The organism is Mesorhizobium sp. L-8-10 (assembly GCF_016756635.1).
Taxonomy (GTDB): Bacteria; Pseudomonadota; Alphaproteobacteria; order Rhizobiales; family Rhizobiaceae.
The window spans coordinates 3,235,265-3,350,607 of record NZ_AP023263.1 but is presented as its reverse complement, the minus strand read 5'-3'; the positions used below and the strand labels follow the sequence as shown (position 1 = coordinate 3,350,607).

Here is a 115,343-nt window from a genome sequence, read left to right as displayed (position 1 = left end):
GAACGCGTCGCTCAACAAGTCCACGGCCTTCACCGAAGCCGAGCGGCAGGCGCTGGGCCTTGTCGGGCTGGTACCTGACGTCACCGAAACCGAAGACATCCAGCTCAAGCGCGTGTTGATGCAACTCGGCCACAAGAACACCGACCTGGAGCGCTACATCCACCTCGTCAATCTGCTCGACCACGACGAAACGCTATTCTACCGGACCATCATGTCTGACCCGGCCCGGTTCCTGCCGATCATCTACGACCCGACCATCGGCGAGGCCTGCCTGAAATTCGGCCACATATATCGCCAAGCGCGTGGCATGTATCTCTCGATCGAGCGGCGCGGCAAGGTCAAAGACGTTCTGCGGAACTGGCCGCAGAAGGACGTTCGGTTCATCTGCGTCACGGACGGAGGCCGCATCCTCGGTTTGGGCGACCTCGGCGCCAATGGCATGGGTATTCCGATCGGCAAGCTGCAACTCTACACAGCCGCGGCTGGCGTGCCGCCCCAGTACCTCCTGCCGATGTATCTCGACGCCGGTACGAACAACCAGCAATACCTTTCCGATCCACTCTATCTCGGCCTGCGCAAAGCGCGCCCCGCGACCGAAGACCTCTATTCCTTCGTGGACGAATTCGTCCAGGCCGTGCAGGATGTGTTCCCCAAATGCTGTATCCATTTCGAGGACTGGACCGGCGTCGATGCGGTGCATCTGCTGCAGCGCTATCGCGACAAATTTTGTGTCTACAATGACGATGTGCAGGGAACGGCCGGCATAACGCTGGCGGGTATGATCAACGCTGCGAAGCTCAAGGGCAGCAAGCTTGGCGACGAGAAGTACCTGTTCCTTGGCGCAGGGTCCGCCGGAATTGGCCTTGCCAACTTGCTCTGCTCAGCATTGGCGCAGGAAGGGATGTCGCTTCAGGACGCGCAGTCGCGCGTGCACATGTTCGACGTCAAGGGATTGCTCGAATCGACCCGCACCGACCTCGTGGACTTCCAGCGGCCATATGCGCATCCGCATGCCCCGACGGCCGATTTCCTTGAGGCTATCCGGAGTATCAAGCCGACAACGATCATCGGCGTCAGCACCGTCGGCGGTGCCTTTACCCAGGCGGTGGTAGAGACGCTATCGACGATCAACGAGCGGCCGGTGATACTGGCTCTTTCAAACCCCACCGAACATGCCGAATGTACCGCCGAGCAGGCCTATGCCTGGTCAGGAGGCAAAGCGATCTACGCCGCGGGCGTGCAGTTTCCGCCGGTCCACCTCGCCGGAACCACCTTCCTGCCGGGACAGGCCAACAACTTCTACATTTTCCCCGCGGTCGGGATGGCGATCTTCGCCACCCAGGCCAGCCGAGTCTCAGACGAGATGTTCATCGAGGCCGCGCGCGCGGTCGCCGACCAGGTGCCTGCGGAACTTCTGAACCAGGGGCTGCTTTACCCGCTGCAGTCGAACATCCTGGAGACCGAGATACAGACCGCGGCGCGGGTGGCAAAGCTCGTATTCGATTCAGGCCTTGCCCGTGTCGGCCGTCCGGACGACATGGTCGCGTTCATCCGCGCCCATGTCTACAAGCCGGAATATCCGTCGCTCATCTGAATTTCGGCGCCGAGAGGTGGAACTCGGTTTTTCGGGAGGAGGCTCGCTGGCTGGGTCATAGCATGAGCTGACGCCTGCATCATTCGAAGGGTCTGCAAGGCCACCAAGTGTCAGACGGGCGCCCATCCTTGCCATGGCGGCTTTTCTGCGACCGCATCGCGTCAGCAACCGCACAAGGACTGCCAATGCCCAAGCACTCGTTGGAAACGCGCAAATCGACTGAGCGCATGGTAGACTACGACAGGCATTCCTCCGCTCAGCAGAGCATCATCTCGAGCCACGATGCCCGAATTCGCGAGTTGGCACGGCAGGTTGGTCGTGGCGGCCGCGAAATGCGGGTGATGGACTATGGGTGCGGGCCCGGAACGAGCGCGATCATCGCGGTGCGGCCTGCATTGGAGGTGTTTCGTGCCCGCTTTCACGACGCTCCGCTGGTGGTCTGCCACGCGGATCAGCCTGGAAATGACTGGAACGCATTGTTTGGGCTTGTCTATGGTCCGACGGGCTACCATGCCGGCATCGACAACGTGCGAACCGAGGCGTCGATCGGATCGTTTTACGAGCGAATGGCCGACGACAGTTCTGTCGATCTGGCAACCTGCTTTGCAGCAAGCCACTGGCTCAGCCGTGCCGTCAGGCTGCAGTCTCCGGGCACGGTCTGGTTTGCCGACCTTCAGGGTGACGCAAGACAGGAAATGGCTGAGCTTGCCCGGCGCGACTGGATGAATTTCCTTCGCCTGAGGGCAAGGGAACTGAAGCCGGGCGGATTCCTGTTCGTCTCCACTCTCGGCTCGATCCCCGACGGCGCCGAACGCAACGGCGCGGCGGCATCCGGTCGGGGCATTTATCGGGCGCTTCAGGTTGTCGCCGAGAGCATGGCACGTGATGGTCTGATCGATGCGGACGTCCTCGACGGCTTTGTCTTTTCGCTCTGGTTTCCGACGGCAGAGGAAGCGCGCTCGCCGATCGAGGGCGACGACGATTTGCTCCTTTCCTTTGAAATCGTGACGATCGAGGTCACCCCGGCACCGCACAATCCGACAGACTTCTTCGCCGGACTGAGCTCTGATCCCGAGAAATATGCGAACGCCTACACGGGATACATTCGTGCCTTCGCCGACTCGACGTTGCGTACCCAATTGCTTGCTCCCTCCGCCACGGGTCCCCAAAGCGAAGATGGACTGGCCGACGAGTTCTACAGGCGACTGCACGATTTGTACCAGACCCGCCTCTCGGAGTTCGCGTTCGAGCTGTGGCATTTGACGGTTATCCTGCGAAAAATGTAGGATCATCCGGCACTGTCGGTGCGCACGAAGGGCGCATCCTCCGATTCCAATTCCATTCGAGGTTTTTGTTGGGAATGCGGTTCTGCCGCGGGGCGGTCGTACTATGACACCCCGGTGCCAACTCGATACTCCTTCCGGTAACTCCGCAAGCAGACCCGTTCCACCGTCCGCGTCGTCGCCAGGCGGAGGGATTCATCCCCTTCAATTCACGCGTCAAATGGCGTGACGGGCAGTATGGGAGTGTCTTGACCGGTGATGCTGTGCCCTGCCGCAAGCAGTATGTCTTCGCGAAAGCGGCTGGCGACGACCTGAACGCCGCTGGGTATCTTTTCGGGATCGCGCACCGCAACGGCAAGGGCCGGCAAGCCCAGAACCGGCAGGGAGACCTGCGTCAACTGCGCTTCGGAAGTGAGGTTGCCGTTGTGCAGGCCTTGCAGGTCGAAGTCCTGGGGAAGCGGCGGGCGGGACGACACCGGCATCAGCACCGCGGGCCAGGTTTCGAGGTACTGCAGCCATTTCCGCAAGGCCGCCGCGCGCAGGCGGAACGCCGATGAAACGTCGGCGAGCGAGGGACCATCCTTCAGCTTCGAGACCACGCGCTCGATCGTATTGATGGCGCCCGGATCGCCCTCACGATAGACCGCGGACCGCACCGCGCGGATGTCGTCGCCGCCAAACATGAGGATGAGCTGGAGGGAGACCATTTCGCGCAGCGGCGGCAAAGCGTCGACTTCGTCCACCTGCCAGCCGTCGTCGACCAATCGTGCCGAAGCCGCTCGCAGCGCCGCTTCGACCTCGGGCTCAGTCTCGAGGCCGTCCGGCCGGACACAGAGTGCCGCCCTTCGGGGAAAGTCCGGGCCGCCGAGCGGCGCCGGCACCCACCAGGGATCGCGCGCGTCGGGCGCACTCATGGCGGCGAGCGCAAGGCGCAGGTCGCTCATGCACCGGGCTATCGGACCTTGAACCGACATCAACTGCGCGCCGATGGAAGGTTCCGTCGGTGCCGTGCCGTTGAAGGCCGCGATGCGGCCCGGCGTCGGCCGCAGGCCGTGCACGCCGCAGGCATAGGCGGGATAGCGCAGCGAGCCGCCGATATCGTTGCCATGCGCGATCGGCCCGATCCCCGCCGCCACGGCCGCTGCGGCGCCGCCGGAGGACCCGCCAGGCGTGACCGACGCGTCGCGAGGGTTGAGCGTCCTGCCGTGCAACTGGTTGTCGGTAAACCAGCGCATCGAGAAGGCGGGCGTGTTCGTGCGCCCCAGGATGGTCGCGCCCGCGACGCGGAGATTGTCCACCACCGGGCTGTTGCCATCGGCGACCAGATCCCTGTTGGCGCGAAGTCCGTTCGTGGTCGCGTGGCCCTTCTGATCGATGTTGACCTTGATCGTCACCGGCACCCCTGCCAGGGGCCCGGGATCGCCGCCCGCCGCGATGCGGGCATCCGTCGCGTCGGCGGCAGCCAGAACTTCGCCGGGGCGGCAGGCGACGACCGCATTGATGGCGGGGTTCACGGCGTCCAGCCTGGCCAGCGCCGCCGAAGCCACCTCCCGCGCGGACACCTGTCTTCCACGCACCAGCGCAGCGATTTCTGTGGCTGTCAGGGTCCAGAGGGGGTTCACTCGTTCAGTCTTTCCCGTCACCGTTTGCTGCTCCCGTCGCACGATGCCTCATGACGCGGAAGCGACGAAATGGCAGGCCGTCCGGTGCGCCCGGCGGTCCTCTGCCGCGACTGGTCGGAGTTCCGGCACGCGTTCGGAGCAGACCTGCTGCGCCATCGGACAGCGGGTGCGGAACCGGCAACCGGAGGGCGGATCGATCGGACTCGGGACGTCGCCCTGCAAGACGATGCGCGCCTTCTTCGCTGCTCTGACATCCGGGTCGGGAATCGCCGACAGCAGCGCCTGCGTATAGGGATGGCGGGGCGCATGCAGGACGCTGGCGGTCTCGCCGATCTCAACGATCCGACCCAGATACATGACGGCGATGCGGTCGCTGACATAGCCGACGGCGGCCAGGTTGTGGGCAACGAAGACATAAGTCAGACCGAGTTCGCGCTGCAGATCGCCCATGAGGTTGAGTATCTGGGACTGCACTGAGACGTCCAGCGCCGAGATCGGCTCGTCCGCGACCACGAGCCGCGGCCGCAGCACCAGCGCACGCGCAATGCCGATGCGTTGCCGCTGCCCGCCGGAGAATTCATGTGGAAACCGCTCCATCGCATCGGGCCGCAGCCCCACCTTCTCGAGCGTTTCGCGGATCAGCGCGTCGCGCTCCGCCCGCCCCATGCCGCCCCGCGCCACAAGACCCTCTCCGATGATGTTGCGCACGCGCATACGCGGATCGAGGGAGTCGTTGGGGTCCTGGAAAATATACTGCATCTGCCTGCGCACGGATTTGCGCTCGCGGCCGCTCAATCCGGCGACGTCCTCGCCGGCAAAGATCACCCTGCCCCGGTCGGCCCGGTGCAACCCGACGATCAACTGCGCCGCGGTCGACTTGCCGCAACCGGATTCGCCGACGAGGCCGAGCGTCTCTCCCTCGTGGACGTCGAGGTCCAAGCCATCCACAGCCTGGACGACCTTGCCGCGGCCGATCAGAAAATGCTTGGTCACGCCGCGCAGCGTCAACAACGGCTCAAGCATCCGCGCCTCCAATCCGCGCTGGGGCGGCAGCCTGCCGTGCTTCGGCCAGCCAACAGGCTGCCCGCTGCGCACCGACGACGAAATGCGGCGGCGCCTCGGTCACGCAGCGATCGAGGGCGTGCTGGCAGCGGTTTGCGAAGCGGCAGCCCCTCGGCCAGGCCTTCGGACTCGGCACGATGCCAGGGATCGAGTTCAACCGCTCGTCTCGGCGCATTCCCAGCCGCGGAATGCAGTCCATCAGGCCTCGCGTATAGGGATGCCGCGGTTCGGTCATGACGGCGGCGACCGGTCCTTCCTCGACCACCTGACCGCCATACATGACCACGACGTCGTCGCAGATCTCCGCGACGACGCCGAAGTCGTGGGTAATGAACATGACCGCCATCCCCAGTTCCTCACGCAGCCTCAGGATCAGATCGAGAATCTGCGCCTGGATCGTCACGTCGAGCGCGGTGGTCGGCTCGTCCGCGATCAGCAGTGCGGGATCGCAGGCCAGCGCCATGGCGATCATGATCCGTTGACGCATGCCGCCGGAAAGCTGGTGCGGATAGTCGTCGACGCGCCGTTCCGGCGAGGGAATGCCGACGAGCCGCATCAGTTCGATCGCGCGGTCGCGGACCTCGCGCCGACCAACCCTCCGGTGCAGGCGGATGTTCTCGGCGATCTGGGCACCGGCGGTCAACACCGGGTTCAGCGAGGTCATCGGTTCCTGAAAGATCATCGCGATCTCGTTGCCCCGCAGTTCGCGCAAGCTGCGCTCGTCCTCGGTGGCCAGGTCGCGCCCGCGGAACAGGATGCGGCTTCCGGGTTCGATCCGCCCGGGATGCTGGATCAGTCCCATGATCGAAGCTCCGGTCACGCTCTTGCCGGATCCGGATTCGCCAACCACGCCCAATATCCGGCCGGCGCCGATGGACAGGCTGACGCCGTCCACGGCACGCGTCGCCGAGCCGGACGAGTGGAAATAGGTGCGCAGATTCTCGACCCGCAGGAGTTCCGGCGCCGCGACCATCACGCGGCTTCCAGATGTTCGGGCGGATGCATGTCCCGCCAGGGAAAGGTGAGCTCGAACTGGCGCGCCGCCCTCAGGACGAGCGCCTCCTCGTTGGGACGCCCGATGATCTGCAGGCCGACCGGAAGCCCGCCGACGAAACCGCAGGGCACGCTGGCGGCGCAGTAGCCCGCGAAATTGATAGGCAATGTGTAGGACACCAGTGCCGGGATGCGCTGGGTCATGTTGTCCGTCTCGATCACCGGGGCGGTGATGCCGATAGTCGGGGCCAGAAGCAGGTCATAGTCGCCGAACGCCGCTTCCAGGCTGCGGATGAACCTGGCGCGGCGCAGGATCGCGCGCGAGTATTCGGTCCCGGATACGCCCGCGGCCCATTCGAAACGGGTCTGCGCATAGGGCGTAAGCTGCGCGAACCTCAACGGGTCGCGCTCCAGTTCCTCGCCAAGATTGGCGCGCCGGTCGACGAAGTCCAGTATGCGCCAGGCCTCGTCCACTCCGTCGGTGTCGAGCCGCAGCGGTTCGGGGGCCAGTCGCGCGCCGAAGGTTCCGATCATTTCCGCCGACGCGCGCACCACGCTCAGGACCTCCGGAGCCGAGAACCCTTCGGCAACTGTATTGTCCCACCAGGCGACCCGGACGCCTTTTATGCCCGCATCGAGCGCGGCCAGATAGTCGGGCGGCGCATCGGTGCGGCAGAAAGGATCCTGGGGCATCGGGCCGGCCAGAACCTGAAGCAGCGTCGCCGCGTCTCTTACGTCGCGCGCCATCGGGCCGATCGAAGAGAAGAACATCGTCGACCCGAACCCGCCATGCCGGGGCACGCGGCCGAAGCTCGGCAGCATGCCGAAGATGCCGCACTGCGCCGAGGGAAGCCGTATCGAGCCACCGGCGTCGCTGCCGAGCGCGAGCGGGCCGAAACCCATCGCCAGCGCCGCCGCTGCGCCGCCGCTTGACCCGCCTGCGGTGCGCCGATGTTCCCAGGGATTACGGCATTCGCCGGAAATCAGCCCGACGGTGCGCCAGTACATGCCGAATTCCGGCGTGTTGGTCTTTCCGAGGATCACTCCGCCGGCTGCCCGGATGCGCGCGACATAGACGCTGTCTTCTTCGGGAATGTGGTCTTCGAACACCTTGGAGCCGCCGGTCGTGCGAAGCCCCTTGGTAAAGAACTGATCCTTGATCGTTACCGGCACGCCTGCAAGGGGGCCGGGTGTCCTCCCCTCGGCGATCGCCCGATCCACCGCCCGCGCCTCGGCGATCGCGACGTCGCCGGCCAGTGTCAGGAAGGCGTTGATACGCCTGTCGAGACGGCTGATCCGCTCGAGCAATCGCGCGGTGATCTCTTCGGCGCTCGTCTTCCGGCTGACCACCAGCTCGCGCAGGCGCCAGGCGGGCAGCCAATGGATATCTTCGGCATCTGTCATTTTCAGCTACCCGTCTTCGGATCGAATTTGTCGCGGAGCCCATCGCCCAGCAGAAGGAATGCCAGCACGACCAGAACGATCGCGGACCCTGGCGCCAGGACCAGCCATGGCGCCCGGGTCATGACGGAAGTCGATTCAGCGATCATCCCGCCCCAGGTCGGTGTTGGCGGCTGGATGCCCATGCCCAGAAACGACAGCGCCGATTCGGTCAGCAGCGCCGCGGTGATGACCGAAGTCGACTCGATGATCAGCGGCGTCGAGATGTTGGGCAGTACATGGGTCAGCAGGTTGCGCGTAGAAGACACGCCAAGAACTTCCGCCGCCAGCACGAACTGCCGCCGGCGCAACAGCAGCGTGGCCGAACGGGCGACGCGCGCGAATTGCGGCACGAACAGGATCGACATCGTCAATATCAGATTTGACGTGCTGGTTCCCAGCATGGCGACCAGCGCCACGGCCAGCAGGAGCGGCGGAAACGCCTGAAGAACGTCGAGAACCCGCATCAACGCCGTATCGACCGAGCCAACGTTGTACCCGGCCACCATGCCCCACGCCGCCCCTGCGACCAGCGACAGGGCCATTGCACAGAAGGCTACGGTCAGCGAGGTCCGGGTGGCGTCCAGCGTCCGGGCCAGCACATCCCGCCCGAGCAGGTCGGTCCCGAGAAGGTTCGCGGCGCTCGGCGGCTGCAACGACATCGCGACCATGTCAGTCGGCCCGAAGGGCAAGACGAGCGGCCCGGCAAGCGCTGACACCAGCACGGCGACGAGCATGAGGCTGCCGATCCTGACGAGCGCGTTCTGTCGGCGAAAGGCACCGATCATGGCACCAGCGGACAATTCCGACCGTCGCGCCATCCGGGATTGCTCAGACATCGATCAGATCCTCGGATCCAGAAAATGGTAGGTCAGATCCACGACCAGGTTGATCAGGACCACCATTGCGCCGACGGCGAGGACAGTTCCTTGCACCAGCGTGTAATCCCGGGTGCTGATCGCGCTCAGCATGAGCTGCCCCATTCCGGGCAGGCCAAAGACCTGCTCGACGACGACAACTCCGGAGATCAACTGCGCTGCGATCAGACCCGAAGCCGTGACTACCGGCAGAAGCGCCGTTCGCAGACCGTGGCGCAGCAGGATGCGCATCGGCCCTGCTCCCTTGGCGCGCGCGGTCTGGATGTACTGCTCCCGCATGACCTCCAGCATGGCGCCGCGCGTGTAGCGCATGATCGTCGAGGCCGAGGACAGCGCCAGCACGCAGGCTGGCAGGAACAGCGTCGCAACCGCACCGACCGCGTCCCTGCCGAAGTCGATGGTGTTGAAAAGCCGCACGGCCGGCGCGAAGAGCGAAAAGAACAGCACGGCCGTCACGCTCGCGAAGAAGGTCGGCACCGCCATCCCGGCCAACGAAGCTATGCGCAGGAGAAAGTCGGAGATCCGGCCGCGCCTGCTGGCGGCGAGAACCCCCGCCGGTATGCCGATCAGGACCGAAATGCCCAGCGCCATCACCGTGAGCACCAGGGTGACCGGCAGATGCGACAGGATTTCCTTCGAGACCGGAACCTTGCTGATCAGCGAAAGTCCGAGATCGCCCTGCGCGACGCCGAGGATCCACAACAGGTATTGCGTCACAAGCGGCCTGTCGAGGTTCAGACTGCGCCGGATGTTTTGGGCTTCCTCCGAATCCGGTGCGATCTCAGCGCCGGCGATGACCGTCACGACATCGCCGGGAACGAGGTGGATCAGCAGAAAACTCACCACCGACATGCCGAACAGAACCGGCACAACCAGCATCAGCCGTCGTAGCAGGACCGACGATCCCATGTCCGCGATCGCCCGATCAGCTTGCCAGCCAGGATTGCCGCAGCATCACGAGCGCCGCGGTCGGCATCGTCGAGTAGCCCTTCAGCTCCGAACGCCACAGCTCGAAATTGATCGGGCAGGCAGCCGGGAAAATCGCATAGGCCTGATCGGCGATACGCGTCTGGATGTCGCGGTAGATGCCGACGCGCGCAGCCGGGTCGACGGTCTGGCTGCCCTTGAGGAAAAGCGCGTCAAGTTCGGGATCCGGTGTCTTGCCGGGATTGATCGAGGAAGTGGAAGCGAGGCGGATATTCATGTTGGTTTCCGGATCGGCTGCCGGAATCAATCCCACCACGACCAGCGGCGCCAGGGTGCCCTGTAAGGTCTTGACCAGGCTGCCCCATTCCATCTGCTCGATATCGAAACGGATTCCAACCCGGGCAACCTGTTGCTGCACGACCTGCGCGACTGCCACATCGCTGAATGTCGCGGGCGACACTGCAAGTTTTGTCTCGAAACCGTCAGGATAGCCAGCCTCGGCCAGGAGGGCCTTGGCCTGCTCCAGATCCTCGGTCTGGTAGGGCAGACCAGGAACCTCCTCACTCGGAAAGCCGTATGGCGCCTGTGCGGGCGGGATGGCGGCCGTCGGCGCGGCCCGGCCCCGCCACACCACATCCGCGATCTGCTGCCGGTTCATGGCCAGGCTGAACGCACGCCGCACCCGGACATCGTCGAAAGGTGGGGTGCGCTGGTCGATCTGCAACAGTACGACGCGCATGTTCGCCGGGCTCTCCGGGGTCTCGAAGCCGGGCTGGCCGGCAATCTGTTGCACCACCTCGGGGGTGGTGACCGACGTCAATTGGCAGGTATTGCTGCGCAGCGCGGCAACACGGCTTCCCTCATCGGGGATGATCCGGAGCTCCAGCCCGTCGAGATAGGGCAGGCCCTCTTCGTAGTAGTCGTCGTTGCGGGTCAGAACGAGATTGGAATTGGCCTGGAAGCTCACGAACTTGAACGGTCCGGTCCCGGCGCTGCCGGCGACCACCTCATTGGTGGGCTTGATGTCAACTTCCGACACGATCGCCGAGTATTTGACCGTCGCCAGAAGGTTCAGGAACGGCGCGAAGGGTTTGGACATTCGAAAAATGACGGTCCGGTCATCCGGCGTCTCGATCGCACTGATCGGTGAATAGAGCGAACGCCATGGCGAGGCGGTATCCGGATTGGCAATGCGGTCGAAAGTAAATTTCACGTCCGAGCTGCGCAGCGTCTCGCCATTGTGGAACTTGACGCCTTCGCGCAGGACGAACTTGTAGGTCAGATCGTCGACGATCTCATAGCTTTGCGCCAGATCGGGCTCGACCTTGGTCCCCGTCCGATCCCAGCGAAGCAGGCAGCCGAAGATATGCTCCGTCACGGCGGTTGTGGCGAAGGCGGCCGATTTGTGCGGATCGAAGCTGGGCGGATTCGTCGTCAGGCCAACCACGAGGACACCACCCCGACGAGGCGCATCCTGCGCCAGCGCCGAACCTGTCAGTCCAACCGCAGCCAGTCCGAGCGCCGAGGTTCCGGTCCAAAGGAAGGATCTTCTGCTGATCGCCATTTTTTTCCCCTGTTGATGGCAAGTCTTCTTGCTCTTCCGGCGGTTCCAAACGCCCGCCGGGTGACGGCACCTCCCGCCGCCGGTCGCGCCTCGGCTTTCCAAGCCATAACGATTCTGCGCTATTTTGTTTTGACGCTCAGCTAGAGGCGTTGCAAAAATCGGGCTGGATCTACGATACGCAGGGGCATTATGAAGAGATGCTCCAAATCGGAACAATGCCAGTCTTGGGCAAGATTCATAACTCGGGTGTAATGGTGTGAACCTCAGCCAACTTCGGGTCTTTCTGGTCGTTGCGGAGCATCTGAACCTGTCACACGCAGCCGAGACCCTCGGCCTCACGCAGCCCGCACTGTCTAGGCTGATGGCGCGGCTGCAGAACGATCTCGATGTCCAGCTCTACGTGCGAAAAGGGCGCGGCATAGCGCTGACGGAGGCCGGGAATGTGCTGCGCCGGCGCTCCGAGGACGTCGTCGAGCGGCTGGACGAAACCATCGCCCTGGTGTCCGACATGCGGGCGGGCGTCACCGGGCACGTGGCGCTGGGTGTCGGTCCGGCCTTTTTGAGCATCACTGCCGATGCGATCGGCGCGTTGGAGGTTTCGCAGCCGCGCATCCGTTACACGATCCGCGAAGGCACGACCCAGGAATTGTTTGAGTGGGTCAAGATCCGAGAGATCGACTTTGCCCTGCTCGGCTGGATTCAGCCGGAGGCCGATGAGGCCGGCTTCGACGCGGCCCTGAACTGGAAGCGCTTGCTGGTCGACGACCTCGTGATCGTCACGCGGGAAGATCATCCGCTGCAAAAAGCCACGCCAAAGGCGCTTAGCGATCTTGCCGCCTATCGCTGGGTCTTTCCCCGCACCAGCACCAAGTTGAGTCGGGAACTGCACCGCCGGTTCCGGAATGCCGGCCTGCCACCGCCCTCAGCCAGCGTCCTTACCAGTTCGCTGTTTGCTACCCTGGCAATTCTGCGCCGCACCGATCACATGGCGCTGATGACGAGAAGTTCGCTGTCCGACCAGGACATGCCGGGCATATGCGCGCTCGATCAACCGTGGATGGAACTCAGGCGCGAAGCATTTCTGGTCACGCTGAGAGGAATGCAGCTCCCGGCCCCGGTCGCTGCGCTGATCGAGAAGATCCGGCGCTTGCTTTGACTTCGCCGACCGCCCCGCCCGAGGTCGGCTTCGCCTACATCTGTATGGTCATGCCGCCGTCGACGGTCAGGACATGACCATTGACGAACGATGAAGCTTGGCTGGCAAGAAAAACCGCAGCGCCGGCTATTTCGTGCGGCTGGCCCCAGCGGCCCAGCGGCACGCGGCGCTTGAGATACTCGTTCACGTCCGGGTCTTCGCTCATCGCCCTGTTGGTCTCCGTCGCGAAGAACCCCGGTGCGATCGCATTGCTGGTGATGCCGAAGGGTCCGTACTCGACGGCGAGGGCGCGCATCAAACCGGTGAGCCCTTGCTTTGCCGCGGAGTAGACCGTGTTTCCCGGGCGGGCGACCGCGCCGGCGATCGATGTAACTGTGATGATGCGGCCAAAGCCTCGCGATTTCATGCTCTCTGCAAGATCCCTCGTCAGCAGCGCCGAAGCCGTCAAGTCGACCTCGATCAGACGTCGGACATCATCGTCGCTCATCTCCGACAGCGATCTGCGATCGCGCAGGCCCACATTGTTCACGAGGATGTCCGGCGTGTCCGACCCGAAGGCCTTGACGGCGCTGCGGCGCTCGGCGTCGTCGGCGATGTCGAACGCGCTTGTCGAAACGTCCAGGCCTTCGGAGCCGAGCTGGTCGATCAGGTGCGCCAGACGCGACGGCGATCGTCCGTTCAGCCAGACGCGCGCTCCGGCCTGGGCAAGGGCACGTGCGATTTCCAGTCCCAGCCCCGCGCCGGAGCCGGTCACCAGCGCGGTTCTGTTCTTCAGCGAAAACGAGTCCATAATGGTCATTGGCTGGCGCTCCTTCCGGGATGGCCCAGGGCCGGAGCGGCTCCTGGCAACACGCGGCGCGTCCGCGGCTGCGGGCGGATGCAGGCGAAGGCTGCCACGTGCCCCCTCAGATACAGCGGCCGCCGTCGACCTCCAAGCAGACCCCGGTGACCATGCTGGCCTCGTCCGAGCACAGGTAACAGGCCGCATTGCCCATGTCCGCGGGTGTCGAGAACCGGCCCAGCGGAATGGTCGACAGGAACTTCGCACGCACTTCCGGAGTATCCTCGCCCATGAACATCTTCAGAAGCGGTGTCTCTCCGGCCACCGGATTGATCGCATTGACCCGCACCCCTTCCGGGGCAAGCTCGATCGCCATACCGCGGGTCGCGTTGGTCATCCATCCCTTGGAGGCGTTGTACCAGCTCAGCCTGGGCCGCGGGCTGACCGCCGCGGTGGAGGCAACGTTCAGGATTGCGCCCGCCCGACGCCGCTTCATGTGCGGGACGATCTCTTGCGCGGTCAGGAAGACGGACTTGCAGTTGACCGCGAGAACCCTGTCGAAATCTTCCTCGCTGATCTCGTCCATTGGCGCGGGGAGATGCGTCGTACCGGCATTGTTGACCAGGATGTCGATCTGTCCGAATGCGGCAAGTGCGGCGTCCGCCATCGCCTTGACGTCGCCGCGGGCCGTCACGTTGGTCCTCGTCGCCTGCACGCTCTCGCCGAGTTCGACGGCCAGGGCATTCGCCAGTTCGATGTTCAGATCGGCGATCAGTACCTTGGCGCCTTCGCTCGCAAACTTGCGAACTATCCCGGCCCCGAATCCGGATGCTCCGCCGGTCACGATGGCTGATTTTCCGTCGAGTCTCATGTGATGTCCTATCCGTGATATGCTGCTACGGTTTTCAAGGTCGAGAAGCCGAAAAGTGCCTCGAAGCCCTTTTCGCGTCCGTGGCCGGAGAGCCGAACGCCGCCGAACGGAAGTTCGACGCCGCCGCCGGCCCCGTAATTGTTGAGGAAGACCTGACCCGCTCGCAGCTTCCGCGCCAGCCGCATCTGGCGAGCGCCGTCACGCGACCAAACGGAGGCGACCAGGCCGAACTCCGTCCCGTTCGCGATTGCGACGGCCTCCTCCTCGTCCGAGAACGGTATGACCACTTGAACCGGCCCGAAGATTTCCCTCTGTGCCAGGACGTGATCAGGCCGCACGCCCGCGAACAACGTCGGCGCGACATAGGAGCCGCCGGCAGGCGCACCGGCCACAACGGTGCCGCGCGCGGCCACGTCGAGGTCCGACCCCATGGCCAGAAAGTCCTCGACGATGGTCTTTTGCCGCGACGAGACAAGTGGGCCCAGGTCCAGATCGGCCATCGCCGGCCCTGCTTTCATCGCGTCGTAGCGAATGCTCATGGCGGCGACCAGTTCGTCGTACCGGCTTCGATGCACCAGGATGCGCGAGGCTGCGGAGCAGGTCTGCCCCGCATTCTGAATGCCCGAGTTCACAAGGAACGGAAGAGCGGCATCCAGGTCCGCGTCGTCAAAGACCAACTGGGGCGACTTGCCTCCAAGTTCCAGCGTGACCGGCACGACGTTGGTCGCGGCCGCCTGCTGGATCAGTTTTCCAACGCCGACCGAACCGGTGAACGAAATATGGTGTATCCTGGGATGCCGCGAGAGAGCGGCGCCCGCCTCGGCGCCCAGTCCGGGAACCACGTTGAGCGCTCCATCTGGCAGCCCGGCCCGGCGGGCGATCTCCGCAAAGGCGAGCGCGGTGAGGCAGGCCTCCTCCGCCGGTTTCAGGACGGCGGCATTCCCCATGGCAAGCGCTGCGCCCACGGAACGTCCGATGATCTGCATCGGATAGTTCCAGGGGATAATGTGGCCGGTGACACCGTGCGGTTCGCGCAAGGCATAGACAGTATATCCGTCAAGATAGGGGATCGTCGTGCCGTGCACTTTGTCGGCCGAGCCTGCATAGAATTCCATGTAGCGTGCGAGAGCCACCGCATCCGCGCGTGCCTGCTTGAGAGGTTTGCCCACGTCGAGCGCTTCAAGCTTCGCCAGTTCGTCAGCCTGTTCGAGCACCAGCTCTCCGATTTTTGCGAGAATGCGGCCACGCTCGAAACTGGCGAGCTTTCCCCAAGTGCCGGCACGTGCCGCTTCGGCGGCGTCGACGGCCCGTTCGATGTCCTCCGCGCCGCCGGCGGCGATTGCGCAGATCTCAGTTCCATCGGAAGGGTTGTAGAGGCCGATCTGGTTCCCGGACGCGGGGGGCACCCATCGGTTCGATATGAAGCAATGTCCGGGTTCCGGCAGCAAGGGGTGAAACGTCATACGCAGGTTCCTTGGGTTGGGGTTTCAGGCGGCCGGACGCTGAGCAGGCCGCATCAGCCGTTCCGTTCTGCCGGGCGGCGATGGCGACCGCGCGATCACAAAAACGCCAGTTGGTCTTCCGCCGCCGCGAGGATGGCGTCGCCCATTCCTTCGGTGGTAACGGGGATCCCGAAATTGGCCGGTAGCAGATCGGCGGTCCGGACACCTTGCGCGAGCGTGGACTTGATCGCGGCTTCGATCAGCTCCGCTCCCTTCGCCATATCAAGGGAATAGCGAAGCGCCATTGCAACGCTGAGGATGCACGCAATCGGATTTGCGAGGTTCTTGCCCGCGATATCCGGCGCCGATCCATGCACCGGTTCATACAATCCGAACCAGCGACCCGAAGAAGACTTGTCGCCGATCGAGGCGGAGGGCAGCATTCCAAGCGAACCCGTGAGCATCGCTGCCTCGTCGCTAAGGATGTCGCCGAACAGGTTGTCGGTAACGATGACATCGAATTGCCGAGGGTTGCGGACCAATTGCATGGCACCGTTGTCGGCGTACATATGAGTCAGGTCGACGTCGGCGAACTCAGCGTCATGAAGGTCCTGGAGTTCTTCCCGCCAGAGCATTCCGGCTTCCATCACGTTCGCTTTGTCCATCGAGCAAAGGCGCTTGTCTCGACTGCGCGCGAGTTCGAAGGCGAAGCGGGCGACCCGTTCTATCTCTTCGCTCGTATAGCGTTGGGTGTTGATGCCGATCTTGCGCCCCGTCTCGCTCGGGAACACGCCGCGCGGTTCGCCGAAATAGAGGCCGCTCGTAAGCTCGCGCACGATGACCAGATCAAGCCCTTCCACCACTTCAGGCTTGAGGGTGGACCGTGTCGCAAGCGCGTCGAAGCAGGTGATCGGCCGCAGATTCGCGTAGAGATCGAATTCCTTGCGGAGCCGCAGCAGGCCCTGCTCGGGCCGAAGCCGGAACGGCGCGCTTTCGTATTTCGGGCCACCGACTGCCCCGACCAGAAGCGCGTCGCAGGAGCGCGCCAGGTCGACCGTCTCTTCGGTCACCGGCACCGCGTGTCTGTCATAGGCGCATCCTCCGAGCAGGGCCGGCACGGTCTCGATACCGGCGTCGAGGCGCGCATTGAGCCAATCGATAATCCGTACGGCCTGTCCCATGACTTCCGGGCCGATGCCGTCCCCCGCCAGAACCAGCACTCTGCGTCGGCGTTCTCCCATGCTCACGGTTTTCGTACTCCCGTCATCTTTCAAAATTTCCAACGGTCGATCGCCGCCGTCCGTGCGTCAGGTCCGGCTCACGGTTCGCGGCGCATCTCTCGCCGGCGTGCGACGGTCCTCATCAGGGGCCAGGACACGACGAGGAAGGTGACGGCGAAGATCAGCGAAGCGATGGGACGTTCAAAGAACCGGACTGGATTCATCTGGGTCAGGATCAGTCCCTGCCGAAGGCTCGTCTCCAACGAGGGTCCAAGGATGAAGCCGATGACGATCGGAGCCAGCGGAACGTTGGCCAGGCGCAACAGGAACCCGACCATGCCTGCGACAACGGCAATCCAGACGTCCAGGATGCTGGCGCGGACAACAAATGATCCCGCCAAAGCGAGCGCGACGACGAAACCCATGATCAATGCGTGCGGGATACGGAGAATTCGCGTGAACAATCGTGTGGTCAGAGCGCCTGCGAGGAACATCATGACATTGGCAGCGAGCAGGGCAACGAAGATGAAGGCTATGAGATCGGGATTGTGTGCGAAAAGCTGTACGCCGGGGGTCACACCATGGATGATCAAAGCCCCCATCATCACAGCGGTCGCCGCATCGCCCGGGATTCCCAGCGCCAGGGTCGGGACCAGCGCGCCGCCCGTCACCGCATTGTTTGCAACCTCCGACGATACCAGCCCTTCCGGTTCGCCTGTGCCGAACCTGTCTCGGACGGGCGATGCGGCGCGCGCCCTGGAATAGGACAAAAGACTGGCGGCAGTGGCTCCGATTCCGGGAAGAACTCCCAGAAATGTGCCGATCAGCGAACTGCGCAGGAGCGTCCTTTTCAGCCGCCACCACGCAGTGAAGGGAGCAATCTTGAAGCCGGCGTGGTCAATGGCATCCGCAACGACCATTTTCTTGCCTGCGGACATGAAGACCTCGGAAAGCGCGAACAATCCGATCAGGATCGGTACGGCGTGGAGGCCGGCAGAGAGGGCGAAGTTTCCAAAAGTGAATCGCTCCACTCCGCTCATGCTGTCGATGCCGACGGTGGACAGAACCAGTCCGACTACTCCCGCCAGAAGCCCCTTGAGCGTGCTTCCGCTCGAGACCCATGCGATGGTCGTCAGAGAGAAAATGATCAGCGCCAGCGTCTCGATCGAGCCGAAGCGGATGGCAAGGGATGCAAGCTGGGGCGCCGCGAAGATCAGAACCAGCCCGGAGAACAGGCCTCCGATGGTCGAGGCCATGGTCACCCAGCCGAGCGCCTCATCCGCATGCCCTTTCTGTGCCATGGGATAGCCGTCGAAGGTGGTGGCGGCTGACTGCGGCGTGCCCGGGACATTGATCAACACCGCCGGAATTGCGCCTCCGAAGATCGACGACACATAGATCGCGAGCAACATTCCGATGGCCTGCGGGGCGCTGAGCGCAAAGGTGAAGGGGAGAACCATCGCAAGCGCGGTCACCGTGCCCAGGCCCGGAAGCGCGCCGACAACGATCCCAACGAATGTCGCGATCACCATGACGATCAGGGTCAGAGGGTCGCCGAGATGCGACAGCGCTCCAAGGAACGTTTCAAGGTCCATCGGGCTGTCTCACCAAAAGTCGGGAACCCGCGGGAGCGGCAGCGCGGCGACGCGTGTCAGAACGAGATGGAGCGCTCCGCTTCCCAGCACCGCCCCCAAGGCGTTCAGCAGATGGCGCCGGAACCCGAGCAACCAGCAGGTCAGGAAAACCGCGACCGGGGCGACGAGCATGAAGCCCAACGGTTGCAGCAGCAAGGTCGCGGCAGTCAGAAGAACCGCGATGGCCACGATAGTCGCCCAGTCCCGGCCCGCCGTCGGCACAAATGGACCGCGAAGACCCGCGACGAGGATCGCCAGTGACAGCACGATCCAAATCGTCAGGAAGACCTGGGGCACCAGAAAAGGCGGAATGTCCCCCGCAAGCGCGAAGGAGCCCTCGGCCTGCTGAAAGCAGGAAACCAGAAGTACGCAGCCGATGAGGCCGAAGGCCAAGCCAAGTATCACGTCGCTGTTGATCCACCTGTTCATCGGTACGATCTCCGAGCCGGGCAATGCGATCACTTGACCAGGCCGATCTCGGCCAGCAGCGACGCGTTGCGCTTGTATTGGTCGCTGAAGAACTTCGCGAAGTCTTCGCGGCCGAGATAGCTGATCTGGTAGTTGAGCGTCTCCATGCCTTTGACGAAATCCGCATCCCTCAGCGCCGCCGCGCAGGCCGTCGACAGCTTCTCGACGATGGCATCGGGTGTCCCCGCCGGAACGAAAGCACCGAACCAGACGCTCAGCTGAATGTCGTGGCCGAGTTCCCGTAGCGTGGGAACGTCGGGCAGAGCCGCCAGCCTCTCCGCACTGGCGACTGCGAGAGCCTTGGTCCCATAGATGTTCGCGGCGGTGTAGATATCGCCCTGTACGACCGCTTCGCCGCCGAGAATCGCTTTGGCGGAAGCAGCGCCGCCATCGGTGGGGAGATAGACGAACCCGACGCCATAGGCCTTCGCCGCGGCCGCCTGGACGATATGGGGAAGTGAACCGACCGCCTGCCCGGTGGCGACCATGCCGCCGGCCTTTGCATCCTTCATCAGATCATCCAGCGAGTTATACTTGCTGTCGGGTGCGACGAGAATGGCCGTAGCCGTGTCTGAAATCTTGCAGATGGGTATGAAGCTGTCCTTGCCGTAGGGCAATGGCCGCAGATGTGGCTGGATCGTCACCGTCGCCACCGGGCTGTAGGCCACAGTGTAGCCGTCGGGTGCTGCCGCCGCAGCCTGCGCGGTGCCGATGGTGCCGCCTGCTCCCGGGACGTTGAGCGGCACGATGGTTGCCCCGTCGAGCGCCTTGCTCATCGCCGTCTGGAACAGCCGCCCGGAAACATCGGCGTGACTCCCGGGCGGGAATGCGATGACGAGTTCGATCGGTCTTTCCGGCCAGTCGGCAAACGCCGCCGTTGCGGCCATGGCTGCGAAGACAGCGGAAATGGCATACATACTCAGTCTGTAGATAGACATCTGTTCCTCCCTTGGAATCCGGCCCTCCCAAGCCGGCGCGTCAAACCTTGACAGTCCCCGGTCAGGGCGTTCCGCTGCCTTTCTCTGGACCCCGTTCAGAAGTGGTCCGGGAGCCGCGGTTTGCAGTATTTGGCTTCCACCCCCTCGGTTCTCATGCTTTGGGCATAGAGCTCCAACATCCGCTGGACGACCTGTGGATTGTCGGCGGCTACGTTGTTCTGTTGTTTCGGGTCGGTGCGCAGATCATAGAGTTCGACCGGTTCCCGCGGCGTTGCAAACAGAAGCGACCACTCCGGCGTGGTGATTGTGACCGGCTGCCAGTCCACGACGGTCCTCATCAGGTCGTCGACTGCAAGGACGCCCTCCCCCGGATTCGCGAAGGGCAGCGCGGTCAGGATGTGATCGCGGCCCACGAAAGGCTCTCCCATCGCCGCCGGCAACAGCGACCGACCGTTGACGCCCTCGCCCGGCTTCAGGCCGACCATGTCGAGCAGGGTCGGCGCGATATCCAGCGCGCAGGCAAGTTCGCTCGTGCGGCCCGGCTTTGCGCCCGGCACATGGATGATGAGCGGCACCTTGGCGATCTCTTCGTAGAGTGGAGAGCGCATCCATGTCGCCTCGCCCGGAGCGCGCCGAACCAGCTTGCCCATCTGTTCGTGCTCGCCCAGCAGGAAGCCGTGGTCGGACACAAAGATGACGGCGGTCGAATCCTCAATCCCGAGATAGACTAATTGTTCGAGGAGATGGCCGATCCAGCGGTCGACGAGTTCCAGCTCCCCCGCGTAGCAGGCACGTGCGACTTGCACGTCGCGATCGGTCAGTCCGTGCTTGCTGATGTTGCCGTAGGGCGGATGGACACGCTCGCCGCTGTAGTCTGGCAGGTAACGCTTGATATAATACGCGGGCGGATCCCATGGCTCGTGCGGATCCCAAGTGTCGACCAGCGCGAAGAACTTGTCCTGGTAGATTTCTTCGAGCGACTTTGCTGCCTGGATCATCGTCAGCGGTGCCGGGCAGTCCCTTTCGCCTGACCTGTGGTCGGGCCTCACCTTTCCGGTGATAGGCCATTGCGGCATCTTTCCTTTTGACTGTCCCTTGTCCTCGCCCGGTGCCGAATAGGCGTTGTACTGCGGTGTCCCCAGCAGTTGCGACTTCATGTCGTAGAAATAGTTGAACCCGCGATCATAGTTGTAGCCATTGACCTGATAGAAAGGCGTGTCGACCACTCCAAGGGTCGTGTAGCCCGCGGAAGTCATTTGCGACACGATCGAGATGTCGGACTTCGGCAGAGGACCCCAGCCATTTCCCGCATAGGCAGCCTTGCCGGTGAGGTAGTCGTATCTCGCCGGCACAGTCGGAAAACTCGAGGCATAGTAGCGATCGAACACCATCGATCGTGCGGCAAGACGGTCAAGATTCGGGGTGTGGACGTGACCGCCGTTGTAACCCAGCATGTCCCCCCTCACCGTATCCGAAACGATCATCAAAATCTTGTCGATTGCCAAGTTCGTATCCTCCCATGAATGCACTGGTTGAGTAATATATTACACATCACATATGACGCGTCAACAGTTGCGCTGACAATCGATTGCCGGCAAGATAGAGGCGACTTCGGAGCACGAGGACCACTCGCGGACCATTGAGGGCGCTTTGAGATTGACCGATACCCAAGACGAATTGCCTCAACTGATGTCGCACCAGAGCTTCCGCGAGCAGGCGCGCGAAGTTATCAGGGGCATGATCGTTAGCGGAAAGATGGCGCCTGACGCCCTCTATTCAGCTCCGAAGATCGCGAGCGACCTCAACGTCTCGGCTACGCCCGTTCGCGAGGCGCTGCTGGACCTGGTTCAGGAAGGGCTGCTGCGGCCGGTGCGCAACCGCGGCTTCCAGGTCGTGATCATGACTGCCAAGGAACACGACGACGTGTTCAAGATTCGGCTCCTTCTGGAAGTGCCGAGCATCCGCGAAATCTCGAAAAGCTCACCGACCGCCAATCAGATGAAAGGACTCTACGACCTCGCGAACGCTGCCCGGCAGTTCGCACGGGAGGGGGATCTCATCGCCTACCTCAACGCGGATCGGCGGTTCCACATTTCCCTGATCGAACTGCTGGGCAACAAGCCCCTTACCGAGTTGGTGGCGTCGCTGCGAGACCGGGTCCGCCTTCTCGGCCTCGCGAATTCGGGCGCCAGATCGCATATTGTCCAGTCGGCGACCGAACATTTCGAACTGCTGGACCGGATCGCGGCGAGCGACACGGAGAGTGCCGCTGCCATCATAGAGCGGCATCTCAGGCGTTCCCGCGACGTGTGGGGAGCCGGAAGCGGTCCCGCCTAGCGAAACTGTCTCGGGCTATCACTGCTTCGGCCGATTCTGATCGGAACCCCGTCTGGGATTCCCGCGACGCTTCAAACCCGGGAAACGCAGAATGGCGGAATAGCGGCGGGCAAACTGGTTCTTGCTGGAACAGGCGCCATAATCAAGTACAGTCCCTGGGCTATCGCAGACGGAGGAGGAAGAGCAAATGTCCGTCGATGCGGCACCGAGCAAAGTGAACGCCGAATATGCAATCGAGTACCTCCAGGAGCATCCGCAAGCCGGGCTTTGCTGCGAGGATCGACGCTGGTGGATTACACCGAATGCGAACGAGACCGATCAGCAGATCCTGCTCCTTGATGTGGCTGAAGCTGAGCGGCTCAAGGACGATCCTCGCCTTCGACTTGTGTCCGGAATCGCTCATACGGGCCGGTCGCTCTGGGTCGTTCGGAGAATGACATAACCATCTGCCATTCCGCTCGGGTGGCGGAAGGCCTTTACGTAGGCCCATTGGCGACGGACGCGAGGTCGTCGCGGCAGCGATTCGGCCGAAAACCCGCTCTCGCTGGAAGAAGGCCCTGGCCGGGAGCACGCCGCCCATCCTCACTCCACGCCTTCCGCGAGCCCGGTTCTTTCTCGGCAGGCGACAATTCGCAGGGCGCGGCCATAGCCTGCGCTACGGTCCCGTGATCCTGTCCAGCGCAAATGCGACCCTCTCGCGCAGCAACTCGGCCATGTCACCATTTAGATGCAGCCGTACCCGGCCGCCGCGGGCATCCGTGAGCATGAGCATTACGCCTCCGTCGGTTTCGTTGTCGGCCAACTGGACATCCGTGACCACGAATTCGTGTGTGTGCCTGTTCAGATCTGAACCCATTTTCGCTCTCCTCTGCTGAAGAACGATGTAGCGCGCTAAGTTTGATGGGCCATGAGCGTTCTCAGGCTCAGCCAGGGCGGACAAACGAAGAGTGAACCGCGCCGGGATTGCCGGAGGTTTGGCGGGTGAAGTTGGTCACGCCGGCATTGCTGGACGGGCCTGGCGTGTGCAGCCACAGCGCCGAGTTCGCCGAGCCGTTCTGCACCGGGCAGGGAATCATTTCTTTCATCGGATGGTTTTCACAGCCGCCGATCTCCGGACGTGAACGGCGATCCCAGTTGGGAAGCTCCGGTCGCGCATGCCGCGATACCGGCGTCAAGGAGACCTTTCAGTTCCGGCAGTATGGTGAAGAGGTCGCCGACAAGACCGTAGTCGGCAACCTGGAAGTTCGGCGCTTCCTCGTCCTTGTTGATGGCGACGACGACCTTGGAATCCTTCATGCCGGCGGAATGCTGGATCGCGCCCGAAATGCCGACCGCGATGTAGAGCTCCGGCGCCACCACCTTGCCGGTCTGGCCGACCTGCCAGTCGTTCGGCGCATAGCCGGCACCTACCGTCGCGCGCGAAGCGCGGACGGCGGCGCCCTGGCTTGTCGGCGACCGGCAGGATCACCTCCTGGAACTTCTCCGACGAGCCCAGCGCGCGGCCGCCGAGGGCGAATGGTTGTGGCTCCCCGCAGTTGCGGGAGGAGCTAGATGACGGCCTCCTCCAGGAAGGGCTCGTTGCGAAGTATCCGCTCGTAGCTGAAGGGCGACAGATCGAGCGTCCGGAAGGCGCCGTGGATGATCAGCTCCGACACGGCGCGTCCGACCGCCGGCGACTGCTGCAGCCCGTGCCCCGAAAAGCCGTTGGCGAACATGAAGTTCGTCACGGTCGGGTGGAAGCCCACGATGCCGTTGTGGTCCAGCATGTTGTACTCGTAGTGGCCGGTCCAGCTCGTCTGGACCTTGAGGGCATCGAATGCGGGGATGCGATGCCAGAGCGCCGGCCAGATGCGTTCGTCGAATTCCTCGTGATGCATCTCGAAATCGTCGTAGTCGGCCGGGCCGTCGTCGAGGGGCGTGTTTCCTGTGAGAAACAGCTCTCCTTCCGGCCGCACGAAAGTGCCCGACAGATCGATCACGTTCGGCATCCTGCCCGGGATCGGCGTGGCGCTCGAAAAGACGAAGCTGTAGCGCTTGTACGGCGCGACCGGTATCGAAAGCCCCGCCATTGCGGCAACCTGTTGGGCGCGGGGACCGGCCGCGTCGATCAGCGTCCCGCAGGCGACGGTCTCGCCGGTCGCAAGCCTTGCGGCGACGACCCGTCCGCCGGATACCTGAAGCTCGGTGACTGCGTTGTCGACATATTCGACCCCGCAAGCGCGGGCGGCGCGGCGGAAGCCGTTGAGCATGCCCATCGAATCGAACCAGCCCTCTTCGCGCGCACCCCAGGAGCCGCCGCCGAGGTCCTCGACGTTGAGCCATGGGAAACGATCCTTCAATGGACCGGGTTCGAGGAACACCGTGTGGGCGCCCAGGCTGCGCTGCAGCTCGACGCGGGCCCTGGCCGCTTCCACGCCTTCGGGCGAGCAGCAGTAGAGGTAGCCATGTTCCCTGAAACCGAGATCGGGCGCGGGTTCGTTCTCGAAGAACGGCGCCATCCGCTCCGGAAAGCTCCGGATCATCTCGATGCCGAACTGGCTGATCTTCACGTTGATCGGATTGGAATATTGCTGCCGGATGGCGCTGGTGGACAGCGCCGTCGACGAGAATTCATAGCTGCTGTCGCGCTCGACCACGAGGATCGACATGCGCGTGCCCAGCTCCTGGCTGAGCCAGTAGGCGGTCGAGGATCCGATCACCGCGCCGCCAACGATGACGACGTCATAGGATGCATGGGCAGGCGCCTTGTAGGGAGGAATGGCCATGGCAGCTGCTCCCCGGTCAGTGGTTGAAGGAGGCGATCAAGGCGTCGGAGCCGCGCGCGAGCAGCCCCAGATCCGAGCCAACGGCGACCATGGTGAATCCGCCGGCCAGGTAGCGGTCGGCATCGGCCTTGACAGGCGCCAGGATGCCGCTGGCCTTGCCGGCGGCTGCGGCAGCCTCGCGCACCTTCGCGATCGCCTGCTGGACATGCGGAGCGCCCGGATTGCCCATCGCTCCCATGTTGGTCGACAGATCGCCGGGACCGACGAACAGGACGTCGACGCCGTCGACCGCGGCGATCTCCGCCGCGTTGGCCACGCCCGTCTCGCACTCGATCTGCACGGCCAGCAGCCGTTCGTTGCGGGCATTGGCGTGATAGCCGGCAATGCGGCCGAAGGCGTTGGCGCGATGCCCGACGGAAAAACCGCGGAAGCCGCCCGGCGCATAGGTCATCGCCGCCACGATCGCGCGGGCCTGCTCGGCGGTGCGCACATTGGGGATCATCAGGCTGCGGGCGCCGATATCCATCGCCTGCTTGATCAGGTTCGGATCGTCCGAGGGCAGGCGCACGACGCCTTCGCAGGAAAAGCCGCCGAGAACCTGGAGCTGGACCATGATGCTGCGCAGGTCGTTGGGGCTGTGCTCGCCGTCGATCAGCAGCCAGCCCGCGCCCGAACCGGCGACGATCTCGGTGGTCAGGGTGGACGCCAGCGAACACCACAGGCCGATATGCGGCCGGCCGGCCGCCACCGCCGCCTTGAGGGAGTTGGGGCGCTCTTGCATTCGTCGTCTCCAGCAGAAACAAGGATTGAAATTTGTATGATGTCCTATATCATACGACCAATCGTGACTGCAACAGGCGTCACAGGGTTGCGCCGCAAAGGGAGTTGAAATGAAGATCGGCTTCATCGGGCTGGGCGTGATGGGCGCGCCTATGGCGCGGCATCTGGCCGCTGCCGGGCATGAGATGGCGACCGTACTCAATCGCTCGCCGCTCCCAGAGGGCCTCGAGGCGAAAGTGGTCCAGTCGCCCGCCGACGTGGCGCGTCTTTCCGAAGTGATCATCACCATGTTGCCGGATACGCCTGATGTCGAGCGCGTCTTGTTCGGCAACCGTGGCGTGGCGGAGGGTATCTCGGCAGGATCGCTGGTCATCGATATGAGCTCGATCAGCCCGATTGCGACGGCAGCTTTTGCCGCGAGGCTGCGCGAGGCGGGCGCGGGCTACCTCGATGCCCCGGTTTCGGGCGGCGAGGTAGGGGCCAAGGCAGCAAGCCTGACCATCATGGTCGGCGGACCGAACGAGGAATTCGAACGGGCGCTGCCGATCTTCGAGAGGCTCGGGAAGAACATCACGCTCATAGGCGAAAAGAACGGCGCCGGGCAGACCTGCAAGATCGCCAACCAGATCATCGTCGCGCTCAACATCGAGGCGGTCGCCGAAGCCCTCGTCTTCGCGAGCAAAGCCGGCTGCGATCCCGCGAAGGTTCGCACGGCGCTCATGGGCGGCTTCGCCTCCTCGCGCGTGCTGGAAGTCCATGGCGAGCGCATGGTCGCGCGCACCTTTGCGCCGGGTTTCCGTGTCCGCCTGCACCAGAAGGACCTGGGTCTCGCCCTCGAAAGCGCTCGCGCGCTCGGCGTCTCACTGCCCAACACGGCAACGACGCAAGAATTGATGAACGCCTGCTCGGCGCAGGAGGGCGGAGCGGATGCCGACCATTCCTCGCTGGTACGGGCGCTGGAAATCCTGAGTAGCCACGAACTGTCGAACAGAAGGACATGATAAACATGCGCGGAACCGGCAAAGCCGATGTCTTCGTAATGCTCGCCCATCCGGTCGGCCACGCAAAAAGCCCCGGCATCTTCAACGAAATCTTCGAGCAGAAGGGACTGGACAGCCTGATGGTTCCCTTGAGCTGTCGCCCGGAGGATTTCGAGGCCTTCTGGGCCGGCATCACCGCGGCCGAGAACATCCGCGGCGTTATCATATCGGTGCCGTACAAGACCGCGGTCTACCACAAATGCGCCGCCGCTCATGACAGGGCCGCGCGCGTACAGAGCGCCAACTCGGTGCGCCGCCAGGCAGACGGGACCTGGTACGCCGACAATTTCGACGGTGTCGGCTTCATCGACGGCCTGAAGGCAGGCGGGCACCAGGTCTCCGGTCGGCGCATACTGCAGGTTGGCGGCGGCGGCGCAGGCGCTTCGCTCGCCTACTGCCTTGCGGAGGAAGGCGCCGTGGAGATTCGCCTTGCGGACGTCGACCGCGGCAGAGCCGAGAACCTGGCCGCCCTGGTCGCCCCCCGGACTGTCGGATTCAGGTCGGCGACGCCGACCCTTCGGGGATGGACATGGCGGTGAACGCGACACCATCGGGACTGAAGGCGAACGATCCGTTGCCGATGGACGTCAGCAAGCTGACACCGGACATGACCGTCGTGGACATCATCATGGAGCCGGCCGAGACGGCTCTGCTTCGCAAAGCAAAGGAGATCGGGTGCCGGATCCAGCCGGGGCGGCCGATGATGGATTTTCAGGTCGAAGCCATGTCCGAATTCTTCGACATAGAGCGCAGGAACCGTAACAATGGCTGAAACGCGCACGGCAGTCGTCGTCGGCGGGACTTCGGGAATCGGACAGGCGATCGCGATGCGCTTTGCCGAGGACGGTTATCGCGTAGCCGTCGCGGGGCGCGATGCGGCACGCGGCAAAGCCGTGGCCGCCGCCTGCGAGACCGCCGGTGCACCGGCGGCCCGGTTCTTCCGGACGGACGTCGGCGACCCAGCCTCTGTCGAGGCGCTCGGAAAGGCGGTCGAGGATGAATTCGGCGTGCCGCACGTCATCATCAACTGCGCAGGCCTCCTGCAGAGCGGCAAGCGCGTCCTCGATCAGGACCTGGAGGAGGACGAGAAGATGTGGCGCGTGAACTATCGCGGAACGCTCGTCGGCTGCCAGGTGTTCGGCAGGATGATGTCGGCCGCAGGGCGTGGCGCCATCCTCAATGTCGGCTCGCTGGCCTCCTTCGCGCCCCTGTCGCTTCCGGCATATACGCCCGGCAAGCATGCGGTCATGGCATTGACCCAAATCCTTGCCGCCGAGCTCGGACCGCATGGCGTGCGGGTCAACGCGGTCGCGCCCGGCTACACGCTTTCCGACGGCTTGAAGGACAAGATCGCCAGGGGCGAGCGCAATCCGGAGGCCATCAAGGCTACCACGGCGCTGCGTTGCTTCGTCGAACCGCGAGACGTCGCGGAAGCCGCGCTGTTCCTGTGCTCGGAACGCGCCGGTTCGATCACCGGCGTCACGCTGCCGGTCGATGCAGGCTGGCTCGTGCAGGCGCCCTATGCGCATTACCTGCAGGGCAACCCGATCCGCCCTGCTCCCGTCGCCTGATCCGAAAGAAGCACGATGCCCGATATCAGACGTTTCGATTTCGACACCCGCATCCACCATGGCGTCATCCACAACGGCACGGTCTATCTGACGGGTCAGGTCGCGAAGCCCGGTCAATCCGCAGCCGACCAGATGCGCGAGGTGCTGGACAAGATCGACACCCTTCTCGCCAGGGCAGGCACGGACAAGACCCGCATCCTGCACGCGCAGATGTGGCTGGACGACGTCCGCGATTTCGACGAAGTCAACAAGGTCTGGGATGCCTGGATGCCGATGGAACACGCGCCCGCGCGCTCCTCCGGAGAAGGACGCATGGCCAGGCCCGGGATGCTGGTGGAACTGATCGTGACGGCTGCGATCTGAAGGACCCGCAGCAAGGTGTCCCGGCTCCGGCAGGTTCGGAAGGAGAACGATGACGAAGCGATTGCCCCTGTCCACCGTCGTGGCCGAGAGCTTGTCGGCCAAGATACGTTCCCGCCAACTCGCGCCTGGCGCGCAACTGCCGACGGAAGCCGAGCTCTGCGCCGAATACGACGTAAGTCGCACCGTCATTCGTGAGGCGGTGGCTCGCCTGCGATCCGATGGGATGGTGGTGCCGCACCAGGGGCGGGGCATGTTCGTCAGCGAGATGCCGACCCCGCGCAACTTCTCGATACCGGACGAGGCATTGAAGACCCTGCCTGAAACCATCGCTCTTCTCGAACTGAGGTTGAGCGTCGAGGTCGAGGCCGCCGGGCTTTGCGCCGAGCGAAGGACCGAAGCCGAAGCCGAAGCCATCCGCGCGCTGATGGAACAGGTCGATGCGCAACACGCGGATCCGTTCGCCGTGCAGATCCACTACGACTACGATTTCCATCTGGCCATCGCCAAGGCGGCTCGCAACGAGTTCATTCACGGCTTCCTGAGCTATCTCAAGCCGATGATCGTCCCGCGCTATCAACTCGGCTACGTGGTCGCCCCCGGGCGCAAGGACACCTACTACGCGCGCATCCACAACGAACACAAGGCGATCGTCGACGCCATCGAAAAGCGGGACAGCAGCGGCGCACGCCGCGCCATGCGCAAGCACCTCCACAACAGTCTGGAGCGCGTGCGCGGTCTAGCGCAAGCATCCGGCGTCGAAACGACAGACGCAGAACAGAAGGCGGCCGCAGAGGCGCTTTTTGCGGAGCTGAAACCGAGGGTCACGGCGAAGCGGTAGCACCAGAACGATTCCGGCAGGCGCCGGCGAGCATCCTGGCGGGGCATGCGAAAGCAGCGTTTTGTCGCGAAGCGCGCGCGTTCGCGCCTGCGCTTGGATGTCAAGTGGTAGGTTCCTTGCGCTTTCCGGGTTCTTTTTGCTGCCGACAGCCACTCGAAGCCTGCACTGCCGCCTTCGAGTCGGGCACCAAAAGGAAAGCTGATCTTTCCTTTTTCCGGCTTTTTCTTGGTTTCCATAAGGCAACCGAAGCCACACACTCTATCCAAAGCAAATTGGAAGATCCGACGTGACGACAGCCTTCATCACAGGCGCAACCAGCGGCATCGGGCGGGCCATAGCGGCGGCACTGAGCGACGCCGGCTATGACGTCTTTGCGGCAGGTCGAACCGAGGCGGCTCTGAAGGAACTGCAGGCCGAGCGCCCGGGCATAGTGCCGATTGCAATCGACATCACCGACCGCGAAGGTCTGGAGTCCATCCTCGCGGATCTGCATATCGATGTGCTGGTCAACAATGCCGGCATGATGCCTCCGCTCGGCAATTTCGCCGACATGAAGATTGCCGACATCGATACGGCGCTCGAGGTCAATCTCAGCGCGGCGATCCTGCTGACGCGCCTCGTTGTCCCGCAGATGCGGGAGCGTCAGTCCGGGCACATCATCTTCACCGGCTCTTCGGCGGCTCATGCCGCCTTCCCGAATGTGGCTGTCTATTCCGCCACCAAGGCGGGCATCGCCGGCTTTGCCGCGGCGCTGCGCGCCGACCTCTCCCAATACGGCATCCGCGTGACCGAGATTGTCCCCGGCCGCGTGGAAACGCAGCTTTACAAGGACATCCTCGACGCCAACGCGCGGGCGGCAATGTACGCCGGCAACGTCGCCGTGCAGCCGGAAGATGTCGCCAGGATGGTCGTGACGCTGCTTGGCCTTCCCGCCTGGGCCAACGTCACCCGTTTCGACATCATGCCGACCCGCCCGGTTCCGCCGAGCGGAAGCAAATAGGGAGCAAGATATGAAAGATCTTTCCGTCCTCATCGTTGGCGGTGGTTCCGGACTTGGCGCGCTGCTCGCGCGAATGGCCGTCGACGCCGGCGCGGCCAAGATCGGCATCATCGACATCAATTCCGACGCGGCGGAGACGGCGCTGGAACCGGCGCGAACGAAGGGTCTTCCGACGGCATCGGCCAGATGCGATATACGGGTCGGTCCGGAATGCCATGCCGCCTTCGACGCGATTGTTTCGAAGCTCGGCCGCGTCGACACGCTGATCAATTGCGCCGCGATCTATCCGCGCCGTCCCATCCTCGAGATCACCGACGCCGAGTGGGACGCCTCCAACGGCATCAACATAAAGGGCACCTATCACATGATGGTTGCCGCAGTCCGGCACATGCAGCAGCAGGACCCAAAGGACCACGTGCGCGGGCGCATCGTGAACCTCACCTCTGTCGACGCCTTCAAGGCGCATCCGCAGAACCCTCACTACGCGGCGACGAAAGCTGCGGTCGTCAGCCTCACAAGGTCCTTTGCGCAGCACGTCGCCAAGGACGGCATCCTGGTCAACTCCGTCGCTCCCGCCGGCATGGCGACAGAGCGCGCGAAGGCTCTCGGCTTTCTCGATGAACTGGCGAAGGCAAGCCCGCTCGGCCGCGGCGCGCAGCCGACCGAGATCGCCGAGTGGGTGCTTATGACCGGCGGCCCGAAGAACACGTACATGACAGGCGAACAGGTCATCGTTTCGGGCGGGTACATCTACGCCTGATGCGAATGGTCGGCGGCCCGGTCAGCGGGCCGTCGGCAGCAGTCCAGGAATTCACGGAGTTCGAAACAGGAAGGAGCGGAACTGACGATGACCGGCAAGCTGCGCCTTCCGCCGTTGAATGCCCTGCGGGTCTTTCACGCCGTCGCACAGCACAAGAGTTTCCGCCAGGCCGCCGACGAGCTGCTTGTTACCCCTCAAGCGGTCGGACAACAGATCAAGCTTCTCGAAGACACGCTTCAGGTGACGCTGTTCGAGCGCAAGGGCAGGTCGATCGAACCGACGGAGTCGGCGATCCTGCTGTCGCACTATGTCAAGGCTGGCTTCGACGAGTTTGCCGAGGGCGTCCGCAGGGTTACCAAATCCGTCTACCGGGACCGCCTAAATCTGAATGCGAGTCCGTATTTCGCAACGCACTATCTGTTGCCGCGCCTCTCTTTGTTCCGGGAAATCCTCCCGGGGGCCGACCTTCGCCTGACCACCATGGTCGATCTCCCCGACTTCGGCCGCGACGACATCGATATGAGCGTGCAGTGGGGGTATGGCAAATGGGGCGACTATGAGGCGACCCTGCTCGTGCCGGATCCCAAGATCATCTGCTGCACGCCTTCGATCGGCGAGAAGATCAAGTCGGCCCAGGATCTGACGCGGTTCACGCTGCTGGACACGGTCAAGTCGCAGCGGCTGTGGCCCGACATACTCCGGCACCTCTGCGTGGAGAAGACGGACAGCGACCGCAGCATCGGCTTTGACGATGCCGCCACGATGCGGCGCGCGACGCTGCAAGGGATCGGTGTCGGCCTCGTCTCCGTGATCGACGCCGAGGAGGATCTGCGCTCGGGCGCGCTGGTGGCGCCGATCGGCCGCGACGCCCTCATCGGCATGAAGCCGGACGAGATCCCGGGATTCTATCTCGTGGTGCCCAAGGGCTATCTGCGCGTCAAGGCGGTCGCGGCTCTGCATCGATGGCTGACCCAACAGGATTGGGCGAGCGACCTCGAGGCCGCTCCCCTGCCGAAGCCGACACCTCTTTCCGACTGAGGACGGCTTTGCGAACCGGGCCCGGAAGGCCCCAACAACAAGAAGAACCAAACAACCTCAACAGTGGAGAAACAACATGAAAGCGATGAAATGGGGGGTTGCTGTTCTGGCCCTTGGCCTCGCCAATATTACGGCGTCCGCCCAGGCTGCGGGTGGCAAGACGTTGGAGGCCGTCAAGGCGCGCGGCGTGCTCAACTGCACGGGCCACGACGGCTCGTATCTCGGTTTCGCCGAGGTGGACGACAAGGGGAACTGGAAGGGCATCGACATCGATCTGTGCCGCGCAGTTGCGACCGCCGTCCTTGGCGATCCGTCGAAACTGAAGATCATCCCCATCAGCTGGGCGCAGCGCTGGCCTGAACTGCAGTCCGGCAACGTCGACATCGTCATCAAGGCCTCGGGCGGAACGCTCAGCCGCGACACCGAACTCGGCCTTCAGTTTTCCATGTCGTACTACCTCGGTACGACCAAGGTGATGGCACACAAGGAACTGAACGTCGCCTCGCTCAAGGACGCGGACGGCGGCTCCGTCTGCATCCCGGCCGGCACGACGATCGAGCAGCAGGTCGCCGGCTATGCAGCCAGGATCGGCGTCAAGCTGGAGCCCGTCGTCATCGAAAAGACGGAAGAGCTCGAGCAGGCCTACTTTTCGAAACGCTGCGACCTTTATGCTCAGTGGGGCCCGGTCGTCGCGATCGCGCGTGCGGCCAAGGGACAGGTCAACGATCACGTGATCCTGCCCGACGTGCTCGACGTCGAGCCGGAAGTGTTCATCATGCGCCAAGGTGACGACAACTGGGTCGACATCGCGAACTGGACGCTGTCGGCGCTGCTCTTTGCTGAGCAGTCGGGCATCAACTCCAACAACATCGACGAGATGAAGGCCAAGCCAGCGTCGTCTCAGATCAGCAAGTTTCTCGGCGTGACGCCGGGCGTCGGCAAGGGCCTCGGCCTGTCTGATGACTGGGCCTACAACGTGATCAAGAACGTCGGCAACTACGGGGAGGTCTTCGACCGCAACCTGGGCGCGGGTTCCCCCTACAAGATGGACCGCGAACTGACCGATCTGTGGAGCAACGGCGGCGTTCTTTACCCGCTCGTGTTCGACTGATCCGGCAAACGCCTCGCCCGGCATCGGCCAGGCGAGGCCCCCAATCCACGAAAGGTCGAAGGTCGGTCGATGGAACGCCTGCTTCGCAACCAGAAAGTGCACAATGCGCTGCTTCAGATCGTCTTTGTCGGCGTTCTCGCCTTCATCGTGATCGGTGGCGGCCTCGTCGCACGGCAGAACCTCATCGATCAGGGCATCGTTTCAGGCTTCGATTTCCTCTTCAAATCGACAGGATGGGACGTCAACTTCTCTCTGCTGCCGGTCACGGCAGCGGACCCGTATTGGTGGTTCTTCGTCAACGGGGTCATCAATACGCTGTTTCTCGGGAGCTTCGGTCTCGTTCTGGCAACGCTGATCGGAGCCGTCGTCGGACTGGCGAGAACATCATCGAACGAGCTGGCGCAACTTCTCGGCCGCAGCTACGTCGATTTCTTCCGCAACATTCCGCTCATTCTCCAGGTGATTTTCTGGTACTCGGTCTTCACCCGGCTGCCGCCGCCGCGCGGCGCCCTCGAAGCCTGGGGATTCCTCATTTCGAACCGGGGGCTGTACGCGCCCTTTCCAAATGTCGGCGCGCCTGCCCTGCTTGCAATGGCGCTTGCCGTCATCGCCGCCATTGCGCTTCCAATCTGGCTCGGCAGAACGGAACGTCTCGATGGCTCGCGCGAGAAGCGGTTGCCAATCCAGCTCGGCGGCATCGCGATCGTTCTTGTTTGCGCTTTCGCGGCTCTGTGGGTCGGCCGGCTTCCCGACACGCCGTTGCTGGACATGCCCCGTCTGCAGGGGCTCAACCTGCGGGGCGGGCTCCGCGTTCCGCCGGAGTTCATGGCTCTCGTGGTGGGAATGGCCATCTATGGCGGCGCCTATATCGGAGAGATCGTGCGCGGCGGCTTCAAGGCGGTCGGACGCGGCCAGATCGAAGCAGCCCAGTCGCTCGGCCTGTCTCCCTGGAGGATTTTCTCGCTGGTGCGGCTGCCGCTCGCGCTGCGCGCCATGCTGCCCATCCTGGCCAACCAGTACGTCTGGCTGATCAAGGCGACCACGATGGGCATCGTCGTCGGCTTCACCGACTTCTTCATGATCACGGCCCTGACGATCAACCATTCAGGCCAGACGCTGGAAGCGATCTTCATCCTGATGGCCGGCTTCCTGACGATCAACCTCAGCCTCGCCGCCATCTTCAACCGGATCAACAAGGCAATCGCCCTGAAGGGCAATCAACTGAGGGGATGAAGGGATGACCGTTCTCGCTCCGATCGTTCTCGCCCCGACGGCGCCTGGCATGTTTGAGGGCCTGCAAAGACGTTTCTTTGCGACACCCGTTCAGGGTCTGATCTCGCTCGTTTGTCTTGCGGTACTTGCCCTCGTCGGGTGGAAACTCCTCGATTGGGCAGTCTTCTCGGCGGTCTTCAGCGCAGGCGGCGCCGAAGCCTGCCAGGCGGCGTCCGGAGCCTGCTGGTCGGTGATCGCCGCGAGATGGCGCATCATCTTTTTCGGTCTTTATCCCTATGAGGAACAGTGGCGCTCCGGGCTTGCCTGCGTGGCGGTCGTGGCGATGACAGTACTGAGCTGCATTCCAGCCTTCTGGACAGGCCGTCGGATCGCCATGATCTGGGGAGCGGGGACGGCCCTCTTCTACGTGCTGATGAAAGGCGGCGTCCTCGGCCTGTCCTATGTCGGAGAGGAGATGTGGGGCGGGCTTGCGCTCACGCTTTTCATCTTCGTGATGACGTGCCTCATCGGCTTCCCGCTGGCGATATGCCTCGCTCTGCTGAGACGCTCACAACTCCCCTGGATCTCGAGAACCACGGGCCTGATCATCGACTCCGTCCGCTCCCTCCCCCTGATCTCCATCCTGTTCACTTTCGCGATCGTCGTGCCCTTCATGCTGCCGCAGTGGCTCCAGGGCGACAAGCTGTATCGCGTGATCGTCGGCTCGGCACTGTTCTTCGCCGCCTATCAGGCGGAGATCGTGCGAGGCGGCATGCAGGGCGTGCCGAAAGGACAGGAGGAGGCTGCGATGGCGCTCGGCCTCAACTACTGGCAGCGCATCGGCCGCATCCTGCTGCCGCAGGCGATGCGCAATGCACTGCCTGCGACGATCAACCAGTTCGTGATCGCATTCAAGGAAACGTCGCTGGTGATCATCGTCGGGTTCTTCGAAATCCTGGCATCGGGCAATGCCGCCTTCGGCACCGGGGAATGGCGCTTCGCCTATGTCGAAGTCTATGTCTTCATAGCCCTGATCTACTTCACATTCGTATTCAGCCTCTCGCGCTACGGCGCGTTCCTCGAGCGCCGCATGTCGGTGGGCGAACGATAGGAGCAAGTCATGATCCACTCGGGTTCCGCAGCCGCAGCCGTCCAGATCGAGAGCATGAACAAGTACTACGGCACCTTCCATGCGTTGCGCGATGTCGATCTCACGGTGGCACGCGGAGAGAAAATCGTCGTTTGCGGACCATCGGGCTCCGGCAAGTCCACGATGATCCGGTGCATCAATCGACTTGAGCAGCACAATGACGGCAGGATCGTCGTGCTCGGTACGGAACTGAATGACGACGTCGCCAATATCGACGAGATCCGGCGGGAAGTCGGAATGGTGTTCCAGCACTTCAACCTGTTTCCGCACATGACGGTGCTGGAGAACTGCCTGCTCGCGCCGATGCTGGTGCGCAAGCTGCCCCGTGCGGAAGCCGAGGCGATCGCGCTGCGCTATCTCGAGAAGGTCCGGATTCCCGAACAGGCGGCCAAATACCCCGGCCAGCTTTCCGGCGGCCAGCAACAGCGCGTCGCCATTGCGCGCTCCTTGTGCATGCAGCCGCAGATCATGCTGTTCGACGAACCGACTTCCGCGCTCGACCCGGAAATGATCTCCGAGGTGCTCGATGTCATGGTCACTCTGGCGTCCGAAGGCATGACGATGATCTGCGTGACCCATGAGATGGGGTTCGCCCGACGTGTCGCCGATCGCGTGATCTTCATGGACCAGGGTGAAATCGTCGAACAAGCGCCTCCGGAACAGTTCTTCACCGCCGCCCGCAGCGAGCGGACCAAGCAGTTCCTGTCGCAGGTTCTGGGTGACTGATCGGCAGGTCCAATGCAGCAAGAAAAGAACGCCGCGGGTTCGCGCACGACAGACCTGGTTTCCATGTCCGACCTCACCGTCACGTTGTCCGGATTTCTCGGGACGAAAGGCTGGCTTTCGGGTCTCGACACCCGACCATATGCGCGCGATTGGCTGGATCGGTTTGGTGTCGAGCCTCTTGGCGTGGCGAGACCCACCGGCACCGCCGAGGTCGTCAAGGCATGCGGCAAGGCGGGCGTTGCGGTTGTCCCGCAGGGCGGCAATACCGGCCTTTGCGGCGCCGCCGTTGCCGGGCTGCCGAATGCCGTCATCCTGTCTCTGTCGCGGATGACTGCGATCGGACAGCCCGACCCCGACACCGGCTCTATCCCGGTCGAAGCCGGCGTGGTGCTGGCCACGCTTCACGAGGCGCTGGAGCCCCATGGTCTCATCTTTCCGATGCATCTCGGCGCCGAGGGTAGCGCACGCATCGGCGGCCTCATCGGAACGAACGCAGGCGGCAGCCATGCCCTTCGCTATGGAATGATGCATGATCTCGTGCTCGGCCTCGAAGTGGTCCTGCCCGACGGGACCGTCTGGAACGGCCTGCGGGCCGTTCAGAAGGACAATGCCGGATATCAGTTGCGCAGGCTGTTCTGCGGCGCCGAAGGCACGCTGGGGGTCGTGACGCGCGCAATCCTCAAGCTCCATCCCGCGCCCAGGCAGCGGGCGACGGCGCTCGTGGTCGCGCCGGACTTTGCGGCGGCGGTAGCCTTCGGCACGTTCCTGCGCCACGAGGCCGGCGAGTTTCTGTCCGGGCTGGAGTTCTTCTGCGACCTCGGCGTCGGGCTTGCCCTCAAACACCTGCCGGACCTCGCCTTCCCGCTCGAGAAGCGCGGGGCGGTCTATATGCTCGTGGAGCTGACTTGCGGTTCGCCGCGTGTTCCGCTGGACGAGATCCTTGGGTTCTCGCTCGAACAAGGCATGGAGCAGGGTCTTGTCACCGACGGCGCACTCGCCATGTCGGATGCGCACCGCGCTCACTTCTGGCGGCTGCGCGAAGAGCAGCCCGAGGGACAGCGGCTGGAGGGCGAGCAGCTCAAGCACAACATCTCGGTGCCGCCAGGCAAGCTCGCGGAGTTCATAGCCGCCGCAGAAGCCATCTGCGCCGGCATGCTGCCGGGCGTGCGCATCAACCCGTTTGGTCACCTCGGCGACGGCAATATTCACTACAACCTCACCCCTCCCGAGGGGGTTGCCGGCTTCGGCGGAGAGGCCGGCGAAATCGGCCAGGCCCTGGCGGCACTTGCGACCGAAATGGGCGGAAGCTTTGCCGCCGAGCATGGCCTCGGCCGCGCCAAGATTGCGTTGGCCGACCGACATAGAAGCCGTGTCGAACGGGATCTCATGGCGCGTCTGAAGGCGACGCTGGACCCATCGGCGGTAATGAATCCCGGCGTACTCGTGGACAGCCGTCCGCAAAGAATATCTTTCGAATAGACGGTATTTCTTGATTTCGTCCCGACCGGTCCGCGTGCAGGCTTGGACCTGGAGAAGCGCAACATGCGTGCCCTGTACCGGCATGTTCTTGAGGAAGTATCGATGATGCGAAACGGCGGACGCCTGCTTGTCGAATGCCTGATCGCATTGGGAGCGACGAAGAGCTTCGGCGTGCCCGGCGAAAGCTACCTCGCCGTGCTGGACGCGTTGCACGACACCCGCGGCACGCTGGACTTCGTGCTGTGCCGCAACGAAGGCGGCGCGGCGTTCATGGCCTCGGCCTATGGCAAGCTGACCGGCTCGCCGGGCATCTGTTTCGTCACGCGCGGCCCCGGGGCGACCAATGCCGGCATCGGCGTGCACACGGCCATGCAGGACAGCGCGCCGATGATCCTGTTCGTCGGCCAGGTCGGTACCGATATGAAGGGCCGCGAAGCCTTCCAGGAAGTCGACTACCGCGCCGTCTTCGGGGCGCTGGCCAAGTGGGCGGTGGAGATCGACGACGTCGAGCGCATTCCCGAGATCCTGGCGCGCGCATGGACCACCGCCCTGACGGGCAGGCCCGGCCCCGTCGTCGTCGCGCTCCCCGAGGACATGTTGACCACCGTGGCCGGCGCCGCTCCGCTGGGCGGTCCAGCCTCGATCTTCGAGCCGGCGCCGGCTGCCGATGCGATCGAGGCCGCCCGGAAGATCCTGGTCGAAGCGGAGAGGCCGGTTGTCTTGATGGGCGGCGCCAACTGGACCGCCGGCGGCCGCGCGGCACTCCAGGCGTTCGCCGAACAGTCCGACATCCCCGTGATCGCCGCCTTCAGATATCAGGACCAGTTCGACAACGGCTCGCCGGTCTTCGTCGGCGAGGCCGGCGTCGGCATGGCGCCCCACGTCAAGGAACTGATCCGCGACGCTGACGTGATCCTGGCGGTCAACATCCGCTTCGGCGAGATGACCACCGACGGCTACACGCTGCTGTCCGTGCCCGTGCCGCGCCAGAAACTGATCCATGTGCACGGCTCCGACCGCGAGATCGGCAAGGTCTATGTGCCGTCGCTCGGAATCCATGCCGGCCCAAACGCGTTCGCCGCGACGCTGTCGCCGGTCGAGGGCCCCTGGGCGTCCTGGCGGGCGAAGGCGCGGCAGGCCTATGAGGCCACTTTCGATGCGCCGGTCCAGCCAGGGCCGGTGGACATGGTCGCGGTCAGCGCATGGCTGCGCGACAACCTGCCCGACGACGTCATCCTGACAAACGGCGCCGGCAATTTTACCGTCTGGCCGAACAAGTTCTTCAGGTTCGGTCCGAATGCGCGGCTGCTCGCACCCCAGTCGGGCGCCATGGGATATGGCCTGCCTGCCGCGATCGCTGCCAAGGTGGCGTTCCCGGAGCGCACCGTCGTCTGCTTTGCCGGCGACGGCGATTTCCAGATGAACTGCCAGGAACTGGGCACTGCGATGCAAGCCGGCGCGCGGCCCGTCGTGCTCATCCTGAACAACGGCATCTATGGCACGATCCGCGCGCACCAGGAGCGCAACTATCCAGCGCGCGTGTCGGGAACCATGCTCGAGAACCCCGACTTCGTGAGCCTGGCGAAGTCATACGGCTTTCATGCGGAACGCGTCGCGTCCACGGCCGATTTCGCAGCCGCCTTCGGAAGCGCGCTTGCCAGTCCGACCGGTGCGATCCTCGAACTCATGATCTCGCCGGAGGCTCTGACGCCGCGCCAGACTCTCTCCCAGATGCGCGAAACTGCGCTCGCATCCCAGAAAGCCAAGTCATGACTTCCAGGAACGACGACATCCGCCTCGGCGCTGACATCGGCGGAACCTTCACGGACATCGCGCTGGACCTGCGAGGAAAGATATTCTCGACCAAGGTCCTGACGAACTATTCGGCGCCCGAGCAGGCGATCCTCGACGGCATCGAGATCGTCGCGCGCAACGCCGGGATTGTGCCCGCCGACATCGGGATCATCATTCACGGCACGACGCTGGCGACGAACGCGCTGATCGAGCGCCGCGGGGCCAGGACGGCCCTGATCACGACCGAGGGCTTTCGCGACGTCATCGAGATGCGGACGGAAAACCGCTTCGAGCAGTATGACCTGAACCTCAAGCTTCCGACGCCGCTGATACCGCGCGAACATCGCTTCACGGTGAAGGGCCGCATCGGCGCCGAGGGCCAGGAACTGCAGCCGCTGGACGAAGCTGCCTTGGAGAATGTCGCCGACGAAATCGCGGCAGGCGGCTTCGGAGCCGTCGCGATCGGCTTCATCCACGCCTATGCCAATCCCGCGCACGAACGCCGCGCGAGGGAGATTCTCGCCGCAAAGCTGAGTGTCCCGATCTCGATCAGCGCAGAAGTCTCGCCCCAGATGCGCGAGTTCGAGCGGTTCAACACCGTTTGCGCCAACGCCTATGTGCGGCCGCAGATGGCCGACTACCTGGCCCGCCTGCAGATACGGCTGAAGGAGATGGGCGCCGAATGCCCGGTCTTCATGATCCATTCCGGCGGCGGCCTGATCTCGGTGGAAACGGCTTCCGAATTTCCCGTGCGGCTCGTCGAATCCGGCCCGGCGGGCGGAGCCATCTTCGCTGCCGACATCGCCCGGCGCTTCGGTCTGGACAAGGTCGTCTCCTACGACATGGGCGGCACGACGGCCAAGATCTGCCTGATCGAGGATTTCGCGCCGCGCACGGCCCGGACCTTCGAGGTGGCCCGCACCTATCGCTTCTGCAAGGGATCGGGCATGCCGATCTCCATTCCGGTCATCGAGATGATCGAGATCGGTGCCGGCGGCGGCTCGATCGCCTGGGTCGATGCGATGGGCCGCATCCAGACCGGACCGGAGAGCGCCGGCTCGGAACCGGGGCCGGCCTGCTACGGTCGCGGCGGCAGGCATCCGGCGATCACCGATGCCGATCTGGTGCTGGGAAAGCTCGACCCGGACAATTTCGCCGGCGGCGCGATCAGGCTCGACACCGGCGCCTCCGAACGGGCAATCATGCGCGACGTCGGCGAACGGCTGTCGCTCGGCGCCGTGTCCACCGCCTTCGGCATCTGCGAGGTCGTCGACGAGAACATGGCCAATGCCGCGCGCGTCCATGCCGTGGAGAACGGCAAGAACATCTCGGACAACATCATGATCTCCTTCGGTGGCGCAGCACCGCTCCACACGGCACGGCTTTGCGAGAAGCTCGGCATCGACCGGTGCATTGTGCCGCGGGGTGCTGGCGTCGGCTCCGCGATCGGCTTCCTGAAAGCGCCTTTCGGCTACGAGGCGCTTGCCTCCCGGCTCACTCGCCTCTCGCAGTTCCGCAGCGGCGAGGTCAACGCTCTCCTCGCCGACCTCAAGGCTTCGGCGGAAAGCTTCGTGCGGGCCGGGACCAGCGGCAGGATCGTCTGCGAGATCACCGCCTTCATGCGCTATGCCGGTCAGGGTTGGGAAATCCCGGTACCGCTTCCCGACGAACCGTTCGGCGAGGATGCGGTCTGCAAGCTCGAGAAACTGTTCCGGACGAACTACCAACGCTTCTTCGGCCGCGCCATCGACGGGCTCGACGGGCTGGAGATCGAGATCGTCACCTGGTCGGTCAAGGCGACCGACGAGCGTCCTGCCGTCGAAGGACATCAACTGACGACCGAGGGCAGCACCGTCCATCCGGCCGTCACCCGCGCCGTGTTCGACCCCGCGATTGGCTCCACGCAAACCTACGGGATCGTCGAGCGCGATACGTTGGCTACCGGCGACCGCATCATCGGCCCGGCGGTCATCGTCGAACGAGAGACGTCCACCGTCGCAACCACGTCCTTCGACGCCATCATCCAGAGCGACGGCTCCATTCTTCTCATCCGCAAAGGCAGCCAGGCATGAGCGACCCAGGCATGAACAGCATTGGCGAAATCCGCATGCAGGTCATGTGGAACCGGCTGATCTCGGTCGTCGAGGAGCAGGCGCTGACCCTGCTGCGCACGGCCTTCTCCACATCGGTGCGCGAGTCGGGCGATCTGTCCGCCGGCGTGTTCGACCCGCGCGGCCAGATGCTGGCGCAGGCCGTCACCGGCACGCCCGGCCACGTGAACACCATGGCCGAAGCCGTCCTTCACTTCATGAACGAAATCCCGCGCGAGGAGATGTTCGAGGGCGACACCTACGTCACCAACGATCCCTGGAAGGGCACGGGCCACCTGCACGACATCACCATGGTGTCGCCCTCCTTCCTCGACGGGGAACTGGTGGCTTTCTTCGCCTGCACCGCACATGTGGTCGATGTGGGCGGGCGCGGCTTCGGCGCCGACGCGAAGTCGGTCTACGAGGAAGGTATCCAGATCCCGATCATGAAGTTCGCGGAGAAGGGCAAGGTCAATATGGACCTCGTCCGGATCCTGCGCGCCAACGTTCGCGAACCGAACCAGGTCGTCGGCGACTTTTATTCGCTGGCCGCCTGCAACGAGGTGGGCCATCGCCGGCTGGTCGGCATGATGAAGGAGATTGGTCTCGCCTCGCTCGACCATCTCGGCGAGTTCATCTTCTCGCGTACCCGCGACGCCATGCTCGAGCGTATCGGGGCACTGCCCAAGGGAAGCTGGTCGAACGAGTTCACCACCGACGGCTACGACGAACCGGTCAAGCTGGCTGCGACGGTCTCGGTCCGCGACGACCATGTCGAGGTCGACTTCGCCGGCACCGATACGATGAGCCGCTGGGGCATCAACTGCCCCATCATCTACAGCAAGGCCTATGCCTGCTACGCCTTGAAATGCGTGGTGGCGCCTGACATCCCCAACAACGCGGCCTCGCTCGCCTTCTTCACCGTCTCCTCGCCCGTCAACATCCTCAATGCGGTGCGGCCAGCACCCGTGGCGCTCAGGCACATCTTCGGCCATATGGTTCCGGACCTCGTGCTCGGCGCGATGGCCAAGGCCCTGCCCGGCAGGATCCTGGCCGAAGGCGCCGGAGCCTTGTGGAACATCCACATCTCGGCGCGGCCGGTCGCAGGTGCCGAAGGGCACCGGGCGGAAGTGCTGATGTTCAACTCCGGCGGCATGGGCGCGCGGCCCGGCCTCGACGGCCTGTCGGCGACCGCCTTCCCGTCCGGTGTGCACACCATGCCGATCGAGGCCACGGAGCACACCGGTCCGATCGTCGTCTGGCGCAAGGAACTGCGCCCCGGTTCCGCCGGCGATGGCGAGTTCCGCGGCGGGCTCGGGCAGGTCATCGAAATCGCGCCGATGGAAGGCCACGAGTTCGACTTCTCGGCGATGTTCGACCGCATCAATCACCCGCCGAAGGGACGCAACGGCGGCAAGGACGGCGTTGCCGGCGCAGTCAAGCTGGATGACGGCACGAAGTTGCGCCCCAAGGGCTGGCAGCATGTGCCGGCAGGGCGCCGCCTGGTACTGGAACTGCCGGGTGGCGGCGGCTATGGCGATCCCGCCAGGCGCAGCGCGGAGGCGCGCGCCGAGGATCGATCCAAGGGATACGTCACGGAGGATAACCGATGAGTTACATTTCGTCGCGCCTGTCGGTGGTCAAGCCATCGGCATCGATGGCGGCCTCGCAGGCCGCGAAGGCGCTCCGCGCCAAGGGCATCGACGTGATCGACCTCGGCCTTGGCGAGCCCGATTTCCCGACGCCTCGCCACATCATCGAAGCCGCCTTCGCGGCCGCGCGGGCCGGCGACACCCTCTACACGGCCGCCCCCGGCACCCCGGCCGTGCGCCGGGCCGTGGCGGACAAGTTCCGGCGCGAGAACGGGCTGGATTACGTCGCCGACGACATCGTTGTGGCGAACGGCGCCAAGCAGATCATCTTCAACGCGCTGATGGCGACGCTGGAGAACGGCGACGAGGCGATCCTGGCAGCTCCCTATTTCGTGTCCTACCCGGAGATGGTAAAGCTGCTGGGCGGAACGCCTGTGATCGTGGAATGTCCGGAAACGTCCGGATTCAGGCTGACCCCGGACGTGCTTGAGCAGGCAATCACCTCACGCACCAAATGGCTGTTCCTGAACATGCCGGGCAATCCCTCTGGCGCGGTCTATTCCGAGGCCGACCTGAAGGCGCTGGGCGCCGTGCTGGCGAAGCATCCGCAGGTTCTTGTCCTTTCCGACGAAATCTACGAGCACATCCTTTTCGACGGCCGGGAATTCGTCTCTTTCGGCAAGGCTTGCCCCGAGATCAAGGACCGCACGCTGATCGTCAACGGCGTCTCGAAGTCGTACGCGATGACGGGCTGGCGCGTCGGCTATGCCGCCGGCCCGGCGCCCCTGGTCAAGGCGATGTCGACCATCCAGAGCCAGTCCGTCACGTCCGTGTGCTCGATCGCGCAAGCCGCCACGATCGCAGCCCTGAACGGCCCGCAGGACGAGGTAGGACGCTTCCGCAAGGCTTTCGAAGCCCGCCGGAACCTCGTCGTCGACGGCATCCGCCAGATCAACGGCCTGACGCTTTTGCCGCCGGAGGGCGCCTTCTACGCCTATATCGGCTGTGCCGGCCTGGTCGGCCGCAAGACGCCCAGGGGTGCCGTGCTCGAGGACGATGCGGCCGTCGCCGCCTACCTCCTGAACGAGGGGCGTGTGGCCTCCGTGCCGGGTGTCGCCTACGGATTGTCCCCCTATTTCCGCATTTCCACCGCCACCAGCGAGGAGGTGCTGTCCGAAGCGATCACACGAATCAAGGCCGCCGTGGCGGAAGTGGAGTAGACCATGCCTCACTATGAACGCATCCTGGTCACCGGCGCGGCGGGCCGTCTCGGCTCGGAACTGCGCAAAGGGCTGGTGCCGCTGGCCTCCAGGATCCGCGTTGCGGGACGCGAGCCCTTCAATGACCTCGCCCCGCACGAGGAGGAGGCGGTTTTCGACCTGGCCGACATGGAGGCCACCGTCGCCGCCGCCAAGGACTGCGACGCCATCGTGCACTTCGGCGGCGCGCCCCTCGAGAGCCCGTGGCAGACGATTCTGGATTCCAGTATCCGCGGCTCCTATCACATCTATGAAGGCGCGCGGAAACACGGCGTCAAGCGGGTGATCTACGCCTCGTCCGTGCACGCCGTCGGCTATCACGAGGTCGAGGCGCATATCGGCGTCGATGCGCCGGTGCGTCCCGACAGCCTCTACGGCGTCTCGAAGAACTTCGTCGAGAGCCTCAGCCGCCTCTACTGGGACAAGTTCGGCATCGAGACGGTGTGCCTGCGCATCTTCTCTTCCTTCCCGGAACCAGCCGATCGGCGAATGCTGTGGTCGTATCTGTCCTTTGCCGATTGCGTGCGCCTGGTCGAGGCATCGCTGACCGCGCCACGCGTGGGCCATACGATCTCGTTCGGGATTTCCGACAACAAGGTGAAGACGGTCGACAACAGCGGCGCGAACCATCTCGGGTTCATCCCGCAGGACAGCGCGGAGCCATTTCGCGCCGCCGTCGAGGCCAAGACGCCGGCGCCTGACCCGAAGCGGCCTTCCGTCAGGTATCTGGGTGGCTGGTTCTGCGAACTAGGGCATCCCGATGACCCGAAATAGGGGCGGCGACGCCGCGCGATCCGAGCGCTATCCGGAAGGAACGGCCTATGCGAGACTATCACCTTCCTCACCCCGCTGCCTTTTGCCGCCGTTTCAGCCGCTGACCCGGACATCCGTGAATTCCTGGTCCGAGACCATGAAGGGCGCGCGGTCGTCATTGGAGCGGTGAAATGTCGGCGAGGATGGCCGGGGCTTTCGAGCGAAGGCCAAGAACCTCCGATGGCAGGTATGGTAAGTTTCGAAGATCTGGCCTGGGTCAACCTACGCCTTCTTGGGATGCGCTCTGACCCGAGAGCAAACACCGGTTCCTAGCACCATCATATAACATAATGAAACAAATAGGAAAATTTCCTGCTGATGGTAGCACCTGCGCTCCCGTCGGCCTGCGCGATGGCTTCGCCTCCACCTCGCGGCTTGTGCTCCGACGGACGGGCCCTGTTGTCTACGCCCTTTTTGGGAGTTGGTCGGGACCGCCCGTCAGCCCGAACACCGTGCCGTCGACCGCCGGGGAATCAGGGTCGGCGCAGCGACGCGAACCGCCGGTTCCGAATGCTCCTTCTTGCCGACCAGCAGTTCGAGCGTCGATGTAGCGATCTGATCGAACGGCACACGGACGGATGTCAAAGGCATTGGCAGGTGGCTGACGATGGGGATGTCGTTGTAGCCTACGACCGAAACGTCTTCCGGTACCGAGTAGTCGAGCTGCGCCAGCGCTGACAAGGCTCCGATCGCAGTGTTGTCGTTGACTGCGAAGATTGCGGTCGGGCGATCGGTGAGTTTCATCAGTGTCGTGGCCGCCTGATGGCCGGCGTCGATGCCGAAAGTGGACTGGACGATCCAGCGCGGGTCTATGCCGATGCCGGCCTCTTCCATCGCCGAACGATAGCCGGCAACACGCCCCGCCGCGCTTGATGCATAGGCCGGCCCGGCGATGAGGCCGATGCGCCGGTGGCCGAGGTCGATTAGATGGCGTGTGGCGAGATAGCCGCCAAGCCTGTCGTCGCCGACCGACGACGGACTCCTGCCGTCCGTCCGCAAGGCCAAGACAAACGGAACGCCACGTTCCTTCAAGTCATCTGCAAAACGATCGCCTGACCGTGTCGTCGACAGCACGAGACCATCGACACCCCGGGCAAGCAGCATGGCGGCCGCGCGGCGGTCGGCTTCGGGTTCGTCCTCGGTAGTGGCGACGATGGTGAACCTACCAGTACGTTGGGCTGCGCGCGCGAGGGCTTCGTATAGCATCGCCATCACGGTATCGGTCAGCCGGGGCACGATGACTCCGATCATCCCCGTGGTGCCGCGCCGCAGGCTGGCGGCGGACACGTCGCGCACATAGCCGAGTTCCTCGGCGGTGCGTCGAACGAGCCTCGCCGCCTCGCTGTCGGAGGGCGGAAGCCGGTCGTCCAGGAACCTCGACACGCTCGATTTGGAAATGCCGGTGGCCTTGGCGATGTCGAGAATGGTCACACGTCCTAAGACGCGGCGTTTTGAACCAGAAGCAGGCAAGCGGACTCTCCGTTTCACAGCGATGCATTTTAGTCCTTGACTCGTCCTTCCGGCAATGTAAATTTGGGAACGTTCCCAGTATCGTTCCCTAGCTCTTATTGCTCCTGGAGGAGAACAAAATGAACGCCATGGACCTGCGCGGCCTTAGCCCCGCCCCCGTCACCGCCTTCACCCGCGACGGTGAAGTCGACCATGCCGCCAACGCCCGTCTCGCCCGTTGGCTCGTATCCATCGAAGGGGTGAAGAGCCTCGTTATTCTCGGTCATGCCGGCGAAGGCACCTTCCTGACGGAGGAGGAGCGGCTCGCGCTGATCAGGACCTATGTCGAGGCCGTTGACGGCGCGGTTCCGATCATCGCCGGCATCACCGGCGAAGGCACGAAGGTCGCCGCCACCGAGGCGAAGAAGTGCAAGGCCGCCGGCGCGACCGGCGCACTCGTCTATCCCAATCACGGCTGGCTGCGCTTCGGCTTCCAGAAGGGCGCGCCCCAGTCCCGCTACAAGGCGATCTGGGAAGAATCGGGCCTGCAGTGCATCCTCTTCCAGTATCCGGATGCTACCAAGGCCTCCTATGACCTCGACACCCAGCTTGAGATCGCGACCCAGGACGGCGTCGTCGCCACCAAGAACGGCGTGCGCAACATGAAGCGTTGGTACGTCGAGATCCCGGAGTTGAAGAAGGCGAATCCCAATCTCCAGGTACTGAGCTGCCATGACGAATGGCTGCTGCCGACCATGTTCGACGTCGAGGGCCTGCTCGTCGGCTACGGCAACATCGCCCCGGAACTGCTGGTCGATCTCATCAGGGCCGGCAAGGCGCAGGATTATCCCGAAGCTCGCAAGATTTTCGAGCGCCTGCTTCCGGTCACCAAGGCGGTCTATCACCGTGGCTCGCATATGGAGGGGACCGTTGCCCTCAAGCTCGGTCTCGTCAAGCGCGGCCTGCTCGACCACGCGACGATCCGGGAGCCGCTGAAGAACCTGGGCGAGAAGGCCGAGAGCGAAATCTTCGCGGCCTTCGACGCGGCCGGCATCGGCCAGGTCAAAGCAGATTTGCTCGCTGCCGAGTGACCTCAAGCTCTTCCGCGCTGCAATGGCGCGGAAGCATCGCCCCGTCGTGCCCCGGCAAAACACCGGAGCTTCGGAGGAACAAACTGGACATCACTGATCGCCTCCCTTTGGCTGCGATCAAACCGTATGGAGGCTGCCACTCCCCGCAGGATCGGGGATGGCAGTGCGTGAAGGAGGACGCGCATATGCAAAACACCAGTTCGACCGGTCCGGTCATGACTAACGCTTCCGTCGCCCATGACGACCAAGCTCGTTCGACCAGACTCCTGAGCAAGCTCGCTCTGATCGGCCCAGCCTTCGTCGTCGGCGCGTGGCAGTTCGGGCCCGGAAATCTGGCGTCCGCGATCGAAGCAGGCAGCGCTTTCGGCTACGCCCTCATTTGGGTCATCGTCGTTTCCACGGTTCTGATGATCTTCTTCACCGACATGAGCGTACGCGTCGGCATCGCCGCCCCGAGTACCATGATCGGCACGATCAAACAGACGCTCGGCAAGCCGATCGGCGTCCTGGCGGGCGTCAGCGTCTTCTTCATCACGCTTTGCTTCTCGGTCGGCAACGCCGCCGGGTCGGGCCTTGCGCTGTCGATGCTGTTCGGCGGTTCCGCGGTGATGTGGACACTGGTCTGCACGCTCGCCGTCGCCTTCATCCTGCTCGTACGCAACGTCTACCGCATGGTGGAGCGCATCCTGCTTGCCATGGTGGCGATGATGGCCTTCGGCTTCATCGGCAGCGCCTTCATGGCAAGGCCGGATTGGGGTGCCGGTCTCGCCGGCACCTTGCCGAGTCTCCCAGTTGGCAGCGAAATCCTTCTGATCGCACTCGTCGGCACTAACTTCTCGATCAATGCCGCGTTCTTCACCAGCTACGCGACGAGGACCCGCAAGACCACGGCCAGCCGCTATCGCGACACGACGATCACCGACACCATTCCGGGCATCGTCGCGCCAGGCATCATGACCGCGCTTGTCATCATGGTGGCGGCCGCCGTGCTGGGCCACACGGGCGAACGCGCGCAGAACCTTGCCCAGCTTGCCAACGTGTTCGAGCCGTTCGCTGGTCCGGTCGGATCGACGATTTTCATCCTCGGCTTTTTCGGCGCGGCCTTCTCGTCCATGCTGGCCAACGCGACAGCGGGTGGAACGCTGCTTTCGGACGGGCTGGGCTGGGGCGGCAGCTTCGACATGCTCCGGACAAAGCTGCTGGTCGGCATCATCCTGACCTTCGGCCTGGCCGTCGTCGCTTTCGCACCGGGCTCGCGCATCCAGCTTATTATCTTCGCTCAGGCGATGACGGTCCTGGTTGCGCCGCTGCTGGGCATCCTGTTGGTGCTAATGGCCAACAACAAGCTGCTCGGGGAGTTGCGCAACACTTGGTGGCAAAACGTGTTCGCAATCATTGGCCTCGTCTCCATCATCGCCTCGAGCGTGCTTCTCGTTCTCAGCTTGACCGGCGTCGTCACCCGCTGACTTAGGGCTCGTGCACGTCCCGACCAATCGTCGCCTGCGCTGTCCACACACGCAGGCGACCAACGGTCGGTCGATGGCCGGATGCAGCTTGGACGGACGGTGAATCGCCATCTTATCGCTTGGCCGGGTTGTCCGATTCACAGGCCGCCGCAGCCAAATACCGAACCACCCGAGACGAGGTCTTCCCAGCCCAACTTTCTCAACTGGGGCGGTTTAGGTTGAAAAGAGCAAGCTGAGAAAGCCAGGCTAGCTCAGCCAGTAGCAGCCAACGATTGTATCTTTGCCTTCAATCGATCCTTCTTGAATGGTTCGTCTTCCCACCACCGACCACCAGAGAGACTTTTTGACGGTTGCTGGAACGACTCACGAAGCTCAAGATCGTGTCGTCAATCCGGCGAGGTGCCCGATATGCGCCTGCTCTCTGTCATCGGCTACGGCACGAGCGACTACCCCGAAGAGATCGCCCGGCGGCTACGGGTGCTCAACATCGCCGCATTCATGGCCACGGTTCTGACGGCCGGCTTCGCGGCAAGCTTCTTCGCCAGTGGCGCGCCTGACCTCCTCATCGTCGGAACCGCCAACGCAGTGGTCGCGATCATCCTGGCCACTGTTCCATTGCTGCATCGCTTCGGTGCGCTCGTCGGGCCGCTTACCGTCGGCGTCGTCGCCAACGCGGCGATCTTCATCATTTGCAGCATGGTCGGGACGGATACCGGCATGCCGATCCAGTATCTGGCGCTGATGGCGGTCATGATCGTCGTGGTGGGCGTCGAGCACAAGGTAATCTGCGGCATCTTCGGGGTGCTCGCCCCCGTGCTCATCATCGGCACCGACTTGCTGGTGCCGGCCGATACCGGCCTTCAGCCGCGATCGCAGGTCGTTGCCAGCCTGATCGCCGGCACCAGCGCGACCTGCGCCATCCTCTTTGCGATCGTCTTCTACGCGCTGCGCGACACGGCCCGCGCCGAGGCAACGGCAGAGCGCGAATACCAGCGGTCCGAAACACTGCTCCACAACATCCTTCCCGGCTCCATCGCCGAGCGCCTGAAGGCCGGCGATGGCCTCGTGATTGCCGACAGGCACGACGCGGCATCCGTCCTGTTCGCCGACATGGCCGGGTTTACGGAGCGGGCCGGCGACACGTTGCCCGAGGACCTCGTGCAATTCCTCAACGACGTGTTCACCAGGTTCGACCGGCTGGTCGAAAGTCACGGGCTGGAAAAGATCAAGACGACAGGCGACGCCTATATGGTCGTGAGCGGCGTGCCGGAAGCTCGGCCCGACCATGCGCAGGCGTTGGCGGATTTTGCGCTGGCAATGCGCGACACGGCAGCGGAGTTCCGCGATCCGCATGGCCGCAACGTACCGATCCGCATCGGCATGGCCTGCGGTCCGGTCGTTGCGGGCGTCGTTGGGACACGCAAGATATTCTACGATGTCTGGGGAGACACGGTGAACGTGGCTTCGCGCATGGAATCCACCGGTGAAGCCGGCAGGATCCAGGTGTCACAGGACGCCTGCGCGCGCCTCAACGACGAGTTTGTTCTCGAACCGCGCGGCGCGGTCGACGTCAAGGGAAAAGGCCGAATGGCCACCTGGTACTTGATCGAGCGCAGGTGACATGAAGCATTTCGTCAGCCATCGTTCGGCTGCTCGCCGCCAGTCTTTCGGGATGCCCGCGGGTCAAGACGATGCCATGCGCCAGCAAATGGGGTCCGTCCTGGCCAGGACGAACTGCCGCAGCCGGAAGGATCTGTTCCGATCGGCAGAAAGGTTCCTGTTCCTGCGGCTGCGGTAGCGCCGGCCTTGCCCGATCCAGGTCACCTGGGAGTTCAAATCACCTGGAAATCCGCATGCGTTAGGCCAAGGTTCGGCGCGAGCGTGGCGAAGTGGACGGAGCCTCCCGCAGCACTCCCGTTGCTGTCGTAGAACAACCTGCCGGTGTCGGTCTCATAGATGATGCGGTCATCCGCGTCATGCGCGAGCCCGCTGGTGCTTTTCCAGAACTTGCCTGCAGCAAGCGTGCCGGTTCCGGAGCCCAGCCCCGGCATCACCGCATTGTCCAGACGGATCGTGTCGGCGGCAATGTTGAAGTCGGTGATCCGGTCGACATTGGGCGCAGCGGTGAGCGCGGTGTTGAAGACGAAATAGTCGTTGCCCGCCCCACCGGTCAGCGTGTCGTTGCCCGTGCCGCCGACCAGGGTGTCGTTGCCGCCATAGCCGTAGAGCTGATCGTTGCCGGCATTGCCGTAGAGGCTGTTGTTGCCGTTGTTGCCGATGACACGCTGCGAACGCTCGTTGCCGGCGAGATCGATCGTGCCGGTGCCGGCAAGAGAGGTCGTCGCGAGCGTCTCCACATGCTGGCCGGCGGCCAGGGTATAGCTCACCCAGGCGTAGACGGCGTCGTTGCCCTGTCCGGATGCCTCGAACACCCTGTCGCTCGCGCTGTCGACATAAAAGCGGTCGTCGCCGAGGCCGCCGGACATCTGGTCGACGCCAGCCCCGCCGTTCAGCAAATCGTTGCCGCCATAGCCGTAGAGCTGGTCGTTGCCGGCATTGCCGTAGAGGCTGTTGTTGCCGTTGTTGCCGATGACACGCTGCGAACGCTCGTTGCCGGCGAGATTGATCGTGCCGGTGCCGGCAAGAGAGGCCGTCGCGAGCGTCTCCACATGCTGGCCGGCGGCCAGGGTATAGTTCACCCAGGCGTAGACGGCGTCGTTGCCCTGTCCGGATGCCTCGAACACCCTGTCGCTCGCGCTGTCGACATAAAAGCGGTCGTCGCCGAGGCCGCCGGACATCTGGTCGACGCCAGCCCCGCCGTTCAGCAAATCGTTGCCGCCATAGCCGTAGAGCTGGTCGTTGCCGGCATTGCCGTAGAGGCTGTTGTTGCCGTTGTTGCCGATGACACGCTGCGAACGCTCGTTGCCGGCGAGATCGATCGTGCCGGTGCCGGCAAGAGAGGTCGTCGCGAGCGTCTCCACATGCTGGCCGGCGGCCAGGGTATAGTTCACCCAGGCGTAGACGGCGTCGTTGCCCTGTCCGGATGCCTCGAACACCCTGTCGCTCGCGCTGTCGACATAAAAGCGGTCGTCGCCGAGGCCGCCGGACATCTGGTCGACGCCAGCCCCGCCGTTCAGCAAATCGTTGCCGCCATAGCCGTAGAGCTGGTCGTTGCCGGCATTGCCGTAGAGGCTGTTGTTGCCGTTGTTGCCGATGACACGCTGCGAACGCTCGTTGCCGGCGAGATTGATCGTGCCGGTGCCGGCAAGAGAGGCCGTCGCGAGCGTCTCCACATGCTGGCCGGCGGCCAGGGTATAGTTCACCCAGGCGTAGACGGCGTCGTTGCCCTGTCCGGATGCCTCGAACACCCTGTCGCTCGCGCTGTCGACATAAAAGCGGTCGTCGCCGAGGCCGCCGGACATCTGGTCGATGCCAGCCCCGCCGTTCAGCAAATCGTTGCCGCCGGATCCATCGAGCACATTTGCGGCACCATCGCCCGCCAGCGTGTCATCAAAGGCGGAGCCGACGACCTGTTCGATGGCAATGAGCGTGTCTCCAGCCGCATCCCCGCCAACCCCGGATCCGGTCGTCAGGTTGACGGTCACGGCGGAATTCGAGCCGGCATAATCCGCAATGTCAGCACCTGTGCCGCCATCCAGCACATCCGCACCTGATCCCCCCACCAGCACATCGTCGCCGAGGCCGCCGTGGAGCACGTCGTCGCCATGACGGCCGCTGAGGAAATCGGCTCCCCCTTCGCCCTGCAGGAGATTGTCTATGCCGTCACCCCGGATCGCATCGTCGAACCCGGTGCCCCTGATCTGCTCGATGTTCCTCACACGGTCATAGTCGCCGAAACCGTCCTTGATGCGGGCATAGCCTTCGGCGTCGATGTCCTCGAGATCCGCGTCGATTCCCTCTTCCCCGCCCGTGTTGATATCACGCCTGTAATCGAGTATGTCGACGTCGGCGCCGCCGTCGAGCACGTCGGCGCCGGCCAGGGCACGGAACCTCTGCGTGCCAAGCCCGCCGGTCATCACATCGACCTGGTTCGTGCCGCGCACCGCTTCGATATTGGTGAAGTGGTCGACGTCGCCATACGGGTCCACGATCGACCCGTCGGTGGTATTGGCAGTGCCGTCGTCGAAGGTCACCGTGATGCCGCCGGTCCCGCCATGCCATTGCGAGTGATGGTAAGTCACTTCGTCCCAGCCGTCGCCGCCATCGATGGTATCAGCACCGCCATGGGGGTCGAAGAGCTCGTCCTGGTCGGAACCTGTGATCGAATCTGCGAAGTTCGTGCCAAAGACCCGCTCGATCTCGATCAGCGTATCGGTGTCGCCGAAGGGATCGGTCGCCACCCCGGTCGCGAGATTGACCACGACGCCCTGAGTGCCCCCTTCGGCAGCATCCTGCATGTAGTCGACGGCGTCGTAGGCGCCATTCTCGTCATCGCTTGTGCCCGAGCCTCCGTCTATGATGTCGTCGCCCGCGCCGCCGGCGATGACATCCTCGTCCTCCATGCCGTAGATAGCGTCATTGCCGGCATGGCCGAACAGGGCATCAACATTGGCCGTTCCGGTCAGCGGGTTGTCGTCGGCTTCGGTGCCGTGCAGGCCTTCGATGCCCGCAAGCAGGCCGAACGCGATCGAACCGTTGCTGAATTCGACGAGTTCGATCTCCGAGACGACATCCTGATCGTCGCCATTGCCGCCATGGTCCGTGACCGTGTAGGTCCCGTCACCATTGGACGTGATCGAATAGTCGTAGCTGCTGCCCTGCAGCACCAGCACATCCATGCCTTCACCGCCGGCGATGAAGTCGAATCCGCGACCGCCTGCAAGAATATCGTCGCCTGCGCCACCTCGCAGAAGGTCGTCACCATCCCGACCATCGAGGAGATCGTTTCCGCCCTCGCCGCGAAAATCATTCGCCCCGGCATCGCCGCGAATCGCGTCGCCGAATTCCGAGCCGCGGATCTGCTCGATGTTCCTGACGCGGTCCTCCGCTCCGAACCCGTCCAGGATACGGCCGAAGCCCTCGCCGTCGACGTCCTCCAGATCGGCGTCGATACCGTTGAGGCCGCCGTAATTCGCGTCGCGCCGATAGTCGACCGTATCGTAGTCGCTGCCGCCGTCGATTACATCGGCGCCGTCCAACCCGCGGAACCTCTGGTCTCCCAGCCCGCCTGTCATGGTGTCTGCGTATCGCGTGCCGCGAATTGCCTCGATATTTGCGAAGGTGTCGGTATCGCCAAACGGGTCGACAACCGTACCGCCGCCAATTCCGGACATGTCGTTGTTGAAGGTCACGACGATGCCGACGGCGTTGCCGCCATATTGATCGGCGAGGTGATAGTTCAGTTCGTCGAACCCTCCGGCACCATCAATGAAGTCGGCGCCGCCATTTGCGAAGTAACTCTCGTCGTTGTCGGATCCGATGATCGTGTCGGCGAGGTTCGTGTCGACCACGCCTTCGAATTCGGTGATCGTATCGGTGTCGCCATAGCTGTCGGTCGCGGTTCCGGCGGCCAGATCGACGACAACCCCCTGCGAGCCGCCGTCCTGCATGTAATCGAGAATGTCGTACAGATCATTGTGGTCGTCATCGGTGCCGGAGCCTCCGTCGAGCGTGTCGTTGCCCTCACCGCCGGAGATGACATCCTCGCCTTGGAGGCCAAGGATCACGTCATCTGCCGAAGTGCCGACCAGGACGTCGTCACCGGGAGTGCCTTGAATATTGTTCGCCATCTTGATTTCTTCCCCGCCAGGATCGCTTGACTGCGGCCTGTGTAGGAAGTGTGCCGGGGCCCGGCATCCCCCATATGGGGAACGCGCGGTCGAGAAATCCAGGATTGCAAGGCCGCCCGAATGCCGATCGCCCCCGAATGCCGATCGCCCCCGAATGCCGATCGCCCCCGAATGCCGATCGCCATGTCGGCATGGCACGCGGGCAACACCGCCGGATCGCCGATGGCCTCTATCCGCCGGATCCGGAAATGGCCGCGCAGCTCTTTTCGACCGGCCCGTGTCTCTCCGGGATGCTGCAGTCTTTGTGCACAGGCCCTGCCGGGATTCTGCCGGACAGCCGTGCCGGGCAGTAGGCGGAGATGCCGCCGCAAACGACCGTCAACAGCGCCGGCTCGACATGGTCGCGAAATGGCACCAGAAGGCCCGCGCGGTCGGCTCTGCGGGCCAGGCCGGAACCCGACGCCTACATGCCATCGGCGGCCAGTTCGTCATCTTCACCGCTTTGTTTCGCAGGGCGGCGCGGCCTCAAGCGTACATCGGGGCTGCCCCCTCACCGCTCGACCTTGCGGGCGGCGATTGGGGGGCGCGATCCAGTGGTCCGAGGCGGCCCGATCATGATCGGTCCGCTGTTTCTTCCTCCGGTTCTATGAGGTCGATCAAGGAGGCCACCCGGGTTCCCGGCAGCGGCCGCCCCTCGCTCATCAATGCCTCGTCGCCGAATGCCCAGGCCCATGCCTCTCTCAGTTCCTCCACCGAAGCCCCCGTCGAGATAATCTCTGTAATCGTTGCCTCGTCCACAGGGCCAAGAACCGAGACGACATCCTTGCGTGTCATGGTCATCGTTTTCCTCCGTCCACTTTTCCGGCGCCTGGCTGGGCATCGCCGATCTGTACTGCCTGCAGCGTAGCGCCTGTGTCCCGTTTGAAACGAAGTCGGAACCCTTGACGTTCCGGACATGTCGCCACCAACTCATTCTCGTCGGCCGCCGGAACGGGACCGGGCGGGGTCTGCGGCCGTTGCGACCTCCTGGAGAGTTGGCGGCCCGCCGGCTATGGTGATGGAGGCTGCCTTCCACTCCACACGCCAGACTCATTGGTTGGGGGATACATGAAAACCGGACCGCGTGTCGTCATAGTGGGTGGTGGCATTCTGGGTGCCTCTGCGGCCTGGCACCTGGCGCGAGCGGGCGCCGATGTGACGGTGCTGGAAAAGCGACCGGAGGCTGCCGCGGGTGTCACGCGCTGGTCTTATGGTTGGGTCGGCACGAGCAGTGGGTTGCCATCCAGTGATCCCGCCTGTTTCTCCCTGGAAATGGAGGCTGTGCGCGAATTTGCGCGGCTGGCAGACGAACTGGGTCCCTTGCCGATCGCGGCCCGGGGCGCTGTCGTTTGGCGCGACATCGACGAGGAAACGGCAGAACTGGTTGCGGAGCAGCAAGCCGCGGGCGTGCGCATGGAATTGCTGGACCGCGCGCAGATCGCCGAACTCGAGCCTCGCCTGGCCGCGCCCCCGGCGCTCGCCGCCTGGGCGCCTGACGATTTTGCAGTGGAGCCGGCCGACTTGACCCGCCAGCTTCTCGCGGGAGCCCGGGCCGCCGGAGCGCTGCTTCGATGCTCGGTCGCAGTCGAAGCCGTCGAGATGCGCGGAGGGCGCGTCGCCGGCGTCCATGCCGAGGGCGAGATTGTTGCCGCCGATACGGTGGTCCTGGCCAATGGAGGCGCAGCCCTTCCGCTCGTGGCGTCACTTGGGATCACGCTGCCGATCAGCGAAGCTCCGGCGGTGCTGATGCGCTTCGCGTCCGATGCGGGGCTGGCGCGCCATCTCCTCTACGATGGAGAACTGGAGCTTCGCCCGGGCCTCTCGGGCGGCCTGGTCTCGGCCGCCGATTATCCTGAAGAGGGAGAGGCGGGACTTCTCCCGCTTGCGAAGCGAACGGCCGCGAAGATCGCCAGCCTGTTTGCGCCGTGTCCGGAACCGCGCCTGCTTTCCGTCACCGGCGCGTTTCGCCCCATGACCGGCGACGGCTTGCCCCTCCGGAAGTTTCTTCCTGAGGTCGAGGGGCTCTACGTGCTGGTCGCCCACCCCGGGGTGATCCTGGCGCCGCGCCTCGGCAGGCTCGCGGCGCACGACATCGTTTGAGCCGAGCCGCTGGAGATGACGGATCGACCCGATTCTGTCATCTTCGATCATCGAGCCAATGACAAAGTACTGGAGGTCTTGGGACGTTCGCCGAACTATTGTGAATTTCAGGCGAGTGGTTTGGTTCGGCAGCGGTGCGGTGCCGCAATGAAGGCGGCATCCGGGATGTCAGCCAGCGGGGTTCGTGGCGATGCGGGAGACAGGCGTGATGTGGGCGAACATGCTGCGGGCGTTCCAGGTCGGGAAGGCTCTTGCCAGCGACAGGTCGCCGTGGAGCTGGATACGGTCCTCGCGGATGGCCTGGGCCCAACTAAGCTGGCCGGCGTGCCATTTGACGAAGGCTTCGGCTTCCGCCGTGATGTAGAGGTCCTCGTCGAAGCCAGGATATGTCTTGCAGATCTCGGTGTCTCCAAGCTCGATGAGTAGCCAATAGCGCTCACGGCGCGGGCGGCCGGTGAAGTCGAAGCGGATGACGACGCGTCGCTCCGGGAGCCGGTCCCGGCGGAGCGCGTTGCACATCGACCACAGGGCCACAAAGGGGTCGAGGTGCTGGGGGGCGATCTCCAGCCAACGAGCACCCCACTCGCCGAGCGACTGGCAGACCGTGAAGAGGTCGTGGCCCGCCGACGTGAGTTCGTAGTGGTGCCCGCGCCCGTCGGGCTTGGGCGCCGACTCGACGACGCCGATCCATTCGAGCTGCTTAAGTCGCTGGGAGAGCAGCGTACGGGACAGTCCGGGCGCGCCCTCCAGGATCTCACTGAAGCTTCCGCAGCCGAGATACAGGTTTCGGATGATCAGCGGTGTCCAGCGCTCGGCGAAAATCTCGGCGCCGCGGGCGATGGGGCAGTACTGGCCGTACGTCCTCATGACGCCAGTGTCCCACACTCGCCGTCGGCTTTGAAGTCCAGATTCTTGACTATACGGCGGCGGGCCTCCGTGGTCCGATGTGGCCGTCGAAAAAGGAGGACACGGTGATGACTCCGATAATCGTGGAAGTCGGCCACGGGACCAAGGGGCCGACCGTCGTGGAGATCGACGGGTTCCGAGGCCGGCTGATCAGTGCCGGCCACGCCGATTACGACAGCGCCCGTGCAGTCTGGAACGGTGCCATCGACCGGCGCCCGCGCCTGATCGCCCGATGCATCGGGGCTGCCGACGTGGTCGCGGCGGTGCGTTTTGCCCGCGACAACGATCTGGAGATCGCCATACGGGGCGGAGGCCACAACGTGGCGGGCACCGCCATTTGCGACGACGGGATCGTCATTGACCTCTCACCGATGCGGGGCGTGCGGGTCGACCCCGCCGACCGTAGCGCCTGGGTGCAGGGTGGTGCGCTTTGGAGCGACGTCGACCGCGAGACGCAGGCGCACGGTCTGGCCACCACCGGCGGAATCGTGAGCCACACCGGTGTCGCCGGTCTCACCCTCGGCGGTGGCGTCGGCTGGCTGATGCGCAAGCACGGCCTTACAGTCGACAACCTGCTCGCCGTCGAGGTCGTAACGGCCGACGGCGATCTGCTGCGAGCGTCCGAGGACGAGCACCCCGATCTGTTCTGGGCGTTGCGAGGCGGCGGCGGCAACTTCGGCGTGGTCACCTCTTTCGAGTTCCGCCTCCACTCCGTCGGTCCCACCGTTCTGGCGGGGCCTATCCTCTGGGACGCGACCGACGCCGGGGAGATCCTGCGCTTCTATCGCGACTTCATCCGCGACGCTCCCGACGAACTCGGCACGGTCGTGAGGTTCGGCGCCGCGCCGCCGCTGCCGGTCATCCCCGAGAATCTGCACTGGCGCCCTGTGGTGATGGTGGGCAGCTGCTACGCCGGACCGATCGAGGATGGCGAGCAGGCGCTCCGCCCGCTCCGTGCGTCCCGCACTCCCCTCCTCGACCTGGTCGGGCCCACGCCTTACGCGGAATTCCAAAGCGCGATCGACTCGACTGTCGTGCACGGTTGGAACTACTACTGGAAGTCCACCCACCTCCCCGAACTCCGCGACGACCTCATCGACGAGATCGCCGGGCATGCATTCTCCTGTTCGTCGCCGCGGTCGTACGTGGCGATGTTCCATCTGAAGGGAGCGGTGAGCCGGGTGGCCGAGGGCAAGACGGCGTTCGGGAACCGCCAGGCGTCGCACGCAATCACCCTCGACGCAGTGTGGCGGCCAGGCGAGGACTTCGGCGACCGGGACATTGCCTGGACGAGGGGATTCTTCGCAGCCCTCGGACGCTTCCGGGAAGGCGTCTACGTCAACTTCCTCGGCGGCGACGAAGACCCGGACCGGGTCCGCGAGGCGTATGGCGACTCCGTCTACGACCGGCTGGCGGACGTGAAGGCCGCCTACGACCCTGACAACATCTTCCACCACAACCAGAACATCCGTCCGGTCTGAGTGACGGTGTGGTCGGTTCCCATGGCGCAGGCGATGTTTGATAGATGCGGGGTGGTGTTGGATGGGGGCGACGCTGTCGGAGGCGTCCGAGCGGGTGCACAACAGGGTGCCAGGGCTGCGCTTTCCGCCCGGACCGGCGCTTGAACAACGCCCTGAGCGCGACAAGGAGTGACGCCGGCCGCCGGAAAAGGCAGGCAATTGTCGCTTCTGAAGCGGTCCGGCAGCGCAAAAACGTCCTTCAGGGGAGCCTCGGGTGCGCGGCGGAGCTTCCGGGCAGATTGGCGTTGGCTTCTGGAAGGCAAGACTGAACTCCTGGGCGCTTGGCACCGGGCGCGGCGTCTTCGATACGGCACAAGCGGCTTTGCCGAACAGAGATTGCCGGGGCGATTGCGGCCGTAAGACCCTCGACGATCAAGTCGTGCCTCGGCTGAACACGATGATCCGTCAGAACGTTGCCGAATCGGATGGCCACAGCATGAGCGGCGCCCTGACCACATCGGCGAGCGGACGCAGCCCATGCCAGGCACGATTGGCGTAGACCAGCGTCTCGTCCTCTTCCGGCTCGCGGTCGCCGGCTGAAACCGACAGAAATTCGGCGGTGACGACCAATGCGCCCGGCGCGGCGAGCCGCCCGCGAAGCGCGGCGCGGAACCGCAAATCCATCTGCGGATAGCAGGGCTCCCCCGTCGCGAGGCGCGTCCACGACACCTCGGGACCGAAGCGGTCGGTGCCGCTCGTGGCGCAGAGCCTGGCAAGCTGCATGTTCCCTCGCCGGACAAAATGCACGACGACCGTCTCGCACCGCGCCAGGGCCTTCGCGCTGGACGACGCTTCGGACAGCGAGAACGCGACCGTCGGTGGCTCGACACCGACGGAGATCAGCGAACTGATGGTGAGCGCGACCGGGCCGTCGCCCGGATCGCCGGTGATGATCGCAGCGCCCGCCGGGTGGTGGCGGAAAGCGGCGAGGAATGCCTTGGCTGTCGCCGCGGCGGAATCCATTGCATCGCTTTCCTGGGCCGCCGAGGCGGCCCGCTCCTGCCGGTTCGGGCGCATTGTCACTTCTTCTCGATAAGATCGTAGAACTGCCAAGTGCGGTCGCTCCATAGGCCGCCGATGTCGCGGCCGGCTGCGCTTACGATATTGGGATTGATCGTGAAGTGGTTGGCTGCCGTCAGCATTTCCCGATAGATCCGCTGCATGATGCCTCTTCTCAGCGAAGCGCCGCCGGCCGCGCGATAGACGAAATGACAGGCGTCGACGCCGGCTTCGTGCACCTCGGACTTGGCCAGGTGAATGAGGCTGATCTGCCGTGTCGAAGCGCGGTTGCCGCTTTCGATCGAGGCCTCGACATCGCGCCAGACCTCGAACAGGAGGGCGCGGGCCGCGCGCACCCGCGCCTCGGCGCGGCCGAAGTCGAACCAGAACTTGTCGCTTTCGCCGAGCAGGCCGGAACGCCCGGTCTTGCCGCGCGCGAATTTGGCGATCTCATCCAGGATGCGGCGCGATGCGCCGATCGCCCAGCCGGAGTGACCGATGGCCGCGAGACCGACGACGCCGAGACTGAAGAACTCCTTCAGGCGCTCCGGCTGCGCCGTCAGGATAGGGAACACCATGTCGTCGGGGATGAACACATCTTTTGCGCCATAGTCGATGCTGCCCGTCGCGTTGAGGCCCAGCACATCCCAGTTGCCCAAGAGCTCGTGCTTTTCGACCGGTGCGTGGGCGCACAGCACGATCACATCGCCGTTCTCATCCTTGGCCGGCTGTCCGGTGCCGTCGTCGAGAAGGGCCGCGGAGTGGGTGAAGGTGGCGTGATGGATGCCGCTCGCATAGGACCATTTGCCGTTGAGCAGGTAACCGCCGTCGACCTTCTTCAGCATGCCGGTGGGCGTGCCCTGTCCGGAGAAGCGGTTCTCCGTGCCCGGCGCATAGAGGTCGGCGATCGCGCTGTCGGGCAGGAACGCCGCCGACATCGCACCGATGCAGGCGTGCACCATCGACACCCAGCCGGCGCCGCCGCTGTGATAGGTGATGGCTTCGATCAGCTCCAGCCCCTGTGTCGGAGAGAGCTGTGCCCCGCCGATCTTCTCTTCGGCGAAGATGTGCGACATGCGCAGCGGCTTCAACGCGGCGAAGGTGGCCTCGTTCAGCCGGCCGAGCCTGTCGTTCTCCTCCGCATTCTCTTCGAGGATCGGACCGATCTTGCGCACATGTTCCAGCAGGGACGCGAAATCGGTCTTCGTTCCCCAGTAGCCCTGTCCCGGTCGCATCGTCATGTTCATGGCATTCTCCTCCTTGGGATATCTGTTCCTTGGGTATCTGGCCGCGCGGCGCCCGCCGCCTCCGGTCGGTAACGATCGATTGCCGGCGACTAGCCCGCCAGGAAGTCGCCGATCGCGATCACCGTCCTGGGGTCTTCCTGCATGGCGAAATGGCCGACGCCGGGAATGGCCAGCGCACGGGCGTTCGGAATCTTTTCCACCCAGATCGGCATCTGCGAGGCCGGCAGCAGGCGGTCCCTGTCGCCCCAGACGACCAGCGTCTCGTTGGGGATGCGGCTCAGCCAGCGGCCGAGATTGGGATGACCCATGCCGTGGACCGTCAGGATCCGCTCCAGGGCCTTGCCCTCCTTGTCGCGGGCGGCGACGAATTCCTCGAGCGGCGGGCAATGCGAGCCGCCGGGGAAGTAGCGCAGCGCCACATCCACATTGTGGGCGAGGTATCCGGGGAGCGCCTCGGGGCCGATCGCGGCGAGGTCCGTGGCGGGATGGTCCGGGTGGTTGAGCCCCGCCGGCGCGTTGAGCACCAGCCGCCCGAAGCGCTCGCCCGCGACGGCTGCCATTTCGGCGGCCATCCAGCCACCCATCGAGTGGCCGACCAGATGCGGGCGGTCGAGGCCGAGCGCTGCGACCAGGCGCAGATTGTGGACGATCATGTCCTGCATGCCCGCGATGTGCGGCGCCGCGGCGCTCTCGCCGAACCCCGGATGGAACGGCAGATAGACGCGGAAGCGGTCGGCCAGGCCGCGCGCCCACTCATGCCCCTCGAGGGTGGCCGCGCCATGCAGCGCCAGCACGGCCGGCCCACTGCCGATCGCTTTCACCGCCGTGCGCACGCCATCGATGTCGAAGACCAGCGTTTCGAAATCCATCATGTCCTCCCATATCAGCCGATCAGCCGGCGTCGGCCGTGATCAGCACCTTGCATTGGGTCGTGCGGCGCCTGAGCGCCTCGAAGGTCTCCGGAACCTCTCCGAAGCCGATCCGTCCGGTGATGAGCGCCTGCGGCCGGAACTTTCCGGGGCCGAGCGCTTCGAGAGCCATTTCGAATTCGGACATCCCGAAGAAGGCGGCGAAGACGACCTGGATCTCTTTCGAAAGCGCCGCGAAGGGGTCCCATTCGTCGCCGCCGACGCACAGGCCCACCCCGACGACGGTCCCATGCACCCGCACGAGCCGGCACGCGAAGTCGATCAGCCCCCGCTTGCCCACGCATTCGAAGACGATATCGGGCAGCACCCCCGTCTGATCCTGGAATTCGGCCGCGAGACCGGGACCGGAAAGGGCGAATCCCGTGGCGCCTATCGCCAACGCCCTCCCCTCCTGGTGACGATTGATGTCGGCGACGACGACATGCCGGGCACCAAGCCGCCGCGCCCAGAACGCGACGAGCAGCCCGATCGGCCCGGCGCCGAGGACGAGCACGGTGTCCCCCGGCTCGAGCCCCGAGCGCATGACCGCGTGGAGGCCGACCGCGACCGGCTCGGCCAGCGCACCTTCCACCAGCGGCAGGTCGTCTGGAAGCGCGCAACACTGGCGCGCGGCAACGGTTGCGAATTCGGCATAACCACCGCCGATCAGCCGCATGTCGGGGCACCAGGCCGGCTCGCCGCGACGGCAGCTGTCGCAGCGGCCGCAGCCCCGCATGGGTGCGACGGCCACGCGATCGCCGGGCCTCAGCCCATTCACCTCGTTGCCGCAGCGCACGACCTCGCCGGCGAACTCGTGGCCGAGCACGAAACCTTCGCCAACCCAGAAGGTCGCGGGATCTTCGGTCATGTGCAGGTCCGATCCGCAGATGCCGCATGCCGCGATCCGGATCAGCACCTCGTCCTCGGCCGGTTCGGGGATGCCGAGGTCGCCTATGCGCAGCGGCCGGCCTGCGCCTTCGAAGACAGCTGCCTTCATCGCCGATCCTCCATGAGCGTGCGTCGCGTCGGGAACCACGGGGCGTCGACCAGCCTGCAGATCAGGCCCCAGACCCCGCCCCGCGCGAACAGCGCCATGAACAGGGTGAGAAGACCGAGCACGACGAGATAGGTGGCCCCGTATTCGCCGAACCATCTGTCGGCGAAGAAATAGATGAGCGCGCCGATCAGCACCCCTTCCAGGGATCCCAGTCCGCCGACCATCACGATGAAGATCGAAATGTTCGCCCAGTTCGGGTCGTAGGCCGAGGGCGGCGTTATGCGCAGTTGCGCCATGAAGTAGATGGCGCCGGCAAGCCCGGTGCCGGCAGCCGCGCCGATCCAGATGAGAAAGCGCAGTCGCCCGACATTGACGCCCTGGCTTGCCGCCGCGACGGGATTGTCGCGGATGGCGGTCAGCGCCAGGCCGTAGCGCGAGCGCAGCAGCAGATAGCTGCCGCCGAAGGTGACGAGCAGCATCAGCGCCGTCAGCAACGACACGCCGATCGCACGCTCGTCGGCGGAGTAGCTGGTCATCACGCGCAGGCTCATCCCGGCGCCGGCATTTACGTAGGTGAAGACGGAGGTGGCGAGCCGCATCACCTCGGCGATCACCCATGTGCCGATCGCGAAGTAGGGTCCGTCGAGCCGGTGCAGCAGGCCATAGGTGGGGATCGCCAACACCACCGGGGCGATCAGGCACAGAAGCACCGCCGCGAATGGATTGATCCCTAAGAGCTGGGCGAGCACGAACATCATGTAAGCGGCGACGCCGACGAAGGCCTGCTGCCCGACGGAGACCAGCCCGGCATAGCCGGCGAGCAGGTTCCACATCTGCGCCACCGCGATGTAGCAGCAGAGCTCGACCACGCTCCGGATCAGGCCCTGGCTCGCCCACCAGGGCATCGATACGATGGTGATCAGGACGCCGACGCCGATCAGCATCGCGATCATGCCCGAAGTCGTCTGCCGCTGGACGCGGACCGACGGCATCTCCGCCGCGTCGACAGGGGCGGCCACAAGCGCCTCTTTCACCACGAGCGCCTCTTTCACGGTCTCATTCCTTCCCCAGCAGGCCTTGCGGTCGCAAGGCGAGAACAATCAGGAAAACGAGATGCCCGGCGAGAATGCCGAAGCCCGGATCGATGCGGAATCCGACGGACTGGCTGACGCCGAGCACCATCGCCCCGATGAAAGCCCCCCAGATCGAGCCCATGCCGCCGATGATCACTGCTTCGAAGGCATAGATCAGCTGGAACGGCCCGTCGGCGGGAGCGACGGTCGCCCGCATCGACTGGAACACCGCGGCGAAGCCGAGGATCGCGACCGCCACCGCTGTCGCTCCGGCATAGACCCTCTTTGGGTTCACGCCGGTCATGGCCGCAGCATCGACGTCGGCAGCGGCCGCGCGCAGCGAGCGGCCGAATTTGCTGTATCGCAGAGCGGCATCGAGACCGCCCGTCAAGACCGTCGCCGTGACGAGGACGATGACCGGCAGCACGCCGACGAACAGCGGGCCGACCTGGACGGAGGCCTGCGCGATGTCGCTCGCTCCTCCAAGCGAGCGGGTATCGGCCGACCAGACCTGCAGCATGGCGTTCTGCAGCGCCACCGACAGGCCGAACGTGGCGATCAGCGATGGCAAGGGATCGGAGCCGACCACCCGGTTCAGGACGACACGCTGCAGGAGCAGGCCAAGGACAGCGCCAAGCGCCACGAGTATCACCAGCACCGTCCATGGCCCGAGCGAGAACGTTGCCGCAAGGCTGATCCCGATCAGGGCCAGCAGGATCATCAGGTCGCCATGGGTGATGTTGACGATCCGCATCACCCCGAACATCAGCGCCATGCCGAGTGCGTACTGGGCGTAGAGACCGCCGAGCAATATGCCCTGCACGAGCCCGTCAAGCCACTGCATGGGACGCTCCGAAATAGGCTTCGCCGATCGCCTCCCGGCGGATCTCCTTGGAGCGGCCCGTCAGGGTGATACGGCCCTCGAGCATGCAGTAGAGCCTGTCCGAGGCGGACTGGGCGAGCCCGACATCCTGCTCGACCAGCACGATGGCGGTTCCGTTCCGCGAGATCGACGGGATGGACTGGTAGATCTCGCGCACGACCTTGGGCGCGAGCCCGAGGCTGATCTCGTCGCACAGGAGCAGGCGGGGCTGGTTGAGCAGCGCCCGGCCGATCGCCACCATCTGCTGTTGTCCGCCCGACAGCGACTGCACCAGCGTGGACCGCTTCTCCCCCAGGATCGGGAACAGGCCGAACACCCGCTCCAGTGTCCAGCCTCCCTCGCGCAGGCTGGAGGCGGCATGGTCGATGGCCACCCGCAGATTGTCCTCCACCGACATGCCGGTGAACAGGCGGCGGCCTTCGGGCACGATGGCGACACCATCCGCCACCATCCGATGCGGCTGTGCCCCGCCGACGTGGCGCCCGTCGAGGCGCACCATCTCGGGCGCGACCCGCAGCAGCCCGATGATCGACCTGAGCAGCGTCGACTTGCCGGCGCCGTTGGCTCCGATCAACGCCACGACCTCGCCCGCGGCGATCTCGAAATCCACTCCATGGAGCGCCTGGAAGTCCCCGTAGCGGGCGACAAGGCCATGCGTGGAGAGCAATGCCGCACTCATGCCTCGATACCCATGTAGACGCGCCTGACCTCGGCACTGTTGACGACGTCCTGCGGCTTGCCCTCGGCGATCTTCTCGCCGAAGTTCAGCACCATCATCCGGTCGGCAACGGCAAGCACGGCATGCAGGACGTGCTCGATCCAGACGATGGTCACACCGCGGTCGCGGATGCGCCGGATCAGGCCGACCAGCGCCTTGCCCTCCTCGTCGGTCAGGCCGCCGGCGATCTCGTCCAGAAGCAGGAGCTTGGGATTGGAGGCCAGCGCGCGCGCCAGCTCCAGCCGCTTGCGGTCGAGCAGCGTCAGCGAGCCTGCCGAGCGGTTGGCCTTGTCGCGCAGTTCGCAGTCGCGCAGGATTTGCGAACACGACGCGTAGCTCGCGGTTTCGGACCGCCCGCCGCCAAAAGAGGCGGCGACGAGCAGGTTCTCGAATGTCGTCAGCCCGACATAGGGACGCGGGATCTGGTAGGTGCGGCCGATTCCCATCTGGCAGCGACGGTAGGGCGGCTGACGGCCAAGCGGATGACCGGCAAAGACGAGCTCGCCCCGGTCGACCCTGTGATCGCCGCTGATCAGATTGAACAGCGTCGTCTTCCCCGCCCCGTTCGGACCGAGTATGCCCAGGACTTCGCCTGCGCGGACCTCGAAGCTGACGTCGTGGAGCACGCGCACCGCTCCGAACGACTTGCTCAGCTCCCGCGCTTCGAGCAATGCGCTGTCGACCATCCTCCTTCCCCGGCCTTATGCCGACCAGGGCATGAGTTTCATCTTCTGTTCGGGCTCGAAGAGCTTGTTGACGCTGTTGTCCACGATCTTCAGGTCGTAGGGCCAATTCTCTCCCGTCACCCACTGCCCTCCGAAGATTGGCGTCGTGGAGACGTTGGCGTGCGGACCTTTGGCGAAATTGACGTTGCCGATCAGCGTGTCGAGATTGGTGGCCACGATCGCCTCGAGATTGGCTGCGCGGTCGAGCGGGTTGGCTGACCGCTTCAGCACGTCGAGCGCCACTTCCCAGATGGCGTGGCTGTAGCCCAGCGGCTGCGTCCACTGCTTCTTGGTCTCGCTTTCCCACAGATCGGCAATATCTCGGCTGGCCTGGCCGGTCAGGGTCGACTTGAACGGGAAGGCCGGCGTCCACCAGACTTCCGACGACATGCCGTCGCCGAGCGGCCCCAGCGCCTGGATGCCGGACGGGAAGAGCAGCGCGGCCGCGACCGTCATGGCCTTCGGCTTGTAGCCTTGCTGGGCGCACTGGTTGACGAAGGTCTTGAAGTCGGCCGGATAGGTAATGCCGCCCACGATGTCGCAGCCCGCCTCCTTGAAAGCGTTGATCTGGGCCGTGTAGTCGTTGGTGCGCGGCTGGAAGAAACCGGGCACCACGATCTCGAAGCCGGCCTTCTGCGTGGGCGCCGGCAGGCCGTAGTCATTGTTGCCCCAGGTCTCGCCATCGGCGTTCTGCGGGAACAGCATACCCACCTTGCGGTTCGTCTCGATGGTGTCCCACAGGCCGACGAAGGTGTTCAGCGCCTCGTCCAGACCCCAGAAGAAGTGGTAGGTCCACTTGAACGGCTTGTCCTTGCCGCCGCGCGGGAAGATGATCGCCTGCCACGGCGCCCCGGTGGAGATGCACGGGCATTCGTAGAGTTCCGCCTGGTCCGCCGCCGGGCTCACGGTGTCGGTCGTCGATGCCGGCAGAAGCAGGTGCACCTCTTCGTTCAGGATGAGGTCCCCTGACACTTGCGCCGCCTTGTTGGGGTCGGACTGGCCGTCACGAACCAGGATCTCGACATCGTAGCGCCCCGTCGAGGTTTCGAGCCCGTCCTTCAGCAACTCTTTGATCTTGCCGACTGCCCAGCCGTCGGTTTCGCCAAACAGTGCGAGCGGGCCGGTGGACGGGGTGACGAAACCCACCTTGATCGTGCCCGCGGTCTGGGCGCGCGCCACCATCGGCCTGCCGAGCGTCGAGGCGGCAAGACCCGCACCCAATCCCTTCAGAACCGTCCGGCGCGACGGCCGTGCGGAATGATCCTTCAGTTTCAACATGATTTCCTCCCTTGATTATTGTCTTCTCGTCCCCGGAGCGCCGAACCTCCCTGGCGCCTCGATGCCGCTATCTGAATCGGAGCATCGCCCCCCCATCGATCACGATCTGGCTGCCGGTCATGTAGGATGAGCAGGGCGATGCGAGGTAAAGCGCGAGGCCCTTGATATCCTCGGTGTCGCCGATCCGGCCGATCAGGGATTGCCCCTCGAAGGCCCGACGGTCGGCTGGGATCTTCAGACGCCCGCCCGCGATGTTGGTCATGAAGGGCCCGGGCGAGATGCAGTTTATCAGGATGCCGTAGGCGCCGAGCTCCATCGCCATCTGGCGGACGAAGTGATCCACCCCTGCCTTGGCCGGCATGTAGGGCGTGCCGACGATCGCCTCGTTGATCTGTGCGGCGATCGACGAGGTGACGATGATGCGGCCGCCACCGCTGTACTTCATGTGGCGCGCCGCATGCTTGACGGTCGTGTAGACGGAGGTGAGGTTGACCTCGATCACCTGATCCCAGTGGTGGTCGTCGAGCGCGTCGATGGCGCCCTCCGGAAGCCGCTGCCCCTCGGTCGACAGGAACCCGGGCCCGGCGTCGATGCCGGCATTGGCAAAGACCACGTCGATGCGTCCATGCCGGTCCGCCACCGTGTCGAATGCCGCCGCCATCCGGCCGCGGTCGGCCACGTCCAGGGCTTGGCCCCAGACATCGCCGCCGCGGGCCACCATCCCGGTGACGACCGCTTCGAGACCTTTTGCGTCTATGTCGAAGATGCAGACGCGCGCGCCGTTATCCGCCATCACCTCGGCGTAGGCACGTCCGATGCCGCTCGCGCCACCGGTCACGATGACCGACTTGCCTCGTACATCGAACATCTCATGCAACGTCGGCATGCTTCCTCCCATGTTGCGGCAGCCGCAGCGCTCACACCGTCGGACCGGCAAGCCCGTCGTCGAATGAGCGTCGCTTCCTCCCGGCGGCACCATGTGCGGATTAGGGGATCAAGTCCGACATCTCTGTCAAATCAGCAACGCGATGGAAGCTGCAGGACTTGTCATATCTGCCAAATCGTCTTTATAATTCAGTATGATATCGCCAGATCATGAAGTTACTGTGCGCACAGCGTACAAGCCTTCTTCATGAAATGCTGACAGCGGCTTGACGATTTGATGAAAAGCCTGAACTGTTCCGATCGTCGCGGATGGAAGTCGGAGAGGGACACGGCATGAAGGCACCGCTTGAGCCGTCGAAGCTGCTCGATCGCGGCAAGCCGACGGTTCGCGAGCTGCTCTCCAGCCTGGTCTTCAATCCCGTCGACGGCACGATACGCCTCAACGGCGACCGCATCGTCATGCAACGCGCCGCCGTCGGCGTGGAACTCCGCCGCGAGTTGACCCGTCTGCTGGGCCCGCAGGAGGCGCGCGTGTTCCTGATGCGGCTGGGCTTCCTTTCAGGGCAGGCCGACGCGCGCTTCGTGCGGACGAACTGGCCGAATGTCGACATCGGGGATGCCTTCACGGCGGGCACGCGCCTGCACACGTTCAGCGGCGTGGTCAGGGTCGAGACCGTCTACAACGACTTCGACTTCCGGAAGAAGCGCTTCTCGGCGGAGTTCCTCTGGCATGACAGCGTCGAGGCTGCCGAATTCCGGCGTCGGCACCGGACAACGGAGCCGGCCTGCTGGACCCAACTCGGCTATGCCTGCGGCTATGCCAGCGAATTCTTCGACACTCTCATCATCTACAAGGAGGTGGAGTGCGCCGCCCAGGGGCACCGCCACTGCAAGGTCGTCGGCAAGCCGGCCGACGTCTGGGGGCCGGGCGACCCGGAAGTGATCCTCTTTCGCGAACGCATCATGGCGCCACAAGAAGGCAGCCTCTCCGAGCCGCTGCGGAGGGTCGCCGCCCGCACCGCCGAGAGCGCCCTTTCCGAGCTCGACCGACTGGTCCTCGCGCCGGTGCGGGCCGAACTCGACAGGCTGGCGCCGATGGCGCTTCCCGTCATGATCACCGGCTCGCCCGGCACCGGCCGGAGCCGCGCGGCGCGCTATCTTCACCGCGCCTCCGGCGGATCCGGAACCGAGCCGCGTCATGTGTTCGGCAATCGGGTCGACCTCGACCTCTGCGCCGAGATTGCGCGGCGCGGCAAGGGAGGACGCCGGGGGCCCGGCAGCGAAACGATATTGATCGATGCCGCGGAGCAGATCCCGTCAGACGTCCAGCCCCATCTCGCCCGCGCGATCGAGGATGGGATGGTGGTCGGCGGGCCGCGCATTGTGGCGCTTGTCGGCTATGATCCGTCCTCCGGCCCATTGGGGCCGCCGCCCTTGTCCTCCGAACTGTGGTACGCCCTGTCGGCGCTCGCCGTGCGCATGCCCACGCTCGGCGAGCGCGAAGGCCAGCGCCTTGCCATTGCTCGGACATTGCTTCCGGTGCTGGCAGCCAGGATGGGCATCGAGCCGCCGCGCCTCGACGGTCCGGCGGGCAAAGCAATCGAGCGGGCGACCTGGCCGGGGAACCTTCGGCAAATGCGGACGGTGCTCAGCGCCGTGCTCGCCGCGCACCGCGACGGCCAAGCCGTTTCACGCGCCGAAATCGAGGCGCAGTTGCTCCGCTTTCCGTTCACTGCCATGGCGGCCGGCGACGATCCGCAATCCAGGCTGCGACCGCTGGTCGACCAACTGCTGGCCGAGGGAGATTTCTCCCTGTCGGAGCTGGAGCGGTCGGCCTACCAGGCGGCGGTCGACCGGGCGCGCGGAAACCTGTCCGCCGCAGCGCGCCTCCTCGGCCTCACGCGAGCCCAACTCGCCTATCGCCTCGGCGCCGGCGGCGGCCCGGCCGCCGTCTAACGTCGCCAAAAGCATGAGGCCAGCCTATCGATGCTGCGTATGAGATTGCTATATGCATCACTGGTCCGCAGAGGAGCGTCCCAGCTCCTGGTGAAGCCGCTCTGAAGCCACGCCAACGACCGCCCGGCGACGCGCGCCGGCTGGCCGGAATGGATAGCCGCCGGGGCAACGTCCGGCCTGCGGATCAACGTTTTTGTACGTTTTCATTTTGTGTCTGCAATCAAAGCCTTACGCTCCTGAATTTCAGCGTCGCCTCGATCGAAACGCTCGTCATCCATGATCTCTGATGGGTGACCGATCAGTTCAGCAACCGGGAAGGGACGCACCTCCAGCTAAGACGCATCGGTGGAGAACTTGTGTATCGTAGTCGACTTCAGCGTTTCACCCGGTTTCAGGACCGTTGTCGGAAAGGACGACTTGTTCGGCGAATCCGGGAAGTGCTGCGTCTCGAGGCAGAAGCCGTCGGTCTGGCGGTATTGCTGACCGGTCGGGCCGACGAGCGTCGAATCGAGGAAGTTGCCGCTGTAGAACTGGACGCCGGGCTCGGTGGTCGAGATCTCCATGATCCGGCCCGAGCGCGGCTCGTAGACACGCGCGGCGAGCGAAAGCCCACTACCCGACCGGTTCAGGACGTAGTTGTGATCATATCCGCGGCCATAGACCATCTGTGGGTCGTTCGAGCGGATGCGTGTGCCGATCGGCATCCCTTGGCGGAAGTCGAACGGCGTGCCGGTCACGGAGGCGATCTCCCCGGTCGGGATCAAGGTCGCATCGACCGGCGTGTAGCTATCGGCATTGATCGTGAGGATGTGATCGCCGATCCCGCCCCTGCCGTCGCCGGCGAGATTGAAGTAGGAGTGACTCGTGAGATTGACCACGGTCGGTTTGTCCGTCGTCGCCTCGTAGTCGATGCGCAGCTCGTTGTCGTTGGTGAGGGTATAGACGACCTCGACCGTGAGCGTGCCGGGATAGCCTTCCTCGCCATCCTTGCTCGTGTAGCTGAGCCGCGCCGCGGCCCCGCTCACATTGGTCAGCTGCTCGACCGCCCAGACGGCCTTGTCGAAACCTTTGTTGCCGCCATGCAGGCTGTTCGGCCCGTTATTGGCGGCGAGCTGGTACTGAGTGCCGTCGAGCGTGAATTTCGCGCCGCCGATGCGATTGCCGTAGCGCCCGATCAAGGCGCCGAAATAGGGGTTCTTCGATTCGTAGTCGGCGAGTTCCTTGAAGCCGAGCACGATGTTGTCGAGCTTGCTCCAGCGGTCGGGCACGTTGATTGCCGTGATGATGCCGCCATAGGCGATGAACTTGACGGACGCACCCTTGTCGTTGGTAAGCGTGTAGAGATCGACGGCTTTGCCGTCCTGCGTTTTTCCGAATGGGGTCTTGTCCACAGAGCCGGCTCCGGCGTCCGTTCCCGCCAGCAGCACACCAATGCCGAGCACGGCCGCGCCGAGCGCTGACCTGTGCCACACACGCGATATGTTGCGATCGACACGCGTCATGGTTTCCTCCCTTGAGAGGCCCCCGCGCCGACTGCTTTTGAGGAGTTGCCTGAAAGACCAAGTTTAAGCTTATCGGACTGTTGGCGTAAGCGTCTGCAAGTAGCGTGCCGAAGGTCCTGCAAATTCGTCGACGCATTGCACGCCTCGCTCTCGGCGGTCGCGCGCGACTGAGGCGTGGTTTGATTCCGACGGACGTCAGAGCTCCATCAGGGCCGGCCCGGCGAAGGCGCCCCGGCGTTCGAACGACGCGGTCTCGAAATTGAGGCCCAGTTCACTGGCGCGGCGCCAGGAATTTTCGAGCTCAGCCCCAGTCGGTCGGCGGGCGATCTCGGCATACTTGCCGCGATACTTGGTGCTTGCTGGATCACAGAAGTTGTCAGGATGGAACTGCGCCATGACGTTCACCGGCGCGGCCGGGATGTGGTCGGCGATCCATTCCAGAACGGGATATGTGCAACACTCCACGTGATTGGGCATCACCAGGTGGCGAATGGTGAAATCCTCACCCCACTCGGCGATGAGTGAGATGTCGCGGGTGACCGTTTCCCAGTACCGGGGCGTCCTGGCAAGCGTTATCGCGCACCGGCCGGGTCCGAACTTGAAGTCCGGCAGCCACACGTCGGTGAGCACGCGCAGGATCTTCATGGCCTCGGGCGCGATGAAGAAATTGCTGTTCCACAGTATCGGCGCGTTGAACTTGCCATCATACGTGGCGGCCTCCGAGACTTCGTCGAACCAGAAGAAGCCGTCCGCCTTGGTCCGCCGCGCTCGCCGGATTTCGGCACTCGTCGGTACGAAGTCGCGGCCCAGAAGCGCGATGGCATCGACGATCGAATGCAGGTGGATGATCACCTCGCCACCGACCCAGTTGATATTGTGGCAGCCCTCGCGGCGCAGCGTCCACGCCATGGTAGCGAGCGTGCGCGGGTCGGTTTCCTCGCCATTGTCCTTGTCGGTCGAGATGTCGCCGTTCTGGCAGAAGAGGCAGCGCATGTTACAGGAAGTGAAAAAGATCGTGCCGGAGCCGTCGGTGCCGCGATAGAAGAGCTCTTCACCAGTGTGATGGAAATGAGAGCTGACGCGGGAGCCAGCGGCAAGTTTGCAGGCGCCGACCTTGGCGCCCGCCAGGCGGTCCACGCAGCAGTTCCAGGGACAGAAGTTGCAGTGCGCGAGCATGCGGTAGGCCAGTTCCCTGCAAAGCTCAAGCAAGCTCGGCCCGTCCGCCTCGGGCGGCAGCGGCGCACCTTCCCGGATCGTCTGCCAGCGCTCAAGGAAAATCGTGGTCAGACGCTCGAGTTCGGTCCACAGCGCGTCTTCGCCGCAGGTCGAAAGGTCCAGTTCAGTGGCGACGGTCGCGGCGATGCGGAACTTGGCCGGACGCTGGTTCTCCGCCACGGCCAGATACCAGGACAGCGCGTCGTGGAGGGCGGGATCATTCCAGATGCCAAGCTGAGCCAATCCGCTCACAGCTCACAGAGCCTCCGTCCAGTTGCGCTCCCTGTTCAGGTCCCCAGACCAATCCCTTCCCCGGGCCGGTGACAGTCAATATTTTACCGCGTTTGATATTTGCTCGCATAGTGCTTGGCGAGGAGCTTGCGGTTCTGCTCGGCCAGACGCTTGTTGCCGGTCGACTTCAGTCTCGCCTGCCCCTTCGGCGGCTTCGGCCGATCGAAACCCGGGCGTCCGTTCCTCGGCTTTTTCATCACATTTCAAAGCTGTGGCGGCTCCGCCCCGATTCAAGAGGTGACCTCGACCGAAGCGCCCACGGACCCAGAAAATTACATAGCTCGGTGTCGCCCTATCGGCAGCCGACACCCCGGGATCGGCCTCATGGCGGGGGAATAAGCAGTGGGCCAGATTCGTTGAATCGAGCGGATACATCGTTCTGCACAGACGTGGTCACCGGGGGCCCCCTACACGGGGCGATGTTTCAAGGGAGGTACCAAAATGTTTAGGGTTGGCGCGGCCGCGATGCTGCTTCCATTGGTTGGAGCGCTGAACATGATGGTGGCGGCCAATCTCGCTCAGGCGGCCGGCATGAAAACGCACCATCACCATGGTCGCGGTCGAGGCCAAGGGCGGGACGACAACCGACAAGGAGCCGTTCCCGACTGCCACTTTGCCGGAAGGTAAGGGCTACGAGCTCGAAGCGCCCAATGCCGAAGGCCGGTGGGAGGTGTCGACCTACCGCTGGGATCCCAACCAGATCATCGTGAACCAGGGCGATGAGGTCACGCTTGAGATCCTTGGTGTCAATGGGGCGGAGCATCCGAGTGTGATCGACGGCTACGATATCAGCTTCAGCGTCAAGCGCGGCCAACTCACCACTGTGGCCTTCACCGCCGACAAGGCGGGCGTGTTTGAGCTTCGGTGCGGGACGCATCAGCCCTCGATGGTGGGCGAGTTGATCGTGCTGGCAGTTAGCTGACGGAACGAAGGCGGTCCGGCTTTCCGTTGGGCTAGCCTTCACGGCAGTCACTTTTAGGCTGCTCCGGTCCTGGAGGCCCCGTTCCCCGGCGCTTCCATCACCATTGAACGATGCGATGACGGGTCTATCATGCGGTCATGCCGCCACTCGCCAAGGTCACGACCGCTGCCCGTCCGCCATTGCAGCCGCGGGACGCGTCGATTGTGCCGGGCCGCTACTGGCACGCGCTTGCTGACGGGCGCATCCAGTGCGACCTCTGCCCACGGTTTTGCAGGCTGCACGACGGGCAGCGCGGGCTCTGTTTCGTCCGCGCCCGCCAGCACGACCGGATGGTGCTGACGACCTACGGCCGCTCGAGCGGCTTCTGCGTCGATCCGGTTGAGAAGAAGCCGCTGAACCATTTCCTGCCGGGCACTGCCGTCCTCTCCTTCGGCACAGCCGGCTGCAATCTCGCCTGCCGCTTCTGTCAGAACTGGGACATCAGCAAGTCCCGCGAAATCGACACGCTGGCCGACGCCGCTTCGCCGGTGGAGATCGCCCAGGCAGCGGCGGATCTAAGGTGCCGCAGCGTTGCCTTCACCTACAACGACCCCGTCATTTTCCACGAATACGCCATCGACGTGGCCGATGCCTGCCGGGAACGGGGGATCAAAAGCGTCGCAGTCACGGCCGGCTATGTCTGCCCGAAACCGCGCGCCGAATTCTACCGCCACATGGATGCTGCGAATGTCGACCTTAAGGCTTTCACCGAGCGCTTCTACCAGCGCGTCTGCAGCGGCCATCTCCAGCCGGTGCTCGATACGCTTATCTATCTCAAGCGCGAGACCTCCGTCTGGTTCGAGATCACGACGCTGCTTATTCCCGGCGAGAATGATTCCGAGGGGGAGATCGAGGCGCTCACACAATGGATCATGGAAGAGCTCGGCCCCGATGTGCCGCTGCACTTCACGGCCTTCCATCCCGACTGGAAGATGATGGACAAGCCGCCCACTGCGCCCGCAACGCTGACGCGGGCCCGGCAGATCGGCATCCGAAACGGCTTGCGTTACGTCTACACCGGCAATGTGCATGATGCCGTCGGCGGGAGCACCTGGTGCAATCAGTGCGGCGCGTGCCTGATCGGTCGCGATTGGTATCGACTGCTGGCCTGGACTCTCGACGCCGAGGGCCGCTGCCGCCGTTGCGGTACGCCTTGCCCGGGCGTGTTCGAGCCGCGGCCGGGCGACTGGGGCGCCCATCGCCGGCTGGTGCGTCTGTCCGCCTGAATGACGCGCCGCTGTCGAGTACTGGAGTCGGAGTGCTTTTCGAAGACCTTATCGGGGGCCGAACGCAGAGGTGACTTCGGCGATCCAGTCCCGGCCGGCAAAGAATCGCCAGACCCATGCTGTGATCTGCGCCGATGATGACCCCACACGCAGCTATGTGCTTCCTTGCAAGTCATGCACTTGACGCGAGCTCGGGGCAGCCTTCAGTGCTGGGACGCACTCTACCGCGCTGCTCAGCGCTTCGCTCGCTTGGCGCTATTGCGGCTGATATCCTTCAATGCACGTCAATAGTTCATCTTCCAGCAAAGCCTTGCGCTCCCTAAGCTGCTTGACCTGCACCTCGTAGGCTTCAAGGAGGTCGACAACCTTGCAGTACTCGTCACAAAGCGCATTGAACCGTGCATCACCCGCCACCAACTGGCGCACGGTCTGCCTGGTCGGTCAAATTGGCCTGAGCGACGAATTTCTCCGTGGGTTTGACATAGTCCTCTTCCTGCCAGTGGACCGCGATCTCGGCCTCGGACACGTCTGCTGTTTTGTCCTGCGACATAGGCTGCCTCCCGGGTCATTCCTGTTCGTGGCTTGAGGATACCGTGGCTCCCAAGCGAGGTTCTAAGGATACCACCTACAGGCCAGCGGCCCAAATCTGCGCTGGCTGCTAACGCAGGGCTTCGAACAGGCATTCTTCGAACGGAGGGAGGCGCCTGCCATGCTGCGGTCGATCGAGCGCGCGGAAACCTGTCCGCCGCAGCGCGCCTCCTCGGCCTTACGCGAGCCCAACTCGCCTATCGCCTCGGCGCCGGCGGCGGCCCGGCCGCCGTCTAACGGGCCATGAAGCCGATGACGACAGCGTTGGCGACGTCGATGAAAAAGGCCGAAACCAGCGGCAGGATGATGAAAGCTGTCGGTGCCGGTCCATGGAGCTTGGTGACGGCCGTCATGTTGGCGATAGCCGTCGGCGTCGCACCGAGGCTGATGCCGCTGAAGCCGGCTGACAGAACGGCAGCCTGATAGTCGCGGCCCATTGCCGGGAAGACAACAAAAATTATGTAGAAGACCGCCACCACCGTCTGAACTCCCAGGACGAGGACGAGGGCTGGCCCAAGGCCGCCAAGCGTCCAGAGGCGCATGCTCATGAGTGACATGGCGAGGAAGATATTCAACGACAGGTCCGAGATCAGTGCGAGGGGACGCGAGCGGGTCGGCCAGTACATCCCCGGAAAGAAGCGCGGGATTGTGTTGGTCATGACGATCGCGACCAACAGGCAGGTTACGAACAGCGGCAGCTTGATGCTCGCTTCAGCGACGACTTCGTCGACGGCGAAGCCGATTAGGACGGCGACGTTGAGGATCAGCACGGTCCGCAGCAGGCTGACATGGTTGATGTCAGTATCCTGCTCTGTCGCGGGCACGTTGGCCAGACCGATGCTCGGCGGTTCCGCCGCTTGGCCGCTGAGATGGTAGCGTTTGATCAGAATGCGCGCCACCGGACCACCGACAAGGCTGGCGACGACGAGCCCGAGCGTCGCCGATGCGATGCCAATTTCAAGCGCGTTGCCGAGGCCGAAGCGGCCGGCTATCAGCGGAGCCCAGGCAATTGTAGTGCCATGGCCGCCGATAAGCGATACCGAGCCGAGGAGCGCGGCGATACCGTCGGGAAGGCCAAGCAGGACCGAGCTGCCGACGGCCACCAGGTTCTGTATGATCAGGTATGACAGCGTTAGCGCCAGCAGGATCGCAAGCGGTCTCCCCCCGGCCCTCAGGTCGCGTAACCGCGCGTTCAGGCCGATGCCGGTGAAGAAGTAGAGCAACAACATATCCCGCGCATCAAGATCGAACGCGATCTCGACGTTGAACAAGTGATAAGAGGAGAGCGTGAACAGCGCTGCGAGCAAGCCGCCTGTTACGGCTTCGGGGATGTTCCACTGCCTGAGCAAGCCGACTGAAGTGTTGAGGCCCGTTCCCACGAAAAACACAACAATCGCGATTGTGAAGGTCAGGAGTCCCGATGTCTGGAACGTCGTCATCCCGTAGTCGCTCCCTGCAATCGGACGAGGCGTCGGTGATGCCGTTCGTTTGGCAGCGTCGCGAAAGGGGGCAAGCAGTGCAAGCCCGGCATTCGCAAGCTCCCGTTCCAATACCCGTCACTTTATGATCGTGCTTCGAACGATGGCAATATCCGCTCACCGCCTTTTCCACCGGCGGCACGGTTGGTTCGATGATGAGCCCGAGCCATTCGATGAGGACGGTCATCGACACCGCCCTGTCGCCGGAGTCTCGCTGTCCGCCTCGGCGGTCTATCGCCGCCAGGGAGCCTGACGATTTTGAAGCGGAACCCGCCGAGCAGTTGATATCGTCCGCGCTTGCATCACCTGGTTACACCTTACGGCAGCTTGTTCGATGATGTGATAGACGGCGTCATCGACGAGCCTGCCGGCATTGCCGCATCGGGCGCGAGCGCCCCGCCAGGCCCTGGAGACCATCCTGGGACGATGGGCGCCCTACCTGGCGAAGGATCATACCGGGCAGACTCTCCGCGGAATGGCCAAACCCGCGCCAAGAGGCAGCGAAGTCACCGACTTCGCGACCTCTTCGCTGCGCCCAAATCGGTGGATCAGCCGAGCATAGGGAGCAGCTGATCGATCGACTTCTTGGCGTCGCCATAGAACATGCGCGTGTTCTCCTTGAAGAACAGCGGGTTCTCGATGCCGGAATAGCCCGTGCCCTGGCCGCGCTTGGAGACGAAGACGTTCTTGGCTTTCCAGACTTCCAGCACCGGCATGCCGGCGATCGGGCTCGCGGGATCCTCCTGCGCGGCCGGATTCACGATATCGTTGGAGCCGATGACGATGACGACATCCGTGCCGGGGAAGTCCTCGTTGATCTCGTCCATCTCCAGCACGATGTCGTAGGGCACCTTGGCTTCGGCGAGCAGCACATTCATGTGGCCGGGAAGGCGGCCGGCGACCGGATGGATGGCGAAGCGCACCTCCTTGCCCGCGGTGCGCAGCTTGCGGGTCAGCTCGCTGACGGACTGCTGGGCCTGCGACACCGCCATGCCGTAGCCCGGCACGATGATGACGCTGTCGGCGTCGTTGAGGGCCGCGGCCACGCCATCGGCATCGATGGCGACCTGCTCGCCGTCGATCTGCATCGTCGACTGCTGCGGGCCCCCGAAGCCGCCCAGGATGACCGAGACGAAGCTGCGGTTCATCGCCTTGCACATGATGTAGCTGAGGATGGCGCCGGACGAGCCGACCAGCGCCCCGGTGACGATCAGGAGGTCGTTGCCCAATGTGAAGCCGATAGCGGCGGCCGCCCAGCCGGAATAGCTGTTGAGCATCGATACCACCACCGGCATGTCGGCCCCGCCGATGCCCATGATCAGGTGCCAGCCGATGAAGCCGGCGAACAGCGCGATCAGGATCAGCGTCCAGATGCCGGCGCCGATGCAGTAGGCGACGCCCAGCGCAAGGCAGATCAGCGCGGCACCGGCATTGAGGGCGTGGCCGCCGGGATACTTCTTCGCCTTGCCGTCGATCTTGCCGGCCAGCTTGCCGAAGGCGACGATCGAGCCCGTGAACGTGACTGCGCCGATGAAGATGCCGAGGAACACCTCGACCTTCAGCACGGCGATCTCGGCAGTCGTCTTGTGCGCCAGGACCGCGGAGAAACCTGTGAAGGTCTCGGCCGCGCCGGAGGCGCGCACTGCGATTACGTCCATCAGCGCGATTTCGGCGTTGATCCCGATGAAGACCGCGGCGAGGCCGACAAAGGAATGCAGCGCCGCGACCAGTTGCGGCATCTCCGTCATCTGGACGCGGTTGGCGACGTACCAGCCGGCAAGCGCGCCGAAGGCGATCATGACGGCCGTCAGGTACCAGTTTCCCGAACCGGCGCCGAACAAGGTGGCAAGCATGGCGAGCGCCATGCCGACGATGCCGTACCAGACGGCGCGTTTGGCGCTTTCCTGTCCCGACAGGCCGCCGAGCGACAGGATGAAGAGAATGGCAGCGACAACATAGATCGCCGTCGTTATTCCGTATTCCATGTCGATCCCCTACGACTTCTGGAACATGGCGAGCATTCGCCGGGTGACGAGGAAGCCGCCGACGATGTTGATCGTCGCGATCAGCACCGAGATGGCGGAAAGAGTGACGACCCACCACGAGCCGAGCCCGATCTGCAGCAGCGCGCCCAGGATGATGATACCTGAGATCGCGTTGGTGACGGCCATCAAGGGCGTATGGAGCGAATGGCTGACGTTCCAGATCACCTGGAAGCCGACGAAGCAGGCGAGCACGAAAACGATGAAATGGCTGAGGAAGCTTGGAGGCGCGTAGAGGCCGACGATCAGCATCAGCACGGCGCCGATGCCGAGCAGCGTGAACTGCGAGCGGGTTTGCGCCCGGAAAGCGACGAGTTCCTTGGCCCGGCGCTCCTCGGCTGTCGGTTCCTTCGGCTTCTCCTTCGGTTTCTGCACCGCTATGGCCTTGATCTTCGGCGGCGGCGGCGGAAAGGTGACGGCGCCGTCATGCGCAATGGTCGCGCCGCGGATCACGTCATCCTCCATATTGTGGTTGATGACGCCGTCCTTGCCGGGCGTGAGATCGGCGATGAAATGCCGGATGTTGTTGGCATAGAGTTCGGAGGCCTGCGCGCCCATGCGGCTCGGGAAATCGGTGTAGCCGACGATGGTGACGCCGTTCTCGGTGACGATCTTCTGGTCCGGAACGGTCAGGTCGCAATTGCCGCCGCGCTCGGCCGCAAGGTCGACGACCACGGAGCCGGTCTTCATCGCGGCCACCATGTCGGCGGTCCACAGTTTCGGCGCATCGCGGCCGGGGATCAGGGCCGTGGTGATGACCACGTCGACCTCCGGTGCCTGGGAACGGAACAGCTCGAGCTGCTTGGCGCGGAATTCGGGAGACGACGGCGCGGCATAGCCGCCCGTGGAAGCGCCATCCTGCTGGTCGGAGAAGTCGAGGAACAGGAATTCGCCGCCCATCGATTCGATCTGTTCGGCCACTTCGGGCCTTACGTCGAAGGCGCGCACGATGGCGCCGAGGCCGCGCGCCGCGCCGATGGCGGCAAGGCCGGCGACACCCGCCCCGATGACCAGCACCTTGGCCGGCGCCACCTTGCCGGCCGCCGTGACCTGGCCGGTGAAGAAACGGCCGAAATTGTTGGCCGCCTCGATCACCGCCCGATAGCCGGCGATGTTGGCCATCGACGACAGAGCGTCCATCTTCTGGGCTCTGCTGATGCGCGGCACCATGTCCATGGCGACGGCGGTGATGCCCTTGCTGTTGGCGCGCTTCAGCAAGCCTTCGTTCTGGCCGGGGTAGAAGAAGGAGACCAGGGTCTGCCCCGTCCTCATGCGGTCGAGTTCGGCCTCGGCCGGCTGGCGTACCTTGACCACGACGTCCACCGCCTCGGCGAGATCCCCAGCGGATTTGACGACGGCAACGCCCGCCTTCTCATAGTCGGCATCGGCAAAACCGGAGGCCGCACCCGCACCGGACTCGACGAAGACCTGATGGCCGAGTTTCGTCAGATGCGCCGCCGAGGACGGGGTCACCGCAACCCGCGTCTCTCCCGGAGATGTTTCCTTCAGCGCACCTATCTTCATCAGACGAATCCCTCCTTCGCGCCCTCACCAGCGCGCCCCCTCATGACAGCAATTCGGCCTCCCGTCACTCCCCCGGCGCCAGACGTCCGTATCGGGCCGAGCGGGTGGTTTCCATTCCAGCGCCAGCCGCCACTCTCTGGTCACCGGCAAGGCATCAAAGCGCCTCTTGGAGCCTGGGCAGGATGGCGAAGAGGTTGCCGACGATGCCATGGCCGGCGACCTGGAAGGTCGGCGCCTGTGGCAGATGCCGAACATTTGCGGTCCTCTTGCTGGCGCAGCCGTCGGAGGCTTGCTTGCAATCACCTGCGTTGAAATCCGACAATGCGCATCCTTTAACCAAGCCGGCCTCATAGACCAGTGCGGCCGATTGGATTACTATGCTTCTCGGAAATGGCTGAGAATTTTTGCGACAGTTACTCAACAACTGTCACTTCTACCAGGCAAAACCAATCTGCCATCGGAAACTGTTCGCTCGATCTTTGTAGATGCACTCGCGTTTTCAGGAGAAGGTCATGCGTGCAATCAGGACATATATAGGCTTCAAGCTGGGAGTGGCATTGGGTCTGGCGCTTTCCATCTCGCCGCTGAGCGCGCAGGAGGAGGCATGCGGCGTCGTTCACAAGCGCACACGCGATCCTCTTGATGCCCAGCGATTTTTTCTGCTTGCCGAGCACGGGGGAGATGCCTTTCTGGACAAGCAGACGTGCCTCGTGTTCAGCACCAAGGTCTTTGAAGAGCCCGTGACCATCGGCGACGCCATGGAACGCTGTGCGACCCTTGGCCAAGGCGGCCCGTACGGCTCGATGGGCTGGCAGCTTCCATCCATGGCTGAGCTTACGAGCCTCGAGGGGGAATCGTGGAAGCATCACGAGGGCGAGTTCGGGCAGTATAAACTCCCGCCGATGAGCCGGAGCGAGACAGACTTCTGGACGACCACACGATGGCCTGGTGACGGAAACCTGTACGCCACGGTTACCTTCAGCGCGCCGACAACTCTCGTCCGACCACAGGATGAGACGAAGAAAGCCGGCGTGTGGTGCGTGCGTGCGTCTCGCGCCACGGGTTTGCAGTAGGTCGAGCCGATGCCAGTTGGCGAAGCAACGAGCCTTGCTTCCAAGCGAATGCATCTCAGACCATAGGCGTTTGTCATGAGACCGTTTCCTGATCCCAAGACCGATCCGCTGCTGCGCGACCCGGCGTTACAGAACGCTTTCGACAATGCGATGGCCGCTTCCGGCAATCCGCCGGGAACGGCGCCCATCATCATCGTCGACATGAACCCATCCGGCTCCCGCGGGTTTGCAGGGCAACGCGAAACCGAGATGCATTATTCCGCAAGCCTCTTGAAGGTAGCGGCCATGTATGCCGCCTTCGAACTTCGCAAGGCGGCCAACGAACTGCTTGCCGACCTGCAGCCTTCGGCGGCCGACGTTTTCCAGGCTCTGCGCAGCAACTTCGACCCGGTGATCCGCGACCAGCGGGTGCCGCAGTTGGCCGCGTTGGCCGACAGCTTCCTTGTGCCGCGCTATGAACAGGTGTTCGAGTTCGACCCGGCAACCGGCACAGTCAATTTTTCCTTGGGCTTCTTTACCAATCTGTCCAATGCGATCGTCGAAGGCAACAACGTGTCGGCCGGCCAATGTATCCATGGTCTCGGCTTCGGCTATCTCACCAAGGCGGTGACAGAAGCAGGCTTTTTCGACCCTTCCGCCCAGAACGGCATCTGGCTTTGCGGAGACTTCGGCAACGGCTTTCCTCCGCAACGAATTGCCTGTCTCAACGATACCCCGGTGGCTCAGGCAACTTCCGTGCGAGAGATGGCGAGGCTGTATGCACTCCTGTTCGACCGTAGCCTGGTGGATGGCGTAAGCGACGAGGCAATGCTCAACCTGCTCTTTCAGGCGCTTCTGCCGCCACGTCTTCACCTGTTGCTCAACAGGACCGTCGACGTCCAGTTCGTGACGCTGCATTCGAAGATCGGCCTGGGACCACTGAACAACGGCACGCAGGTAGCTTCCGAGGGAGCCATAATTCGCGAAAACTCCACGGAACGCTTTTTCGTGGTGGTTTTCCAGAATCTGCGTTTCGTGAACGACGCCTCCATTGTGCCCATGTCCCGTATCGTCGACGAAACACTGGCTTCTTTCCTGTTTGCCTGAGTTGCATGTTGGATGGGTGGCGGACGCGACAGCTGCCGTGGTTCTACTGTGGATTGAACAGGCTGACCAAAATTACCACGCGGCGATTGAGCCGGCGTTCCGCATCGCTCGGTGGATCATGCCGCAGCATGCCAGTCGCCGCAAAGACCATTCCCCAGGTCACCTGGGGTGAGGTCTCCCACCATTCGCCGGCATCGAAGCCCGCTTCAGCCGCCCGGCTGCTTACCGTCGACTTGATCCAGCTCCAGGCTGAATCCGCTCGATCCCTTGCCGCGGTGATCTCGCTTTCGCGCCGCTGGTCGCAACTGAAATTCGGGTTGTCCTGCCGATCTGAATGCCCAACCACAATGATTGATATGAACTGATTGGCGACAGGTTGGGTGACCTGCCCCGCGATGATGTCGACCACGGTGAGCAGCATGTTCATGTCCGGCTGCGGCGTGTTGCTGACAAGGGCAGCGAAATCGGTCTGACCCGAGCCGTAGCCGTCGAAGGTAAGAGCCTGGAGTCGCATCGGTTTTCTCCTTTTCGCCACTGGATGATCGATCGGATCGGATGAAGCGGCATGGCGGCTTCTCCGGCGCGGTGGACGGCGTCATTCACCCGGCCATGGTTCGGTCGGGCGAACCGTGTCGAAGGCGAGACCGCTGGATACCTCCCCGGCGCCGGGCGCCTTCTCCCTGCGAACCCAGATGTGAGACGATCCGTCGAACCCGCGGGCCAACACGGGGCGCCGCGTCAGGCTCACCCCGTCACGAGGCACCTCCTCTTCATGGACCCATTGCCTGGGCCTGATCAACCGGCCTTCCGGACGCGAGTCCAGGCCGGGACCGGTCAGCGTGGCGAGGCGGAATCGGATGGCCCCCGGCCGGACGGCCTCCGGCACCAGGGGGAACCAGTAGTCCGGGACCACCGTCTGCACCCGGTACTGGGGTAGTTCGCCGATGGGAACGGCCTCGGGAACCCTGCTTGCCCACCGGTCCCGGCGCTCCACCATGTCACCTCGTCCATCGGTGTAGCGATGCTGCACCGCCCATGCCAGGTTCGCCAGTTCGTCGCGGCCCAGCACAACGTTTTCGAGCGGCGCACCCGTCTGGCCGCGTTCGGTCGGCAGCATCAGCAGCCCTGACGCGGCGCGGTGATCCGGATCCTGACTGTGAAGCGTGAACAGAGACCAGGACGGATCCTCCCGGCCGGCCCGTTCGACCCTGTGCAGGCGACCGAATACATCTCGCACCAGCACCTGCCTGAGCACTGTCAGTGATCCTGCCGGTACCTCCAGCGGCGCCAGGAACCAGTCGTTGCCGTACACGGTGGCGAATGAGATCAGCAGCAATCGACCGGTATCGAGCGTGGACAGTTCCGTCGCGCCGAGATCGACCCTGGCATCCTCCATCTCCCAGAACCGGTCCGCCGGAAGTCCTCCATAGCGCACCAGCGACGGCAGGCTTTCATGGACGAATGTGCCGAGCGGCCCTGGGGGCGCCGCCTCGATGTCGGGGTCCGGGTGGACGTCCACACTGTACCAGTCCAGCCCGTCGCCAAGGTACTCCTGCGCGAGCAGCACCGTACCACCAGTCGAAACCTCGGCCGCATGCTCGAAGCGATGCTCGTCGAAACAGTCCGGGCCATTCTCACCCAGTTGCTTTTCCCACCACTCCCGCCAGGTGCGGATCACCTCGTCGAGCCTGGGATCAGGTCCGGTCGGAAAGGTACCGGCGTCGATGGCCGCCGCCACGGATTTTGCATCCGGCAGTCGTCCGTCAAGCAGGCCAATGAGACTGGCGTCAGCCTGCTCCGCCGGGAGATGGTGGGGCACGAGCGCGGCAGTGGCGACGGCGAGCAGCCCTTGGTCGTCGAGCATCCGGAGCAGTTGAGCACCACCCTCGGCGCGCAGGCGCTCGTCGATAATTACGGGCTCATCCTCGATCTGGGCATCCAGGGGACCGCGACGAATGTCGTAGCGCACCCAGTCTGGCGCCCCGGCGGGGCGCCAGGCGTCGATCGGCGCGCTCTCGCCGGCCATGCGGATCACCGCCGGCGAACCGGCGTCCTGGGCCGCGAACTCCCCGAACTGCCACTGGCGCGTGAGCAGCCACAAAGGGTCGTGCACCCGGGCGGCCAAACCGGCTTCCACATCGTCCGTACGGTGTCCGGGCTCCAGCCTGAACGGTCCTTCCGGGTCGGTGTTGGGCCGGCGGGTCTCTATTCTGGAAAGGGCCTGCCCGGTCGCACCGTTGGGAGAGATCCGGATGGCGGGAACAAGGTCGCCCAGAAGAGGCAGGTCCGCGAGGTCGATGGCTCGCAACTTGGCCAGTTCGAGGGTTTCGCGAAGCACCTGGACCAGGCCGTCCGAGGTCCAGCCGCGGTCGAGGTCGGGCGGCACGGCGATGAGCACGGTGTGCGGCGCCTTCGCGTCCGGTCGGTCGTAGTGGAACGCCACGCCCGTCAGTTCGGTCTCCGGGATGAGGTTGCGTGTAAGCGGCCCGGGAGGACCGGGCAGATCAAGTCCCGGCAGCAACTCCGTCCACTCGTCGAACAGCAGGCCGGTGAAGGCCGCGCCTGCCGTTTCGACGGGCGCGTGCCATACAAGATGTGCCGTGGCCTGCGGGCGTGGTCCGGCGCGGAAGGGGCCACCGATCCAGGGATCGGCCTCGCCCGACGGGTCCTGCGCCGCTCGCAGCCGCTCCACCCGTCCAGCCCGGGTCCCGGCGACGAGCAAAGTCTCGTACAGCGTGCGGGTCACCGGCCGCACCTTTGCGTTTTGCCGCAACCAGTCCTCGATCATCGCTCCCGGCATGTCCCGAGCTCCCGGCGACGGCCCGGCAATTTGGGGTAGCAGCGGGATATCCGCGCCGAGCACCTCGGCCAGCGCCGCCCGGGCGCTCGACAACCAGCCTTCCGCTCCCTCGGGCCCAGGCGGATTCGTGGCCAGCGCAAGCAGTTTCGCCGCTTCGGGATGGTTGGCGACCAGCGGGGCGGCCGCGAAACCGGCCAGCCGCGCCTGCAGGTTCGCCACGTCCGCGGGCTTTCTCGTGCGCCCAGGCAAATGTTCCGCCAGTAGGGGTTGGGCCATGGCCAGCAGCGACCGTATCCGGACCGCGCGGCCCCTCAGGCCGCTCCAGCCGGGACCGTCAAGCGTCACCGCCGCGCCCGGCGCGGCACCGAAAGCTTGCCGGACTGCGCCGTGCAACCGGGCGTGATCGGCGCCCGCCGCGTCCAGCATCGCGCTCAGCGCACCAAGCCCAAGCCGGTCAGCGGTGATCTCGAAGGGCTGGCCAGGTTCCGGATCCCCTGGGTCGCGCCGGACGCCGCTCAGGATCCAGCCCGCGGCCGGGCCGAGCAGGTGTCCAACCCACGCCTCCACCTCCGGATGGAGCGCGGCGACGGGGTCGGCGGTCGGCCATCCGGTCGGCCCGAATGTCTCTGCGGGCAGGAGAACTGCCACCCGGTGTGTCAGCGCACGGGCCCGGTGCGGCGTGCGCACCACCTGGAACGTGTCAGGCACGTCCTCGCCGCGGCCCAAAGTGTCGGCTGCCAGCCCTGCGCGAATCGGATTGCCGCCGACGAGCTGGTGGACGCTCTCGGCCAGCACGAGGTCGCCCACGGCATCGAGGGAGTCTGCGAGATCGCGCAGCAACTCGGCAGTTCCCGGCCGGTCGGCAGCCGGCACCAGCGGCGCTCCGTCTATGGCGCTCGACTGGTCGAGCACGCCTGCGCCGGCCCGCACCAGAGCCATCCCGTCGACGACATTGCGCGCGGCGATGCTTTCCGCGCTGCGCGCCCACAGGTCCGCGTCGGCGCCGGCCCCCTCCGGCTCCGGCACGATAGGCAGGGGGAACTGGCGACGGAACCGTTCGACGAGGTGGTCGAGTCCGGCATCGTGGAGGGACCGCTCGAACCGGTAGCCCAGCAACGAACCCAGATTCTGCCCCCGACGTACCGCGCCCAGCAGCCAGCGGGCGATCCGGGTACGCCGCGAATGCAGGTTGACGGCATAGGCCTCGTTGCCGGGGTTGCCGATGAAGCCCGAGCGCAGCACGGCCGCGGTCGCCGCATGCTGCAGCGATGGTGCATGGATATAGCCGTCCTTCTGGGAGACCGTGGCCGTGTCCGCCCCGTCCTCGACTTCGACCTCGACCGTTTCCCTGGGCAGCGGCGGCGCCAGGTTCTCCACCCAGCCGTAGCAGCCGAAGCGGACGCCATCGACATCGGATGCGCGTAACTGCGCCAGTCGCCACGAGGCCAGGGAAGTGACCCAGGCATCCAGCCGGTGCGAATATGCGTCGATGACCTCCAGCAGCAATTCGGGTAGCCGGGTTACCGGGGTGGCAGCAAGGGTCCGCAACGCCTGCTCCAGCCTGGGCAGGGCCCGCGCGGCGGGGGCGGCAGCCGCGATGCGTTCGGTGCGGTCCTGTTCGGACAGGCCTTCCAGGACGTCGGCCACCAACTGGTCCACCTCACCGGTGACGGCCAGCGCCTGGCGAAGCGGGTCGTCCTCGCCGTCGTCGCCGTTCATGAACGCCCAGTTGGGCAGGAACAGCAGCGCATCGAGCAGACCGCTCGCGTCCGGCGGCGGTTCCGGAAGCACCTCGCCGTCTTCGGGTGTTTCGGGCGGCTCCTCGCCATTGTCCGGCGGCTCGTCGCCGACACCAGGCAGGTCGAAGAATGTGCTCGGCCGGGGTGGGGTGTCCCGGCCCGAGGACAGTTCCACCGGCCAGGACCGGTCGTAGTCGGCCGCGTCCAGCTCTCCGGCCAGGAACATGCGCACGGCTTGCAGATAGCCGGCTGTGTTCAGCGCCCGGGTGGGGAAGCTGACCGGATCGGGAGTGATCCGGGAGACGAACGCGGGGGCGCCGGTCTCGTCGTCGAGCCCCCAGCCGAGATCCGTCCACCCGTCGGAGCGGGTGGTCCACCGCAGCTTCCCGTCCGGCGACAAGCCCGGCAGGCCCAGATTGGCCGGCACCTGGTCGCGCGGCGTTTTGGGCACGGCGAGCCCCGGCCCGTCCAGCCGGCGCATGGCCAATCCGGTCGCCACGGGCAACCGTTGCAACACGTCGACGACCACCTGGTCGACCGGCTCCCCGGGCCGCACCCTCGGGATGGTGCCATCGTTGCGCAGCACCGCACGCCAGCGCTCCCGCAGCCGCAGCAGCCACGGCGCCAGGAGCGCGTCCACGTCCTGGCTCCGTTCGGCCCGCCAATCGCTCAGCGCCGTGGTCGGCAATATTCCGTAGGGCTGACGGCCGACCCGCACCGTCGGCAGCGGCCCGCGCGCACGCACATGCTCGGCAAGGTGGTCCCGAACCGCACGCCACGGCCGGGCCGGATCAGTGGACCTGATCTGCCTGGTCCCCAAGTCCAGATGCGAGACCGCCGCCTCGGCGACCCCCTTCCCCAGAGTCGGCCAGGTGAGCAGCGACAACGCTTCCACGGCCGACTCTTCCATGTCGTCGGCGCCGGAGCAACCGCGCAGGAAACTGGCGTCGGGCAGTCCGAGAGCAGCAGCCAGCGCGTCCGCCACCGGCCGCTCGCCAGCCGGCGGATCGGGTTCTGGTCCGGGATACGCAGGAGCCGACGACCAACCCGAGCGCGCGCGGGGGGTGTTGTTGGTCGCAGTGCCAGCCGGAAGCAGGGCGAGTCCAGCGCCGAACATATGGCCGAGGAGCAGGTCGCGGAACTCTACGGCGCCGTCCGCAGCCGAGCTGTCGCGCACCCCCACCACCAGCAACTCGTCCAGGCGGTCATTTTCGTTGAGGGTCAGCTCGACGGCCATGCCGGCGCTGAGCGCCGAGAACCAGTCGGTCTCCCAGCCCTCCTCATCGGAGCGCAGCAAGCCGACGGGCAGCGGGTCCGGCACCGATCTACCCAGCTTGTCCACGACGACCTCACTGCCGAGCAAGCCTATGAACCGCCATTTTTTCGGCATCGCGAGGGTGCGGAGGCGGCGTTCCCGCTGGTCGTCCGAGCGCACGGTCGGAGGCGGGCCATCGGGGCGGCAGGCGCGGACCGCCCATGCGGCGCGCGAAGGTCGCAGCCGCTTGAGCAGCTCCTGCCAGGCTTCCGGGCCCGGGTCCCGCCAGTACGCGCCGCCGGCGGCGGCTTCGTCGGGCGTGAGATCCGGGTTGAAATCAGACATCAGTATATCGTCCGGATACACCCGGACCCGCAGCTTGTTCGGTTCCCACCAGATGGTCTCCACCCGCACCGGCAACAGCGCGATCGGATCCGTGTTGCGGTTGGCGAACAGTGCGGGGCCCGCATTCATGGCCTGGGCCAACTCGTCTTCGGAGATGCGAGCAAGGCCATTGCTTTGATCGGCCGACTGTTGGAGTCCCGCATGGGTTGTGGCTGCGGCGGTGAGCAGTTCCTGCGTGGCGCCGGGGTCACCGGCCTGCATGGCGTCCTGGAGCCGCCGCACCACTGCCAACTGCTCGTCCGCTCGCGCCTGGTCGGCATCTGCCTCTGTGCGTGCCCGGTCCAACTGCGCACGTGCGGCGAACGTCTCGTTCATTTGTGCTCCTGTCTTCGGCGAGCGGTCAGTCGCCGAGCATGGCCGCGGCCCGGAAGGCCATCTGGAACGGTTGCTGGAAGGCAATCCTGGCCATATCGGCGGCGTCCCGCCCCCATGCGGGCGGGTCGTCCGGCGACGGCCTGCTTGGCGTTCTCGTCGGCGGCCTGGCGACCCGTATGAATCCGGAGGCGTCGACACCGACGTCTTCCCAGGTGAGGTCGGCCCAGGTCTCCAACGTCGGGGCCGGCTCACCTGAATCGAAGCCGAACTGGGTCCCTCGCATCGGTTCGCGGAACACGAAGAACCAGTCCTCGTCGAGGGCCTGCTGCCTGTCGACGCCGTCGAGGAGGTACAGCACCGTCGATTCGTCCAGCGCAATCGCGGTGGTCGCCCCTCCGAAGGTGGCCGGCAGTTTGCCGCCCTCGCCCGGGACCGCGAGCAGTGCGGTACCGGGAAACCTGCGCAGCAACTCACCGCGAACCAGCAACGCAAGACTGCTCTCTCCACCGGCGCGGAGCTGGTCGCCCAATGGAGCATCCAAAGGCCAGCGGGCGATCTCGTCGACATCCGCCCCGGCGCTGGGCCAGAACCGGGCGAACGACGTGCCGCGCTGGTCGGTAGGGAACTCGCGCCATAGCAGCTCCCGGTTGAATTCGCGATTGAGCCCGACCAGCAGGGCGGCGACAAATTCTGGATTGGTCTCCAGCAAGGTCACGGTGTCCATCGGCAGCGCTCCTATGCCAGGGACTGCCCATTCGGGCCAGCGGGCCAACAGTTCCGTGGCGATCGGGACGCTGAACGTAGGGTGAGCCATGATCGGTCGCAGCGGGCGGGCTTCCGTTTCAGAGCGGCCTGCCATGGCTTCTATGGGGATGCGGTCGACCATGCGCCGCCACTGCAGAGGGAACGGCGTGATCAGGGCACGCACCTCGCCCGGCAGGCCGGCATCGGGCGCTTCCTCGCTCACCACCCCCATCTCGAGCAGCCCCTGCGTGATCACCGGAACGGCGCTGACGTTCCCGGTGCCGTTCGGGCCGCGCGCGGCGCGGCGCGCCAACGCCCCGCCCCGGCGTGTCAGCCGGGCAAAGGAGGAACTCGCAGCTCCCGTCGGCACCGGGGAAGCAGCCAGCAAGGTCGCGAGCGTGGCGGAGGTGTCGAGCCGCCCCGCGGACAACCGCATGCGTGTGCTCGCCGGAGCCATGGCGACGACCAGGTCGGCCGCATTCAGGGGATCGAGGTGCTTGCGTTGGGCCTGTTCCGCCGTCGCGGCGGCCAACTCCGCAACGGCAAGCAGCCGGTTCGCCTGCCGGATCTCGCCGACCTGCTCCCAGGCCCGGGCCATCAGGAACTCCTGTTCCAACTGGACGTAGCGCGCGCCGAGCGCAGCAGCCACGCGCCGCCGCACCTCGAGGTTCAGCGTGGTCATCCAGCTCTCCGGTTCCTCCGGTCTCTCCCGGTCGAGGGGCACGGTCTGCTGACCGGTGTGGTCGCTGCCGTAGAGCGGCGGGGCAACGGCAATGGTATCCGGGTCCGCTTCCGGATCCCCGATCTCGGCTCGGCGCCTGGCCGGGTCGTCGAGGCGTATCCTGGCCGAGGCTTTGAAGCTCTCCTGCGCAGCGGTGTCCGACCACACCTCGGGCGCCGTTGCCCCTGGCACCCGCAACGCGCCGTCAAGGGTCACTGTGGCCGGCCGGCTTTCCTGCTCGACCAGCCCCGGTCGGCTGACGTCGACGGTTCGGGTGCCGAGCCCCGCTTCCTCTGCAGGCCGAAAATCCAGTCGCCGCGCCAGTTCCTCGAAGGTGCCCTCCTTCCCCGTGAGGAAACGCCACCAGTGGTAGACGGGGAGCTCGACGGCACCGCCACCGCCGGCTGTCCAGGCATCCGCGGTGGGCGATCCAACCGGAGCGATGTTGAGGCCAGCCGCCCGACCGGCCTCGGTCGCTGGGACGACCGCGGCGATCCATCCCCGGTCCGGCTTCAGCTTGCGCGGGCATAGCAGCCGCGCGATGACCTCGGCCGAGTGTTGGCGCGTACCCAGCGCAGCAAGTCTTCTTGCGTCGTCGATCCGCGTGACCCTGTCGTCCAGCCGTGCCTCCACATGCGCCCATGCCCACCGATCGGCCAGCGGGGGAAGCGCGACGACCGGCGCGGTTAGAACCGGCAACGGATTGCCTTCGCGCGGCGGCTCGGCCTCGTCCTCGGCGAGCACGACCAGCACGATCCATGGCTGCGGGGACGGGGTCTGGGCCGGTCCAGGGGATAGCAGCCACGGCAGGTCGGCATGCGCGAACTCGATGCTGGCCAGGATGTTCTCCGCCGCAGGGGCCGCGCCTGGCGGCGGCTCCTCGCGCAGGACCATCGCCCGGTCGAAGCCGATCACATCTCCCGGGCCGACCAGCGACAGCCTTGGCCCAACGGCGGTCACCGGCTCGCGCCGGCCGTCCATTTCCCGCATGAACGTCACCGACGTGTCCAGCGAACGTCCTCTCGCCGCAGCCGACGCCCCCACCTGCGCCGAGGAGAAGAACCATCGTGTCGTCATGTGGCCAGTTCCCAGCTCTCCACGACTTGTACCGTCACATTCGGGTCCAGCCGTTCGCGCAGCGCCAACCAGGCATTGGCGGTGGCATTGACCAGGGACACGTTTTCGAGCATCGGCCTCAGGTCGTTCGTGGCCGCCACGCCCAACGTCGACGGTCGCACCCGCACGGCGGCCTCCGGGCTGCGCCAGCGCTCCAGCCGCTCCGCCGCACTGACCGCGTACACGGCCTCGCCATGGAAGCGCCCAGCCCAGCCGGAGAATTCCCGGGTCGCGAGGGGTGGCTCGTAGGCGGTCTCGTAACCGTCGTCGACCCGGTGCCCGTCGCCGACGAGAACGCCGTCCGTGCCTACCCGCACCCCGCCGGCGTGGTCGACGAAGGCCGGCCCGGTGAGCTGCTGGTCCTCGGTAAGGTCGAAATACTCGCCCGGCACAAACCGTTCGGCCAGCGAGGTGAAGGCTTCCGGGGATTGCGCTGTGCCGAGGGTGACATTCACGATCGTCCAGGTCTGCACCGGTACCTGGCGACGTTCGAACCGTGAGATCGGGACGCCCAGAGGTACCACTGCCTGGCTGACGCGCAGGGTGGCATCAGGGTGCACGATCTCGCCATTGCCGAGCTTCTTGATGGCCACCGCGGTGAAGGTGAGTCCGGTGCGCTCCATCTGCGGCCGCTCAGCCACCCAGGCCCGCGCCTCGCGCATGACCTTCAGGAGCGGCTCGCCCGGATCACGCCCACCCCTTTGGCTTACCGCAGGCGGCGAGCCCCAGCGGATGTCGAAGTCCAGTTCGACATCCCAGAACAACACCGAGATGCTGCCCGTGCCGAAGGCGTGCCAAGGGGCCGGGCCCTCGAGGGTGAAGTCCAGACCGACGCTGGCAAGCCGTCGGCCGAACGCGCGGACCGCCACCCCCGCGCGCACGCGCACCGAGAACGCGAACACCGGATCGAACACGAACAAAGCGTCCAGTCCGAGCCAACCCTGCACGCCGCAGTCGGCGATGGTCGCGTCCAATTGAACCTGGCCGCCGAACATGACGGCATTCGAGGTGACCGCGAGATACGCCTCCATACGCAGGCCGAACACGATGCTCGGGGCCAGATCGACCTGCAGGCTGCGCAGCGCCGGCACACCGGCAGGCCGCGTATAACGGGGATGGAAACCGCCGGCCGACAAGACGAACACGGGTTCGCGACCGCCGCGCACCAGCAGGTACATCTCCCCGCGCACCGCAAGCCCGACGATCCACGACCCGGACAGCGACACGAGCAACTCGACCACGGGGACGCTCGGGTCGATCCGGCCGAATACGCTGGCTTGCAGCCGGATCAGCGGTACCACGGGATCAGGCAAGCAGACGAGCAGGCGCCCGACCAGCACCGCGCGCACAGGGGCGGGCAGCTCCAGGATCAGCGCACCGGAAAGCGATACGATGCGCGCCCCCCAGGTGATACGCACCATCGGCCCGACGAGCATTCGGCCGCGGGTGACCGGGAAGGCGGCCCCCAGCGACCCTATGATCTCGCGGGCGCGTTCAACGGCATTGTCGGGAAACAGGACCCGGTCGGCATTGCCGTCGCTGATCAGCCGCTGCAGCTCGCCGACTTCGACGCTGCGATCGACGCCGATGAGCCCTCCCACTGCGTCCAGCGCGAACCCCAGCCCCAGTTGGAGACCGGGAGCCGGGAACGTCGCGGAGAGCAATACCAGGAAACTGGTCGGATCGCCCGCGACAGGCGGCCGGAACAGGGCGATGGCCTGCATTCGCATCACGCCCAGATCGAGGGAGATCAGTCCGGCGTAACCTCCGTCCTCCGTCCGGCGAACCACGCCGCCGCCGGACACGGGCGGCAGCCTGAGCTCTGTGCCGACGCCCTCCGGAAACACCTCCCCCAGCCCCTTCGGGTCGATGCCCAGCGGCTTCTCGGACGAGAGGACCACCGGGAGTTTGATGCCGGCTCCATCCAACGACACATGCAGCGGCAGCCCGGGCAGGTCGGCGGCGGCCGATAGGGAGAAGGCAAACCGCGGCTCGCCGTCCTCGGAGGTCAACTCCAGCGCCGCGCCCCGGGTGCGGATTCCAGGCACGTTCAGCCGCAGGGGCAGCGGGATGCCAAGCGTGCCCGTGCCGGTGAACCGCACCCCCGCGGCCCGGTCCGCGCGGATCGTGATGCTGACGGGAGCGCCCGCCATGAGGCTCGCGCCGCCGGCGCCGAGCAGCTTGGCCAGGGCCTTGGGCAGGACGGCGACGGTGAGCTCGCGCAACTCCACATCGACGTGCGGCGGCTGGCCAGGGGTCGCGGTGACGGTCAGGGCGATGCCGTTGACGCTCATCCCAGGCCCCTCGTTCATCCCGGCGGACAGCCTGCCGGCGCGTTCGACACGGACGGACGCGGTGCCGCTCGGAACGATCGGGTCCAGGCCGGGACCGAAGGCGCCATCCCAGCCTTGGGGAGCGGCGATCGCGATCTGTGCGGTCCATGGTCCGGTAGTCCTCGGCGGCATAGACAGGCTGGCCCCCGGAGTGACCACCAGGTCGAACGTCGGATCACCCGGCGTCATGCCGAGCACGGCACGCCCAGCCGCCGGGTCGGCTGGGTCGGTCAGGACCAGCGCAAGTCCGAGCGGCGCTCCAGGCGCCCGCCGCCAGCCGTGAAGCCGCACGGGTGAGCCGGCGTCGAGGTCGCCGGCCATCTCGCGGAGAAGTTCCACCAGGGAGTTGCCTGCGGGCAGCCGGTCATGCACGGACAGCAGCCGACCCGCCAATATGGTGTCTGCCGCCGACGGATCGTCATCGAGCTGCGGCAGTTGCTGCACGGCCTCGTCCAGCGCCCTTCTTGCCAGTGTGCGCAGCCGGTCACTGACCAGTTGCAGCAGCTCGTGGGGATCCATGCCTCACCTCACGACGCCGAACTCGCCGTTCTCGATCACGAGCGCGCGGCCTCGACAACCCAATCCCAGCCAGCGGCCGTCCGGGCTGAACGCCATTGCGAGAACCTCGTCGGTGCTGACGGCATAGTGCTCCTTGCCGTCCAGGTTGAAGAGGCGCACCACATTGTCGATGGAGGCGCTCGCCGCCACCTTGCCGTTCGGGCCGAACGCCACATGCGTGACGGCACCGAAACCCGGGTCAGGAAGTCCGGGGGCCAATTTGGGCGCCCGCCCCCGCTCCACCCCGGATTGCGCTTCCAGGATCCGGGCGAACCCGTCCGCTCCGCCGACCACGGTCCACCGCCCCTTGGGATCGAACGCTATGCAGCTCGGGGCCGTGACCTCCTCGTCGACCTCGTCCTCCATCGGCCAAAGTTGCACCCCGCCTTCTGCCTCGAACATGCGGACCGTGTCATCGGCGGCACAGCACAGCACCATGGCCCCGTCCCGACTGAACGCGACGGCCAGCACGGCATTATCAGGGTCGAGGCGCCCGATCTCGTCGCCGGTGGACAGTTCGAGCACGCGCGCAGACCCGGCGATCCCGTGGTCGCCGCCGTGACGTTCGTCGATCGCCAGCGCTATGCGGGTACCATCGCTGCTCACGTCAATGTCGGCGATCAGCGGCCGCTCGACCAAAATGCGGTGCAAAGACGCCCCGGTCGCACTGTCGAATTGTGCGACTATGGTATCGGTGGCGGCGACCAGTGTGCTGCCGTCCGGGGTGAAGCATACGAAATTCACAGAGGTGCCCGGCTCGACCGGTCCCCTCCAGATCACCGCTCCCGTCGAACTGGAGCAGACGTGGACGTGCTCGAAGTCCGCTACAGCGAACGTCGCCGAGTCCGGGCTGAACGCTATGCTGGACACGAACCCCGCGCTGGGGACGTCCAGCGGTGCTCCGCTGCCGATCGCGCGCATCCGCAGCACCGAGTCGCTGCCACCGCTGGCAAACCGGGTGCCGTCCGGGTTGAAAGCAATCGCCTCCACGGAACCGTCGTGGTCGACGGTGAGCACGAAGTCTCCAGGCTGGCTCATGATCACCCTTTCCTTGCTCAGGCCGAGCCCCAGGGTCTGCCCACCGAAGGACCATCTCCTGGATGGCGGGGTATCTCAGCCGACGATAAAGGTGTTGGATTCGTGATCGGCCTGACCGGACCCCGGATTCACGAAAGTGAGAACTGTGTGTTCGCCTTCCGCCAGCCTTCCCAGGGAAACGAATCCCGTTTCGGAATCTCCCGGATCAAGGAAAGAGGACTGCCAGCTCGTCAGGAACGCGTCGTCGACTTCCACTCCGACGTCCGCATTGCCTCCCGCGTCTCCTACATTCACGACCTGAAAGCTTATTCGGATCCCGGATTCGTGATGGGGTACGACGTGACCGTTCGGATTGTCGTCCGGATCCGGCATGACCCCGATGCCGCCACCTGTAAATTCGAACATTGCAGACATTGGCGAGGTTTCCTTGTCGAACTGACTGGACCTATCCCCGTGTCACCTGAATAAAACCCCAACTCTACTTTATACACTAAAATCAGTTTGGCAATTGCTCTTGTATCGCAAGCTTCTCGGCGAGAACGCTATTTGGCTAAATTATCGATTCCATTCTTCCACCGATTGGCTCGCTGTGACGCGGCCTGCGGTGCCAGACGGGGAAGCGACGATTTGCGCGCCCATCTCGGGGCCCTTGCCGCCGGCCCTGCAGACACATGAGCGCGCCTGGAAGGCATTGCTTACCGCCGGCTAGGTCGGTTCTGCCCTACGTGCTAAACAGGCGGCTCGGTTCCACGTTCTTCGTGATCGAGGAGGTCGAACTTTAGAATTTGGGGGCTGGGCGCTTGCCCGCCCGTGCCGCAATCAGCCCGCGTCCAGCGAAACAACGCCGGGCCGCGATCGAAACCACACCCACGAAAGGAGACGCCATGACCACGTCAAGCCGACAGACATTGCTCGACCTTTTCGGCATCGAGCTTCCGGTGATCCAGGCGCCGATGGCCGGCGCCACGACGCCTGAGATGGTCATCGCCGTCAGCGAGGCCGGTGGGTTGGGCTCGCTGCCGACCGCGATGTATGACGAGGAGGCGCTGCGCGCGGCGCTGGACCGGGTTCGGGCCGGCACGCGCCGTCCGATCAATCTCAACTTCTTCTGCCATGCCAACCCGGCGGACGATCCGGCGCGCCAGTCCGCCTGGCTCGCGCGCCTGGCCGGCTATTATGCCGAGGCCGGTCTCGATCCCGGCATGCCGAAGTCGGTGGGCGGGCGAACGCCGTTCGACGCTGCGGCCTGCTCGGTCGTGGAAGCCTACCGGCCGGAGGTCGTCAGTTTCCATTTCGGACTGCCGCAGGTCGACCTGCTCGATCGGGTGAGGCATACGGGAGCCAGGGTCATCGCCTCCGCGACCACCGTTGCCGAGGCGCGCTGGCTCGCCGGGCACGGTGTCGACGCCGTCATCGCCATGGGCGCCGAGGCCGGCGGACATCGCGGAAGCTTCCTGACCGATCGGATGTCCGAGCAGGTCGGGACCTTCGCTCTGGTCCCGCAGATCGTCGACGCCGTCACCGTCCCGGTGATCGCGGCGGGCGGCATCGCCGACCGGCGCGGCGTGGCGGCGGCCTTCGCGCTGGGTGCCGCCGCGGTCCAGGTCGGCACGGCCTATCTCTTCACGCCGGAAGCCGGCATCTCGGCGGTGCATAGCAAAGCACTGGGCACACCGGACAGGCCCACCGCTTTGACCAACCTGTTCACCGGCCGGCCGGCGCGAAGCATCGTCAATCGCCTGATGGTGGAAGTCGGGCCGCTGTCCGATATCGCGCCGGCTTTTCCGACAGCCGGTGGCCCGCTCGCGCCTGTTCGTGGCGCTGCGGAAGCCGCCGGCCGCGACGACTTCAGCCCTCTCTGGGCCGGGCAATCCTTTCCGCTCGCGAAGCCGATGCCGGCAGCAGCGCTGACACGCCTTCTCGCCGGCGCAGGCGCCGAATAGCCCGCATACGTTCGGGCGGTTGCGTTGAGACCAATCGCCACGCGGAACAAGCTTGGGGCAACAACGTTAGGAACGCACCGGCCGCGTGTCGTCCATACGCAGGATACCCCGTCGAACGCGGTCGGCGCGTTCCCGCGCCTCATCTTTCCCTCCGGTGGGGCGCGGGCGCTTTTCCGATTGCTCGTCGAACAGCTGGAGATGCGAGAATGCCCGTAGATTTTTCTATCTCAGACGACGAACCGTTGGATGCGCAGGATGCAGGAGACACACCCCGCTTGCCACGATCGGCAAGAACTCTGGCCGGGTACGACGATAGGTGGCGGGCCACAAAGGCCGCAGCGCTCACGATCGTGGAGGCCGAAACCCGAGCGCGGATGAAAAAGACCGCGAGGCTCCGAACCTTGCGGCTGAATGGCATCCCGACCAGCGAGCGGAGGAGTGGCGGCCCACCGGTATAGCAACATGATGAGAGCGGAGGGGAAATCCCCGAAGAAGCATACCGCAAGGCCTTGACGCGACCACTTCGCGTTTCGGAGATCGCGGTCGGAACGTCATCCGTGCCGCAATGCGCTGCGCACGGCTGTTCGTGGATCATCCTTGCCCGGCGGATGGCTCGGCATCCCTGGACGAGAGGCGTCGCCGGCGGATGGCGTCCGCGATGAAGAGGCGCGACAGGGCATGGTATAGTGGTTCGTGTGAAATCAACCGTGCCGTGCCGTAGCCGAGCATCGAAGCGCACATCAGGGGGATCACGTTGTCGTGGTTGCCCGACATTTCCAGGATGATAACGAAGGCGGTCATGGGAGCCTGCACAACCCCCGCGAAGTAGCCGGCCATGCCCAGCAAGGCGGCGAGCCCGATGTTGGAACCGAGCAGCGAGCCGATCGCCGATCCCAGGCCGGCGCCTACTGCAAGAGAAGGCGCGAAGATGCCGCCCGGAATCCCGGAGATCATCGACAACAGGCTGGCGCCGAACTTCGCCAGGAAGAAATACCAGGGCAATTGCGTGCCTTCGACGGCGCTTCGCGCCTGCTCGTAGCCCGTGCCGAAAGTCAGCCCGCCTGAAACCAGGCCGATCGCCGCGACCGCCGAACCGCAGACGGCGGCGATGACGACGGTACGCTGGAGCGGCGCCAGGGCGTTCCAACGCCGGATCCGGCGGGTAGCCCTGAGCGCGATCGACGAAAAGGCGGATCCCAGCAAGCCGCCGACGATGCCGCATGCCAGCACGAGCGCCCCGTCAGTGCCGATAGAAACGGTGTCGCGCGTCATCCCGAAGTAGGTGTAGTTGCCGAGCAGCCCGAGTGAAGCAAGGCCGGCCAGGATTACCGCCGTGAGCACCAGCCCGTTCGTCCGCGCCTGATAGGTACGGCCCATCTCCTCGATGGCAAATACGATTCCCGCCAGGGGAGTATTGAAGGCGGCGGCTATCCCGGCCGCCGAACCGGCAAGGATGAGGCCACGCTCCTGCGACATTCCTCCCCATCGTGCGGCCGTGAGCATCACGGATGCGCCCACCTGCACGGTCGGCCCTTCGCGTCCGATCGAAGCCCCGCAGAACAGGCCCGTCACCGTCAGCAGGATCTTGCCCAGGGCGAGCCGCAACGAGAGAATAGGCCTTCGGTCCTCATCGTCGCGCAAATGTCGCGCGGCGATCGCCTGAGGGATACCGCTGCCTTGCGATCCCGGAAACACCGTCGCCGCCAGCCACGCGCACAATGCGAAACCGGCGGGCGTAACGAGGAGTGGCAGGTACCGGCGCCATCCGTCCTGCGAGATGAAAAGTTCCCCGAAAAGATGCTGAGCCCCGTCGGCCAGCACCGCGAAGAGAACGCTGACAAGGCCGATCGCGACTGCACCGCTCCAGAATACCAGCCTGGGCAGCCAGACGCGGCGCGATCCCCATACCACGCGCGAGCGGCGAAGCACCTTCCTGCCGGATCTGAGCCGGGGCGAAGCTTTCATCCCAGCCTGCACTCGAAATGCGAGTGCCCAAGGAATTGACCGTCGCGCATTGTTGCCCAAACCTCCCGCCGGCAGTCCGACACCATTCCGGCATGCGCCCGGGTTGCAGCGGCCAGGCGCGGCATTGGGCGGGGGCCGTCCGGAAGGGCAGCATGCATGAATTTGCGTTCCGCAGCGCGCCCCTCGATGGGCCGTGTCGTCTCGATACTGAGCCACTTCCTGGAGCGCGACGGTTCCGGTGGCCCGCTATGGATGGCGCTGATGCCGATCGCCGTCGTTCCTGCCAAGTCACCCTTTCCCATTGTCTGTTCTGCTGCCCTTAGAGCATATGCGGAACCGTTAGGCGACCGGGACGGGTGGACCATCCCCGACCGCCTCCTCGCCGGCATGCGGATCGAGCCGCCGTTGACGATCGGGCATTTGCCGGCGCTCGGTTTGGCCCGCGCATTTGGGATCATCAACCAGTCGGCAATCCGGCCTGCCGTGATATCCTGATCTCGAACGTGTCAAGGCCTGACTCTGGAGCATATGCGATGGCGACCGAAACAGCAGGGAACATGCCGCGTCCAACCCTGTTGGGATGGATACGGCGCATCCGCGAGCAGCGCGAGCAACGTTCGCATACCAACCGCTTCGTGTTGCAGGCGCTGGAAGAAGACAAGCGCGAAGGCCAACGCATCGCCACGGTGGCGCGCACCGTCGCGCTCACGGTCGTCGCGCTGCTGCTGCCATTTCTCAATCCCGCGATCGAGGTGCTGTATTACGAAGCCTTCGTGCTCGGGTTCATAGTCATCGGGTGGGCGCAGCTCAGGATCGCGAAAGTCGGTCGCTCCGGTGCCGAACTGGCGCTCATTTTCCTTGAGCTTGCGCTGCTCACCTTCATCTGTGTCGTGCCGAGCCCATTCATAGAAGAAGGCGTCCCGACCGCCTTCAGCTACCGTTTCAACGTGTTCATCTATTTCTTTCTGATCCTCGCCATCAGCACGCTCGCCTATTCGTGGCGCACGATCTTTTCGATGGGAACCTGGGTGGCCGCGTTGTGGCTGGTTGCGGTCGTCGGCGTAGCTGTCTTCGGGCGGGAGAACCCCGCACTTCACGAAGCAGCCGTCAGCGCCTTCTCGGCCTATCCCGACATGGTCGTGGCCCTCGACCCGAACAACCCGCAGATCTCGCAGCGCATCCAGGAGCTGGTGGTCTTCATGCTTGTGGCCGGCATACTGGCCTTGAGGGGCTGGAGGTCGAATGAGCTTCTGATGAAGCAAGCCTATATCGCCGCCGAACGCGCCAATCTGTCGCGTTATTTTTCCCCCAACATGGTCGATGTGCTCGCCTCGGACGATCATGATGTCGGCGCCGTCCGCACGCAGGACGTCGCCGTGCTTTTCATCGACATCGTAGGCTTCACGGAGCTATCCGAACGCAGCACGCCCCATCAGGTGATGGATCTGTTGCGGCGCTACCTTTCATTGGTCGAGGGCGTGATCTTCGAATATGGCGGCACGCTCGACAAATATCTCGGCGACGGCGTCATGGCGACCTTCGGCACGCCGGAGCCCAGACCGACGGACGCGGCCAATGCCCTCGAGGCGGCCAGAGAGATCATCCGTCGCATGGACGGCTTCAACCGCGACGGCGCGGCCCGCGGCGACCCCGAGATCCGGGTCTCGATAGGGCTGCACTACGGACCTGTGATCCTTGGAGACGTAGGCCCCGCGCGCCGGCTGGAATTCGCCGTCCTGGGCGACACCGTCAACGTCGCGAGCCGGCTGGAATCAGCGAGCCGGGACCTCGATTGCCGCATCGTCGCGAGCAGCGACATTGTCGAGAACGCCCGCCGCGGCGGTCTCCAGGACGGTCAGCCGCTGCTGGCGGGGTTCAAGCTCGCGCCATCGGTTTCGCTGCGCGGCCGCAGGGCGCCGGTCGATGTCTGGACTTTCTGATCCGGTAGGTCCCGTTCCCGGCCAGCCCTTCAAATCGGGTTCTCCCTGAAGAGCTCCGCGACGAGGGCCGAGTCGAGATAGGCCCGGACCTCGACGACCGTCCCGCCGTCGAAACGAACAACCCAGCAATAATGGTTGTCGAAGCGCATGCCGTTCCGAGCGGTAGCGCCCGACACCAGTTCGACCACGGCCACGTCGCCGGAGACGAAGGCATGGGTCACGCGCAGTTCGGCGCCGTCGGGCAGCACCTTGGCCAGCTTGCTGAACGTGCCGGCCTTGAAGGCGGCCTTCGACTTGTAGTGCCCGGCAAGCGGATGGGTGCCCATCACCGTCCAGTCGACGTCATCGGCGACATGGTCGAAGAAAGCATCTCCGTCGCCATGTTCGAGACCGGTGAAAATCCTTCTGACCGTCTGTTCATCGAGGCTCATACGCATGCCTCCGCTCAATTCGGGACCATCTTGCCTGTGGCGGCGATGACTTTGCAACATGTGGCGGAGGCGCTGCGTGAAAGATCGCCGTGCCGGCCGAGACGACTTCGGGTTGTCGGGATCCATGCTGCGTCTTCGCCGACGACGGCTCACCATGTATTATGAGGCACCGAGGACGGAACGCCATGTCTCGCTGCGGCGATGTCTACGAAAACAGGGTGACGGGAGAATATGCGGTCGTCCTGCGCGGCAGCGAGGATCGCGGCGACGGACCCGGCATTGCTCACTTGACGGCCAGGCCCGGTGCGGCGGTCGTCGGCGAGCATTTTCATCCGCACATGGTCGAGCGCTTCACGGTGCTCCGAGGCCAGCTCAACGCACGCATCGGCGGCCGCGCACTCGTCCTGGAGCCCGGACAATCGGCCACTGTGGAACCGGGCGTGCCCCATGACTGGTGGAATGCCAGCACCGTGGACGAGGCGCATGTGCTTGTGGAGGTGGACAAGGCGCCGGGCGCGGAAAACATCGACCCCAATCGCTTCGAGATGCTGATCGGGATGCTCTTCGGCCTGGCCAACGATGGCAAGGTGGACCGCAAGGGTCGACCCAACCCGCTGCAGGGATCGCTCATCGCCCGGGAGTTTGCCGATGTCGTCGTCTTCACCCATCCGCCGCCGCCGGTCCAGCGCGTGCTCTTTGCAATCCTGGCGCCGATCGCGACCCTGGCCGGATACAAGGCGATTTACCCCGATTATTGCAAGCCGCACGCCCACCGCACGCCCGATCCGGAGGTCCTCAGGGCGGCGGGCCTTCAGTGATGTGATGCTGTAGAGGCGTTGCGGCCCCAAGCCTGAGCCGACCGTCGATAACCGGCGAAAAGAAAAGGTGTCAGTCACGCCTGGGTTTCAGCGTTGGGCCCGATCCTGGCGGATACGACCAAAGATCATAGAACTGCGGATCGTTCACGCGAGCCAGATCCCCGTCCTGCCAGGCCCCTGCGCGCGTGACGTTGCCTGCGACGTCCATCGTCAGGCCGTTCGGCAACTCGATCACGAAAGAAACACGGGGAAATGTCCGGTCGGTCTCGAGCCCTCTCGGCACGCCCGGCGACCGGTCCGCAAATTCGACGGGTCCAGGACTGCAGTCCTGTCCGAGCGGATAAGCGGCGGCTCGAATGGCATCCGGAAAGTCGGGATGGTCGACGATGTCCCCGTCAAAGACGATGTCCAGTCGACCCCAGTCCTTGGTGAACCTTCCTTCCTCGAACGTCCTGATGTCCTCCCACGACGAAGTTCCGTAGTCCAGCATTTCCGCCCACCCGCTTCCGAACAGAGCGGGCTTGTCGGCATCATCGGCCAGATGATACGCGTAGATATTGTTGAAATGGCGGAACCGGGAGAAGCGTCTCTTCTTGAAGATCGGGCCACGAACGATCCACGTGTTGTTGAAGAAATAGTGCGGGCCATCGGCCGCATGCGTCTCGGGAAGCTTGAAGACGCGCCCGGTGCTCTCCCCGTCGATCTCCCGCACCCCGGGGCGGTGATGGTTCCAGCCCAGGTTCCCATATATGTAGAAGAAGCCCGAGCGCGCCATCTCGAACGAAAACGGCGCATAGCAGTCGACGAAATTATTGTGCCTCACCGTCCAGTTCCAGGCGTAGTGCTCCGGTTCGATAGCATTGTCGCGAAGACGCACGAACCAGTTGTTCTCTATGACAACGTTCCGCGAAAAGCCCTCGACGATGGACTCCGCCGCCTGGTTGAAGAAGTGGATGGCGTTGAAGGCATCCAGGATGCAGTTGTTGCGGATGATCACGTATCCGGGGATCGTCCACGCACGGAAGAAATCGCCGTCGAAGGCGCGTGCATCGGCCCCGATATCCACAAGGCTGCCATTGCCTCTGAGATCGCCATGGACAGCCCTCCACGCAGTCTGCGACCAGAGAAGATTGTCGGCCGGCCGGTCGCCATGCCGAAGGCGGCCGGACCTGCGAATGGACTTGAGATCCTTTTCCCCGCGAGCGCTGACGTCCTGGATCCAGTCGCAGTCTTCTATCAGCAGGTGCCGTGTGTTCGGGCCATAGGCGCCGATAGCGATCGTGCCGCCCCGGAAGCTCAGCCTTCGCAATGTGATATGCTGGCAGTCGTCGATATAGACCGCGGTCGGCCAGCACCCTTCGAAACGAAGGTCCTCGATGACGACCCACTGGCAGTTGCGCAGGATGAGTTGTGCATCGTCGGCCAGATAATAGATGCCGGGAAACAGACCGCCGGCCTCTTGTACGGCCGACAATTCGTTCGCCTTCTTTCGATAGGCCTCATAGGGCGCGCCGAATCCGATTGTTGCCTTCGGGCCTCGAATGACGATCGGATGGTCCTGCGTCCCGCTCACGCCGGACAGGACGATCGGCTCCCGGTAACGCCCCTTCTTCAGCTTGAGACAAACTCCGGAATGGAGGTCTCTGAGCCTGTCATGAATATCTCCTGGATCGGCATCTACTATCATGACAAGCACTTCTAATGGTCTGACATCTTATGCATATGTTTTTGCCATGCACAATCGCCAAGGTGTCGACAGTGCAGAGCGATGTCTTTAGAAATAATGTCTCAGGCGACCCAAGCATTTCGTTCGCAATTCATATCGACCGATGCGAACGATAATCCCTCATATTCATCCTGCGGACCGGCCGCTTCCATATCGAAAGATCGATTTGACCAACATCCGGCGCAGCTAGCCCCCGGGAACCAGGCGCGACTGATACTCGAAGCACGTTGGTGGTGCCGCCGCCGGAGCGAGCGGCAGGGGTGCCGGTCTGCCCTTGCTGCGCATTCTTCGCGTCATCGGCGGTGCCGGCGGAGTTCGTCGCTGTCGCTCAGAACAGATCCTGCGAGTCGGGATCGATCTCGTCGAGCACATCAGGCGTATCGTTCTTGCTGTTGCCGACCTTCCTGTCGATCGGCCACATTTTCATCAGCTCACTTGGAAACGGTTTCAGCATATCGGCCGGATCGAGCTCACCGCTGCCCAGCCATCGCTCATAATCCGCGCGCGCCAGGATCACGGGCATGCGGTCGTGGATCTTCGCCATCATCTCGTTCGGCGGGCAGGTCAGGATGCAGAAGCTGCGGACCGGCTCATGTGTCTCCGGATCGCGCCATGCCTGCCAGATCGCAGCCAGGCAGAAAGGGGAATCGTCCGCCATCGCGATCGCATAGGGCTGCTTGTCCTTGCTCTTCCCCGTCCCGAACTTGTCGTGCCATTCGAAATAGCCTGTGACCGGCATCAGCGCACGGCGGGACCGGTATGCGTTCCTGAAGATACCGTTCGTGGCGACGCTCTCCGACCGAGCATTGATATGCTTGAAACCTTCGTTTCTCACCTTCGCGAAATGCGGGATGAGGCCCCATCGGGCCATCATGAATGACGGGCCGAACACCGGTTCCGCTGCATCGCGCACGACGTCGCGGACGATGAGCGGATAGTCGAGCCCCGGCGCTCCATTGTATCTCGGAAACTGGTTGGCGGCGCGGTCGACTTCGGGGTCGCCGCGAGCGAAGGCGAACGCCCGCAGCATCTCGTCCAGACTCGTCTTGATATGCACCCGTCCGCACATCGACCCACCCGGCTTTCGCCAGAGCTTACGCGCGCCTTGACCCTTACGCCAGATGCTCCCGCCGTGCAGGGACTTGTTGGTCCCCAGGCCGACGTCGCTCGTGGGCGCAAGGCGTCGGATTCGATCTGGTCGAACGCCGTGATGACCGATTTCCCGGCATCGAGGACCAGCACCGCCGGCTCCGGACCGGGCGCTTCACCCGATGTCCTTTTCTCTTGCCGGGGTGACCCTTTCCGCGACCTCCGGCGGCAACTCCGAAAGGAGATGGGAGAGTTTGTCGGGATTTCGGGTGAAGTAGATCGCCGTGACGCGATCGCCCTCAACTTCCACCGAAAGCGTCTGCAGCGTTCCGTCGCTTTCGACGGAGATCTGTCCGGGATGGTCGTTGATCGTCACGGCCTTGGTCCAGATGGGCCGGGTGAGCACGCTCTTGGATGCAATGCCGATGAAGAAGGCGGACACGCGCGACGCCCCGGCCAGGACATTGAGCGCGGCCAGCTTCTTGCCTCCACCATCCGAGTGAAGGCGAACATCTTCCGCAAGGATGGTTTGGAGCCCGGCGCGATCACCGTCCCGGGCGGCGCGGAAAAACGCATGGGCGATACGCTCGCCCTCGGCCTGGGCGTAGGTAAACCGGGGTCGGGCATCGGCGATATGCGCGCGCGCCCGCTTGGCAAGCTGGCGGCATGTCGCCTCGGGTCTTCCGATGCTCGCCGAAACCTCTTCGAAACTCATGTCGAAGACGTCGTGAAGAATGAAGGCAGCGCGTTCGAGCGGAGAGAGCCGCTCCAAAGCGAGCATCAACGCCGTCGACACGTCGCGATCTATGTGCTCCGGAGGCTGCACGCTTGTGTCCGACCGCTCCAGAAGCGGCTCCGGCAGCCATTGCCCGACATAGTCTTCGCGCTGGCGACGCACCTTCCTCAACCTGTCGAGGCACAGACGCGTCACGATACTGGACAGAAAGGCGCGCGGGCTCTCGACCTCTCTCCGATCGGCGTCATGCCAGCGCAGATAGGCGTCCTGGAGGATATCCTCGGCGTCGGAGACCGATCCCAGCATCCGGTAGGCGATCCCGAACATGGCGCTTCGATATTTCTCGAACTCCGCCAGAGGCAGCCCGCTCATCTCCACCCACTCCAAAATCCTGGCATAGCCGCGGAGAACCCGCGGACGAAGCCTGGCTATGCTCTCCGTTCTCAATATCGCACCCCGGTTGCTCCGGGTGCGATGCTGCGATCGGTACTACCGGTTGCTCGTATCCGTCGATACCGGATGGAGGCTTCGGAACCCGACGGCGATCCTGTTCCAGACGTTGATCGTGCCGATCAGCAGCGTCAGGTCGACGATCTCCTTCGGCCCGAACTCGGCCCGCAGCGCTTCGAAGACGTCATCCGGCGCGCCGGTCTGAGGCAGCAGCGTCAGCGACTCCGTCCAGGCAAGGGCAGCCCGTTCCTTCGCGCTGTAGAGCGGAGATTCCCGCCATGCCGGGAGCAGATGCATGCGGTCCTCGCTGATCCCGGCCGCCCGGCCTTCTCTTGTATGCATATGGATGCAGTAGGCGCATCCGTTGATCTGCGAGGCACGGATCTTCACCAGCCAGTAGAGCTGCTCGTCGATCCCTCTTTTGCGCACAAACCCATCCAGCGACAGCATGGCCTTCATGGCGTCTGGCGCTTCGTCGTACGGGTTCAATCTCGGGCCCATGTCCTGCTCCTGTGTTGTGGGTCAGAACATAAGACGTTCCCCGGCGGTTTCGCGTGACATGGAATCACTCGATGGACGCGCATTTTTTGCGCGACCGGCATGAAGGCCGCGGCATGGCCTTCGAAACGCGAACCGACGCGTGGCAGGCCGACCCCGTCGAAGGACCGGTTCAATCCATGCGGACAGTCCACAATCATTGTGATCTATTCCGTCGCGGCGAAGCACTCATGCCAGCGCCCGGCGAAGATCGTCCGACGCCGGTGGCGTGACGGCCAGGTCGAGTTCCGCCTCGAGATGCTCCAGATGATGGATCATCAGGGCCATGGCCTTCTCCCGGTCGCGTCGGGTGATCGCCTCGACCAGGCTTTCGTGCTCGTCCGGACCGCAGTTTCGGCAATCCGTCTTGCGATAGATGGCAGTGATCAGCGAGCTGCGCGTGACGAGGTCGCGCATCGCTCCCGTCAGGAAGGCCGACTGGGTGATCTCGGCCAGAAGCAGGTGGAAACCGCCGGATTGCCTGATGATCTCAGTGGTTGCGGCATGGTCGATCGCTTCGCGTTCGATCCCGACATGGCGGCGCAGGCGCTCGAGATCGGCCCCTGAGGCGTGCTCCACCACGCGCTCGACCACCCTTTGTTCCACCATCCGGCGCACGCCGAACACGTCTTGCGCCTCCTGCGTGGAGGGCCGGGCCACGAACGCACCGCGATTGGGGATGATCCTCACGAGGCCGTCGCGCTGCAGCGCCGACAGCACCTGCCGAATCCTGGCCCGGCTCACATTGAATATGCCGGAGAGCTGCCCCTCCTTGAGCTGCACGCCGGGACATAATCGCCGTTCGGCGATCGCCAGCCAGATCTTCTCCTCGATTTGCCGGGTCGATATGTTTCGGCCCGCAAATTCAAGGCTGGGCATCTGTGTGCGGGAGGCGGCGACGGCCCTCATTCTGCCCCGGATCCAGGGCTTCGCGCGAAGGCCACGGTCTCGATGCGCCCCATCAGGCGTTCTCCGGCAAGGCCATGCCCGCCCGGCTTCCGATGCTTGTCGCCCGGCCGCCCAGTCCCTTCCTCCGGGGATAGTCGTAGGCATTGACCTTCGACGTCGCGTAACCCGCACCGACGAGGGCTTCGGCGATCTTCAGCGCGGCTGTGACGCCGTCGATGACGGGCACGCCGGTCGAGGTGGCCAGCCGCTCGCACAGGCTCGACATTCCCGCGCATCCCAGGATGATGGCCTCGGCCCTGTCGGCGGTCTTCGAAAGCTCGATCGTATCGATCAGCAGGCGTTCCGCCGTCTCCGGATCCTCCTCCAGACCCAGCACCGGCAGATCGATGGCGCGCACGGCGCGGCAATGATGCCCCGCGCCATAGGCCTGCACGATATCCTCGATGATCGGGACGGAGCGCGGCAGGGTGGTGACGACACAGAAACGGCGGCTGATGGTCATCGCCACCTGCACCGCCGCCTGGCAGATACCGATGACGGGCCCCTTGGCCACCTCCCGGGCCGCATGCAGCCCGGGGTCGTCGAAGCAGGCGATGACATAGGCGTCGACGCCCTCGCCTTCCCCTTTGCGGATCTCCGCAAGCATGCCGGAGACGGCCATCGCCTCGTCGGCGCTGCCCTCGATGCTGACCGGCGTCCCAGCCGGATTGACCGCCGTCACCAGCGTGCCCGGCTGAGCGACGCGCAGGGCGCTTTCAAGCGCCTGAGCGGTCATCGAGGCCGTCGAATTGGGATTGATGAGACGAATATGCACGACGAAAGGTCCTCATTCCATGCGTTCCGACGCCTCGATGACATCCGCGATCGCGGGCGCCTTGAGCACGAACTGGCGGTCGGAGGTGATGTAGTTGTCGGCGTGAAGGCGAGCGATCGGCTGGTAGGTGTCCGGATTGACGTAGCGCCCTGCCTCGTCGAGGCACTCGCGGCGCACATGCATGTGCACGACCTCACCGAGCACCAGAACGCGGCGCGGATATTCGATCAGCCGCTCCACCCGGCACTCGAAGGAGCAGGGCGATGAGGCGACATAGTCCGCGTCGATCCGGCTGCACCGGGCGGTCGGCAACCTGGCCATTTCGAGTTCGTCCACATCGCTTTCGAAGGCGAGGCCGCAGATGAGCATCTGCTGGGACAGCGCCATGTCGACCATGTTCACGACGAACTCGCCGCTGCGGCGGATGTTGATGACGGTGTCCTTGTCCTCGCCCGAGAGCCGCGGCTGGATGCCCAGCACGACGATCGGCGGCTCATGCGAGAACACGTTGAAGAAGCTCATCGGCGCGGCATTGCCGCGTCCGTTGGCGGACCGGGTCGTGACCAGCGCGATCGGCCGCGGGCCGACGAAATTGGTCAGCAGCCGATAGCGGCTCTCCGGCTCCAGCACGGTGAAATCGAACTCCATTGCATGCCCCGTCTGAGTTCCCATCTATTGCCTACAAAACTGGCTTCTATTGTCCACAAAATGGGCTGGCGTCGAGCTGCCCATGGTTGACTTTTGTCGGCTGGTGGCGATTGTCCGTCATGGCGCAGGGACAGAGGCATGGCCGAACAAGCAGGCATCTCGACGCAGCAGATCGTCGAAAAAGTATGGCTCTCCATCGCCGAGCGCAGGCTGCGGCCCGGCGTTCAGTTGAAGGAAGGCCAGATGTCCGAGATTTTCGACGTCAGCCGCGCCCGCATCCGCCAGGCGCTCGCCGCGCTGGAGCGCGAGGGGCTGGTGACCATCATCCCCAATCGCGGCGCGTTCGTCTGCAAGCCCTCGGTCGACGAGGCGCGGGACGTCTTCTTCGTACGCCGCTCCGTGGAACGCTGCGTGGTGGAGAGGATCGGCCAGATGCTCTCCAGGGCCGATGTCGCCAGGCTGCGCAGCCATGTCGCCAGCGAACGGGTCGCCAACGCGAACGATGTCACGACCGACATCATCAAGCTCTCCGGCGGTTTCCACCTGCTTCTGGCGGAACTTTCCGGCTCGGATTTCCTGTTCGGCATGATGCGTGACCTGATCTCGCGCACCTCGCTGATCACGGCGATCTATCGCAACACGGCGCGCTTCAACTGCGGACCCGACGAGCATGACGAGATCGTCGAAGCGATCGCGGCCGGCGATGTCGAAAGGGCTTCGCGGCTGATGGAGCATCATCTGGACCATGTCGAATCCGAACTCGACCTGCGCGAGGTTCGCGACATGTCGCACGATCTGAGGGCGGCCCTGGCATAGGCGGCTCGCCGCATCGTCACGCCTCCTCGACCAAGTGGCAGGCGACACGCGTGCCGCTGCCGAGCGTGCGCATCTCGGGCAGCTCCGCCGAGCAGCGGGCGGTCGCGACGGGACATCTCGGGTGGAACGGACAGCCCGAAGGCGGCTTGAGCGGACTCGGCACCTCGCCGGCGGCAACCGTGCGGTCGCGATGCGGCTTCTGGATGTTCGGGATCGTCTGCAGCAGCAACTGTGTGTATGGATGGCGCGGCCGTGCGAAGAGTTCCTCGGTCTCGCCCTCCTCGACGATACGGCCGAGATACATGACCGCGATGCGGTCGGACATGTGGCGCACCACGCTCATGTCGTGGCTGATGAACAGGAACGTCAGGCCGAATTCCTCCTGCAGCCGGCGCATCAGGTTGAGCACCTGGGCCTGCACCGAGACGTCGAGCGCCGACGTCGGCTCGTCGCAGACAAGGAACTTCGGCTCGCCCGCCAGCGCCCTCGCGATGGAGATGCGCTGCCTCTGGCCGCCGGAGAATTCGTGCGGGAACTTGTCGCCGTCCGAGACGGACAGGCCCACGGTCCGCAGCAGTTCGTCGACCCGCTCCTTGATCTCCGCGGCGGATCTGCGCAGCTTCATCTCGCGCAGCGGCTCGGCGATGATGTTCTTGACCCGCCAGCGCGGATTGAGCGAGGCATAGGGATCCTGGAAGATCATCTGCGCAGACAGCGGCTCTCCGTCCTGCCCCGGCGCGAAACGCATCTCGCCGCTGTTCGCTCTGTAGAGACCGGTGACGAGGCGCGCGACCGTCGACTTGCCGCAGCCGCTTTCCCCGACGAGGCTGAGACACCCGCCCATCGGAACGGCGAAACTTATGTCGTTGACGGCCCTCAGATACTGTCGGGGCTTGCGTTCCACCAGGCGGTTCAGCCAGGGAGCGGAAACGTCGAATGTCTTGACCAGGTTCTCGACGCGCAGAGCCGGCGCCGATGCCGATGCGGCAGTCATGCGGTTCCTCCCATGTTCAGCCAGCAGGCGCTGGCGCCCGTCCCGACCGGCATGAGTTCCGGCCGCTCGCGGAAGCACCGGGACCCCGCCGACCCGCAGCGCGGATTGAAGGCGCAACCCGGCGGGATCGCGTCCAGTCGCGGCATCGACCCGTCGATCTGGTTGAGACGCTCGACCCGCGCGCCGAGCGCGGGGATGGAGGCCATCAGGCCGCGCGTATAGGGGTGCGTCGGAGCGCGCAGCACCTGGTCGACCGGGCCGATCTCCACCAGCCGCCCGGCATACATGACCGCCACCTTGTCGGCCGTCTCGGCGATCACGCCCATGTCATGCGTCACCAGCATCACCGCCGTGCGCTTCTCCTTGCACAGCCGGCGCAGCAGTGCCGTGATCTGCGCCTGGATCGAAACGTCGAGCGCCGTGGTCGGCTCGTCGGCGATGACGAGCTTCGGCGAGGCCGCGAGAGCCAGCGCGATGACGACGCGCTGGCGCATGCCGCCCGAGAACTGGTGGGGATACTGGTCGACGCGCTCTTCCGGCGATGGGATGCCGACATCCTTGAGCAGGGCGACGGCGCGCTGTCTGGCCTCCGCCTTGCCGGAGCGGAGATGCTGGCGGATCGTCTCCGTCAATTGCGCGCCCACCGTGAACAGCGGGTTCAGCGAGGTCAGCGGGTCCTGGAAGATCGCGCCGATCTCGCGTCCGCGTATGTTCTGCATCGCGCGATCGTCGAGATTGTCGATGCGACGGCCGGCAAGCCATATCTCGCCCTCGGCAATGCGGCCCGGGTGTTCGAGCAGCCCCTGGATCGCCAGCCCGGTCATCGACTTGCCGGCGCCCGACTCGCCCACCACGCCGAGTATCTCGCCCGCACGGATCGACAGGCTGACACTGGACAATGCCGTGGCAACGCCGCGGCGGCCGGGAAACTCGACCTTGAGGTTGCGGACATCAAGTACGGGTTTTTCGCTGGCGTCAGCCATGGGGATCGCCCTCGATTGGGTAGCTGGGAGGAAAGATCTCCGACACCGGCGGATGGCCCCAGCTGCGCTCGGGATATTTGGCGACCAGGCGATCGAACTGCGCCTGCGCACGGCGACGCGCCACCTTCATGTCGATGCCGGCGACCTCGCCGTGCCGCATGGAAAGCCGCCCGTCGACGAACACGGCCTGCGTCACCTTGCCGGACCCGCCGATGACCAGGGTCGTGATCGGGTCGATCGACGGGGTCATGACCGCGTCGTCGAGATCGAACACGGCGATGTCGGCGCGCGCCGCGGGGGCCAGGCGCCCGAGATCGTCGCGGCCCAGCGCGCGCGCCCCTCCGAGCGTGGCGGCATCGAACAGATCGGCGCAACGCACCCGGTCAGATGCGCGGTCGTCGATGCGGCAGGTGATCAGCCCGATCAGCAGGTTCATCAGCATGTCGGCGGGCGCCGTGTCGGTTCCCATGGCGATGTTCACGCCGCGCTGCCGGCACTTCGAAAACGAGTTCAGCGTGCTGCCGCCACGCGCCGAGACCAGCGGGCAATGCACGATCGACACCCCATGCTCCGCATAGAGGTCGAGGTCCTCCTCGGTTGCGTTGGTGGCATGAGGCGCGATCAGACGGTCGCTGAGCAGCCCCGAGCGGGCGAGCCAGGCCGGAGCGGTCGAGCCGTGCAGCCTGGCGACGGTATCGACCTCCATCGAACCCTGCGCCATATGCAGGCGGATCCTGCAGCCGAGGTCCCGTGCGGCTGCGTCCGTGCGGCGCAGCAGCTCGGCGGTGCAGGTCTCGACACGGTCCGGAACAAGCAGCCCGCGCACGAGATCGCCGAAGCGGCCGGTCTGGCGGCCGATGAAGTCGATCGCATCCTTCAGGCCGGCGAAGCCGCGCTCCTCGTCGAAGACGGGCGACATCTGCCCGGGACCATCGAGCACCATGCCGCCGGAG

At 64.7% G+C, this 115,343-nt stretch carries 97 protein-coding genes and 2 pseudogenes (2 of these 99 running past the window's edge); 40 read left to right on the top strand and 59 right to left on the bottom strand.

Annotation, left to right across the window (positions count from 1 at the left end):
- Window positions 1–1,594, top strand: a pseudogene (locus tag JN280_RS15530) (NAD-dependent malic enzyme) (its annotated part extends 38 nt beyond the left edge of the window); the annotation flags it as partial.
- 185 nt (window positions 1,595–1,779) lie between these two features.
- Window positions 1,780–2,880 carry a hypothetical protein gene (locus tag JN280_RS15525; RefSeq protein ID WP_202313333.1) on the top strand — a complete coding sequence of 367 codons (1,101 nt, stop codon included), beginning with the start codon at window positions 1,780–1,782 and terminating at the stop codon, window positions 2,878–2,880.
- Between the two features lie 206 nt (window positions 2,881–3,086).
- On the opposite strand, the gene JN280_RS15520 is transcribed toward JN280_RS15525, so the two are convergent.
- The 7 genes from JN280_RS15520 to JN280_RS15490 form a co-directional block, all read right to left on the bottom strand.
- Entirely contained in the window at window positions 3,087–4,499 is a 1,413-nt protein-coding gene (locus JN280_RS15520; RefSeq protein ID WP_202313332.1) for an amidase family protein, read from the bottom strand.
- A gap of 48 nt (window positions 4,500–4,547) precedes the next feature.
- Entirely contained in the window at window positions 4,548–5,522 is a 975-nt protein-coding gene (locus JN280_RS15515; protein WP_202313331.1) for an ABC transporter ATP-binding protein, read from the bottom strand.
- Complete coding sequence (locus JN280_RS15510) at window positions 5,515–6,534, bottom strand: ABC transporter ATP-binding protein (RefSeq protein ID WP_202313330.1); 1,020 nt, start codon at window positions 6,532–6,534, stop codon at window positions 5,515–5,517. The genes JN280_RS15515 and JN280_RS15510 overlap by 8 nt, the downstream gene beginning before the upstream one ends.
- Entirely contained in the window at window positions 6,534–7,958 is a 1,425-nt protein-coding gene (locus JN280_RS15505) for an amidase (RefSeq protein WP_202313329.1), read from the bottom strand. The genes JN280_RS15510 and JN280_RS15505 overlap by 1 nt, the downstream gene beginning before the upstream one ends.
- Before the next feature lie 2 nt (window positions 7,959–7,960).
- Window positions 7,961–8,731 (bottom strand): ABC transporter permease, encoded by a 771-nt coding sequence (locus JN280_RS15500; protein ID WP_202313328.1) that lies wholly within the window; start codon window positions 8,729–8,731, stop codon window positions 7,961–7,963.
- 105 nt (window positions 8,732–8,836) lie between these two features.
- Complete coding sequence (locus JN280_RS15495) at window positions 8,837–9,781, bottom strand: ABC transporter permease (RefSeq protein ID WP_202313327.1); 945 nt, start codon at window positions 9,779–9,781, stop codon at window positions 8,837–8,839.
- 16 nt (window positions 9,782–9,797) lie between these two features.
- Window positions 9,798–11,579 (bottom strand): ABC transporter substrate-binding protein, encoded by a 1,782-nt coding sequence (locus JN280_RS15490; protein WP_202313326.1) that lies wholly within the window; start codon window positions 11,577–11,579, stop codon window positions 9,798–9,800.
- Window positions 11,580–11,619: 40 nt separating this feature from the next.
- Between JN280_RS15490 and JN280_RS15485 the strand changes: the two genes are divergently transcribed.
- Window positions 11,620–12,519, top strand: coding sequence for a LysR family transcriptional regulator (locus JN280_RS15485; protein ID WP_202313325.1), 900 nt, complete (start codon window positions 11,620–11,622; stop codon window positions 12,517–12,519).
- Window positions 12,520–12,553: 34 nt separating this feature from the next.
- Here the strand turns inward: JN280_RS15485 and JN280_RS15480 are convergent, their stop codons facing one another.
- From JN280_RS15480 to JN280_RS15445, 8 genes are all read right to left on the bottom strand, one after another.
- Window positions 12,554–13,318, bottom strand: a complete 765-nt coding sequence (locus JN280_RS15480; protein ID WP_202313323.1) for an SDR family oxidoreductase — start codon at window positions 13,316–13,318, stop codon at window positions 12,554–12,556.
- 106 nt (window positions 13,319–13,424) lie between these two features.
- A complete protein-coding gene (locus tag JN280_RS15475) occupies window positions 13,425–14,171 on the bottom strand; it encodes an SDR family oxidoreductase (protein WP_202313321.1) in 747 nt (248 codons plus the stop codon).
- 8 nt (window positions 14,172–14,179) lie between these two features.
- Entirely contained in the window at window positions 14,180–15,634 is a 1,455-nt protein-coding gene (locus tag JN280_RS15470) for an aldehyde dehydrogenase family protein (protein WP_202313320.1), read from the bottom strand.
- A gap of 95 nt (window positions 15,635–15,729) precedes the next feature.
- A complete protein-coding gene (leuB, locus tag JN280_RS15465; RefSeq protein WP_202314790.1) occupies window positions 15,730–16,854 on the bottom strand; it encodes a 3-isopropylmalate dehydrogenase in 1,125 nt (374 codons plus the stop codon).
- A 77-nt stretch (window positions 16,855–16,931) separates the two neighbouring features.
- The gene (locus tag JN280_RS15460) at window positions 16,932–18,428 is read right to left on the bottom strand and encodes a tripartite tricarboxylate transporter permease (protein WP_202313319.1); all 1,497 of its coding nucleotides are present in this window, start codon (window positions 18,426–18,428) and stop codon (window positions 16,932–16,934) included.
- Between the two features lie 9 nt (window positions 18,429–18,437).
- Complete coding sequence (locus JN280_RS15455; protein WP_202313318.1) at window positions 18,438–18,896, bottom strand: tripartite tricarboxylate transporter TctB family protein; 459 nt, start codon at window positions 18,894–18,896, stop codon at window positions 18,438–18,440.
- 29 nt (window positions 18,897–18,925) lie between these two features.
- Window positions 18,926–19,873 (bottom strand): tripartite tricarboxylate transporter substrate binding protein, encoded by a 948-nt coding sequence (locus JN280_RS15450; RefSeq protein WP_202313317.1) that lies wholly within the window; start codon window positions 19,871–19,873, stop codon window positions 18,926–18,928.
- Between the two features lie 95 nt (window positions 19,874–19,968).
- Window positions 19,969–21,378, bottom strand: a complete 1,410-nt coding sequence (locus JN280_RS15445) for a sulfatase (RefSeq protein ID WP_202313316.1) — start codon at window positions 21,376–21,378, stop codon at window positions 19,969–19,971.
- A 151-nt stretch (window positions 21,379–21,529) separates the two neighbouring features.
- Here JN280_RS15445 and JN280_RS15440 point away from each other — a divergent pair, with 151 nt between their 5' ends.
- Entirely contained in the window at window positions 21,530–22,210 is a 681-nt protein-coding gene (locus JN280_RS15440; protein ID WP_202313315.1) for a GntR family transcriptional regulator, read from the top strand.
- 187 nt (window positions 22,211–22,397) lie between these two features.
- On the top strand, window positions 22,398–22,652 hold the full coding sequence (locus JN280_RS15435) for a hypothetical protein (RefSeq protein ID WP_202313314.1): 255 nt from the start codon (window positions 22,398–22,400) through the stop codon (window positions 22,650–22,652).
- A 213-nt stretch (window positions 22,653–22,865) separates the two neighbouring features.
- On the opposite strand, the gene JN280_RS15430 is transcribed toward JN280_RS15435, so the two are convergent.
- From JN280_RS15430 to JN280_RS15410, 5 genes and pseudogenes are all read right to left on the bottom strand, one after another.
- Complete coding sequence (locus JN280_RS15430) at window positions 22,866–23,066, bottom strand: hypothetical protein (protein ID WP_202313313.1); 201 nt, start codon at window positions 23,064–23,066, stop codon at window positions 22,866–22,868.
- Between the two features lie 67 nt (window positions 23,067–23,133).
- A complete protein-coding gene (locus tag JN280_RS15425) occupies window positions 23,134–23,295 on the bottom strand; it encodes a hypothetical protein (protein WP_202313311.1) in 162 nt (53 codons plus the stop codon).
- Window positions 23,296–23,383: 88 nt separating this feature from the next.
- A pseudogene (locus tag JN280_RS15420) lies at window positions 23,384–23,717 on the bottom strand (electron transfer flavoprotein subunit alpha/FixB family protein); the annotation flags it as partial.
- A gap of 40 nt (window positions 23,718–23,757) precedes the next feature.
- Window positions 23,758–24,975, bottom strand: coding sequence for an NAD(P)/FAD-dependent oxidoreductase (locus JN280_RS15415; RefSeq protein ID WP_202313309.1), 1,218 nt, complete (start codon window positions 24,973–24,975; stop codon window positions 23,758–23,760).
- 16 nt (window positions 24,976–24,991) lie between these two features.
- Window positions 24,992–25,756: an HpcH/HpaI aldolase family protein gene (locus tag JN280_RS15410; RefSeq protein WP_202313308.1), complete on the bottom strand. Its 765-nt coding sequence runs from the start codon at window positions 25,754–25,756 to the stop codon at window positions 24,992–24,994.
- 109 nt (window positions 25,757–25,865) lie between these two features.
- Here JN280_RS15410 and JN280_RS15405 point away from each other — a divergent pair, with 109 nt between their 5' ends.
- The 19 genes from JN280_RS15405 to JN280_RS15320 all read left to right on the top strand — a co-directional run bounded on the left by JN280_RS15405 (window position 25,866) and on the right by JN280_RS15320 (window position 45,552).
- Window positions 25,866–26,756, top strand: coding sequence for a 2-hydroxy-3-oxopropionate reductase (locus JN280_RS15405; RefSeq protein WP_202313307.1), 891 nt, complete (start codon window positions 25,866–25,868; stop codon window positions 26,754–26,756).
- Between the two features lie 5 nt (window positions 26,757–26,761).
- Entirely contained in the window at window positions 26,762–27,334 is a 573-nt protein-coding gene (locus tag JN280_RS15400) for a shikimate dehydrogenase family protein (protein WP_244743341.1), read from the top strand.
- The gene (locus tag JN280_RS39455) at window positions 27,331–27,567 is read left to right on the top strand and encodes a hypothetical protein (protein ID WP_244743339.1); all 237 of its coding nucleotides are present in this window, start codon (window positions 27,331–27,333) and stop codon (window positions 27,565–27,567) included. The genes JN280_RS15400 and JN280_RS39455 overlap by 4 nt, the downstream gene beginning before the upstream one ends.
- A complete protein-coding gene (locus JN280_RS15395) occupies window positions 27,560–28,366 on the top strand; it encodes an SDR family NAD(P)-dependent oxidoreductase (protein WP_202313306.1) in 807 nt (268 codons plus the stop codon). Before JN280_RS39455 ends, JN280_RS15395 begins: the two co-directional genes overlap by 8 nt.
- A 15-nt stretch (window positions 28,367–28,381) precedes the next feature.
- On the top strand, window positions 28,382–28,729 hold the full coding sequence (locus JN280_RS15390; RefSeq protein WP_202313305.1) for a RidA family protein: 348 nt from the start codon (window positions 28,382–28,384) through the stop codon (window positions 28,727–28,729).
- 49 nt (window positions 28,730–28,778) lie between these two features.
- On the top strand, window positions 28,779–29,567 hold the full coding sequence (locus JN280_RS15385) for a FadR/GntR family transcriptional regulator (RefSeq protein WP_202313304.1): 789 nt from the start codon (window positions 28,779–28,781) through the stop codon (window positions 29,565–29,567).
- A gap of 286 nt (window positions 29,568–29,853) precedes the next feature.
- Window positions 29,854–30,567, top strand: coding sequence for an SDR family oxidoreductase (locus tag JN280_RS15380; protein WP_202313303.1), 714 nt, complete (start codon window positions 29,854–29,856; stop codon window positions 30,565–30,567).
- 10 nt (window positions 30,568–30,577) lie between these two features.
- Window positions 30,578–31,327, top strand: a complete 750-nt coding sequence (locus JN280_RS15375) for an SDR family NAD(P)-dependent oxidoreductase (protein ID WP_202313302.1) — start codon at window positions 30,578–30,580, stop codon at window positions 31,325–31,327.
- An 87-nt stretch (window positions 31,328–31,414) separates the two neighbouring features.
- Window positions 31,415–32,365: a LysR substrate-binding domain-containing protein gene (locus JN280_RS15370; protein WP_202313300.1), complete on the top strand. Its 951-nt coding sequence runs from the start codon at window positions 31,415–31,417 to the stop codon at window positions 32,363–32,365.
- Window positions 32,366–32,441: 76 nt separating this feature from the next.
- Window positions 32,442–33,476 (top strand): amino acid ABC transporter substrate-binding protein, encoded by a 1,035-nt coding sequence (locus JN280_RS15365; protein ID WP_202313298.1) that lies wholly within the window; start codon window positions 32,442–32,444, stop codon window positions 33,474–33,476.
- A gap of 69 nt (window positions 33,477–33,545) precedes the next feature.
- Window positions 33,546–34,709, top strand: coding sequence for an ABC transporter permease subunit (locus tag JN280_RS15360; protein ID WP_202313296.1), 1,164 nt, complete (start codon window positions 33,546–33,548; stop codon window positions 34,707–34,709).
- 4 nt (window positions 34,710–34,713) lie between these two features.
- Window positions 34,714–35,799, top strand: a complete 1,086-nt coding sequence (locus JN280_RS15355) for an amino acid ABC transporter permease (protein ID WP_202313294.1) — start codon at window positions 34,714–34,716, stop codon at window positions 35,797–35,799.
- Window positions 35,800–35,808: 9 nt separating this feature from the next.
- A complete protein-coding gene (locus JN280_RS15350) occupies window positions 35,809–36,564 on the top strand; it encodes an amino acid ABC transporter ATP-binding protein (protein WP_202313292.1) in 756 nt (251 codons plus the stop codon).
- 12 nt (window positions 36,565–36,576) lie between these two features.
- On the top strand, window positions 36,577–38,043 hold the full coding sequence (locus tag JN280_RS15345; RefSeq protein ID WP_244743337.1) for an FAD-binding oxidoreductase: 1,467 nt from the start codon (window positions 36,577–36,579) through the stop codon (window positions 38,041–38,043).
- Window positions 38,044–38,145: 102 nt separating this feature from the next.
- Complete coding sequence (locus JN280_RS15340) at window positions 38,146–39,816, top strand: thiamine pyrophosphate-binding protein (protein WP_202314786.1); 1,671 nt, start codon at window positions 38,146–38,148, stop codon at window positions 39,814–39,816.
- Window positions 39,813–41,909: a hydantoinase/oxoprolinase family protein gene (locus JN280_RS15335; protein ID WP_202313291.1), complete on the top strand. Its 2,097-nt coding sequence runs from the start codon at window positions 39,813–39,815 to the stop codon at window positions 41,907–41,909. The genes JN280_RS15340 and JN280_RS15335 overlap by 4 nt, the downstream gene beginning before the upstream one ends.
- A gap of 11 nt (window positions 41,910–41,920) precedes the next feature.
- A complete protein-coding gene (locus tag JN280_RS15330) occupies window positions 41,921–43,540 on the top strand; it encodes a hydantoinase B/oxoprolinase family protein (RefSeq protein WP_202314784.1) in 1,620 nt (539 codons plus the stop codon).
- Window positions 43,537–44,739 carry a pyridoxal phosphate-dependent aminotransferase gene (locus JN280_RS15325; protein ID WP_202313290.1) on the top strand — a complete coding sequence of 401 codons (1,203 nt, stop codon included), beginning with the start codon at window positions 43,537–43,539 and terminating at the stop codon, window positions 44,737–44,739. Before JN280_RS15330 ends, JN280_RS15325 begins: the two co-directional genes overlap by 4 nt.
- 3 nt (window positions 44,740–44,742) lie before the next feature.
- Window positions 44,743–45,552, top strand: coding sequence for an NAD-dependent epimerase/dehydratase family protein (locus JN280_RS15320; RefSeq protein ID WP_202313289.1), 810 nt, complete (start codon window positions 44,743–44,745; stop codon window positions 45,550–45,552).
- Between the two features lie 477 nt (window positions 45,553–46,029).
- Here JN280_RS15320 and JN280_RS15315 read toward each other — a convergent pair whose 3' ends face one another.
- The gene (locus JN280_RS15315) at window positions 46,030–47,061 is read right to left on the bottom strand and encodes a LacI family DNA-binding transcriptional regulator (protein ID WP_202313288.1); all 1,032 of its coding nucleotides are present in this window, start codon (window positions 47,059–47,061) and stop codon (window positions 46,030–46,032) included.
- Between the two features lie 119 nt (window positions 47,062–47,180).
- On the opposite strand from JN280_RS15315, the gene JN280_RS15310 reads away from it, so the two are divergent.
- The 3 genes from JN280_RS15310 to JN280_RS15300 all read left to right on the top strand — a co-directional run bounded on the left by JN280_RS15310 (window position 47,181) and on the right by JN280_RS15300 (window position 51,217).
- Complete coding sequence (locus JN280_RS15310) at window positions 47,181–48,131, top strand: dihydrodipicolinate synthase family protein (protein ID WP_202313287.1); 951 nt, start codon at window positions 47,181–47,183, stop codon at window positions 48,129–48,131.
- Between the two features lie 185 nt (window positions 48,132–48,316).
- Window positions 48,317–49,597 carry an Nramp family divalent metal transporter gene (locus JN280_RS15305; protein WP_202313286.1) on the top strand — a complete coding sequence of 427 codons (1,281 nt, stop codon included), beginning with the start codon at window positions 48,317–48,319 and terminating at the stop codon, window positions 49,595–49,597.
- 408 nt (window positions 49,598–50,005) lie between these two features.
- On the top strand, window positions 50,006–51,217 hold the full coding sequence (locus JN280_RS15300) for an adenylate/guanylate cyclase domain-containing protein (RefSeq protein WP_202313284.1): 1,212 nt from the start codon (window positions 50,006–50,008) through the stop codon (window positions 51,215–51,217).
- Window positions 51,218–51,429: 212 nt separating this feature from the next.
- Here JN280_RS15300 and JN280_RS39450 read toward each other — a convergent pair whose 3' ends face one another.
- Window positions 51,430–55,347, bottom strand: a complete 3,918-nt coding sequence (locus JN280_RS39450; RefSeq protein ID WP_274609082.1) for a beta strand repeat-containing protein — start codon at window positions 55,345–55,347, stop codon at window positions 51,430–51,432.
- A 612-nt stretch (window positions 55,348–55,959) separates the two neighbouring features.
- Window positions 55,960–56,187, bottom strand: a complete 228-nt coding sequence (locus JN280_RS15265) for a hypothetical protein (protein ID WP_202313282.1) — start codon at window positions 56,185–56,187, stop codon at window positions 55,960–55,962.
- A gap of 267 nt (window positions 56,188–56,454) precedes the next feature.
- Between JN280_RS15265 and JN280_RS15260 the strand changes: the two genes are divergently transcribed.
- Complete coding sequence (locus JN280_RS15260; protein ID WP_202313280.1) at window positions 56,455–57,486, top strand: NAD(P)/FAD-dependent oxidoreductase; 1,032 nt, start codon at window positions 56,455–56,457, stop codon at window positions 57,484–57,486.
- Window positions 57,487–57,654: 168 nt separating this feature from the next.
- On the opposite strand, the gene JN280_RS15255 is transcribed toward JN280_RS15260, so the two are convergent.
- Window positions 57,655–58,353, bottom strand: coding sequence for a winged helix-turn-helix transcriptional regulator (locus JN280_RS15255; RefSeq protein WP_202313279.1), 699 nt, complete (start codon window positions 58,351–58,353; stop codon window positions 57,655–57,657).
- A gap of 107 nt (window positions 58,354–58,460) precedes the next feature.
- Between JN280_RS15255 and JN280_RS15250 the strand changes: the two genes are divergently transcribed.
- Complete coding sequence (locus JN280_RS15250) at window positions 58,461–59,873, top strand: FAD-binding oxidoreductase (RefSeq protein WP_244743334.1); 1,413 nt, start codon at window positions 58,461–58,463, stop codon at window positions 59,871–59,873.
- A gap of 444 nt (window positions 59,874–60,317) precedes the next feature.
- Here JN280_RS15250 and JN280_RS15245 read toward each other — a convergent pair whose 3' ends face one another.
- From JN280_RS15245 to JN280_RS15200, 10 genes are all read right to left on the bottom strand, one after another.
- Window positions 60,318–60,929, bottom strand: coding sequence for a flavin reductase family protein (locus JN280_RS15245; RefSeq protein ID WP_202313277.1), 612 nt, complete (start codon window positions 60,927–60,929; stop codon window positions 60,318–60,320).
- Between the two features lie 2 nt (window positions 60,930–60,931).
- On the bottom strand, window positions 60,932–62,158 hold the full coding sequence (locus JN280_RS15240; protein WP_202313276.1) for an acyl-CoA dehydrogenase family protein: 1,227 nt from the start codon (window positions 62,156–62,158) through the stop codon (window positions 60,932–60,934).
- Between the two features lie 89 nt (window positions 62,159–62,247).
- Window positions 62,248–63,027, bottom strand: coding sequence for an alpha/beta fold hydrolase (locus tag JN280_RS15235; RefSeq protein WP_202313275.1), 780 nt, complete (start codon window positions 63,025–63,027; stop codon window positions 62,248–62,250).
- Between the two features lie 22 nt (window positions 63,028–63,049).
- Window positions 63,050–64,063 carry a zinc-dependent alcohol dehydrogenase gene (locus JN280_RS15230; protein WP_202313274.1) on the bottom strand — a complete coding sequence of 338 codons (1,014 nt, stop codon included), beginning with the start codon at window positions 64,061–64,063 and terminating at the stop codon, window positions 63,050–63,052.
- Complete coding sequence (locus JN280_RS15225; RefSeq protein ID WP_244743333.1) at window positions 64,060–65,115, bottom strand: branched-chain amino acid ABC transporter permease; 1,056 nt, start codon at window positions 65,113–65,115, stop codon at window positions 64,060–64,062. Before JN280_RS15225 ends, JN280_RS15230 begins: the two co-directional genes overlap by 4 nt.
- 4 nt (window positions 65,116–65,119) lie before the next feature.
- Complete coding sequence (locus JN280_RS15220; protein ID WP_202313273.1) at window positions 65,120–65,980, bottom strand: branched-chain amino acid ABC transporter permease; 861 nt, start codon at window positions 65,978–65,980, stop codon at window positions 65,120–65,122.
- Window positions 65,967–66,698, bottom strand: coding sequence for an ABC transporter ATP-binding protein (locus JN280_RS15215; protein ID WP_202313272.1), 732 nt, complete (start codon window positions 66,696–66,698; stop codon window positions 65,967–65,969). Before JN280_RS15215 ends, JN280_RS15220 begins: the two co-directional genes overlap by 14 nt.
- Window positions 66,695–67,423 carry an ABC transporter ATP-binding protein gene (locus JN280_RS15210; RefSeq protein ID WP_202313270.1) on the bottom strand — a complete coding sequence of 243 codons (729 nt, stop codon included), beginning with the start codon at window positions 67,421–67,423 and terminating at the stop codon, window positions 66,695–66,697. The genes JN280_RS15215 and JN280_RS15210 overlap by 4 nt, the downstream gene beginning before the upstream one ends.
- Window positions 67,424–67,438: 15 nt before the next feature.
- On the bottom strand, window positions 67,439–68,740 hold the full coding sequence (locus JN280_RS15205) for an ABC transporter substrate-binding protein (protein WP_202313268.1): 1,302 nt from the start codon (window positions 68,738–68,740) through the stop codon (window positions 67,439–67,441).
- Window positions 68,741–68,807: 67 nt separating this feature from the next.
- Window positions 68,808–69,626, bottom strand: coding sequence for an SDR family NAD(P)-dependent oxidoreductase (locus JN280_RS15200; protein ID WP_202313266.1), 819 nt, complete (start codon window positions 69,624–69,626; stop codon window positions 68,808–68,810).
- Window positions 69,627–69,958: 332 nt separating this feature from the next.
- Between JN280_RS15200 and JN280_RS15195 the strand changes: the two genes are divergently transcribed.
- Entirely contained in the window at window positions 69,959–71,581 is a 1,623-nt protein-coding gene (locus JN280_RS15195) for a XylR N-terminal domain-containing protein (RefSeq protein ID WP_202313264.1), read from the top strand.
- Window positions 71,582–71,913: 332 nt separating this feature from the next.
- Here JN280_RS15195 and JN280_RS15190 read toward each other — a convergent pair whose 3' ends face one another.
- The 3 genes from JN280_RS15190 to JN280_RS15180 all read right to left on the bottom strand — a co-directional run bounded on the left by JN280_RS15190 (window position 71,914) and on the right by JN280_RS15180 (window position 74,786).
- Entirely contained in the window at window positions 71,914–73,083 is a 1,170-nt protein-coding gene (locus tag JN280_RS15190) for an aldose epimerase family protein (RefSeq protein ID WP_202313262.1), read from the bottom strand.
- Window positions 73,084–73,278: 195 nt separating this feature from the next.
- Window positions 73,279–74,550 (bottom strand): radical SAM protein, encoded by a 1,272-nt coding sequence (locus JN280_RS15185; protein ID WP_202313260.1) that lies wholly within the window; start codon window positions 74,548–74,550, stop codon window positions 73,279–73,281.
- 83 nt (window positions 74,551–74,633) lie between these two features.
- Window positions 74,634–74,786 (bottom strand): hypothetical protein, encoded by a 153-nt coding sequence (locus JN280_RS15180; protein ID WP_202313258.1) that lies wholly within the window; start codon window positions 74,784–74,786, stop codon window positions 74,634–74,636.
- Window positions 74,787–75,139: 353 nt separating this feature from the next.
- On the opposite strand from JN280_RS15180, the gene JN280_RS15175 reads away from it, so the two are divergent.
- Both JN280_RS15175 and amrS read left to right on the top strand, forming a co-directional pair.
- Window positions 75,140–75,511 carry a cupredoxin domain-containing protein gene (locus JN280_RS15175; RefSeq protein WP_202313256.1) on the top strand — a complete coding sequence of 124 codons (372 nt, stop codon included), beginning with the start codon at window positions 75,140–75,142 and terminating at the stop codon, window positions 75,509–75,511.
- Between the two features lie 137 nt (window positions 75,512–75,648).
- Window positions 75,649–76,776, top strand: coding sequence for an AmmeMemoRadiSam system radical SAM enzyme (gene amrS, locus JN280_RS15170; RefSeq protein WP_202313254.1), 1,128 nt, complete (start codon window positions 75,649–75,651; stop codon window positions 76,774–76,776).
- Between the two features lie 403 nt (window positions 76,777–77,179).
- Here amrS and JN280_RS15165 read toward each other — a convergent pair whose 3' ends face one another.
- Entirely contained in the window at window positions 77,180–77,326 is a 147-nt protein-coding gene (locus JN280_RS15165) for a hypothetical protein (RefSeq protein ID WP_202313252.1), read from the bottom strand.
- 32 nt (window positions 77,327–77,358) lie between these two features.
- Here JN280_RS15165 and JN280_RS40295 point away from each other — a divergent pair, with 32 nt between their 5' ends.
- The gene (locus JN280_RS40295) at window positions 77,359–77,601 is read left to right on the top strand and encodes a helix-turn-helix domain-containing protein (protein ID WP_202313250.1); all 243 of its coding nucleotides are present in this window, start codon (window positions 77,359–77,361) and stop codon (window positions 77,599–77,601) included.
- Here JN280_RS40295 and gltS read toward each other — a convergent pair.
- From gltS to JN280_RS15145, 3 genes are all read right to left on the bottom strand, one after another.
- Window positions 77,598–78,803, bottom strand: coding sequence for a sodium/glutamate symporter (gene gltS / locus JN280_RS15155; RefSeq protein ID WP_202313248.1), 1,206 nt, complete (start codon window positions 78,801–78,803; stop codon window positions 77,598–77,600). The genes JN280_RS40295 and gltS overlap by 4 nt on opposite strands.
- A gap of 587 nt (window positions 78,804–79,390) precedes the next feature.
- Entirely contained in the window at window positions 79,391–80,827 is a 1,437-nt protein-coding gene (locus JN280_RS15150; RefSeq protein ID WP_202313246.1) for an NAD(P)(+) transhydrogenase (Re/Si-specific) subunit beta, read from the bottom strand.
- A 9-nt stretch (window positions 80,828–80,836) separates the two neighbouring features.
- Complete coding sequence (locus tag JN280_RS15145; protein ID WP_202313244.1) at window positions 80,837–82,408, bottom strand: Re/Si-specific NAD(P)(+) transhydrogenase subunit alpha; 1,572 nt, start codon at window positions 82,406–82,408, stop codon at window positions 80,837–80,839.
- A 512-nt stretch (window positions 82,409–82,920) separates the two neighbouring features.
- On the opposite strand from JN280_RS15145, the gene JN280_RS15140 reads away from it, so the two are divergent.
- Window positions 82,921–83,481, top strand: a complete 561-nt coding sequence (locus JN280_RS15140; RefSeq protein ID WP_202313242.1) for a DUF1566 domain-containing protein — start codon at window positions 82,921–82,923, stop codon at window positions 83,479–83,481.
- Between the two features lie 150 nt (window positions 83,482–83,631).
- Entirely contained in the window at window positions 83,632–84,567 is a 936-nt protein-coding gene (locus tag JN280_RS15135; protein ID WP_202313240.1) for a serine hydrolase, read from the top strand.
- 43 nt (window positions 84,568–84,610) lie between these two features.
- On the opposite strand, the gene JN280_RS15130 is transcribed toward JN280_RS15135, so the two are convergent.
- The 6 genes from JN280_RS15130 to JN280_RS15105 all read right to left on the bottom strand — a co-directional run bounded on the left by JN280_RS15130 (window position 84,611) and on the right by JN280_RS15105 (window position 98,005).
- On the bottom strand, window positions 84,611–85,081 hold the full coding sequence (locus tag JN280_RS15130; RefSeq protein WP_202313239.1) for a hypothetical protein: 471 nt from the start codon (window positions 85,079–85,081) through the stop codon (window positions 84,611–84,613).
- A gap of 81 nt (window positions 85,082–85,162) precedes the next feature.
- Entirely contained in the window at window positions 85,163–91,081 is a 5,919-nt protein-coding gene (locus JN280_RS15125) for a hypothetical protein (protein ID WP_202313238.1), read from the bottom strand.
- A 25-nt stretch (window positions 91,082–91,106) separates the two neighbouring features.
- A complete protein-coding gene (locus JN280_RS15120; RefSeq protein WP_202313237.1) occupies window positions 91,107–93,623 on the bottom strand; it encodes a hypothetical protein in 2,517 nt (838 codons plus the stop codon).
- Window positions 93,620–96,514, bottom strand: coding sequence for a DUF6603 domain-containing protein (locus JN280_RS15115; RefSeq protein ID WP_202313236.1), 2,895 nt, complete (start codon window positions 96,512–96,514; stop codon window positions 93,620–93,622). Before JN280_RS15115 ends, JN280_RS15120 begins: the two co-directional genes overlap by 4 nt.
- A 3-nt stretch (window positions 96,515–96,517) precedes the next feature.
- A complete protein-coding gene (locus JN280_RS15110) occupies window positions 96,518–97,591 on the bottom strand; it encodes a WD40 repeat domain-containing protein (RefSeq protein WP_202313235.1) in 1,074 nt (357 codons plus the stop codon).
- A gap of 75 nt (window positions 97,592–97,666) precedes the next feature.
- Window positions 97,667–98,005 (bottom strand): hypothetical protein, encoded by a 339-nt coding sequence (locus JN280_RS15105; RefSeq protein WP_202313234.1) that lies wholly within the window; start codon window positions 98,003–98,005, stop codon window positions 97,667–97,669.
- Window positions 98,006–98,475: 470 nt separating this feature from the next.
- Between JN280_RS15105 and JN280_RS15100 the strand changes: the two genes are divergently transcribed.
- Window positions 98,476–99,534: an NAD(P)H-dependent flavin oxidoreductase gene (locus JN280_RS15100; protein ID WP_202313233.1), complete on the top strand. Its 1,059-nt coding sequence runs from the start codon at window positions 98,476–98,478 to the stop codon at window positions 99,532–99,534.
- A 591-nt stretch (window positions 99,535–100,125) separates the two neighbouring features.
- Here JN280_RS15100 and JN280_RS15095 read toward each other — a convergent pair.
- Window positions 100,126–101,499 (bottom strand): chloride channel protein, encoded by a 1,374-nt coding sequence (locus JN280_RS15095; RefSeq protein ID WP_202313232.1) that lies wholly within the window; start codon window positions 101,497–101,499, stop codon window positions 100,126–100,128.
- A gap of 186 nt (window positions 101,500–101,685) precedes the next feature.
- On the opposite strand from JN280_RS15095, the gene JN280_RS15090 reads away from it, so the two are divergent.
- Both JN280_RS15090 and JN280_RS15085 read left to right on the top strand, forming a co-directional pair.
- Window positions 101,686–101,994, top strand: coding sequence for a hypothetical protein (locus JN280_RS15090; protein WP_202313231.1), 309 nt, complete (start codon window positions 101,686–101,688; stop codon window positions 101,992–101,994).
- Between the two features lie 38 nt (window positions 101,995–102,032).
- A complete protein-coding gene (locus JN280_RS15085; protein ID WP_244743331.1) occupies window positions 102,033–103,439 on the top strand; it encodes an adenylate/guanylate cyclase domain-containing protein in 1,407 nt (468 codons plus the stop codon).
- A 29-nt stretch (window positions 103,440–103,468) separates the two neighbouring features.
- On the opposite strand, the gene JN280_RS15080 is transcribed toward JN280_RS15085, so the two are convergent.
- On the bottom strand, window positions 103,469–103,870 hold the full coding sequence (locus tag JN280_RS15080; RefSeq protein ID WP_202313229.1) for a nuclear transport factor 2 family protein: 402 nt from the start codon (window positions 103,868–103,870) through the stop codon (window positions 103,469–103,471).
- A gap of 185 nt (window positions 103,871–104,055) precedes the next feature.
- Here JN280_RS15080 and JN280_RS15075 point away from each other — a divergent pair, with 185 nt between their 5' ends.
- The gene (locus JN280_RS15075) at window positions 104,056–104,688 is read left to right on the top strand and encodes a cupin domain-containing protein (RefSeq protein WP_202313227.1); all 633 of its coding nucleotides are present in this window, start codon (window positions 104,056–104,058) and stop codon (window positions 104,686–104,688) included.
- Window positions 104,689–104,758: 70 nt separating this feature from the next.
- Here JN280_RS15075 and JN280_RS15070 read toward each other — a convergent pair whose 3' ends face one another.
- The 7 genes from JN280_RS15070 to JN280_RS15040 form a co-directional block, all read right to left on the bottom strand.
- On the bottom strand, window positions 104,759–106,375 hold the full coding sequence (locus tag JN280_RS15070; protein WP_202313225.1) for a right-handed parallel beta-helix repeat-containing protein: 1,617 nt from the start codon (window positions 106,373–106,375) through the stop codon (window positions 104,759–104,761).
- A gap of 367 nt (window positions 106,376–106,742) precedes the next feature.
- Window positions 106,743–107,483 (bottom strand): SOS response-associated peptidase, encoded by a 741-nt coding sequence (locus JN280_RS15065; protein WP_202313223.1) that lies wholly within the window; start codon window positions 107,481–107,483, stop codon window positions 106,743–106,745.
- 195 nt (window positions 107,484–107,678) lie between these two features.
- The gene (locus tag JN280_RS15060) at window positions 107,679–108,611 is read right to left on the bottom strand and encodes a sigma-70 family RNA polymerase sigma factor (protein WP_202313221.1); all 933 of its coding nucleotides are present in this window, start codon (window positions 108,609–108,611) and stop codon (window positions 107,679–107,681) included.
- A 117-nt stretch (window positions 108,612–108,728) separates the two neighbouring features.
- Window positions 108,729–109,190: a carboxymuconolactone decarboxylase family protein gene (locus tag JN280_RS15055; RefSeq protein ID WP_202313219.1), complete on the bottom strand. Its 462-nt coding sequence runs from the start codon at window positions 109,188–109,190 to the stop codon at window positions 108,729–108,731.
- Between the two features lie 225 nt (window positions 109,191–109,415).
- Complete coding sequence (locus JN280_RS15050) at window positions 109,416–110,105, bottom strand: GntR family transcriptional regulator (protein ID WP_202314779.1); 690 nt, start codon at window positions 110,103–110,105, stop codon at window positions 109,416–109,418.
- An 82-nt stretch (window positions 110,106–110,187) separates the two neighbouring features.
- Window positions 110,188–110,949 carry an aspartate/glutamate racemase family protein gene (locus JN280_RS15045; protein ID WP_202313217.1) on the bottom strand — a complete coding sequence of 254 codons (762 nt, stop codon included), beginning with the start codon at window positions 110,947–110,949 and terminating at the stop codon, window positions 110,188–110,190.
- A 12-nt stretch (window positions 110,950–110,961) separates the two neighbouring features.
- Window positions 110,962–111,597: a flavin reductase family protein gene (locus tag JN280_RS15040; protein ID WP_202313215.1), complete on the bottom strand. Its 636-nt coding sequence runs from the start codon at window positions 111,595–111,597 to the stop codon at window positions 110,962–110,964.
- 138 nt (window positions 111,598–111,735) lie between these two features.
- Here JN280_RS15040 and JN280_RS15035 point away from each other — a divergent pair, with 138 nt between their 5' ends.
- A complete protein-coding gene (locus JN280_RS15035) occupies window positions 111,736–112,413 on the top strand; it encodes a GntR family transcriptional regulator (RefSeq protein WP_202313213.1) in 678 nt (225 codons plus the stop codon).
- Window positions 112,414–112,429: 16 nt separating this feature from the next.
- Here JN280_RS15035 and JN280_RS15030 read toward each other — a convergent pair whose 3' ends face one another.
- The 3 genes in view from JN280_RS15030 to JN280_RS15020 are tightly spaced (each overlapping or abutting the next) and all read right to left on the bottom strand, a layout consistent with a single transcriptional unit that may run on beyond the window.
- Window positions 112,430–113,407: an ABC transporter ATP-binding protein gene (locus JN280_RS15030; protein ID WP_202313211.1), complete on the bottom strand. Its 978-nt coding sequence runs from the start codon at window positions 113,405–113,407 to the stop codon at window positions 112,430–112,432.
- Window positions 113,404–114,390 (bottom strand): ABC transporter ATP-binding protein, encoded by a 987-nt coding sequence (locus JN280_RS15025; protein ID WP_202313209.1) that lies wholly within the window; start codon window positions 114,388–114,390, stop codon window positions 113,404–113,406. Before JN280_RS15025 ends, JN280_RS15030 begins: the two co-directional genes overlap by 4 nt.
- Window positions 114,383–115,343 carry the 3' portion of an amidohydrolase family protein gene (locus JN280_RS15020; protein ID WP_202313207.1) on the bottom strand. Its footprint extends 536 nt past the window's final position, so the window shows 961 of its 1,497 coding nt (coding positions 537–1,497); its start codon lies beyond the right edge, outside the window; the stop codon is at window positions 114,383–114,385. The genes JN280_RS15025 and JN280_RS15020 overlap by 8 nt, the downstream gene beginning before the upstream one ends.

Excerpts from the sequence above, each read along its gene's own strand:
- JN280_RS15195 (WP_202313264.1), top strand. The coding sequence starts at position 69,959 with ATGAAGGCACCGCTTGAGCCGTCGAAGCTGCTCGATCGCGGCAAGCCG.
- JN280_RS15430 (WP_202313313.1), bottom strand. The coding sequence starts at position 23,066 with ATGGGTTCAGATCTGAACAGGCACACACACGAATTCGTGGTCACGGAT.
- JN280_RS15320 (WP_202313289.1), top strand. The coding sequence starts at position 44,743 with ATGCCTCACTATGAACGCATCCTGGTCACCGGCGCGGCGGGCCGTCTC.
- JN280_RS15400 (WP_244743341.1), top strand. The coding sequence starts at position 26,762 with ATGCGCGGAACCGGCAAAGCCGATGTCTTCGTAATGCTCGCCCATCCG.
- JN280_RS15300 (WP_202313284.1), top strand. The coding sequence starts at position 50,006 with ATGCGCCTGCTCTCTGTCATCGGCTACGGCACGAGCGACTACCCCGAA.
- JN280_RS15135 (WP_202313240.1), top strand. The coding sequence starts at position 83,632 with ATGGCCGCTTCCGGCAATCCGCCGGGAACGGCGCCCATCATCATCGTC.
- JN280_RS15385 (WP_202313304.1), top strand. The coding sequence starts at position 28,779 with ATGACGAAGCGATTGCCCCTGTCCACCGTCGTGGCCGAGAGCTTGTCG.
- JN280_RS15175 (WP_202313256.1), top strand. The coding sequence starts at position 75,140 with ATGGTCGCGGTCGAGGCCAAGGGCGGGACGACAACCGACAAGGAGCCG.
- JN280_RS15215 (WP_202313272.1), bottom strand. The coding sequence starts at position 66,698 with ATGAGTGCGGCATTGCTCTCCACGCATGGCCTTGTCGCCCGCTACGGG.
- JN280_RS15435 (WP_202313314.1), top strand. The coding sequence starts at position 22,398 with ATGTCCGTCGATGCGGCACCGAGCAAAGTGAACGCCGAATATGCAATC.
- JN280_RS15235 (WP_202313275.1), bottom strand. The coding sequence starts at position 63,027 with ATGGATTTCGAAACGCTGGTCTTCGACATCGATGGCGTGCGCACGGCG.
- JN280_RS15415 (WP_202313309.1), bottom strand. The coding sequence starts at position 24,975 with ATGGCCATTCCTCCCTACAAGGCGCCTGCCCATGCATCCTATGACGTC.
- JN280_RS15480 (WP_202313323.1), bottom strand. The coding sequence starts at position 13,318 with ATGACCATTATGGACTCGTTTTCGCTGAAGAACAGAACCGCGCTGGTG.
- JN280_RS15065 (WP_202313223.1), bottom strand. The coding sequence starts at position 107,483 with ATGTGCGGACGGGTGCATATCAAGACGAGTCTGGACGAGATGCTGCGG.
- JN280_RS15100 (WP_202313233.1), top strand. The coding sequence starts at position 98,476 with ATGACCACGTCAAGCCGACAGACATTGCTCGACCTTTTCGGCATCGAG.
- JN280_RS15205 (WP_202313268.1), bottom strand. The coding sequence starts at position 68,740 with ATGTTGAAACTGAAGGATCATTCCGCACGGCCGTCGCGCCGGACGGTT.
- JN280_RS15525 (WP_202313333.1), top strand. The coding sequence starts at position 1,780 with ATGCCCAAGCACTCGTTGGAAACGCGCAAATCGACTGAGCGCATGGTA.
- JN280_RS15050 (WP_202314779.1), bottom strand. The coding sequence starts at position 110,105 with ATGCCCAGCCTTGAATTTGCGGGCCGAAACATATCGACCCGGCAAATC.
- JN280_RS15365 (WP_202313298.1), top strand. The coding sequence starts at position 32,442 with ATGAAAGCGATGAAATGGGGGGTTGCTGTTCTGGCCCTTGGCCTCGCC.
- JN280_RS15515 (WP_202313331.1), bottom strand. The coding sequence starts at position 5,522 with ATGCTTGAGCCGTTGTTGACGCTGCGCGGCGTGACCAAGCATTTTCTG.
- JN280_RS15470 (WP_202313320.1), bottom strand. The coding sequence starts at position 15,634 with ATGACGTTTCACCCCTTGCTGCCGGAACCCGGACATTGCTTCATATCG.
- JN280_RS15240 (WP_202313276.1), bottom strand. The coding sequence starts at position 62,158 with ATGAACATGACGATGCGACCGGGACAGGGCTACTGGGGAACGAAGACC.
- JN280_RS15085 (WP_244743331.1), top strand. The coding sequence starts at position 102,033 with ATGGCGACCGAAACAGCAGGGAACATGCCGCGTCCAACCCTGTTGGGA.
- JN280_RS15150 (WP_202313246.1), bottom strand. The coding sequence starts at position 80,827 with ATGGAATACGGAATAACGACGGCGATCTATGTTGTCGCTGCCATTCTC.
- JN280_RS15375 (WP_202313302.1), top strand. The coding sequence starts at position 30,578 with ATGAAAGATCTTTCCGTCCTCATCGTTGGCGGTGGTTCCGGACTTGGC.
- JN280_RS15340 (WP_202314786.1), top strand. The coding sequence starts at position 38,146 with ATGATGCGAAACGGCGGACGCCTGCTTGTCGAATGCCTGATCGCATTG.
- JN280_RS15510 (WP_202313330.1), bottom strand. The coding sequence starts at position 6,534 with ATGGTCGCGGCGCCGGAACTCCTGCGGGTCGAGAATCTGCGCACCTAT.
- JN280_RS15345 (WP_244743337.1), top strand. The coding sequence starts at position 36,577 with ATGCAGCAAGAAAAGAACGCCGCGGGTTCGCGCACGACAGACCTGGTT.
- JN280_RS15030 (WP_202313211.1), bottom strand. The coding sequence starts at position 113,407 with ATGACTGCCGCATCGGCATCGGCGCCGGCTCTGCGCGTCGAGAACCTG.
- JN280_RS15140 (WP_202313242.1), top strand. The coding sequence starts at position 82,921 with ATGCGTGCAATCAGGACATATATAGGCTTCAAGCTGGGAGTGGCATTG.
- JN280_RS15425 (WP_202313311.1), bottom strand. The coding sequence starts at position 23,295 with ATGAAAGAAATGATTCCCTGCCCGGTGCAGAACGGCTCGGCGAACTCG.
- JN280_RS15230 (WP_202313274.1), bottom strand. The coding sequence starts at position 64,063 with ATGAAGGCAGCTGTCTTCGAAGGCGCAGGCCGGCCGCTGCGCATAGGC.
- JN280_RS15095 (WP_202313232.1), bottom strand. The coding sequence starts at position 101,499 with ATGAAAGCTTCGCCCCGGCTCAGATCCGGCAGGAAGGTGCTTCGCCGC.
- JN280_RS15060 (WP_202313221.1), bottom strand. The coding sequence starts at position 108,611 with ATGAGCGGGCTGCCTCTGGCGGAGTTCGAGAAATATCGAAGCGCCATG.
- JN280_RS15325 (WP_202313290.1), top strand. The coding sequence starts at position 43,537 with ATGAGTTACATTTCGTCGCGCCTGTCGGTGGTCAAGCCATCGGCATCG.
- JN280_RS15245 (WP_202313277.1), bottom strand. The coding sequence starts at position 60,929 with ATGCGCCCGAACCGGCAGGAGCGGGCCGCCTCGGCGGCCCAGGAAAGC.
- JN280_RS15310 (WP_202313287.1), top strand. The coding sequence starts at position 47,181 with ATGAACGCCATGGACCTGCGCGGCCTTAGCCCCGCCCCCGTCACCGCC.
- JN280_RS15210 (WP_202313270.1), bottom strand. The coding sequence starts at position 67,423 with ATGGTCGACAGCGCATTGCTCGAAGCGCGGGAGCTGAGCAAGTCGTTC.
- JN280_RS15255 (WP_202313279.1), bottom strand. The coding sequence starts at position 58,353 with ATGAGGACGTACGGCCAGTACTGCCCCATCGCCCGCGGCGCCGAGATT.
- JN280_RS15055 (WP_202313219.1), bottom strand. The coding sequence starts at position 109,190 with ATGGGCCCGAGATTGAACCCGTACGACGAAGCGCCAGACGCCATGAAG.
- JN280_RS15040 (WP_202313215.1), bottom strand. The coding sequence starts at position 111,597 with ATGGAGTTCGATTTCACCGTGCTGGAGCCGGAGAGCCGCTATCGGCTG.
- JN280_RS15360 (WP_202313296.1), top strand. The coding sequence starts at position 33,546 with ATGGAACGCCTGCTTCGCAACCAGAAAGTGCACAATGCGCTGCTTCAG.
- JN280_RS15110 (WP_202313235.1), bottom strand. The coding sequence starts at position 97,591 with ATGAGCCAGCCTGGAGACTTCGTGCTCACCGTCGACCACGACGGTTCC.
- JN280_RS15460 (WP_202313319.1), bottom strand. The coding sequence starts at position 18,428 with ATGGACCTTGAAACGTTCCTTGGAGCGCTGTCGCATCTCGGCGACCCT.
- JN280_RS15455 (WP_202313318.1), bottom strand. The coding sequence starts at position 18,896 with ATGAACAGGTGGATCAACAGCGACGTGATACTTGGCTTGGCCTTCGGC.
- JN280_RS39450 (WP_274609082.1), bottom strand. The coding sequence starts at position 55,347 with ATGGCGAACAATATTCAAGGCACTCCCGGTGACGACGTCCTGGTCGGC.
- JN280_RS15145 (WP_202313244.1), bottom strand. The coding sequence starts at position 82,408 with ATGAAGATAGGTGCGCTGAAGGAAACATCTCCGGGAGAGACGCGGGTT.
- JN280_RS15370 (WP_202313300.1), top strand. The coding sequence starts at position 31,415 with ATGACCGGCAAGCTGCGCCTTCCGCCGTTGAATGCCCTGCGGGTCTTT.
- JN280_RS15220 (WP_202313273.1), bottom strand. The coding sequence starts at position 65,980 with ATGCAGTGGCTTGACGGGCTCGTGCAGGGCATATTGCTCGGCGGTCTC.
- JN280_RS15495 (WP_202313327.1), bottom strand. The coding sequence starts at position 9,781 with ATGGGATCGTCGGTCCTGCTACGACGGCTGATGCTGGTTGTGCCGGTT.
- JN280_RS15200 (WP_202313266.1), bottom strand. The coding sequence starts at position 69,626 with ATGCCGACGTTGCATGAGATGTTCGATGTACGAGGCAAGTCGGTCATC.
- JN280_RS15405 (WP_202313307.1), top strand. The coding sequence starts at position 25,866 with ATGAAGATCGGCTTCATCGGGCTGGGCGTGATGGGCGCGCCTATGGCG.
- JN280_RS15390 (WP_202313305.1), top strand. The coding sequence starts at position 28,382 with ATGCCCGATATCAGACGTTTCGATTTCGACACCCGCATCCACCATGGC.
- JN280_RS15070 (WP_202313225.1), bottom strand. The coding sequence starts at position 106,375 with ATGATAGTAGATGCCGATCCAGGAGATATTCATGACAGGCTCAGAGAC.
- JN280_RS15080 (WP_202313229.1), bottom strand. The coding sequence starts at position 103,870 with ATGAGCCTCGATGAACAGACGGTCAGAAGGATTTTCACCGGTCTCGAA.
- gltS (WP_202313248.1), bottom strand. The coding sequence starts at position 78,803 with ATGACGACGTTCCAGACATCGGGACTCCTGACCTTCACAATCGCGATT.
- JN280_RS15350 (WP_202313292.1), top strand. The coding sequence starts at position 35,809 with ATGATCCACTCGGGTTCCGCAGCCGCAGCCGTCCAGATCGAGAGCATG.
- JN280_RS15410 (WP_202313308.1), bottom strand. The coding sequence starts at position 25,756 with ATGCAAGAGCGCCCCAACTCCCTCAAGGCGGCGGTGGCGGCCGGCCGG.
- JN280_RS15190 (WP_202313262.1), bottom strand. The coding sequence starts at position 73,083 with ATGACGCGTGTCGATCGCAACATATCGCGTGTGTGGCACAGGTCAGCG.
- JN280_RS15180 (WP_202313258.1), bottom strand. The coding sequence starts at position 74,786 with ATGAAAAAGCCGAGGAACGGACGCCCGGGTTTCGATCGGCCGAAGCCG.
- leuB (WP_202314790.1), bottom strand. The coding sequence starts at position 16,854 with ATGGGAGAACGCCGACGCAGAGTGCTGGTTCTGGCGGGGGACGGCATC.
- JN280_RS15475 (WP_202313321.1), bottom strand. The coding sequence starts at position 14,171 with ATGAGACTCGACGGAAAATCAGCCATCGTGACCGGCGGAGCATCCGGA.
- JN280_RS15120 (WP_202313237.1), bottom strand. The coding sequence starts at position 93,623 with ATGACGACACGATGGTTCTTCTCCTCGGCGCAGGTGGGGGCGTCGGCT.
- JN280_RS15165 (WP_202313252.1), bottom strand. The coding sequence starts at position 77,326 with ATGTCGCAGGACAAAACAGCAGACGTGTCCGAGGCCGAGATCGCGGTC.
- JN280_RS15260 (WP_202313280.1), top strand. The coding sequence starts at position 56,455 with ATGAAAACCGGACCGCGTGTCGTCATAGTGGGTGGTGGCATTCTGGGT.
- JN280_RS15075 (WP_202313227.1), top strand. The coding sequence starts at position 104,056 with ATGTCTCGCTGCGGCGATGTCTACGAAAACAGGGTGACGGGAGAATAT.
- JN280_RS15105 (WP_202313234.1), bottom strand. The coding sequence starts at position 98,005 with ATGTCTGCAATGTTCGAATTTACAGGTGGCGGCATCGGGGTCATGCCG.
- JN280_RS15330 (WP_202314784.1), top strand. The coding sequence starts at position 41,921 with ATGAACAGCATTGGCGAAATCCGCATGCAGGTCATGTGGAACCGGCTG.
- JN280_RS15265 (WP_202313282.1), bottom strand. The coding sequence starts at position 56,187 with ATGACCATGACACGCAAGGATGTCGTCTCGGTTCTTGGCCCTGTGGAC.
- amrS (WP_202313254.1), top strand. The coding sequence starts at position 75,649 with ATGCCGCCACTCGCCAAGGTCACGACCGCTGCCCGTCCGCCATTGCAG.
- JN280_RS15250 (WP_244743334.1), top strand. The coding sequence starts at position 58,461 with ATGACTCCGATAATCGTGGAAGTCGGCCACGGGACCAAGGGGCCGACC.
- JN280_RS15115 (WP_202313236.1), bottom strand. The coding sequence starts at position 96,514 with ATGGATCCCCACGAGCTGCTGCAACTGGTCAGTGACCGGCTGCGCACA.
- JN280_RS15450 (WP_202313317.1), bottom strand. The coding sequence starts at position 19,873 with ATGTCTATCTACAGACTGAGTATGTATGCCATTTCCGCTGTCTTCGCA.
- JN280_RS15090 (WP_202313231.1), top strand. The coding sequence starts at position 101,686 with ATGGGCCGTGTCGTCTCGATACTGAGCCACTTCCTGGAGCGCGACGGT.
- JN280_RS15025 (WP_202313209.1), bottom strand. The coding sequence starts at position 114,390 with ATGGCTGACGCCAGCGAAAAACCCGTACTTGATGTCCGCAACCTCAAG.
- JN280_RS15500 (WP_202313328.1), bottom strand. The coding sequence starts at position 8,731 with ATGCTCGTCGCCGTGCTGGTGTCAGCGCTTGCCGGGCCGCTCGTCTTG.
- JN280_RS15395 (WP_202313306.1), top strand. The coding sequence starts at position 27,560 with ATGGCTGAAACGCGCACGGCAGTCGTCGTCGGCGGGACTTCGGGAATC.
- JN280_RS15305 (WP_202313286.1), top strand. The coding sequence starts at position 48,317 with ATGCAAAACACCAGTTCGACCGGTCCGGTCATGACTAACGCTTCCGTC.
- JN280_RS15335 (WP_202313291.1), top strand. The coding sequence starts at position 39,813 with ATGACTTCCAGGAACGACGACATCCGCCTCGGCGCTGACATCGGCGGA.
- JN280_RS15035 (WP_202313213.1), top strand. The coding sequence starts at position 111,736 with ATGGCCGAACAAGCAGGCATCTCGACGCAGCAGATCGTCGAAAAAGTA.
- JN280_RS15505 (WP_202313329.1), bottom strand. The coding sequence starts at position 7,958 with ATGACAGATGCCGAAGATATCCATTGGCTGCCCGCCTGGCGCCTGCGC.
- JN280_RS15125 (WP_202313238.1), bottom strand. The coding sequence starts at position 91,081 with ATGAACGAGACGTTCGCCGCACGTGCGCAGTTGGACCGGGCACGCACA.
- JN280_RS15130 (WP_202313239.1), bottom strand. The coding sequence starts at position 85,081 with ATGCGACTCCAGGCTCTTACCTTCGACGGCTACGGCTCGGGTCAGACC.
- JN280_RS15355 (WP_202313294.1), top strand. The coding sequence starts at position 34,714 with ATGACCGTTCTCGCTCCGATCGTTCTCGCCCCGACGGCGCCTGGCATG.